Genomic DNA, 113157 nt, shown 5'->3' with positions numbered 1-113157 from the left:
CGCCGGGAGGCTGGGATGCCGCACAACCGCGCGGATCCGGCCGGCAATATCGCCGAATTTTGCGCCGCACGGCCCGGTCGGCCACAATAGGCGGCCCGTTCGCGTCCCATGACGTGCCGCCCACGCGGTCTGCGTCGCACGCAGCGGTCGTTTCCTTTTCCCACGGTGACGCATGAATTTCCACGAATACCAGTCAAAACAGCTGCTTGCCGAGTACGGCATCCCCGTTCCGGCCGGCAAGGTCGCGGCGACCCCGGACGAAGCGGTTGAAGTCGCCAATTCCCTGGGCAAGGGCCCCTGGATGGTGAAGGCGCAGATCCACGCGGGCGGCCGCGGCAAGGCTGGCGGCGTCAAGTTCTGCAAGACCACCGACGACGTGAAGGCCGCGGCAGCCAAGATGCTCGGCACCAAGATGTCCACCTACCAGACCGCCGGTGTCGAGCTGCCGGTCAACCTGGTGCTGGTGACCACCGCCGGTGAGATCGTCAAGGAGCTGTACCTGTCGATCCTGGTCGACCGCGGCACCAAGACCATCACCTACATCGCCTCTTCCGAAGGCGGCGTCGAGATTGAGCAGGTCGCTGCCGAGACGCCGGAGCTGATCCACTCGCTCAATGTCGATTTCGTCGAGGGCGTGCAGGGCTATCACGGCCGCGATTTCGGCTTCAAGCTCGGCCTGACCGCCAAGCAGGCCGGCCAGTTCGCCAGCATCATGGTGAACCTGTACCGCCTGTTCAACGAAAAGGACCTGGCGCTGGTCGAGATCAACCCGCTGGCGATCCTGGACGACGGCAACCTGTACGCGCTGGACGGCAAGTTCGACAGCGACGACAACGCCGCGTTCCGTCAGAAGGCGCTGGTCGCCATGCGCGACAAGACGCAGGAAGACGAGACCGAAGTGACCGCGTCGGAACTGGACATCAACTACGTCACCATGGACGGCAACATCGGTTGCATGGTCAATGGTGCCGGCCTGGCCATGGCCACCATGGACGTCATCAAGCTCAATGGCGGCGAGCCGGCGAACTTCCTGGACGTGGGCGGCGGTGCGAACAAGCAGCGCGTCATCGAGGCGTTCAAGCTGATCCTGTCCTCGGACAAGGTCGAAGGCATCTTCGTCAACATCTTCGGCGGCATCGTCCGCTGCGACATGATTGCCGAAGGCATCATCGCCGCGGTCAAGGAAGTGGGCGTCAAGGTTCCGGTCGTGGTGCGCCTGGAAGGCACCAATGTGGAAGAAGGCAAGCAGCTGCTGCGCGACAGCGGCATGGCCATCATCCCGGCCGACAACATCAACGACGGTGCCAAGAAGGTCGTCGAAGCTGTCAAGAACGCCGCCTGATCCACGACACCGAAGGAACTATCCATGTCCGTTTTGATTAACAAGAACACCAAGGTGATCGTGCAGGGCTTTACCGGCCAGCAGGGCACCTTCCACGCCACTCAGATGATCGAGTACGGCACCCAGGTCGTCGGCGGCGTCACGCCGGGCAAGGGCGGCACCACCCATATCGACCTGCCGGTGTTCAACACCGTGGCCGATGCCGTGCAGAGCACCGGCGCCGATGCGTCGGTGATCTACGTGCCGCCGCCGTACGCGGCCGATGCGATCCTGGAAGCGGCTGCGGCCGGCATCAAGGTCATCGTCTGCATCACCGAAGGCATCCCGGTGCTGGACATGCTGCGCGTCAAGAACGTGCTGACCCGCTCGCATCCGGACACCGTGCTGATCGGGCCGAACTGCCCCGGCGTGATCACCCCGGGCGAGTGCAAGATCGGCATCATGCCGGGCCACATCCACAAGCCGGGCAAGATCGGCATCGTGTCGCGTTCGGGCACCCTGACCTATGAAGCGGTCAAGCAGACCACCGAAGTGGGTCTGGGCCAGAGCACCTGCATCGGCATCGGTGGCGACCCGATCAACGGCCTGAACTTCGTCGACTGCCTCAAGCTGTTCAACGAAGACCCGCAGACTGAAGGCATCATCATGGTTGGCGAAATCGGCGGCGACGCCGAAGAAGCCGGTGCCGAGTACATCAAGAACCACGTCAAGAAGCCGGTTGTCGGCTTCATCGCCGGTGCGTCGGCGCCGGCCGGCAAGCGCATGGGCCACGCCGGTGCGATCGCCTCGGGCGGCAAGGGCACGGCCGAAGGCAAGTTCGCGGCGATGGAAGCCGCTGGCGTCAAAACCGTCCGTTCGCCGGGCGATCTGGGTGCGGCGATCGCTGCGCTGGTGAAGTAAGTACGCCACACGTGCAAGCGTGCAAGCGTGCAAGCGTCCAGAGAGGCCGCCTTCGGGCGGCCTTTTTTGTTGGTGCCCTCATCCGCCCTTCGGGCACCTTCTCCCGCACGCGGGAGAAGGGAGCCACAGCGGCACCCACAGCAACAGCAACAGCAAAGATGCTGCTGAGATCATATTCACAAGGAATGTCAGGCTGGTCGTTGCCTGCTTGATCGACGGAGCGTGCCACGCTCATGGCTGTGACATCCCCTCTCCCGCGTGCGGGAGAGGGGTAGGGGTGAGGGCGCCTTCCATGCGGCAATCTCCGACGCCAACGTGCCATCAATACCGATAGCGCCACCCGGGCGCTATAAGCCACCTTGGCCATCTTCCTGCCGGGAATGTCCATGCGCCACGCCGCCAAGACCGGATTCGCCAGGCACCTGCGTCGTGAGATGACTGCAGCCGAGCGCGCGCTTTGGTATCGGTTGCGAGATCGACGCCTGCTCGGCTTCAAGTTCCGGCGTCAGTTTCCCATTGGGCCTTATATCGTCGATTTCGTCTGCCTCGCCCGGGCGTTGATCGTCGAAATCGATGGTAGCCAGCACCTGCCACCCGGCGCGGACGCCACGCGCGATGCCTTCCTGCACCGCGAGGGCTTCCAGGTGCTGCGCTTCTGGAATAATGCAGTTCTTGCCAGCGGCGGCGATGTCTGCGAGATGATCGCGCGAGATTTGCTTGCGGCCCGTTCCTCCCTTCCCGCTTCCGTGCTTCGGAAAACACACGCACAAGGCCGTTGATATGTCCCAGACGCTCCGCATCGCCATGGCCCAGTTCGACTTCCCGGTCGGTGCCGTGGCGCGCAACACCGATCGCATCATCGCCTTCATCGCCGCAGCGCGCGACGAGTTCGGTGCCGACATCGTGCTGTTTCCCGAGCTGGCGATCAGCGGCTATCCGCCAGAAGATCTGCTGCTGCGGCCGGGTTTTCTGGCCCATTGCGAACAGGCGCTGGCGCGGATCGCGGCCGCCACGCGCGGCATCGTGGCGGTGGTGGGCTGGCCGCAGAGCGCCGGCAGCGTGGTGTACAACGCCGCCAGCGTGCTGCGCGATGGCCGCATCGAGGCGACCTACCGCAAGCGCGAGCTGCCCAACTACGCGGTATTCGACGAGCGCCGCTATTTCGACGTGGACCCGGATGGCGACAACTGCGTGGTCACGGTCAAGGGCGTGCAGGTGGGCGTGGTGATCTGCGAGGACCTGTGGTTCGCCGAGCCGCTGGCCAAGACGGTGCAGGCCGGCGCCGAGCTGGTGCTGGTGCCCAATGCCTCGCCGTACGAGCGCGGCAAGCATGCCCAGCGCGATGCCTTGCTGGCCGAGCGTACCCGCGAAAGCGGGGCGGCGATCGCCTATCTCAATGTGGTGGGGGGGCAGGACGCGCTGGTCTTCGACGGCGCCTCGGTGGTGGCCGACGGCAATGGCACCGTGCATCCGGCTGCCGCCGCCTTCGTGGACCAGTGGCTGGTGGTGGACTATGCCGCTGGCGAGCGCAGCTTCGCCCCGGTGGTCTGGGTGGACGATGGCGACGAGAGCATGGATGCGCTGGCCTGGCGTGCAGTCGTGCGCGGCCTGCAGGACTATTGCCGCAAGAATGGTTTCGGCAAGGTCTGGCTGGGGCTGTCGGGCGGGATCGACTCGGCGCTGGTGCTGGCGATGGCGGTAGACGCGCTGGGCGCCGAGAACGTCACTGCAGTGCGGCTGCCCTCGCGCTACACGGCGAACCTGTCCAACGATCTGGCCGATGAGCAATGCCGCGCGCTAGGAGTGAAGCTGGAAACCGTCGCGATCGCGCCGGTGTTCGAGGGGCTGCTCGCCGCGCTGGGGCCGATGTTCGAAGGCACCCAGCCGGACATCACCGAGGAAAACCTGCAGTCGCGTAGCCGCGGCGTGATGTTGATGGCGCTGTCCAACAAGTTCGGCGGGCTGTTGCTGACCACCGGCAACAAGAGCGAATACGCGGTGGGCTACGCCACCATCTATGGCGACATGTGCGGTGGCTATGCGCCGCTCAAGGATCTGTACAAGACCGAAGTGTTCGGCCTGGCCAAGTGGCGCAATACCGTGGGTGGCGCGCCGGTGATTCCGCCGGCGGTGATTTCGCGCCCGCCGTCGGCCGAGCTGCGCGACAACCAGACCGACCAGGACTCGCTGCCGCCCTACGACGTGCTCGACGGCATCCTGTACCGCTATGTCGATCAGGAGCAGTCGCGCGACGACATTGTCGCTGCCGGATACGCGGCCGACACGGTGGAGCACGTGCTACGGCTGGTGCGGCTGAATGAGTGGAAGCGTCACCAGGCTGCGCCGGGGCCGAAGGTGTCGCGGCGTGCGTTCGGGCGCGAGCGGCGCTACCCGATCACCAACGGCTACAGCGGGCAGTAACGCTCCCAAGGCCCCGTTGCGGAGATGTCGTAGAACTGGTTGCCGGCGCGCGTGTGGCGGCGGCCTCCCTCACGCCGGCAGGACCTGCCCAATAAACAAGGGGGCCTTGCGGCCCCTTGTTGTGCTTCACGCGACGGTCGAAGATCTTAGTCGCGATTCATCTGTGCATTGCGCTGTCCGGTAGCGGCGGACTTTTCGCCGGCAAACGGATTGAGCTTGCGGATGGCCCAGGGGTACTTCGGCCAGTTGCTGCTCAGCCACGGGTGCTGCGGGCTGTTGAGTTCGAGCACGCGGCGCGCGTCGGCGGCCAGGGTCTTGTTGCCCAGATGCGTGTAAGCCTCGGCCAGCACCGCTACCGCATCGTACTGGTAGGCGCTCTGCGGATAGGTTTCCAGCAGGTAGTTGGCGCGGCCGGCAGCCGATACCCAGGCATTGCGCCGCAGGTAGTACAGCGCATTGTCCAGCTCGTGCTGGGCGAAGATGTCGCGCAACTCGATCATCCGCTTGCGCGCATCGGCGGCGTAGCGGCTGTTCGGGTAGCGGTCGGTGACGGTGTTGAAGTCGTTGTAGGCCTGCTGTGGCGACGACAGGTCGCGGCGGCTCGGGTCCAGCGACCACACCCGGCGCAGGAACACCGTGTCGCGGTTGCTGTTGGCCAGCCCGCGCAGGTAGTACAGGTAGGCGATATTGCGATGGGTCGGGTAGGTCCGGATGAAGCGGTCGACGCTGGACACGGTGTCGTCGTGCTTGCCGGCCTTGTACTGCGCGTAGGCGCTTTCGATCATCGCCTGCTCGGTGTACGGCCCGTACGGGTACTGGGCCTGCAGGCGTTTGAAGCTGGCTTCGGCGCCAGCCCAGTTGCCTTTCTCCATCAGCTCATGGGCCTTGCCATAGAGCTGCTCGACCGGCATGCCCTCGTCGGGATTCTTGTCCTTGGCGCCGCGGTGGCAGCCGGTGACGACGAACGCCATGACCAGCATGAGGGCAATCAGGCGCGCAGGCGCGGAAAACGTGGACCGTCGGATCATGGGTCTGGGCAGGACGCATCAGGAAAACGAAAGGGCGATGATAGCCTAGTGGCCTGTCCGGCGACTGACTCCTGCTGCCCGGACCCTCAAATTCCCGTTTTTGCCCGAGTACCCGTGTCCATGTCCGACCCTTCTGCCGACCCCACCGACCCGTCCATCCGTCAGGCCGTCGTGCCCGACAGCGCCGCAGGACGGCGTTTCGACGCGGTGCTGGCCGAACTGTTCCCCGAATTCTCGCGCTCGCGGCTGTCGGAGTGGATCAAGTCCGGCGATGCGCTGCTGGACGGCGACATGGCGCGTCCGCGCGACACGGTGCGCGGCGGCGAGAGCGTACAGCTGCAGGTGGTGCTGGAAACCCAGACCCATGCCGCGCCGCAGGACATCGCGCTGAACGTGTTGTACGAAGACGAGCAGGTGCTGGTGATCGACAAGCCGGCCGGCCTGGTGGTGCATCCGGGCGCGGGCAATCCAGACGGCACCCTGGTCAACGCGCTGCTGTTCCGCGACCCGGCGCTGTCGGCGGTGCCGCGCGCCGGCGTGGTGCATCGGCTGGACAAGGACACCAGCGGGGTGATGGTGGTTGCGCGCACCGTGCAGGCGCAGACCGCGCTGGTGGAGCAACTGTCCGCGCGCGACGTGCATCGCCAATATCTGGCAGTGGTGGTCGGGGCGCTGGTGTCCGGCGGCACCGCCAATGCCCCGATCGACCGCCATCCGCGCGACCGCCTGAAGATGGCGGTGCGCGACGACGGCCGCGATGCGGTCACCCATTACCGGCTGCGCGAGCGCTTCCGCGCGCATACCGCGCTGGAATGCCGGCTGGAAACCGGGCGCACCCATCAGATCCGCGTGCATATGGCGCATCTGAAATCGCCGATCGTCGGCGACCCGCTGTATGGCGGCGCGCTCAAGCTGCCCAAGGGCGCCACCGACGAGCTGGTGCACGAGCTACGCACCTTCAAGCGCCAGGCGCTGCACGCCGAAACCTTGGAATTTCTGCATCCGGTCAGTGGCGAGCCGGTGCGTGCCAGCGCGCCGGTGCCGGCCGATCTGCAGCGGCTGATGACCGCGCTGCGCGACGACAGCGCACGCGCGGCCGAATTGGCGCGCCGCTGAGGTGAGCGTGGCCGCTCCATTCATCCTGCCTGCCCACTGGCCGGCGCCGCCGCGCATCCGGGCGCTGACCACGCTGCGGCATGGCCTGGGCGTGTCGCAGGCGCCGTTCGACACACTCAATCTCGGCAACCGCAGCAGCCCGGAGGGCGATACGCCGGAACGGGTGGAGCGCAACCGCGCGTTGCTGGTGCAGGCGCTGGCCTTGCCCGGCCCGCCGCAGTGGTTGCGGCAGGTGCATGGGGTGGATGTCGTGCGGCTTGAGGCCGTCTCGGCGGGCGCCGGCGCGCAGGTGGACGCTGCGGGCGATGGTGTGCCGGGCTCGCATGAGCCCACCGCCGACGCCGCCGTGACCGACGTGCCGGGGCGGGTGCTGGCGATCCTCACCGCCGATTGCCTGCCGGTCGTGCTCGCTGCGGTCGATGGCAGCGAGATCGCGGCCGCACATGCCGGTTGGCGCGGTCTGGCCGATGGCGTGCTGGAGCGCAGCGTGGCGGCGATGCAGACACCGGCGCCGCAGCTGATGGCCTGGCTGGGCCCGGCCGCAGGACCGCAGGCCTATGAAATCGGCCAGGACGTCTTCGATGCCTTCGTCGACGAGGACGTACAGGCGCAGTACGCATTCATCGCGACGCGAGCGGGGCACTGGCGCGTGGATCTGTACGCATTGGCGCGGCTGCGTCTGCAGCGTGCCGGGCTGCGGGCCGATGCGATCCACGGCGGTGGCCTGTGCACCATTTCCGACCCGGCGCGCTTTTTCTCGCATCGCCGCGACCGCCGTAGCGGACGCATGGCCACGCTGGCGTGGATCGCTCCCTGAGCACGCCCTTGTTCGCGCAGGTGCTGGGGCAACAGGCGTTCGCGCAATTGCCGGCGCCGGTGCGCGCGCTGCATTCGGTACAGCGGCGGCAGACCTTTGCCGGGCAGGCGCAGATCCGGCGCGGCCGGCATGTGCTGGTGCCCTTGCTGGCGCTGCTGAGCCGGTTGCCGCGCAGCGGCACGGTGGCGGTAGAAGTGGAGTTCCTGGTCGATGCGCAGGGCGAGCGCTGGCACCGGCGCTTTGCCGGTCTGCCGATGTATTCGCGGCTGTGGCGCGAGGGAGCGGCCTTGCGCGAACACCTGGGCGCGGTACGGTTCGAATTTGCGCTGCGTGCCGATGCCCGGTCCCTCTATTGGCAGGCCACACGCGTGTGGGCGTTCGGCTGGATTCCACTGTCCGCGCGCTGGTTCGAACAGCTGCGTTGTCGCGAGCATGCCGATGCCGGCCGCTACGGGTTTCTGGTCGACGTGCACCTGCCGTTGGTGGGACCGTTCATTCGCTACGAGGGATGGCTTGAGCCACGCTGACATGCCCAGTGCCGGGATGCGTACCGCGCCGGCTACCATCGTGTTCGATGGCGTGTGCCTGCTGTGCAATGGCTGGGTCACGTTCCTGCTGCGCCACGATCGACGCGGGCGTTATCGCTTTGCCGCGATGCAGGGCCGGGCCGGACGCGCGCTGTTGCAGCAGCATGGGCTGGACCCGAACAACCCGTTGTCGTTCCTGCTGGTGGACCACAGCGGCGCATGGACCGACAGCGATGCCATCGTGCGGGTACTGGCGGGCCTGGGCGGCCTATGGCGGCTGGCAGCAGTGTTACGCGTGATACCGCGTGGTTTGCGCGATATCGGGTATCGCCTGACCGCACGCAATCGCTATCGCTGGTTCGGCCGCAGCGACCACTGCATGCTGCCTACGCCCGAGCAGCATGCGCGGTTTCTGGACTGACGCACTGTGTGCGTGTCGTGCGCGGCGATTGGCTAGCGCATCCGGCGATGCTGACCAATGGGTTGTAGGAGCGCGCCTGAGCGCGAGGAGCGTTGCCGGGAAGGCCTCATCGCGCCCGGGTGCACTCCTACGAAGGGAACGGGTACGCCACGGCGTTTGGTGGGACGCGTCGTGCGCGGCGATTGGTTGGCGCATCCGGCGATGCTGACCAATGGGTTGTAGGAGCGCGCCTGAGCGCGAGGAGCGTTGCCGGGAAGGCTTCATCGCGCCCGGGCGCGCTCCTACGACACGCGCTGTATCGCGCGCTTATGCCGCGTTGTGGAAGCTGGCGCGTACCAGGTTGGAGGCACCCGGGCGGGCGTCGGACTGCAGGCGGAAAATCGCCACCGCATCGGCCAGGTCCACGGCCTGTTCTTCCAGGCTGCGTGCAGCGGCGGTGGCTTCTTCCACCAGCGCGGCATTGCGTTGAGTGACTTCGTCCAGCTGCGCCACGGTGCGGTTGACCTGTTCGATGCCGCTGGATTGCTCGGCGCTGGCGGAGGTGATCTCGCTCATGATGTCGGTGACATGCTTCACCGAGCCGACGATCTCGCGCATGGTCGCGCCGGCGCGGTGCACCAGACCCGAGCCCAGTTCCACCTTGTCGGTGGAGTCGGCGATCAGCGTCTTGATCTCCTTGGCGGCGTCGGCCGAGCGGCGCGCCAGTGCGCGCACTTCCGAGGCCACCACCGCAAAGCCGCGGCCCTGTTCGCCTGCGCGCGCCGCTTCCACTGCGGCGTTGAGCGCCAGGATGTTGGTCTGGAACGCGATGCCATCGATGACGCCGATGATCTCGCCGATCTTGCGCGAGGCGGTGCTGATCTGGCCCATGGTGGCAACCACATCGTCCATCACCTGGCCGCCGTTCTGGGCGACTTCGCCGGTGCCCACCACCAGGCGGTTGGCCTGCAACGCGCTATCGGCGTTCTGCTTCACGGTGGAGGTCAGTTCCTCCATGGAACTGGCGGTTTCTTCCAGGTTGGCGGCCTGCTGTTCGGTGCGTTCGGACAGGTCGGTGTTGCCGGCGGCGATTTCCACCGCCGCGCGGCGGATCGTGTCCGATGCAATCTGGATGCCGCCGATGATCTCGGTCAGCCGGGTGACGGTCTGGTTGGTGTCGTCGCGCAGGCGCGCAAAGATGCCGTGCGCATCGCCCTTCACGCGTTGGGTGAGGTCGCCTTCGGCCAGTGCGCCGATCACGCGCGCCAAGGCGGCCAGGTGGGTTTCCACCGAGTCGTAGATGCGGTTGATGCCTTGCGCCAGCGACAGCAGCATGCCGTCCATGCCGTCGATCTGCATGCGGCGGCTGAAATCGCCGGCCGCGGCGGCATCGATGATCTGGATCAGCGCCTGCTCGGCATTGACCTGCGCGGTGACGTCCATCCACTGCGCGATGGTGCCCAGCTTGGTGCCATCGTCGGCGATGATCGGGCTGTACACGAAGTCGATCTGGCGGCCGAAGAACGGCGCACGTACCGCCTTGGACGCGTTCAACGCACGCATGCGGTCGATCGCGGCCTGGCTGTCGGGATAGATGTCGCCGATGCTGCCGCCGACAAAGCCTTCGGCATGGAAGCTGGGGCGGAAGCTCTGCACATCCGGCTCGATCAGCTTGAGCATCGCCAGCAGCTTGCGGTTGGCGAACAGCACCTGGCCGTCGTCGTCGGCGATGCGGATCATGGTGTCCAGATCGTCCAGCGCCTTGACCACGAACTGGCCGTGGCGCAGCCCCTGTTCCATCACATCGAGGCGGATGGCCAGCTTGTCCTGGGTCGCCTGCAGGGCGTGCAGCAACGGCGCGAGTTGGCCGGAGGCGTTGCGCAGATCCAGACGCTGGTAGCGCCCGTCACCGATGGCCGTCACCGTGCCGATCGCCTGTTGCAGTTGCGCGAGACCGCGACGGCGCGTCCACCACCACAGCCCGGCACTTGCCGCGCCCAGCACCAGCAGCGCCGGTAGCAAGCGGCCCAAACTGGCCCGGACACCGCCGGGCAGCAGCGTGGCGGCGTAGAGCGTCAGCAAGGCCAGCATGCCGATCTGTGCGGCGGCAGGCAGCCATGCGGCCGTGCTGGCACGCGCAAGGTTCCGGCCAGAGAGCGGGCGGAAGACGGCGGTGGCATCGGGCGAGGGTGACATAGGCTGAGTTCAACTGAGCGATTCGGAGTGGGGAGCGGCGTCCTGCGCTGCATGGGCTGCTATGGGGTATCGGCGGCCGAGCCCGAATCATGATGGCGTGAAATCACCGTTCGTCGGAATCTGTCGTCCAGACCCCTGGAAACACCGATGTGGTTAAGTTGGAAGCGGTTTCAGTTACACCCTATGCGCTGCGGAATCGTGATTTGCAGCCGGAGACGGTCGTGCGATTGTAAAATGCACGTGAAATATCAGTGGGCGCCGTCAACACTTCGTAGACCTCGACGCCACGCAGTCCGATCGCATGACACGACCAGGAATGGCCAGTGGCGCCATCGGTGCGAGGCCACGAGCACGCATCCAAGCGCGGGGAATCGGGAATCGGGAATGGAGAATCGGGGATCGAGCGCATTACAGCTCCAGCCCAGCCCGAATGGCAACGCAAAAGCGCTTTTCCCATTCTCGAATCCCGATTCCCGATTTCCAAAGAAAACCGGCCATCTCACGATGACCGGTCTATCGATGCCTCATACGCTGACACTACACCGGCTTACTTCGCCGGCTTGGCGCCTGTGTCGTCGGGCAGCGCCCAGGCAATCACGCTGTCGCCCGACGTGGTTTCCATGCGGTCGTGTCCACCGACCGCGGCCACGATGTATTGCTTGCCGTCGATGGTGTAGCTCATCGGCGCCGCCTGCGGGCCGGCGGGGACGCGGGTCTCCCAGACCTGCTTGCCGGTGCGGGTGTCGAAGCCGCGCATGAAGTTGTCCAGGGTCGCGCCGATGAAGGTCACGCCGCCGGCGGTGGTCAGCGAGCCGCTGTTGTTGGGGGTGCCAATCTCGAACTTGGTCTTGGACGGAATGCCCATCGGGCCCTGGTCGTAACCGGTGCCCAGCGGACGGCGCCACAGCACCTGCTGCGTGCGCAGATCCACACCGGCGATATAGCCCCACGGCGGGGCGACGCACGGGGTGTTGAGCGGCGACATCCACGGCTCCTTGCGGGCGCCGTAGGCCAGGCCCTTCTGCGCCATGTAGCCGGGCGTCCTGCTCTTGCCGTCGAACACAGAGACCACGCCCAGCTCGTTCATCTTCTCGCGGGTATAGACCTGCAAGGTGTAGGGCAGGCGATTGCTGTTCATCACCATGATGCCGCGCTGCAGATCGACCGAAACGCCGCCCCAGTTGATGCCGCCATGGTTGCCGGTGAAGGCCAGCGAGCCTTGCAGGGTGGGGGGAGTGAACATGCCTTCGTAGCGCAGCTGCTTGAACTGGATGCGGCAGGCCAGCTGGTCGAACGGGGTCATGCCCCAGGCATCGGATTCGATGATGGTTTCGAACTCACGGCTTGGCGCACCCACGGTATTGGGCATGCCCGGCGAGATCGGCTGCGTGGCCGCGGTCCAGTCGCCGTGATCGGTGCCCTGCGGCACCGGGATCTGCTTGACCGGCATCAAGGGCGCACCGGTGGCGCGGTCCAGCACGAATACCTGGCCGGACTTGGTGGCCTGGATCACCGCAGGACGGGTAGCGCCTCCAGCGACCGGCCAGTCGACCAGGTTCGGTTGTGGGCCGATGTCGTAATCCCACAGGTCGTGGTTGACGGTGCGGAAGTGCCAACGCTCCTTGCCGGTGGCCGCATCCACGGCCACCAGCGAGGCGGTGTATTCCTCGTCCTGCGGAGTGCGGCCCTTGCCGAAGAAATCGCCCGAGGCATTGCCGGTCGGCAGATACACCAGGCCCAGTTCGTCGTCGGCGGCCATCAGCGACCACACGTTCGGGGTGGAGCGAGTATAGGTCTGGCCGGCGGGCGGCTCGTTGGTGATCGCCGGGTTGCCCAGGTCCCAGGCCCAGCGCAGCTGGCCGGTCAGTGCATCGAAGCCGCGCACCACGCCGGACGGCGCATCGCCTTCCTGGCCGTCGCGCACCTGGCCGGTGGGCTGGATCACCACGCCGCGCATCACCACCGGCGGCGAGGTCGGGCCGACAAAGCCCGGCTTGGTGTTGCCGGTGCCGACATTGAGGTCCACATAGCCGTTGCTGCCGAAGTTGGCGCACAGCTTGCCGGTCTGCGCATCCAGCGCGCCCAGGCGGCCGTCGACCATCGGCCAGAAGATCCGGGTCGGGCACTCGGCGGTGCCTTCCGGCGCCTGGTAATACGACACGCCACGGCAGGTGGTGGCGGCCACGCCGGCCATCGCCTTGGGGGTGGTCTGCGGGTCGAAGCGCCAGCGCTCCTTGCCGTTGGCCGCTTCCACCGCGATCACTTTCTGGGTGGGCGTGCAGATGTAGAGCAGGTCGCCGACCTTGAGCGGGGTGTTCTGGAAGGCGTAGCCTAGCTTGGAGCCGGCCGGCTTCAAGTCGCCGGTGTGGAATTCCCAGGCGATCTTCAGGTTCTTCACGTTCTCCGGGGTGATCTGTGCGCCCGGGGTGTAGTGGTTGGACAGATTGGAGCCGGCATAGGCGGTCCAGTTGCTGGCGTCGTGATTGGCCGCCACGTTGCCGTCCGGGCTGGGCACGGTGCCGCGGCTGAAGGCCGTCGCGTTGTTGGCCGGCAGCGTGGAGGCGTCGGCCAGCTCGACATTGCGCGGCACCAAAAGCGGCCACAGGATCAGCGCGGCACCCAGGATCGGCAGTACGCCGGTCACGAGCGCATAGCTGACGCCGGATAACGGCTGCATGCGGCGACGCGCCACGCCCCAGAACGGCAGCAGCACCAGGCCCAGCACAGAGATCCAGGCCAGACGCGGGACCAGACCCCAGCCATCCAGGCCCACTTCCCACAGTGCCCAGGCAATGGTGGCGGCCAGGGTGGCGCCGAACAGCCACAGGCCCGCGCGCTTGCCCGCCGCGAGCAGCACGCCCGCCAGCAGCAACGCGATACCTGCCAGCAGGTAGTACCAGGAACCACCGACGGCCACCAGGCGCCCGCCTTCGTAGGCGAGCACCGCACCGAGCACGGCGATCATCACTGCATAGGCCGCCAGCAACCGGGTGCCTAGCCCACGTGTTGAGGATTGATCAGTCATTTTCAGATGTCAGGAAGGACTTGGGGCCGCAGCGGGCGACAAGTCGTGGAGGGAGAAAGGTCGCTCGTGGCAAAGACTGCCGGCGACCTGGATATGAACGCGCAGCCCCTCCCAGGGTCCTCAGCGCTAATCATGGCGATATTTTAGACCCTTCCTCCTGTCGCGTCCGTGATGGAGTGGGAACCGCCGTTCCAACCTCCGCGCGGATGCACCGGATTTGCGTGGAAGTTGAGCAGGGTTGCGAATGGCGATGACACCTGAAGGATGATGTATGCAAAAATCGATGTCGATGTCGATGTCGATGTCGATGTCGATGTCGATGTCGATGTCGATGTCGATGTCGATGTCGATGTCGATGTCGAATTGTTGTGTTCTTTGCTTCGCGCGACGATTGCTTTGGCCTCACGCAGTCGCCTCAAGCAAGCCGGGTACCGCAGTCGCGCGTGGCCGAAGAGGCGCCCTTATTTGAGCGAAGCGAGTTTGGCCGCCGTGCCGCGCGTGGCACTGTTGCGGCCGTGTCGCGCCAGATTGCGCCAGGAAACAGCGGTTCTCGTGACGTTTGCCTAGACAAAAATCAGCCGCGCCCGAAGGGCATGGAAGCCTTTGACTTTGCGATGGTTTAAGCGCTGGCGCTTGAAAGCTGTGCTTGAAATTCCCGCATGGTCTCAGGTGCACCTGTTGGAAATCCCTGGTAACCGTACCCTCATCCGCCCTTCGGGTACCTTCTCCCGGAGCAAGCAAGGAAACGCTTGTAGCGAGGTCGGGGCCTTCTCCGAACCGGAGAAGGATCAGACCTCCGCGAGTGCCTGCAGATATCGCTGGCGCCAGTGGCTGATATTGTTCTTGCGCAAGTGGTCCATCATCGCATGCCAGCGCTCGATGCGGCTGGCCAGTGGCATGCTGGCTGCGGTTGCAATCGCATCGGCCACGCCGTCCAGATCGTGCGGGTTGACCAGCAGCGCTTCCTTCATTTCGTCGGCGGCGCCGGCCAGCAACGACAACACCAGCACGCCGGGATTTTCCGCGTCCTGCGCAGCCACGAATTCCTTGGCAACCAGATTCATGCCATCGCGCAGCGGCGTCACCAGGCCCACCGATGCGGCGCGATAGAAGCCGGTCAACGTTGCGTGGCTGAAGTTCTGGTTGACGTAACGCAGCGGGGTCCAGTCCGGCCCCGCATGCCCGCCATTGATATGGCCGGCGATCTGTTCCAGCTGACCGCGCAATTGCCGATATTCGGTGACATCGCCGCGCGACACCGGCGCGATCTGCAGATAGGTCAGGCTGCCGGATTGATCCGGATAACGTTCCAGATAACGCTCGAAGCCCTGGAAGCGTTCCGGCAGGCCCTTGGAATAATCCAGCCGATCAACACCGATGGCGAGCTGTCGCCCACGCAGGCTTTCGCGCAAATCGCGCACCGCCTGCTTGCTGACGGAGGCCCTTGCCTGTTTGGCAATCAGATCTGTGTCGATACCGATGGGGAAAGATGCCGCAGTAAATCGCCGCCCGCCCGGACCTTCGACCAGATCGCCTTCCAGAATGCGGCCGCCGCCGAACAGGCGCACATACGCCTTGAAGCGTTCGGCATCGCGCTGGGTCTGAAAGCCCACCAGGTCGTATGCATAGAACGTAGTGAACAAGCGTGCGTGATCGGGCATTGCCTGCACCAGATCCGCCGAAGGCATCGGCACGTGCAGGAAGAAGCCCATCTTGCAGCCCACACCCAGCTCGCGCAGCATCGCGCCCAGCGGAATCATGTGGTAATCGTGGATCCACAATGTATCGCTGTCTTTCAGCAGCGGCGCGAGCTTTTCTGCGAACAGGCGATTGACGCGCAGATAGCCTTCACGCTTGGCGCGATCGTAGTCGACCAGATCCAGGCGAAAGTGCAGCAGCGGCCACAACGTGCGGTTGGCAAAACCGTTGTAGTACGAATCGATATCGCGCTTGTTGAGATCCATGGTGACGAAGGTGATGTCGCCTTCGGTCTGCTCGTGCATGCCGCCGCTGTCGCCGCGTGCGGTCTTGCCGCTCCAGCCGAACCACATGCCGCCACGCTCCTTGAGCGCGGCCAGCAACCCCACCGCCAGGCCGCCGGCCCGGGTTTCGCCCGGCACTGCGACGCGATTGGATACCACCACCAAACGACTCATGATGCCTCCTGCCAGCTCCGCGACAAACGCATCGCTGCGATGATCAAACCGACGTGCGAATAGGTCTGCGGGAAATTGCCCCAGGCCTCGCCGTCCTCGAACGATAGGTCTTCGGACAGCAAGCCCAGGTGATTGCGGCGCGAGAGAATGCGCTCGAACAATTCACGTGCCTCGTCCTTGCGGCCGATGGACGCCAGTGCATCGATGTACCAGAACGTGCAGATGGTGAAGCTGGTTTCCGGCTCGCCGAAGTCGTCCGGCGCGATGTAGCGATAGAGCGCATCGCCATGCTTGAGCACGCGGCCCACCGCTTCGACCGTGCGCACGAAGCGGCTGTCGTCGGCATCCACGATGCCGATATCGGCCAGCAGCAACAGCGAGGCATCTAGGCGATGGCCGCCGAGCGTATCGGTGAAATGGCCGCGTTCTTCGCTCCAGGCCTCGTTCAACGCGCGCTCGCGGATGCTCTCGGCGCGCTCGCGCCAGTAGCTGCTGCGCTCGGGCAACGCCAGTCGCTCGGCGATCTTGGACAGGCGGTCGCAGGCCGCCCAGCACATCGCCGCGGTGTAGGTATGCACCTCGGCGCGGCCGCGGAATTCCCACAGGCCGGCATCGGGCACGTTGTGCAGCGCGTAGGCGCGTTCGCCCAGCGGTTCCAGGCGGCGGAAGGTGTCTGCATCGCCCTGATCCTTCAGGCGCAGGTCGAAGAACAGCTGCGTGGATGCCAAGACCACGCTGCCGTAGACATCGTGCTGCTGCTGGATCCAGGCCAGGTTGCCGCGTCGCACCGGGCCCATGCCGCGGTAGCCGGCCATGGTGTCGACTTCGTGCTCTTCCAGCTGCGACTCGAAACCGATGCCGTACAGCGGCTGCATGGTGCCGTCGGTGGTGGCGATGTTGAAGATGTAGCCGATGAACTGCTCCATCGTGCGGGTGGCGCCCAGGCGATTGAGCGCGCGCACCACGAAGGCCGCATCGCGCAGCCAGCAATAGCGGTAATCCCAGTTGCGCGGGGTGTTGGGCGCTTCCGGAATCGAGGTGGTCATTGCTGCGATGATGGCGCCACTGTCTTCGTACTGGCACAGCTTGAGCGTGATCGCGCTGCGGATCACCGCTTCTTGCCAGTCCAGCGGGATCGACAGATACCGCACCCACTCGCGCCAGTATTCTTCGGTGCGCTCCTGCGCTTCCTGCACATAGCCGGTGAGCGAGCGGGTCAGCGATTCGTCCACGCCCAGCACCAGGCTGACCGGGTGGCTGAGCACGAACGGCAGGCCGTCGCGCACGAACCGCACCGGCACGTCGGTGGTCAGGCGCAGGGTGAATTCCGGCAACACCCAGCGGATGTGGTTGCTGCCCCAGGTGGTCTCGGGTGTGCGGCCACCCCAGTCGGCCAGCGGGCGCGCACGCACGATGATGCGCGGGTTGCCGGCCAACGGACGGATCTGGCGGATGATGCTCACCGGCCGATAGAAGCGGCCGTTATTGCGCCAGCGCGGTGCGAAATCGATCACCTCGACTTCGCCACCCTTGCTGTCGCGCAGGACCGTGCGCAGCACTGCGGTATTGGGCAGGTAGTGCTGCTCGCTGCTGACGAAATCCTCCAGCTCCACGGCGAAGTCGCCGCCCTCGGTCTTGGGCGATAGCAGCGAACAAAAGGCGGGGTCGCCGTCGAAGGCGGGCAGGCAACTCCACACCACGCGTGCCTGACGATCCACCAATGCGCCGAAGCTGCAGTTGCCGATGACGCCCAGATCCAGGTTTGGCTCGGTCATGAAGTACCGACACTCCTATGCGATGACGAAAGGGAGAGGGCGGGCGCTCAGGCGCCGCGCGCGTTCTGTTGCAGCCACGCATGCACGGCAGCCGTGCCTGGCACGCGATAGCGCGCGCTGGTCTGGGCACGGTCGCCCACCAGCACGCTCCAGCCGCCGAGCCGGTTGGCAGCCTCGAACCCGAATTCGTCGGTGAGATCGTCGCCCACGAACACCGGGGTTCGGCCGGCGAAAGCGCCTTGCTGCATCAGCTGTTCTACCGCCAGCCCCTTGTTGCTGCCTTCGGGCACGAACTCCACGACATGATCGCCAGGCTGCAGGCGGTAACCGGAAAGCTGGGCGATTTCGTCCTGCGCGAAGGCGAGCACGTCGGGGCCAGCCAGCGGCTGCGCGCGCCAATGCAGCGCCACGCTGACGCCCTTGTCTTCGACCAGCACGCCGGGATGCCGGTGGGTGAGCGCGGCGGCGCGTTGATGCAGACCATGCAGCCACTCGGACGTATCCTGCGGCATCGCCGCGCGCGCCGCGGCGTCGCTGCGCAGCTCGTGGCCGTGCAGGCCGGCGGCCGGGAGGATCAGCGGTGCGAACAGGGTGTCGAGCTGTACCAGCGGCCGCCCGCTGACCAGCGCGATGGCGCCATCGAGCCGCACACTGAGGCGGCCGATGGCCGCACGCACCTCAGGCAGTAGCCGCACCGCCTCGGGGCTGTCGGCAAAGTCGATCAAGGTGCCGTCCACGTCCAGGAACAATGCGCAGGCATCGTCCAGCAATGGCGGCGACGGAAGGGGGGAATACACGTCTGCCATCAGGGCAGTGTGCGCAACGCAGTGTGAGATTCAGGTTATGGAACGGCGGGGATTACCCCCTTTTCCCTTCGGGACATTGTCCTCCTTCATGGGGGAGAAGGGGCCCCGCAGGGGCGGATGAGGGTACGGGCGAAGCCTGTTGGAGTTTGGCTGCACGAGGGCTTCGCCCCGTACCCTCACCCCAACCCCTCTCCCTGAGGGGAGAGGGACTTTAAAACATTCGCTGTAGCTCAAAACGTATACCGCACCCGCCCATACCAGTACGCGCCGTTGCTGCCGATCGGCGACAGCACGTCGTACGGCAGGTTGCCGAAGTAGGCGATGTCATCGATGGAGCGGTCCGAGTAGTTGTCCAGAATGTTCTGCCCGCCGATGGCCAGCGTCCACTGCGTGTCCAGGTGGTATTCGGCTTCCAGGTCCAGCTGCCATTCGGCGCCGTAGGTCTGGCGCGGAACGAAGCCGCCGCCGAAGTCGAACACGCGGGTGGCGCTGCCATAGCGGTTCACGCGGGTCTGCAGATTCCAGCGTTGGTTGCTCCAGTTGGTCGCCAGCGCGGCGCGCGTGCGCGGTGCGGCATCGGTGAGCGTGTTGCTCTCTTCCACGCCGAACAGCACGTACTCCGGGTTCAGGGCGAGCAACTGCGCCGGCGTGGCGATGATGTTTTCCAGCTCGGTCTTGGCGTAGCTATAGGTGCCGGTCAGCAGCAGGTCGCCGCCGAAGGCGTACTGGCGCCAGTTGGCCACCAGCTCGGCGCCGCGAGTACGGGTGTCTGCGGCATTGAGGAAGTAACTGGCGCTCTGCACGCCGGTGACACCGTAGTTCTGCTGCACGAAGCTGGTCAGCGCATCGCCGGTGATGTCTTCTGATAGGGCGATGCGGTCGTCGATGTCGATCCGGAAGAAATCCAGCGACAGGTCGAAGTGGTCGCCCAGCTGGCTGGTGAAGCCCAGGCTGTAATTGACCGATTTTTCCGGCTTCAGATCGGTGGCGCCGAGTCCGCGCGCGATGGGGTTGTTGACCGACAGCAGGCGGCCCTGGGTCAGCCGGCCGGCGGCGTCGTAGCCGGTGGAGGTGGCTTCGTAACCGATCTGGCTGAGCGAGGGCGCGCGCACATTGTTGGAGATCGCGCCACGCAGGGCGAACGCCGGCGCGAACGCGTAGCGCGCGGCCAGCTTGCCGGTCCACTGGCTGCCGAAGTCCTGGTAGTGCTCGTAGCGGCCGGCCAGGTCGGTGGAGAATTTGTCGCCGAACTGGCTGGAGACGTTGGCGTAGGCGCTGGCGACATTGCGCGACAGGTCGGCCTCGTCCTGCGGGGTGAGGCCGCCGCCGGCCTGCGAGCCGGTGGGGCGGTCGGTGAAAGGGCCGGCCGCGTAGCTGGCCGGGTCACCGGCGTGGGTGCGGTACTGCTCGCGGCGGAATTCGGCACCGGTGCCGAAGGTGTGGGTGGCACCGGCGGCATCCAATACGCGGGTCAGGTCGATGTTGCCCACGGTCTGCGCGAAGGCAAAATCGCCGGTCTTGAAGCGCGTGGTGCTGGTCGGCCCCAGCGAGGCGTTGAGCGAATTGCGCAGCCGGTAGGTGAAGTCGTTGCGGCCGTAGTTGACGCTGGCGTCGTAGTCCCAGCTGCCGAGCTGCCCACGTGCGCCGGCCACTGCCTGCAGGTCGCGGTTCTCGCCTTCGGAAATCGGCCGGTAGCCATTGGGATAGAGCTCGCGCCAGTTGGCGCTGCCGTCCGGGTAACGGAAGTAGTTGGCGCCTTCGGTGTCGCGCTGGTTGTAGGTGGCGAAGGCGTAGAACTCGCCGGTGGCGCTGAAGGGGATCTTGGTATTGAGCCAGGCGTTCAAGCCTTTGGTGGCGCCATCGCCGAGCACGTAATTGCGCCGGCCAGCCAAGGCGAGGTTGGCCGGGGTCTGCTCTTCGAACGGCGGAATCTGGTCGAAGCCGGCGCGGTTGGTCGCTTCGCGGTTCTTCAGCTCCAGGCCCACCTTGAAGAAGCCACCGTCGTCGCCCAGCAGCGAGCCGACCTTGGCGCTGGCGTAGCTGGTCTGGCCGTCGGTGACGCGGCGATCGATCGGCTCCACGTCGGTGTTGTAGGCGCCGAAGCTGGCCTCCAGCTCGCCGCGCTCGGGGTTGTCGTCCAGGATCACGTTGATGACGCCGGCAATGGCATCGGAGCCGTACTGCGCGCCAGCGCCGTCGCGCAGCACTTCGATGCGTTTGATCGCATTGATCGGGATGGAATTGAAGTCCACCGGCGTGGTGCCCTTGCCGATCTTGCTGTCGGTATTGACCAGCGCCGAGGTGTGGCGGCGCTTGCCGTTGACCAGCACCAGCACCTGGTCGGGCGAGAGCCCGCGCAGTTGCGCGGCGCGGATATGGTCGGCGCCGCCGGAGTTGGATTGGCGCGGGAAGTTGAACGAGGGCAGCAGCGCCTGCAGCGCGCTGCCCAGCTCGCCATTGACCACGCCGGCTTTGCGGATGTCTTCGGCGGTGAGCACGTCCACCGGCACGGTCGATTCCAGCACGGTGCGGTCGCTGGCACGGGTGCCGGTGACGATCACCGTGTCCAGGGTGGTGGCGCCAGGATCGGACTGCTGGGCCTGCGCGTTGACGCTTAGCACGGCGGCGATGGCCAGGCCGATAACCGAAAGGGTGGGGCGGGTCATGCTCTTTACTCCTGCAACTGCAACGACACGCGCCGCGAGGTCGGCATCCTGCCGGGCTGGGGCGCAAGGGGCGGATTGTTCACATTCATTCGGATGGAGAGATATTATCGCGTTGTTCAGGCCCGTGCGAGATGGCACAGTGCGCGCACGCCGGCATAGCTGATGTCCGGAACGCATGAGCCTGCCCCCGAACCCGTTGTGGAGAAGTCGATGAAGTTGCTGCCATCCTGCCTGTTTGCCGCCGTGCTGGCCCTGAGCGCCTGCGCGACCACGCCTGCCAGCGCACCGGCCTCGACCACCGCCAGTCTGCAGGGCGATGCGGCGCGGCCGGCTGCGGCGCACGGTTGGGTGCGTAGCGAACTCTACTTCGGCGTGGGCGAGGAAACCGGCCCGGCGGACCGCCCGCAGACCCGCACCATCGGCCAGGCGCAGTGGCGCGCATTCCTGGACAAGGAAGTGACGCCGCGCTTCCCGGACGGGCTGACCGTGTTCGATGCCTATGGCCAGTGGCTGTTCCGCGGTGCCAAGGAGCCGAACCGGCTGGGCACCAAGGTGCTGGTGATCCTGCATGAAGACACTCTGCAGCGGCGCCGCGACATCGAGGCGATCCGGCTGGCCTGGAAGCAGGCCACCGGGCACCAGTCGGTGCTGTGGTCGCGGCAGCCGGTGGAAGTGTCATTCTGAATCGGCGATCCGCAGTGCGATCCACCGGCTCGGCTTCGGCCCTGAGGTGGGCGAGCAAAATTTGCGGAAGCGGTAAACTCACCCCATGATCGAACAGCTCTCATTGCGCAATGTCGGCCCAGCTTCTTCGATGGAGCTGACATTTGGCCGTCGCCTGAATCTATTGACCGGTGACAACGGCCTGGGGAAGAGCTTCCTGTTGGACATCGCATGGTGGTCGCTCACGCGCAAATGGCCGGGGGAGTTGAATCGCCGTCTGTCTATGGGGTTACCCGCCAAGCCTCACACTGACAAGTCAGCGTCGATCATCTTTTCGGTGACCGGTAAGTCAAAGTCCGTCACCTACGAAAGCAGGTTCGACCGCAAGGCTCAGGCTTGGACCGGAGCAGCTGGACGCCCGGTCAATCCTGGATTGGTTCTTTACGCCCAAGCTGACGGCAGCTTTGCTGCATGGGATCCGGCGCGTAACTATTGGCGTAAGAAGGGGAATGTGGATGTGCAGGACCGTCCTCCTGCCTACGTATTCTCCACACAGGAAATCTGGGATGGTTTGAGGGACTCTGATGGACGGGTGTTGTGTAACGGTCTGATTGCCGATTGGGCAAGCTGGCAAAAGGAGCGAGGAGATGCCTTCAATCGCCTTCAGGCGGTGCTCTCTTCTCTGTCGCCAACAACATCGGATCTTATCGAACCGGGTCTTCTGACACGCATCAGCCTGGACGATGCACGCGATATTCCGACGATACGCATGCCTTATGGACAGGACGTGCCGGTGTTGCACGCATCCGCAGGACTTCGCCGCATCTTAGCCCTTGCCTATCTTTTGGTTTGGACCTGGGAGGAGCACTTGCAGGCTACCGCGCTGATCGGGGGGGAACCCACACGTCAGGTCACCTTCTTGGTTGATGAGATCGAGTGCCATCTGCATCCCAAGTGGCAACGGCGTATTGTCGCCGCACTGCTGGAAGTGATGAGATCTCTCGCCAGCAATGCGGGTGTACAGGTGATTGCGGCTACGCATTCTCCTCTCGTCATGGCATCAGTTGAGCCTGTCTTCGATGCAAACGAGGATGCATGGTTTGACTTGGACTTTAAAGCGACTGACAACCATCAGGCTGTTGTACTCCAGCAACGACCATTCGTGTTGCGTGGTGAGGCAGGAAACTGGTTGACCAGCGAGGCCTTCGACCTCCGCTCGTCGCGTTCGATTGAGGCCGAGAGTGCGATTGAGCGAGCGGCACTGGCAATGAGGAGCGAGCGATTTAGCAAGGCGGACGCGAGAGCAATACACAGTGATTTGCTGAAGGTACTTGGAGATACTGATCCTTTCTGGATGCGCTGGCGGTTCGTGGGCGAGAAAAAGGGATGGTTGCCATGATTCCTGTCGACGCACGTCCAGAACCGCGTGACTTCGATCGCAAGGTGCGGACTCGAGGCATAAGGGCAATGCGGCGCAAACGCATTGATCCAGATGTGCCATTGGCTGCAGGACAGACGCTCAGTACTTTTTGGCGTGAGTGCCTTGATGACCTTTACCGCGAGTACAATCAGACCTGCGCTTATTTGGCGGTCCGTATCGAGCGCGCCGTGGGAGGTGTGACTGCCGATCATTTTGTGGCCAAGTCGAAGTTGCCTAGGCAGGCCTACGAGTGGGCGAACTTCCGCCTGGCAAGCGCAATTGTCAACGCGCGCAAGTGCGATTTTGAAGACGTTCTTGACCCGTTTGTGCTGCCAGCAGGATGGTTCAGATTGGAGCTTGTGACTGGGCAGGTGTATCCGAGTCCTGACATCGATGCGGAAGATATGGCGCGGGTGGTCAAGACAATTGAGCGAGTGGATCTTGATAATTTGATTAATCGATAATTGCGCGCGCGGCATTTTCAGGAGTATTTTCAAGGCGACATCACTGCAAACTTTCTGCAGCGATACTCGCCCTTTGTGCATGCTGAGGCAGAGCGGCATGGGGTTGCTTTAGCACCCCTTGCTATCGCGTGGGCCAAGCAGCGGCTACCATCGCCTGTCCCCCCCCCCCCCCCCCCCCCNGCTTCTTCTTCGCGTCCTGCGGCCTCGCCGCGCTGGTTCGTCGCCGGCGACCTCAATGGCTTCTTCGGCCTGGTGGTCGACAATCTCTCCATCCTGGGCTTCATTGCGATGGCGCTGGTGGGCATCTTCCAGTTTCCCGCCGAGGTGGTGTTCGGGCGCATGTTCCCCGGCACCGCCTTCGGGGTGCTGGTGGGCAACCTGCTCTACACCTTGATGGCGCGGCGGCTGGCCGCCCGCACCGGGCGCGAGGACGTCACTGCAATGCCGCTGGGCCTGGATGCGCCCACTAGCATCGGCATGGCGCTGCTGGTGCTGGGCCCGGCGTTTGCCGGTTTCAAGGCGCAGGGGCTGGACCCGCAGGCCGCCGCGATCGCTACCTGGAAGCTCGGCATGGCCGCACTGGTGGTGATGGGCCTGCTCAAGCTGGTGCTGTCGTTCGTGGGCGAGGCGGTGACGCGCGCGTTGCCGCGTGCGGCCTTGCTCGGCTCCATCGCCGGCATCGCGCTGGTGCTGATGGGCCTGCTGCCGCTGCTGGAAACCCTGCGTTCGCCGGTGGCTGGCTTCGTCACGTTGGGCCTGCTGTTGTACGTGCTGCTGGCCAAGGGCCGCTTGCCGACCAAGCTGCCAGGGGTGCTGGTGGCCTTCGTGATCGGCACTGCGTTGTATTACGGGCTTGGCCTAGCAGGGCTGGGCGCGCCGGGCTTTGCCGTGCCGGCCTGGACGGCGCCGCAGATCGTGCTACCGCTGCCGAACCTGGGGTTCATCGATGGATTGCCGGCCACGGTGGCGTATCTGCCATTGCTGCTGCCATTCGGCCTGTTGATGGTGGTGGGCGGCATCAACGTCAGCGAGAGCGCACGTGCGGCCGGCGACGATTACCGCACCCGCGACATCCTGCTGGTGGAAGCCTTCGCCACATTGGTGGCCGGCGTCTGCGGCGGTGTGGCGCAGACCACACCCTACATCGGCCAGCCCGCGTACAAGCACATGGGCGCGCGCTCGGGCTACACGCTGCTGACCGGCCTGTTCGTCGGCATCGGCGGCATGCTGGGCATCATCAGCGGCTTGGTGCAGTGGCTGCCGCTGGCGGTGCTGGCGCCGATCATCGTGTACGTGTCCATCGACATCACCACCCAGGCGTTCCAGGCCACGCCCCGGCAGCATGCCGGTGCCATGGTGCTGGGGTTCCTGCCGTCGGTGGCGTACTTGCTGACCATCAAGGCGCCGGGCTGGATCGCGCCGGATCAACTGGTGGCGCTGACCACGCAGGTGGATGGCCATGGCCTGCCGGAACTGGCGGTGATCTTTGCGCTGGGCAACGGCTTCATCATCACTGCGATGCTGTGGATCGCCACGGTGGCGGCAATGATCGATGGCAGGTTGCGACGCGGCGCAGTGTTTCTGTTGGTCGCCGCGGGGCTGACCCTGTTCGGGTTGATCCACTCGGTAGACCCGCGCGGTGGCATCTATCTGCCCTGGTCGCTGCAGGGGCTGGCGCGGGTGATCAGCTGGCAGTTCGTCGGCGCCTACGTTGCGCTGGCAGTGACCTTGTCACTGCTGTCGCTGCTGCCGGCGCGCAAGCAGGCTGTGCAATGACGCGCCGATCATGCGCGCTGTAGTGGTTGCGTGGCACTGCGTTGGTACTGGGTGCCAACAGCGCGTGGGCAGCGTCGTTCGACTGCAAGCGGGCAAGCACACCGGTAGAAAAACGCCTGTGCGCGGTGCCGGCGCTTGGCCTGCTGGACGAGCAGCTGGATGAGCGTTACCAGGAACTGGTGCAGACCACGCCGCGCACCGCAGTGGCCGGCATACCTGATCAGCAACGCGTCTGGCTGCGGCAGCGCAATACCTGCGCGCAGGACGCCAAGCCGGACGACTGCCTGCAGCGCAGCCTCACCACCAGGGCCGATGCGCTGACCAAGGCCCTCACCGCCCAGCAACAGGTGTTGGACCGCAGCATCGCCGGCATTCCCGCCAGGCCTGCCGAGGCAGCGCGCCAGTTGCAGGCTTACGACGCTCCGCTGGCGTTGGCGTGGCTGGCGTATCTGCATCAGTTCGTGCCGGCGGCCGGCGTGGATGCCGCACTGGCGACAGCGCGCTTCGATAGCGCGAGCAAGGCCTTGCGCGAGGTCGACGATTTTGCCGCTTCGCTGCTGGACCATGCCGGGGCAGGCCCTGATGCGCAGGATCCGAGCAAGGTGCTCCTGCTGTTGCGCATGTGGATCGAGCGCGATGGCAGCGGCAACCGTGCCTATGTGCATTGCTTCATCTTCGCGGCGTTGGGCGAGCCGGCGTACGAGGCATTCGGGCCGTTGTACGGATCCACGCGCGATTCGTTCGCCCCGGTCTGCGAGGCGCCGGGCGGGCTGTTCGCGCTGGCCAGCTGGAAGCGGCTGGACGATGGTTTCGATTCCTTGATCGAGGCAGTGGGCAAGGATGCCGGCCCCATCTGCTACGCCAGTGACGCCGAGTGGGGGGTGATTGCGCTGCGCGCATCGGTGTCGCCGCTGCTGTATCTGCAACCGGCCTTGCGCAAGCGCTACAGAGATGCCCCGGACGAGGCGATTGCCGCCTGGAGCGGCGATGATAGTGATTGGCCCGCCGCAGATCGCAAGGCGGTGCGCGCGCTGCTGCCGAAGGTGCGCGCAGATACCGCCGCATGGCTGGTGCGCGAAAAGCGCTTGCCGGAAAGACAGGCCCAGGAGACGGCCGCTGCGATCGTGGCGGCCTGGGTGAATGCGCGGCTGAACTTCGCTGGTTGAAGGCCCGGCGCATGGCGCCTGGTGCTTCGCACCGTGCGCCATTGCTTCGGATTGCACGGTAGAACGTGTGTTGGGATGCCTGCCTAAGAGCGGGTGGTCCGCGCGTTTGGATGGAGCGTCCCTGCGGAATTGGCGAGACGTTTAAGGCGCTCATGCGCATCGCGTCACCATGCGCGCGATCGATCAATGCGCTGCGGCGGCAGATCGATGGAACCACCGCAACATCTGATGGTCATAGTCCAGGTGTTGTTGTCGATGCAAGGAGTTCCATGATGCAAACCAAGCCGTCGCGCTGGCCGTGGCTATTGGCCGTGCCACTGATTGCCGGCGCCGCCTGGTGGTTGTTCAGCGGGCCACGCGAGACATCGGGCGCGCTGCCTGCACCCGTCAGCCAAACCGCCAACGCGGTGGCTGCAGCGGTCGCTCCATCGCCTCCCATTCCCGCCGCGCCGCGACATCCGGTGCAGGCGGCATCGGCCGATGCCGCCGACGCTGCAATTCCCGCATTGGCGCAGAGCGATGACGCCGCATGGCGGGCACTGCAGGATCTGGTGCCCGACGACGCAGCACTGTCGCTCGTGTTGCGACCGCATCTGATCGAACGCGTGGTCGTCATGATCGACAACCTCACCCAGCCCAGCATCAGCCGCCGCGCCTCGGTGCTGCAGCCGGTCCCGGGCGAATTGCAGGTGACCCCCGCTGCCGATCGCACCGTCATCGATCGCCCCAATGCCAGCCGCTACGCGCCGTATGTCGCCGCATTCACCGGCGTGAACGCGCAGGCAGTGGTGCGCAGCTATGTGCGCTTCTACCCACTGTTTCAGCAGGCCTACGCCAACCTGGGCGCACCGGACCGTTATTTCAACGACCGCGTGGTCGACGTGATCGACCACCTGTTGCGCACGCCAGACCCGGCGCAGCCGGTGGCGGTGGTGCGCGATGAGCGTGGCCGCTATCGCTTCGTGGACCCGGCGTTGGAAGGATTGTCGGTCGGGCAGAAGGCCATCGTGCGGCTGGGGCCGCAGCAGGCGTCGGCAGTGAAGGCGCAACTGCAGCGCATTCGTGCGGCCTTGTTGCAGACGCGCTGATCCAGCGTCCAGCTGTGGATCCACACTGCGCGGCTGCGGTCATGCAGGCGCGTCTGTGGCCGCACGTGAAACCGGCCGCATCGCGATAGACAGGCGAAGCCCGATGGATCAGCTGGCGATTTGCAGGAGTGCAGCCTTTCAGGCGCGTCGCGCCAGCAGCCGCTTGGCCGGTGACGCGACGGCCGAGTGCTGCCGCATGCATTCCCTGCCAGCGCCTACGCAGCATCAAGCTCCGGATAGTGGCGGAAGATGCCGTTGGTGTTGAACGCCACGCGCCGTTCGGAGGCGAGGTAGGCCGCCATCCGCGGGCGTGCTGCCACGCGCTGTTGCACGGCGCGCAGACCCGGGATATCCGTCGCCAATGTCGCCATCCGCTTCGGGAACATGTAGTCCAGCCCGCTGAGCAGCTGAAACAGCGACAGATCCACGTACGAATGCAGGCCCAACGCAGCGGTCCCACCAGCCTGCTGCACCACCTGCTCGAAATAGCCGAGGAACTTGGGCAGACGGTTGTCGCGCAGGTCCTCGGCACGCTTGGCGGCTTCGGCTTTCTGGTCCTCGTAGTACAGGCCGGTGGCGATCGGATGATGGGTGTCGTGTACCTCGGCCACCAGGTCGGCAATGGTCATTTGCAGTTGCAGCGCCTGCAAGCGCTGCGCGTCGTCGTCGGGAACCAGTTGCAGCGACGGACCCAGGAAATGCAGGATCGCTGCCACCTGCGCCACCACGACATCGCCTGCCTGCAGGAAGGGCGGGGCAAACGGCTGCGCGCCCGGCTGCGTGCCCTCCAGGAAGGGAGTCATGACGTCGTCGCCCTCGACACGCGCCACATCGGTGTAGGCGGCACCGGCATCTTCCAGGGCCAGGCGCACGAATTCGCCGCGGCCCTGCAGGCCGGTCCAGTAATAGAGCTGATAGTGCATGCGCGACTCCGCGGTGGGGGGCACCGCAGCGTAGGAAAGGCGTGGCTAGGCGGGCGTGATCGAGGTGTCAGCAGCCTGTGACCCGGCGATGCTCTGCGGCTGCGTCAACAGCCAATCCAGCTTGCGCGCGCGTGGCTGCCGCTTGAGTGTGCACTCGGCGCGCGAGGCGCTGGCACGGTCCGGATATGGGTGGCTGGCCAGCAATTGCAGCGGCGGGTTGGCGCGTGTGTAACGCGCACCGGTGCCACGCAAATGCGCCTGAAAGCGCCGCTCCAGGTCATTGGTGATTCCGGCGTAATAGCTGCCATTGCGACACAGCAGCAGATAGAGATACCAGGGCTTGGGCGCATCCATCCGCGTAGTATCGCCCTTCGGTGAAGCATGCGCTGCGTTCGCGGCGGTGGCTGGCTGGTGGCGCCTGCGATCAACCCTGCGGTGCCGGAGTGAATAAGCACCCAAACATTGGTTATTTGACGCTTGCAGCGCGTGCAAACAGCATGCCGTAGCGCCACGCACGCTCGAGATGGCTTCGCCGTTGCCGGCCATCGCAGGGTGCTGGATCCGCCTGCCGCTTCGCCTCCCACACCGGTCACCGCCAGACAAAAGGACCTACATGCCCGTGCACCACCGGCTTCCTGCAAGGAGCGCCTCCGCACCGATGTTGTTTGGAAAGCCGCAGGTGCTGGCGTGGAGCCTGGCCCTGGCATGTGCACCGGCCTTGGCCGACGACGTAGGCGAAGCCGCTGCTGCGCCCGAGGGAGCAGCGCAGACCTTGGGTGCGGTGAAGGTGACCGCCACGCGCCGCGAAACCACCTTGCAGCAGGTGCCGGTGGCGGTTTCGGTCGTGCAGGGCCAGACCCTGGAGCGCGAGAATCGCAACAGCGTGGCCGATCTGCCGGCCCTGGTGCCCAGCCTGACGTTCCGCACCGGCGCCTCCAACAAGGACACCTCGCTGTTCCTGCGTGGCGTGGGCACCATCTCCACCTCGCCGGGCGTGGAGCCCAGCGTGGCCACGGTGATCGATGGCGTGGTGCTGGGCCGTCCCGGCCAGGCCACCCTGGATCTGCTGGATGTCGAACGCATCGAAGTCCTGCGTGGGCCGCAGGGCACCCTGTTCGGCAAGAACGCGTCGGCCGGCGTGCTCAATATCGTCAGCAAGCCGGCCCCGGACGTGGTTGGTGGCTACGTCGATTACGCGCACTTCGGTGGCGGCGGCGAGGACCGCGTCCGTGCCAGCGTCGGCGGCGCGCTGGTGCCGGACGTGCTGAAGGCGAAAGTTTCCGCGTTGTGGGCCGACTACGGCGGCAACGTGCGCAACGTAGCCGATGGACAGACCGTCAACGGCTACCGGCGTGCCGGTGCGCGGCTGCGGCTGGACCTGACTCCGACGCCGGACTTTAGCGCCACCTTGCTTGCCGACTACCTGCGCTCGCACGGCGATGCGCCCAGCGGCGTGGTGGTGGCCAGCACGCGCGCCGACTTCGCCGCCGCGCTCGCGCCGGTGCGAGCCAGTGCCGACAACCGGCAGATCAACAGCGATTACCGCACGTTCCTGGACGACACCAACAAGGGCGCCTCGCTGCAGCTGGACCAGCACATCGGCGAGGTGCTGCTGACCTCGATCAGCGCGTGGCGGCAATGGGACAACACCCAGTTCCAGGATGGCGACCGCACTGCCCAGCGCAGCGCTGCGTTTCCGTCTTCGCATGACCGTGGCGAGCTGGGCTACACGCAGTATTCGCAGGAGCTGCGTGTGCAGACCCCGCGCGACCGTGCGGTGGAAGCCGTGGCCGGCCTGTACTACCTGCATGCACGCAACGACGAAACCTATCGCCGCACCGTGACCACGCCAACCGCCAGCAACGTGGGCGTGGCCGATTACGCCACGCGGGCAGCCACCTATGCGGCGTTCGGCGAGGCGACCTGGCATTGGCGGCCGGACCTGCGCGCCTTGCTGGGCGCGCGTGTCACCCGCGATACGCTGGAGTACCGGCACCAGCGCGTGTCCAGCTCCGCCACCGCGGTCACCGGGATCCAGCCGGCGACCGCCAGCGCCGGCAGTACCACCGAAGATGGCGTGTCCGGGCGTGCCGGCCTGCAGTACGACATCGATGCGCGCACCACTGGGTATCTCACCTATTCGCGCGGCTACAAGGGCCCGGCCTACAACGTGTTCTTCAACATGCAGCCGCGCGATACGCCGGCGTTGAAGCCGGAAACCTCCAACGCCTGGGAGCTGGGCCTGAAGGCGCGTGCGCTGGACGACCGGCTCAGCACCAACGTGGCGCTGTTCCATACCGACTACGCCAACTACCAGGCCAATTTCTTCGACACCGTGGCGGGGCAGGTGGTGACGCGGCTGATCAACGCCGGGCCGGTCCGCACGCAGGGCCTGGAGCTGGATCTGGAGTATCGGCCCAGCGAGCGGCTGAGCCTGGCGTCGTCACTGGCCTACGCGCAGGCCCGCATCCAGCGTTTTGCGTGCCCGGCAGCGGCAGCGGCCAACTGCAACGTCGACGGCCGGCCGCTGCCGTTTTCGCCGGACTGGAAGGGCAACCTGCGCGCGGCGTACCGCGTGCCGCTGCGTGGCAGCCTGGCGCTGGAGTTGAACGGCGATGTGAGCTGGCAGGACAGCGTGCAGTACGACCTCAGCCAGACTCCCCAGACCGTCCAGGGGCCTTACGCGATCTGGAATGCCAGCATCGCGCTGGCCGACGACGCGCATGGCTGGCGGGTGGCGGTGCTGGGCCGCAATTTGGGCGACCGGGCGTATGCGCCGCTCCTGGCCAATGCCACCGGCAATGTCTACCGGCTGGTGCCGCGCGATGACCGGCGCTATGTCGGCCTGCAGCTGCACAAGGATTTCTGAGGATGCAGTGGATGGAGTGGCAAAACGTGTTCGATCACAGTACGTACCTGGCCTGCGGTGGGTGGCGATGAGCGCGCAGCGTCAGTTGTCGCTGGGGGCGTTCCTGATGGCCACTGGCCACCATGTGGCGGCGTGGCGTCACCCGCAGGCGAGCGCAGACACGCTGGATTTTGCGCAGTACCGCGAGATGGTGTGCATCGCCGAGGCGGCGAAGTTCGATGCGGTGTTCGTCGCCGACAGCCTGGCCGCAGCCGGCGGGCCGATCGCGCCGCGCATGGCACGTTCCAGCCTGTTCGAGCCGCTGACCCTGCTCAGCGCGCTGGCCGCGGTGAGCGAGCGTATCGGGCTGATCGCCACCATGACCACCAGCTACAACGAGCCATATCACGTGGCGCGCAAGTTCGCCTCGCTGGATCATCTGTCCGGCGGGCGCGCCGGCTGGAATCTGGTCACCTCCGATGCCGCCGACGAGGCGCTGAACTTCAACCGCGATGCGCATTACGTGCATGCCGAGCGCTATGCGCGGGCGCGCGAATTCCAGCAGGTGGTGGCCGGGCTGTGGGACAGCTGGGACGACGATGCCTTCATCGCCGACACGGCCGCTGGCCTGCATCACGACCCGGCGCGTGCGCACGTGCTCGACCACCGCGGCGCGCATTTCCAGGTGCGTGGGCCGCTCAATATCGCGCGCGCTCCGCAGGGGCATCCGGTGCTGGTGCAGGCCGGCTCGTCCGAGCCGGGGCGCGCACTGGCGGCAGAGACTGCCGAGGTGGTGTTCACCGCGCAATCGTCGCTGGCCAAGGCGCAGGCGTTCTATGCCGACATCAAGGGGCGGCTGGAACAGTTCGGCCGGCCGCGCGATGCGTTGAAGGTGCTGCCCGGCGTGTTCATCGTGGTGGGGCAGAGCCAGGCCGAAGCGCAGGAAAAATTCGAGCAATTCCAGCAGCTGGTCGAGCCGGAGGTAGGCATCGCGCTGCTGTCGCGCATGTTGGGCAACTTCGATCTGTCCGGCTATCCGCCCGATGGCCCGTTGCCGGAGTTGCCGCTGACCGAAACCGGGCAGCGCAGCCGCCAGCAGCTGTTCACCGAGCTGGCCGGGCAGGAGCAATTGAGCATTGCCCAGCTCGGGCGACGCATCGCCGGCGGGCGCGGGCATTACAGCGTGATCGGCACGCCCACGCAGATTGCCGATGAGCTGCAGGCCTGGTTCGAGCAGGACGCAGCCGACGGCTTCAATGTGCTGGTACCGCACCTGCCTGCAGGCCTGGCCGACGTGGCTGCGCACGTGGTACCGGAACTGCAGCGGCGCGGGCTGTTCCGGCGTGACTATGCAGGGCGCACGTTGCGCGATCATCTGGGGCTGCAACGCCCCGCCAATCGCTTCAGCGCACGCTGACTTACCGGACACTGTCATGAGCTATCTCGCACATCCCGATCGTTACGACCGTATCGCCTACCGCCGTGTCGGCCGTAGTGGCCTGGTGCTGCCCGCATTGTCGCTGGGCCTGTGGCACAACTTCGGCGACAGCACGCCGATCGATACCCAGCGTGCGTTGTTGCGCACGGCATTCGACCTGGGCATCACCCACTTCGACCTGGCCAACAACTACGGCCCGCCCTACGGCAGTGCGGAACGCAACTTCGGCCGCCTGCTGCGCGAGGATTTCAAGCCGTATCGCGACCAATTGATCATCTCCACCAAGGCCGGCTGGGATATGTGGCCGGGCCCGTACGGGCAGGGCGGCAGCTCGCGCAAATACCTGCTGTCCAGCCTGGACCAAAGCCTGCAGCGGTTGGGCGTGGACTACGTGGACATCTTCTATTCGCACCGCTTCGATGCGGATACGCCACTGGAAGAAACCGCAGGCGCCCTGGCCAGTACGGTGCAACAGGGCAAGGCGCTGTATGTGGGCGTGTCGTCGTACTCGTCGGCGCGCACGCGCGACATTGCAGCGTTGCTGCGCGAGTGGAAGGTGCCGCTGCTGATCCATCAACCGGCCTACAACCTGTTCAACCGTTGGCCGGAGCAGGACCTGCTGGACACCACCGCCGACCTCGGCGCTGGCGTGATCGCCTTTACGCCGCTGGCGCAGGGCCTGCTCACCGGCAAGTACCTGCAGGGCGTGCCGGCGGATGCGCGGGTCAACCGCCCGGGCGGTCAGTCGCTGCGCCCGGAGCACCTGTCCGACGACAACCTGCAGCGTGCGCGCGGCCTGGATGGCATTGCGCGCCAGCGCGGTCAGAGCCTTGCCCAGCTGGCGCTGGCCTGGGTGTTGCGCGATGCGCGCGTGAGCTCGGCGCTGCTGGGTGCCAGCCGCCCGGAGCAACTGGTGGAGAACGTGGCGGCGCTGCAGAACCTTCAGTTGAGCCCGGAAGAGTTGGCCGCGATCGACCGCTACGCGGTCGAGGGCGGTATCAACCTCTGGGAAAAACCGTCCACCGATTGGCAATGAGGAAGGTATCGATGCGCCATGCGGTTGCAGCAATGCGCAGGCACGCGATGGCAGGGCCGCTGGGCGATGCGGCAAGGCCGGCGGGAGCGGTCAGCGCTGCGGTTGGCGCCGGGCCGGCGCGCAGGGGCGCGGTGGCGCTTGCCAGGCGCATCGCCGCGCTGGCGTTGCTGAGCCTTGTGTGGATGCAGGTGGCTGTGGCGGCCGAACCTGCGCAATTGCGCATTGGCTACCAGAAGGCGGTCTCCAGCCTGGTGCTGGCCAGACAGCACCGGCTGCTGGAGCAGCGTTTCCCGCGCACCAGGATCACCTGGGTGGAATTTCCGGCCGGCCCGCAGCTGCTGGAAGCCTTGAACGTGGGCAGCATCGATCTGGGCGGTGCCGGCGATATCCCGCCGCTGTTCGCACAGGCGGCCGGCGCGGATCTGCTGTACGTGGGCTGGGTGCCGCCCACGCCGAAAGCCGAGACCATTCTGGTGCCGGCCAAGAGCACGCTGCGGCGTGTGGCCGACCTGAAGGGCAAGCGCGTGGCCTTCCAGAAAGGCTCCAGCGCGCACAACCTGCTGCTGCGGCTGTTGGCCAGATCCGGGCTGAGCATGCGCGACATCACGCCGCTGTACCTGTCGCCGGCCAACGCGCGTGCCGCATTCGCGGCCGGGCAGGTGGATGCGTGGGCGATCTGGGACCCGTGGTATTCGGCCCTGACCCTGGATGGCAGCGCACGCCTGCTCGCCAACGGCGAAGGGTTGGGGCTCACCGGCGGGTTTTTCCTGTCCTCGCGCCGCTATGCCACCGCATGGGGCCCGTTCGTACAGCAGGCGATGGGCACGCTCAACCAGGCCGATGGGTTGCTGGAGCGCGACCGCGCCGGCAGCATCAAGATACTGGCGCAGGTGAGTGGACTATCGCCGGCGGTGGTGGAGCGCACCCTGGCGCATCGCCCGCCGGCCAGCGTGCAGCCGCTGAGCGAGCAGGTGATCAAGGCGCAGCAGGCCACCGCCGATCTGTTCTTCGCACAGCGCCTGTTGCCCAAACGCGTGCTGGTGGCACCGGCGGTCTGGCGTGCGCCCGCCAGCGTGACCGCACAGGTTGCAGGAAAGTGATGCGCACACCGACCTCGATCCAGCGCTGCAGCCGGGCGGTGCGCGCATGAGCACGCCGCTGCGCCAGTGGAGCGGCCGGCTGGTGCCATGGCTGCTGCCGTTGGCGGTGGTGACGGCCTGGCAGATCGCCGCGTCCACCGGATGGCTGCCCGAGCGCATCCTGCCGGCGCCGGATGCGGTACTGCGCGCAGCGGCCACGCTGGTGCAAAGCGGGGAGCTGTGGCAGCACCTGGCCATCAGCAGCTGGCGCGCGGCGCTGGGGCTGGCCATCGGCGGCAGCATCGGGCTGGCGCTGGGCCTGCTGACCGGCGTGTCGCGGGTGGCCGAGCGGCTGCTCGACAGCAGCCTGCAGATGCTGCGCAACGTGCCGCATCTGGCGCTGATTCCGCTGGTGATCCTGTGGTTTGGCATCGACGAAGGCGCCAAGCTGTTCCTGGTGGCGCTGGGCACGTTCTTCCCGATCTATCTCAATACCTATCACGGCATCCGCAGCGTGGACCCGGCACTGATCGAGATGGCGCGCAACTACGGCCTGCGGGGGCCGCAGTTGTTCGTCGACGTGCTGTTGCCCGGCGCGCTGCCGTCGATTCTGGTCGGGCTGCGCTTCGCATTGGGGCTGATGTGGCTGACCTTGATCGTGGCCGAAACCATCTCGGCCAGCTCCGGCATCGGCTACCTGGCAATGAACGCACGCGAATTCCTGCAGACCGATATCGTGGTGGTGGCGATCGTGTTGTACGCGCTGCTCGGCAAGCTGGCCGACCTGGCTGCGCGCGCGCTGGAAGCCTGGTGGCTGGGCTGGCATCCAGCGCAGCAACAGCGCACCCAGGTGCAGCGATGACCACCAATCAGAGCGGCCTGCCGCTGCGCCTGCGCGGAATCGGCAAGCGCTATGGCCAAGCCGATGTGTTGCGCGGGATCGATCTGGACATCGCGCCTGGCGCCTGCCTGGCGGTGGTCGGACGCAGTGGCTGCGGCAAGAGCACCTTGCTGCGGGTGATTGCCGGACTTGAGGCGGCCGATACCGGCGCCGTCGACAGCGCTCATGCACCGCTGGCGGCGCAGCGCGATGCGATGCGGCTGATGTTCCAGGATGCACGGCTGCTGCCGTGGAAGCGCGTGATCGACAACGTGGCGCTCGGGCTTGGCCGCGCCGGGCGCGCACAGGCACAGGCCGCACTGGATGCGGTGGGGCTGGGCGCGCGCGCAGGCGACTGGCCGGCGGCGCTGTCGGGCGGCCAGCGGCAGCGCGTGGCACTGGCACGTGCGCTGGTGCATCGGCCGCGGCTGTTGCTGCTGGACGAGCCGCTGGGCGCACTGGATGCGCTCACCCGCATCGAGATGCAGCAGCTGATCGTGCAGCTGTGGCGTCAGCATGGTTTCACTCTGGTACTGGTCACCCATGACGTGGCCGAGGCCTGCGCGCTGGCCGATCGCATCGTGGTGATCGAGCACGGCCAGGTCGGCCTGGAGGTGGACGTGCCGATGGCGCACCCGCGTACGCCCGGCATGCCGGCGCTGGCGGCGACCCAGGCGCAGGTGCTGTCGCGCCTGCTGGGAGGCGGACCGGTGGAGGCACCGATGTCGGCCGCGGAGCAGGGCGCCACCCCGCCCGCCGCTCCGGCGCGGGCGGGGGTGCCGCTGCGGCGGATCGGCTAGCGCGCTCTGCCACTGGCAGGCCACAGCGCATTGCGTGCGCAGCGCCAACAGCGGCTGCCGGGCACAGGTCTGGCTGTCGGCGGCCAGCATCGTAGTGCAGCAGCACACCTTGAAACGCCGCCTGGAAACCGCATCTGCTCGGTATCGCCGGACTTGCCGGCCACCCGTTCAGAGGAATCCCCATGCGGATGGACAAACTCACCTCGCGGTTCCAGCAGGCACTGGCCGACGCACAGTCGCTGGCGGTGGGACGCGACCACAACATCATCGAACCGGTGCACGTGCTGGCCGCGCTGCTCGACCAGAGCGGCGGCAGCACGCGCCCCTTGCTGTCGCAGGCCGGCGTCAATGTGCCGCTGCTGCGCGAACGCCTCGGCGAGGCGCTGGATACGCTGCCCAAGGTGTCCGGCCAGGAAGGCAATCTGTCGATCGGCAACGATCTCAATCGCCTGCTCAACCAGACCGACAAGCTCGCCCAGCAGCATGGCGATGCCTTCATCGCCAGCGAGTGGTTCGTGCTGGCCGCCGCCGACGATGCCAGCCCGCTGGGCGTGGCGCTACGTGCGGCCGGCGGCGACAAGAAGAAGATCGAGGCGGCCATCGACAAGCTGCGTGGCGGCGAAACCGTGCAATCGGAAAATGCCGAGGAACAGCGCCAGGCGCTGGAGAAATACACCATCGATCTCACTGCGCGCGCCGAGAGCGGCAAGCTCGATCCGGTGATCGGCCGCGACGAGGAAATCCGCCGCACCATCCAGGTGTTGCAGCGGCGGACCAAGAACAACCCGGTGCTGATCGGCGAACCCGGCGTGGGCAAGACCGCCATTGTCGAAGGCCTGGCCCAGCGCATCATCAATGGCGAAGTGCCCGAAGGGCTGCGCGGCAAGCGCGTGCTGTCGCTGGACATGGGCGCGCTGATTGCCGGCGCCAAGTTCCGCGGCGAATTCGAAGAACGCCTGAAGGCGGTGCTCAGCGACCTGTCCAAGAATGAAGGCCAGATCATCCTGTTCATCGATGAGCTGCATACCATGGTCGGCGCGGGCAAGGCCGATGGTGCGATGGATGCCGGCAACATGCTCAAGCCGGCGCTGGCGCGTGGCGAGCTGCATTGCATCGGCGCCACCACGCTGGACGAATACCGCAAGTACATCGAAAAGGACGCGGCCTTGGAGCGGCGCTTCCAGAAGGTGTTCGTGGGCGAGCCGACGGTGGAGGACACCATCGCCATCCTGCGTGGGCTGAAGGAACGCTACGCGGTGCATCACGGCGTGGAGATCACCGACCCGGCGATCGTTGCCGCCGCCACCTTGTCCAACCGCTACATCACCGACCGCCAGCTGCCGGACAAGGCGATCGACCTGATGGACGAAGCCGCATCGCGCATCCGCATGGAGATCGACTCCAAGCCGGAGGAGCTCGACCGCCTGGAGCGCCGCCTGATCCAGCTCAAGATCCAGCGCGAGATGCTCAAGAAGGAAAAGGACGACGCCTCGCGGCAGCGCCTGGCCGACCTGGAAAACGACATCGACAAGCTCGAGCGCGAGTTCTCCGATCTCAACGAGGTGTGGAAGTCGGAGAAGGCCGCACTGCAGGGAACCACCAAGATCAAGGAACAGATCGAGCATGCCAAGCTGGAGCTGGAAGCGGCTCAGCGCCGCCAGGACTACGCCAAGATGAGCGAGATCCAGTACGGGGTGCTGCCGCAGCTGGAAAAGCAGATGCTATTGGCCAACGAAGTGGAGCACCACGACTTCAAGCTGGTGCAGGATCGCGTGACCGCCGAGGAAATCGCCGAGGTGGTGTCGCGCTGGACCGGTATTCCGGTCAACAAGATGCTCGAAGGCGAGCGCGACAAATTGCTGCGCATGGAAGAGGAACTGCATCACCGCGTGGTCGGCCAGAACGAGGCGATCAAGGTGGTGTCCGATGCAGTCCGTCGTTCGCGTGCCGGCTTGTCCGATCCCAACCGCCCGAGCGGCTCGTTCCTGTTCTTAGGTCCCACCGGCGTGGGCAAGACCGAGTTGTGCAAGGCGCTGGCGGACTTCCTGTTCGACAGTACCGAGGCGATGATCCGCATCGACATGAGCGAGTTCATGGAGAAGCATTCGGTGTCGCGCCTGATCGGTGCGCCTCCGGGCTATGTGGGCTACGAGGAGGGCGGCTATCTGACCGAGGCGGTGCGTCGTCGCCCGTATTCGCTGATCCTGCTGGACGAGGTGGAAAAGGCGCACGCCGATGTCTTCAACATCCTGTTGCAGGTGCTCGACGATGGCCGCCTGACCGATGGCCAGGGCCGCACCGTGGATTTCCGCAATACCGTGATCGTGATGACCTCCAACCTGGGTTCGCACCAGATCCAGGAGTTGTCCGGCGATGGCAGCGCCGAGGCCTATACGCAGATGAAGGCGGCGGTGATGGGCGTGGTGCAGGCGCATTTCCGCCCGGAGTTCATCAACCGGCTGGACGACATCGTGGTGTTCCATCCGCTGGACAAAACCCAGATCAAGTCGATCGCGCGCATCCAGCTGCAAGGCCTGGAAAAACGCCTGGCCGAACGCGGCCTCAAGCTGGACCTGGACGATGCCGCGCTGGAATTGCTCGGTAATGTCGGCTTCGACCCGGTGTATGGCGCGCGCCCGCTCAAGCGCGCGATCCAGTCGCAGGTGGAAAACCCGTTGGCCCAGCAGATCCTGTCCGGCCAGTACGCCGGCGGCGAGACCGTGCGGGTGCGCGCGCAGGGCGGGCATCTGGAGTTTGGCAAGGGCTGAGACGCGGCGCCGGTTGTGCGCCGTATCGCTGGCAGCGAAGCGAGCAACGGGCACTGCGCAGGCAGTGCCCGTTTGCATGAGGGGAATGGCGCATGCGGCGTATCGTCCGCGCTCACAACGCGGCGGCATAAGGTCATCACCGCTGGTTTGCAGACACGCGTGCAGGGCCGGCTATGGTCGGCACTCCTGTCCGAGCGAGCCGCGCCATGACCGATCCGCAGTGGAAGCCCGAAACCATCGCCGTGCACGGCGGCTATCAGCCCGACCCGACCACGCGGGCGGTGGCGGTGCCGATCTACCAGACCGTCGCCTACGCCTTCGACGATACCCAGCATGGCGCGGACCTGTTCGACCTCAAGGTGCAGGGCAATATCTACAGCCGCATCATGAATCCGACCAACGCCGTGCTGGAGCAGCGCGTGGCTGCGCTGGAGGGCGGCATCGGTGCGCTGGCGCTGGCCTCCGGGCAGGCCGCGGTGACCTATGCGATCCAGACCATTGCCGAGGCCGGCGACAACATCGTCTCCTCCAGTGCCTTGTATGGCGGCACCTACAATCTGTTCGCTCATACCTTGCCGCAGTTCGGCATCGGCACGCGCTTTGCCGATTATCGCGATCCGCAGGCGTTTGCCGGCTTGATCGATGAACGTACCAAGGCGGTGTTCGTGGAGTCGATCGGCAATCCGCGCGGCAACATCACCGATATCGAGGCCGTGGCCGCGGTGGCGCATGCGCATGGCGTGCCGCTGATCGTGGACAACACCGTGGCCACGCCGTCGCTGCTGCGGCCGATCGACTTCGGCGCCGACATCGTGGTGCATTCGCTGACCAAGTATCTGGGCGGCCATGGCAACAGCATCGGCGGGGCGATCGTGGACAGCGGGCGCTTCCCGTGGGCGGCGCACAAACAAAGGTTTCCACGCCTGAACGAGCCGGACGTGAGCTATCACGGCGTGGTCTACACCGAAGCGCTGGGCGAGGCGGCATACATCGGCCGTGCGCGCGTGGTGCCGCTGCGCAATACCGGCGCGGCGCTGTCGCCGTTCAACGCGTTCCTGATCCTGCAAGGCATCGAAACGCTGCCGTTGCGGATGGAGCGCATCAATGCCAACACGCTGGCGATTGCAACGTATCTGCAGCAGCACCCGCGGGTCGCCTGGGTCAATTACGCCGCGCTGCCGGATCATCCGGAGCATGCGTTGGCGCAGAAGTATCTGGGCGGGCATGGTTCGGGCGTGCTGACCTTCGGCCTGCCCGGCGCGCGCGCGGCCGGCGCGCGTTTTCTGGATGCGCTGCAGTTGCTTACGCGGTTGGTGAACATCGGCGATGCGAAGTCGCTGGCGACGCACCCGGCATCCACCACCCATCGCCAGCTGGGCCCGGCCGAACTGGAACATGCCGGGGTCAGCGAAGACACCGTGCGGCTGTCGATCGGCATCGAGCACATCGACGATCTGCTGGCCGATCTGGAGCAGGCGCTGCAGGGGGCGTGAAGTTTGATAGCCGTGACCTGAGCAGGAGTGCGCGAAGGGACGAGCTAGCCCCTCTCCCGTCGGGGCGAGGAGGCACAGCTGGCGCGCCATGGGCGCGCGTGCCTTGGAGCGCCCGCGCCGCAAGCGCGGGCCGGGGCGCGGAGCGGGGGTTGGGTGAGGGTACGGCGGGGGCGACGCCCACTTACATGTGCTAGGTCGAGCTCAGCGCTGCCATTTGGCTAAAACTTGCATGCACTGTCCCCAGCATGGCATGAGGCTTCGCTCCTTACCCTCATCCGCCCCTTCGGGGCACCCTCTCCCGGTGGGAGAAGGGCTCGGGCCCCGCGGTGCGTGGCGACGCGTTGCGCCTGGCCGGTCGCCGCGCACCGCAGAGGCGCCGCCGCCAATCCTGCTACCATGCGCGCCCCTGAGGTGACTGCCGGCTGGCCGGTGGTTTAAACGGGAATCCGGTGCGCGCATCGCCTTGGCGAGACGCAAGTCCGGAGCTGCCCCCGCAACGGTGGGCGAGACAAGGGTCCGCAGGTAATGCCACTGTGCTGTGCATGGGAAGGCGCGGATCCGGGAAGCGACCGCTTCCGCTCGCAAGCCCGGAGACCGGCCTGAAGGGATTGACCCGGCACGCGGTGGGCGTGGCCCTGTGCATCTGGTGCGCGCGCGCCGGACGCCTGGCCCGTTGCTGCCTGCCGACCCCCATTGCCCCCGCGCGGGTAGGCGCGGTTCCAGGAGCAGCAGTCGATGTCCGTTTCTTCCGTTTTGCCGCGTCGCGCCGTGCTGGCCGTGGGGTTGTCGCTGTGCGTGACCAACCTGGCCCAGGCCGAGGCCGCCATCGATCTCGACGAAGTGGTGGTGACTGCCTCCCGTACCGCGCAGACCCAGGACCAGACGCTGGCGCCGGTCACCGTGATCGACCGCGCGCAGATCGAGCGCCGCCAGGTCACCGCGTTGCAGGACCTGCTGCGTGGCGAGGCCGGTGTGTCGCTGGCCAATAACGGTGGCCCGGGCAAGGCGACCTCGCTGTTCCTGCGCGGCACCGAGTCGGATCATCTGGTGGTGCTGATCGACGGCGTGCGCATCGGCTCGGCCACGTCTGGTGGCGCGGCGCTGCAGGACTTGCCGATCGAGCAGATCGAGCGCATCGAAATCGTGCGTGGGCCATTTTCCAGCCTGTACGGCTCCGAGGCATTGGGCGGGGTGATCCAGATCTTTACCCGTCGCCCGCAGGGCAGCTTCGTGCCCACGCTCAGCGTGGCGGCCGGCAGCGACAATGCGCGCCGTTATGGCGCCGGTGTCGCCGGGCGCAGCCAGGGCGATCTGAGCGAGGCCGGCGGCTGGTATTCGGTCAACGCCGTGCATGACGAAACCGATGGCATCAATGCGTATCTGGATGCCCGCTCCAGTGCCTACGATCCGGACCGCGACGGCTATCGCAACGATTCGTTGAGCATGCAGGGCGGCTGGCGCTTCAACCGGCAATGGGATGCCGATGTGCATGCATTGCGCGCGCAGAGCCGCAACGAATACGACGGCTCGGCCTTCGGCGGCAACCTGGGCAAAGGCGTGCAGCAGGCCGTGGGCGGGCGCGTGCGCTATGCGCCCAGCGATGCGCTCAAATTCACCGCCAGCCTGGGGAGCAGTGCCGATCTGAGCGATAGCTATTACGACGGCGCGTACCTGTCCACCTACGACACGCGCCGCAAGCAGGGCTCGCTGCAGGCCGACATCAGCACCGCGCCTGGCCTGCTCACGGTCGGCTTCGACTGGCAGCGCGATGCCATCGCCAGCAGCGACACCTACGATGCCGACAGCCGGATCGACCGCGCGGCCTTTGCGCAGTGGCAGCAGAGCTTCGGCCAGCAATCGCTGCAGGCCAGCCTGCGGCGCAACGACAACAGCCAGTTCGGCGGCAAGACCACCGGCAGCCTGCTGTGGGGCTGGGATGTTGCCGAGCATCTGCGCCTGACCGCCAGCTATGGCACTGCGTTCAAGGCACCCACCTTCAACGAGCTGTACTACCCCGATTACGGCAATCCGCTGCTGGGGCCGGAGACCTCCAAAAGTGCCGAGCTGGGCCTGCGTGGCAGCTACGACTGGGGCGTGTGGACGCTCAATGCCTTCCAGACCCGCATCGACGATCTGATTGCCTACGATGCGGGGCTGGTGGATGCCACCCATCCGTTCGGGCAGCCGAACAACATCGACCAGGCGCGCATCCGCGGTGTGGAAGCCGGCTACGACACCGAGCTGGCCGGCTGGACCCTGCGCAGCGCGCTGACCTGGCTGCAGCCGCAGGCCGATGGGGATGTCAATCACGGCAACTGGCTGCCGCGCCGCGCACGGCAGAGCGGACGCATCGATGCCGACCGCAGCTTCGGCGCGTTCGGCGTGGGCGCGAGCCTGTTCGGGTCGGGCAAGCGCTACGACGACCTGGCCAATACCGAGCAACTGGCCGGCTACGGCTTGCTGGATCTGCGCGTGAGCTATGCGGTGAACGCAGACTGGAAGGTACAGTTCACCGCCAACAATGTGTTCGACCGCCAGTACGAAACCGCACGCTGGTACGCACAACCGGGACGCAACTACCTGCTGACCTTCCGCTATCAGCCGACCCGGTGAAGCGCGGCTGACACTGCGCGCATCACCGACGTAGACGGGGTCCCGCAATCTTGAGGAGCACCGATGACACCACTCTCCCGCAGCGTCCAGCGCAACCTGCTCATCGCCCTGATGCTGGCGATGACGGCCACCCGCTTTCATCATGTCGGCGATTGGCTGCATCTGCCGGATGCCTCGATGGCGGTGTTCTTTGTCGGCGGTTTGACGCTGCGCCGGTACGCTTTTTTTGCGCTGTTGCTCGGGCTATCGGTGTCGATCGATTGGGCGGCGGTGTCGCTGGCCGGTGTCGGCGACTTCTGCATCACTGCCGCCTACGCCGCGCTGCCGCTGGCCTACGGCGTGCTGTGGTATGCGGGCCGCGCGTATCAGGCGCAGCTTCGCCCCCGGGCAGGGTCGCTGTGCCTTGCCTGGGGGCTCGGAGTGGCGGCCGCGGCGGTGTCGTTCCTGATCTCCAATGGCGCGTTCTACTGGTTGGGCGGACGCTATGCCGATCCGCACTGGGCGCAGTACCTGCAGCGCGCAGCGCAGTGGGGCCCGTTGTTCGTGCGTACCACCGCTCTGTATCTGGCGGTGGCGCTTGTCGGGGCATGGCGCCCGCTGCGCTGGCGCGCGGTGCGCAGTGCCGCCGATCCGGCCACGCCGCTGGAGCTGTCATGACGGTTCCAGCGCAGGCGATGGCACCGGCCGCCATGACGTTGCGCAGCGACCACGCGCGCTCGATCTCCTGGTCGGCTACATGGGCATCGTCTTCGCCCCGATCGCACCATGGCGCAGCCTTGCCGCACGTCCACTGATGGGAGAACGCGCATGACGATCCCCGAGCATGACGACGCACAGTATCGCGAACGCGCGCAACGCAAGAAGGAACTGGTGGACCGGCGCATCGCGCGCGCCGTGATCGACCGCGGCGTCTTGCTGGTCAATACCGGCAACGGCAAGGGCAAGAGTTCGTCCGGCTTCGGCATGCTGGCGCGCTCGCTCGGGCATGGCCTGTACTGCGGCGTGGTGCAGTTCATCAAGGGCACGTTCTCCACTGGCGAAGAGGCATTCTTTCGCCGTTTTCCCGACCTGCTCGACTACCACGTGATGGGCGAAGGCTTCACCTGGGAAACCCAGGACCGCAACGTGGACATCGCCGCCGCGCAGGCGGCCTGGCAGCTGGCGCGCGACATGCTGGCCGATGCACGCTACGACTTCGTGCTGCTGGACGAACTCAATATCGCCCTGGTGAAGGACTACGTTGCATTGGACGAGGTGCTGGCCGCGGTGGCCGCGCGTCCGCCCGGCCAGCACGTGGTGATCACCGGACGCGGAGCGCCCGCCGGCCTGATCGAGGTGGCAGACACGGTCACCGAGATGCGGCTGGTCAAACATGCCTTCAACGCCGGCATCAAGGCGCAGCTCGGCATCGAGCTGTAGGCATGCGCGCGCGCGTGTTGCCTGGCGCTGGGCTGACGTGTGGCATGCGGTTGGGCCGCGCCCGATGCTGCTGCTGACGGCCACCGCAGCAGTGCTGCTGGATCTGCTGCTGGGCGAGCCGCGGCGTGCGCATCCGCTGGGGCTGTTCGGCCGCTGGGCGCAGCGCATCGAGCAACGCCTGCACCGTGGCCACCGCAGCGCCGGCGTGCTGGCGTGGTGTGTGACGGTGCTGCCGTGGACGCTGGTGGCCGCAGGGCTGCAGGCGCTGTTGTGGTGGTCGGCCTGGGCAGCGGCCGGATTTGCCGCCGTGGTGCTGTATCTGGCGCTGGGACTGCGCAGCCTGGGCGAACACGCGCAAGCGGTGATCGCTGCGTTGCAGGCCGCCGACCTGCCGGCAGCCCGCGCAGCAGTGGGCCGCATCGTCAGCCGCGATACCGCCGCGCTGGATGCCGCGCAGGTGGCCGCGGCCGCCACCGAATCGGTGCTGGAGAACGGCAGTGATGCCGTATTCGCCGCGTTGTTCTGGGGAGTGCTGCTGGGTGCGCCGGGCGCGGTGCTGTACCGGCTGTCCAATACGCTGGATGCGATGTGGGGCTATCGCACGCCGCGCTACGCCAGCTTCGGCTGGGCAGCGGCACGGATCGACGATGTGCTCAACTGGTTGCCGGCACGCCTGACCGCAGTGACCTACGCCGCGCTCGGCGCAACGCACGCGGGCCTGCGCTGCGCCTGGCGCCAGGGCCGCGGCTGGAAAAGCCCGAATGCCGGGCCGGTGATGGCCGCCGGTGCCGGCGCGCTGCGCGTGCGCCTGGGTGGCCCGGCGCCGTATCACGGCCAGTGGCAGCCACGTCCCTTCTTGGGCGAGGGCGCTCCGGCCAGTGCCGACAGCGTGCGCCGCGCGCTGCTGCTGGTGCGCGCAGGCGTGCTGCTCTGGTTGCTGCTCGGCGCCTTGTCGATGGCAATGGTGATGCAATGATCGCAGCCAGTGCCGACCGCCGCGCCATGTCTTTCCCTTTGGCGCACCGCATGCTTGAACACGGAGGCCGGTTGCGCCGCGCCGCGCAAACCTACGCGATTGCGCTGGCGCACTGGCTGGACCTGTCCACCGGCGTGAGCCCGTTTGCCTGGCCGGTGCCGGCGATTCCGGAGCCGGTGTGGCAGCGCCTGCCCGAAGACGACGACGGCCTGGCCACAACCGCAGCGGCGTACTACGGCGCGCCGCAGGTGCTGCCGGTGCCCGGCTCGCAGGCGGCGATCCAGGCGCTGCCGCTGTTGCGTGGTCGCGGCCGTGTGGGCGTGCTCGCGCCTGGCTATGCCGAACATGCGCATGCCTGGCGGCGCGCCGGCCACACCGTGGTGCCGCTGCCGGCAGCGCCGTTGCTGCAGGCGGCGGATACCTTCGATGTGGTGGTGCTGATCCATCCCAATAATCCCTGCGTGGACAGCTTCGATCGCGAAGTCCTGTTGCAGCTGCATGCGCGGATGGCGGCGCGCGGTGGCTGGCTGGTGATCGACGAAGCCTTCATGGATGCGACCCCGTATGCGAGCGTGTGCGCGCAGACGCAGCAACCGGGCCTGGTGGTGCTGCGCTCCGTCGGCAAGTTCTTCGGCATGGCCGGCGCGCGGGCCGGCTTCGTGTGCGCGCATGCGCCGCTGCTGGATGCCTTGCGCGAACAGTTGGGGCCCTGGTCCGTGAGCGGGCCCACCCGCTGGGCCGTGCAGCAGGCCCTGGCCGATACCGGCTGGCACGTGCAGGCGCGCGCGCAACTGCATGCCGCATCGCAGCGGCTGGCGCAGTTGCTGCGTCGCCACGGCATCGTGCCGTCGGCCGGCACCGCGTTTTTTCAGTGGTGCGAACGCGCCGATGCGCAGGCCCTGCACGTGGCGCTGGCAAGGCGCGGCATTCTGACCCGGCTGTTCGATACCCCGGCCAGCCTGCGCTTCGGGCTGCCGCCCGATGCGGCCGGCGAGGCGCGCCTGGACGCGGCACTGCGCGAGCTGCTGGGATGAGCGCGCGTGTGCTGATGGTGCAGGGCTGCACCTCCGACGCCGGCAAGAGCACGCTGGTGGCCGCGCTGTGCCGCTGGCTGCACCGCCAGGGCGTGGCGGTGGCGCCGTTCAAGCCGCAGAACATGGCACTCAATTGCGCGGTCACCGTCGATGGCGGCGAGATCGGCCGTGCGCAGGCCGTGCAGGCACAGGCCTGCGGGCTGGAGCCGCACACCGACTTCAACCCGGTGCTGCTCAAGCCCAACAGCGACACCGGTGCGCAGGTGATCGTGCACGGGCGGGCGGTGGCCACGCTGGATGCGGTGGGCTATCACGCCTACAAGTCCACCGCGCTCAGCGCCGTGCTGGCCTCGCATGCCCGCCTGGCCGCGCGCTTCGAAGTGGTGTTGGTGGAAGGTGCCGGCAGCCCGGCCGAGATCAACCTGCGCGCCAACGACATCGCCAACATGGGCTATGCTGAAGCGGTGGATTGCCCGGTACTCCTGATCGCCGACATCGACCGCGGCGGTGTGTTCGCGCACCTGGTCGGCACCCTGGCATTGTTGTCGAACAGCGAGCGCGCGCGCGTGGCGGGGTTTGTCATCAATCGTTTTCGTGGCGACCTGGCGCTGTTGCAGCCCGGTCTGGACTGGCTGGAACGCGAAACCGGCAAGCCCGTGCTGGGCGTGTTGCCGTACCTGCATGGGTTGCAGCTGGAGGCCGAAGACGCGCTGCCGCGGCATGTCGTGCACAGGCCGCATGCGCAGTTGCGCGTGGTGGTGCCGGTATTGCCGCGCATCAGCAACCACACCGATCTCGACGCATTGCTGGCGCATCCGCAGGTCGACCTGCAGTTGATCGGCCCGGGCCAGCTGCCGCCGCCCTGCGATCTGATCGTGCTGCCGGGCAGCAAGTCCACCCGCCACGATCTGCAGTGGTTGCGCGCGCACGGCTGGGAGAGCGCCATTGCGCGCCACCTGCGCTACGGCGGCAAAGTGCTCGGCATCTGTGGCGGCCTGCAGATGCTGGGCGAGCAGATCCACGACCCCGACGGCATCGAAGGCCCGCCCGGCAGCAGTGCAGGCCTGGGCTGGCTGGCGCTGGACACGCAGCTGCATCCGCACAAGCAGCTGCGTCGCGTGCAGGGGCGCTTGCTGCTGGGCGATGCGCGTGCGCACGGCTACGAGATCCATTGCGGCATCAGCACCGGCGCGGCACTGGCGCGTCCGCTGCTGTGGCTGGACGATGGCCGCAACGATGGCGCCATGTCCGAGGACGGGCAGGTGCTGGGCACGTATCTGCACGGCATCTTCGACCACCCGCAGGCACTGCACGCATTGCTCGCATGGGCCGGCCTGGCGCAGGCGCTGCCAGTGGATCTTGCCGCGCTGCGCGAGGCCACGCTCGAGCGCCTGGCCGATGCGGTGCAGACCCATCTGGATACCGCCGCCCTGGCGCGGCTGACCTGCAAGGACCCGTCATGCGGCAGTTGATCCTGGGAGGCGCGCGCTCCGGCAAGAGCGCGCTGGCCGAACGCCTCGCTGCCAGCGCTTTAGCCGCCGGCACGGCGGCCGAGGTGGCCTATGTCGCCACCGCGCAGGCCTTCGATGCGGAAATGCAGCAGCGCATCGCGCATCACCGCAGCCGGCGCCCGCCGCAGTGGCAGTGCGTGGAAGAACCCGTTGCCCTGGCGGCCACCCTGCAGGCATGGGCGGCACCGCAGCGCTGCGTGCTGGTGGATTGCCTGACCCTGTGGCTGAGCAACCTGCTGGGTCACCCGGATGCGGATGCCTTCGCGCGCGAGCGCGCGGCACTGCTGGCCACACTGCCGCAGTTGCCGGGGCAGATCGTGCTGGTCAGCAACGAGGTAGGGCAGGGCATCGTGCCGCTGGGCGAACTCGTGCGGCGTTTTGTCGACGAGGCCGGCTGGCTGCACCAGGCATTGGCGCTACAGTGCGAGCGGGTGGTGTTCGTGGTGGCGGGCTTGCCGATGGTGTTGAAGGGGGAGGGATGATGAGCAGCGACTGGATCTTTGCCGCATGCGCGGTGCCGGACGCACGCGTGCGTGCAGCGGCGCTGGCACGACAGGAACAACTGACCAAGCCGCACGGTGCGCTGGGCCGGCTCGAGCAGCTGGCGGTGCAGTTGGCCGCCTGGCAGCGCAACGAGCAGCCGGAGGTGCAGCGGATCTGGATCGCGGTGTATGCGGCCGACCACGGCGTTGCGGCCGAGGGCGTGTCTGCGTTTCCGCAGGCGGTCACTGGCGAGATGGTGCGCAACTTCGCCCGTGGCGGTGCGGCGATTTCGGTGCTGGCGCGCGAACTGGGAGCGCAGCTGGAGGTGGTGAACCTGGGCGTGGTCAACGACCCGGGCGAGCTGCCGCGTGTGCGCCGCGCCTGGATCGCGCCTTCCAGCGCCAATATCTGCGAGCAACCGGCGATGACGCCCGGCCAGCTGCGCGACGCGCTCGCCGCGGGTGCACAGAGCATTGCGCAGGCAAAGAGTTGCGATACGCAGTTGTTCGTGGGCGGCGAGATGGGCATCGGCAACACCACCGCGGCCGCCGCGCTGGGCTGCGCGCTGTTATCGCAGTTTCCGCAGGCGATGGCCGGCGCCGGTTCCGGGCTGGATGCCGAAGGCATCGCACACAAGGCCACCGTGATCACCCGCGCGCTGGCGCTGCACGCCGATGCCGCCACCGCGCTGGAGCGCCTGCGCCGGCTCGGCGGTTTCGAGATTGCCGCACTGGTGGGCGCCTACATCGCTGCCGCGCAGGCGGGCATCCCGGTGCTGGTGGATGGCTTCATCGCCACCGCCGCGGCGCTGGTGGCCACCCATCTCAACCCCGGCGTGCGGCAATGGCTGCTGTTCGGGCACCGCTCGCAGGAGCGTGGCCACACCGCCTTGCTGCGTGCCCTGGATGCCGAACCGCTGCTGCAGCTGGACCTGCGCCTGGGCGAAGCCAGCGGCGCGGCGGTGGCGATTCCGCTGCTGCGCAGCGCCTGCGCCCTGCACAACGGCATGGCCACCTTTGCCGAAGCAGGGGTCTCCGACGCATGAGCGCGCAGATCACCTTGCTGCGACACGGAGATACCGGCCAGCGCAGCTATCGCGGCCAGCTCGACGACCCGCTTACCGAGCTGGGATGGCAGCAATTGCGCGCAGCCACCGCCGATGGCGTGTGGGAGGTGGTGGTGGCCTCCACGTTGCAGCGCTGCGCAGCGTTTGCCGCTGAACTCGCCAGCACGCGCGGCTTGCCGCTGCAGCTGGAGCCGCGGCTGCGCGAATACCACTTCGGCCGATGGCAAGGCGTGCCGGTGGCCGATATCGATCGGGACGAAGGGCAGGCGCTGGGCCGCTTCTGGGCCGACCCGCTGCGCTACCCGCTGCCGCAGGCCGAGCCGTTCCCCGATTTTTGCGCGCGCCTGTCGGCCGCGCTCGATGCCATCGTCGCCCGCTACCCGGCACAGCGCGTGCTGGTGGTCACCCACGGCGGCGCCATCCGCGCCTTGCAGTGCCTGGTCGCCGGGAGTGGTTTCGGCCGGATGACCGAACTGGCGGTGCCGCATGCGTCGCTGCATCCGCTGGCCTGGCCGCCGACCGACGTGGCTGGCGCATCGAGATCGCCGGGCTCATCCACGGCATTGCCACCGGCGCACGCCACCGAATGATCGACGGGTTGCTGGCGGTGATCGGGTTCCTGACCCGCATCCCGGTGCCCGCCCGGGCGTTCACACGCGCAGGCGCGCAGGCGCGCTCGCTGTGCTGGTACCCGCTGGTGGGCGTGGTGCTCGGTGGAGTGGTGTGCGGGTTGGCCTGGTGCCTGCGCGAGGTTGCGCCGTTGCTGGGCGCAGCGCTGCTGTTGAGCGCCTGGGTGTGGCTGACCGGCGCGTTGCATCTGGATGGCCTGGCCGACACGACCGATGCCTGGGTCGGCGGCATGGGCGAGCGCGCACGCACGCTGGCGATCATGAGGGACCCCACCAGCGGCCCGATGGCAGTCACCGCAGTGGTGCTGGTGTTGCTGCTCAAATGCGCTGCCTTGGCCAGCCTGCTGGCGCAGGCGCCGACCACGCTATGGCTGGCGCCGCTACTGGCGCGCAGCGCGCTGGTTGCCGCGTTCCTGAGTACGCCGTATGTACGCGCCGGTGGGCTGGGCAGTGCGCTGCTGGGCGCATCACGTGCGGGCCTGTGGCTGGCGCTGATCGCCGGTACCGCAGTGTGCATCGCTGCCGGGCTGCCCACCGCGGCGTTGTGCGTCGGCGTCGCCGCACTGGTGTTCGCACGCTGGCGCCGCGCCTGCCTGCAGCGTCTGGGCGGCATGACCGGGGATACCTGCGGTGCACTGGTGGAACTGACGGAAACCGCAGTGCTGGTGGCGCTGGCGCTCTGGTCGGGTTGAACAGGCGCTTTTGCCGCGTTGACGCAATCGCCATCCGGATGTGATCGCCCTGCCCACGTATCGGTCTGCGCTTGCGCAGGGGCCGTGTGGGCCGCAACCATCGGCAGGAGCGCGCGTGCGTCGCTTGCGCCGGTCCCCCGGCAGACGTGCAGCTGCGGCCATGCATGCGCAAGATCAGGATCGCCTAACGCCGACGCACCCGGCGATGCTGCAGTCGTCGCCAGGGAGCCATCGTCATGCAAGCAGCAGACTCAGCCGGCCGCGATCGGCAGCGCGGTGTGGCGCATCTGCAGGCGGTCGTGCGCAGTGGCGCAGCACTGCCGATCTGGCCGAACTGGCCGCCAGCGCGCATCAGTCGCCGTCTCACTTTCAGCGTGTCTATCGCGCACTCACCGGCGAGCCGGTGGGGCAGGCGGTTGCGCGGTTGCCGGGCTGGAAGACGCACTGGATCAGGTGCTGGCCGCCTGGCTGCCCGACAGCGGCTATGTATTGCGCGCCGCGCCCGTGCATTACCTGTTCCTGGACGACCCGGACCAGACACCCGCCGCGATCCTGCGCGCCGACATCCGGGTGCCGGTGGCCACACGCGACGGCCACGGCCACGGCTGAAACAGGATCTGCAGAGCGGAATCGCCGCTGCGTGCGGCCGACTCGCTCAGCCATCGACTGGCAGAAACGCCATCTGCGGCGGCGGATGCATCAGGAACTGCTGGTGCGAGATATTCCACGCATACGCGCCGGCCAGCGGGAAGGCCAGGCAGTCGCCTGGCGCCAGCGCTGCGATAGGTTGGTTGCGCGCCAGCACGTCCTTGGGCGTGCACAGCTGGCCGACCAGGGTGACCGGCGTGTCGCTGATCACCGGGGCGCGGGCGCCGCGCAGCACGCGGAAGGGGTGGTCGTGGGCCTGCGCAGCCGGAGTGCGGAAATGGTGGGTGCCGCCACGGGCGATCGCGAACCACTGGCCGTGGCTGCGCTTGAGGTCCAGCACCTCCATCAGGTACCAGCCGCAGCTGGCGCTGACGTAGCGCCCCGGTTCCAGCCGCAGGCGCAGCGCACTGCCGTGCTCGCGCAGCAGCGCCGGCAACCCGGCGCAGAAGCCGGCCCAATCGAACGAGGCCTCCGGCGCCAGATAGTCCACGCCGAACCCGCCGCCGGCATTCACCTGCAACGGCCCAAGCGCGTAGGTCTGTCGCCAGTGCTGCACGGTGCGCAGATAGGCGCCGATCAACTGCAGCTGCGCACCGGCATCGCGCTGGTGCGACATCAGATGGAAATGGAAGCCGCGCAGCCGCAGCGACGGGCTGGCGCGCAACAGGCGCATGGCTGCGTCCAGATCCTGCGGGTCCAGCCCGAATGGCGAGGGCTGCCCGCCCATCATCAGGCGCGTGCTCTGCGCGCCGGGCACGGCGATATTCATGCGCAGGAACACCGGCACGCTGCGGCCGGCCTGCGCCGCGATGGCGGCCAGGCGCTGCAGTTCGCCGACGCTTTCCACATGCACGCTGCAGTCGGGCAGGGCCGCGGCCTGGGCCAGTTCGCTGTCCAGTTTGCCCGGCCCGCCGAACAGCAATGCCGCCTGCGGTTGCTGCGTGTGCAACCAGGCCAGTTCGCCGCCGGAGGCGGCTTCGAAGCCATCCACATGCGCTGCGAGCGTGCGCAGGATGGGCGCCTCCGCATTGGCCTTGGCCGCGTAGAACAGTTCGCACTGCGCTGGAAGTCGCGCGCGCATCCAGGCCGCATGCGCATCCAGTGCGGCCAGGTCGTAGACGTAGGCGCACAGCGGGCCATCGCTTTGGTCACGGATACCCGGCAATGCCAGCATCACTGCGTCCATATCGATGCGCAGGCTCATGCCGCCACCCGCCGTGCCGCTGCGATGCGTGGAATCGGATTGGGCAGCGCGGTGTAATCGGATTGGCGATCGGCGCGTTGCCACAGCCGTGTGCCCAGGTTGTTCTTGCCCGGCAGCGGCGCGCCATCGATCAGCCCCTGCAACGCCGGCTGCGCACCATGACGCTGCTGCCAGCGCAGCGCCATCTCGCCCACGCAGTGCCACAGGCGCGCCTCCAGCACCGCATCGCCTTCGCTCAGGTGGAAGATCGCTTCGGCCAGATTGTTGACCAGCGCGCAATACGCCACCCGGTTCCAGCCCTGCTCCGGCGTGTAGTACAGCGATTGCCGTGCGCGTTCGCCCACGCCGTGCAGGCGCGCTTCCGGCCAGTGGTGGGCGAGCAGTTTGGTGCCTTCCAGGTCGCGGATCCATACCCGCGTCGGCCAGCCATCGGCAAACCCGATCACGGTGTTCTGCAGGTGCGGTTCCAGCGCGATGCCGTGCTGGAACAAGGCACTCCACACCCCGTCCAGCAGCAAGCCGGCATAGGCGCGGAACCACGGCAGCGTGGCGGTGTGGCGATCCATCTGCGCACCGCCCAGTGCCTGCAGCCTGGACGCACACACGCTGTTGCCCTGCGCATCGCAGGTGAACAGGGCGGCCGCGACCTGCGGCTGCCAGCGCGCGCGCTGCGCGGCGGGAATGGTCTTGCGATACAGGATGCCGAAACTCTCGGACAGTGCGCGTGCCGCCAGCGGGTTGGCGCCATCCACCTGCGCCACCTCCAGCGAGGTGGCCGCGGGCTCCAGCATCACATCGAAGCCCGGCACCTGTACTGCCAGCGTACGCCAGCTCGGCGCCAGCAGCTCGGTCAGGGCGACTGCACTTTCCAGCTCGTACCAGGCGTTCTTGCGCACGCAGTTGGTCAGCCGCACATGCACCGAGCATTTGAGGAAATAGTCCAGCTGCGGGTGATACAGCGTGCGCACCGAGGAGGTGGGGCGCAGTGCCTCGCCCAGCATGCCGACAGGCTCGATCAGCCCGCGTGCCTGCAAGGTGCGCAGCAGCGGGTCGTCGAGCAGGCGCTGCGCTTCCCACGGATGACAGGGATACAGCGCGTGGCTGCCGGACAGTTGCCGCAGGCTGGCACGCACATCGCGGCCCTGCATGCGCAGCAGCCGTGGGTCGATGCGGAACCAGAACAGCTGGAACGCGGCGCGTGCTTCCGGCGCGCAGGCCAGCACCTGCGCCAGATCGACGCCTTCGCGGCTCTTGGGCGTGGGATGCAAGGCATGCCCCCACAGCATCGATTGTTCGGCGTCGATCATCGCTTCGCCGGTCGCGGTGGTGCCCTGTGCCTGGCGCAGCAGTGCGGCACTGATCGCCACGCTGTTGGCGCTTTGCGCGAGCAGCTCCGGGTTGACCGCCTGCGTGCTGCCCAGCGCCTGCAGCAGGCAGCGCGCCAAGGCAGGCGCGTCCAGGCTCTGCCACGGCTGTCCAACGGCCTTGAGGAAGGGCGTGGACGCGAAGCGGCAGCGCCCCAAGCGGTCGGCATAGGCGATGCGTACGCATAGCGTGCCGGTATCGCCCAGCGCGATCCGCAGCCAGCGCTGTTCGGCCACGCGCGAGCCGGGGCGATCCAGCCCGCGGTAATCGAAGTCCACTGCGCGCTGCGGAACCGCGAACTCGCGCAGGTAGCAGTTCAACCAGCAACTGCAGGCCTGCGCGTCGGCCATGCTGGCGTACCAGGGGTCATGCATCGTGTGCGGCGACATCGGCGGATCTCCTCGAAGGGAAGCGCACCAGAACGGTGAGCGCAGCGGCCGCCGCAGCCAGCGCGGCAGCCAGGAAGGGAGTGGCAGGGCCGGCCGCCTGGGCCAGCGCACCGGCAGCGGCACCGGCGAACACGCCGGCCCATTTGCCGCAGGCATCGAAGCGGCCGAACAGGCGCCCGGCGCCATGCCCGCTGGCGACCAGCGCCAGGCTGCGGTTGAGCCCACGCAGGCCGAACAACATGCCGAAACCGAACAGCAGCCTCGCCGCTGCCAATGCGATGGCGTCGTGCAGCAGCGCCTGCCACAGGCAGGCCAGCGCGAACAGCATCAGGCCGGGCACCAGCCAGGCCTCGCCATCGCCCCGCCGCCACCACGGCAGCACCACCAGATAGACCAGGTGCGGCAGGCTGTAGAGCAGGCCGGCCAGCGCGTCGTGGCCGGCGCCGCGCGCCAGCGCATACGGGATGAAGTAGGGAAACGTCACCACCATTGCGAAGCAGAACAGGAACTGCGCGAGCAGCAGCGCAGGCCAAAGCGATGGCGTCGCCGGCGCTGCATGCGGCGGCTGCGTGCTGCCAGGAGCCGTGGCAGCGGCAATCCGCCGCCCCTGTGGCTGATCGGCCGGCAGCCGCCAGGTCAGCGCGAATGCGACCAGTGGCAACAGCGCGAGCGCGCGATACAGCGCTTGCGCCGGGCCCAGCGCAAGCGCAAGCCCGAGCAACGCGGGGGCGCTGACCATCGCCAGCCGCGCCGAGTACTGCGTCCAGTCCAACGCCCGTGCCAATGGGCCGGCTTGCGGCTGGCTGGCGAGGTAGGCATTGGCCGCCGCCAGCGAACCGCCGCAGGCGCCTTGCACGACCAGGCCGATCACCAGCCAGCTCAGCGTGGGCGCGAAGCCGGCGATCGCAAAGCCCAGCGCCAGCCCCAGTTGCGCGCGCAGCAACGACCGCTTGCGCCCGTAGCGATCGGCCAGCCGCCCCCAGCTGCTGGCAGTGAGTGCGGTGCACAGCGTCGGCAGCACATACAGTACGCCGCTCCAGCCCACTGCGGCGCCCGGTGCCAGGTCGGCCAGCACCTGCGGCAGGAACAGCGGCATGCCCAGCGCGGTGAAGGCCGCCAGGTAGTGCGCCGCCAGCACCGGGCCCAGGACGCGCCTCATCGCCGCCCTCCGGCCTGCAGACGCTGCGATGGTTGCGCGGCGCCGAAGGGATTGGGCGCACTGTCGCCGTAGAACTTGTTGATGTCGGCCGCGCCGGTGAGCTGCTTGCTGAGCAGGCTGCCGGCGCTGAGCAGGTATTTCACTGGAAGGCGCGGCGCGGCCAGCAGGCGATACGCAGGCGCGGTGTCGATGCCCTCGGCGTCCAGCTGCGCCAGGGCCTGCAGCAGCTGCTGCTGCAGCTGCGCAAGCAATGCCGCGCGCAAGCCGGGCTGCCATTCGGCCAGGCCCTCCAGCACCGCCTGCAGATCCAGCTGCAGCACGATGGTGCAGACCATCTGCGCCAGCGCCTGTGGGTCGTCCACGGTGATGCGCACGTCGTGCAGCGGCCCCAGCGTGGCGATCTCCGGCAGCTGCGCGCGCAATTGCGGCATGGCGACGCGCGCAGCGTCGTTGTCCTTCATCAATAGTCGGGTGGGCCGGCCGGGCGCATACACCAGCACGCTGTTCTGTTGATTGGCCTCCAGCGCAACGCCGTAGCGCAGCCACAGCCGCAGGTGCACGGCAAGCAGCAGCTCGATGTAGTCGCGCCACCAGGCGTGCACGTCGCCTTGCACGAACCGCTCGGCCAGATGGACTGCCATCGGCCGGCCATCGGGAAGCAGCGCACATAGCGCTGCAACCGGCACCAGCGTGCTGTCTTCCAGTGGCGGATAACGCCGCAGCAGATAGGCCAGATGCCGGGCCTGGCCGACATGCCCGCCGTGCGATTCGTCCACGAAGACGCATCGCCCGCGCAGCGCCGCATCGCGCGCATCGATCAGCCGCAAGGCGCGTTCCAGCCAGTGCCCGTCGTACAGCGTGGAGGGCTTGATCAGACGCAGATTCAACGCGCCCAGCGTACGCATCGGGATCGGCAGTTTGAGATGCAGCTGTGGGTGTTGCAGCGGCACCAGCGTGCGTACCGACAAGCCGGGGCGCACCAGCAGCCAGGGCTGCGGTGCACGCACCGCGCCGGGGGGCAGGTCGAAGCCGGGTTGCTCCAGCCGCTCCCATACCAGCGGATGCACCGGCCATAGCCCGTGCGTGGCCGCAAGCGCGGGCGACAGCCCCACGTCGCTGAATGCCGGCCACAGCTCGGCCGGCGGTGGGCTGGTGCAGCTGAGCTGCGCCTGCGGCAGCGCCAGCCACTGCAGGGCAAAGGTTGGGGCAAACTCGGGTGCGTAATCGCGCAGTGCGGACAGCTCCAGACCGGCCTTGGCACGTGCGGTGGGGTAGAACGGATGATCGCGATAGCTTGCCAGCTGGTCGCAGCGATACGCGCGCTCGGCGGCATCGGCGTGCTGCAGGGCAGCGTTCAATGCCGGTGCCTGTGCGTGGTACGCCTGTCGCGCCAGGCCGCGATGTGCGGCGGCGCAGTCGGCCTCCTCGGCATAGGCGCGATGCAGGCGCTGGGTCTCCGCGTCCAGCCCGGCGCCCAGGCGCTGCAGCCAGGCGTGGCTGCCCTGTTCAAGCAGTGCGCCTTCGGCAGCCTGCACGATCCAGCGGTGGTCGCAGGCGCTGATGTCCTGCAAGACGCCGCGGCGATGGATCGGCAGCCACAGCGTGCCGTCGGGCAGATGGGCGATCTTCCACCAGCCATCACCCGGCACGGCGCCTGGCCACGCCGCGAGCACGTGCACCTCCGGCGTGGCCAGGGCACCCCGGCTGGCGATGGCGCGCAGGTCTTCGCGCAGGCAGGCATCGATGATGCGGATGGCGATATAGCGCTGGTCGTCGGCGTAGCTCATGCGCGTGCCTCTGCGGCGTCGATGCGCCATTGCAGGCCGGCTTCGACCTGCATCACGGCCTGTTGCAGCGCCTGCGCATCGCTGGCCAGCGCGCTGAGCACGCCCAGGTAATCCTTGTTGGAATGGCTGAGCTGGATGCGCTCGCCCGGTGCACGCATGCGCCGGTACTGCACATCGCAGTGCGCATCGTGGTGCCGGCGGTCTTCGCTGGCGGCGACCAGCTCGCCGTCGTGGTCGGCCACGTAATAGCGCAGCAGGGCGTGCGTGCGCGCGCTGCGCAGCTGCGGCAGCGGCTGGCCCAGATGCGGCGCCAGCGCGGCAGCGAACCATTGCTGGCCGAACATGGCATCGAGCAGAAACTCGCGGCGGTCGCCGATGCTGCGGTAATTGATCTCCACCAGCACCGGGCCGTCGGCGGTGAGGATGAATTCGCTGTGGCAGAGCCCGAAGTTCACCCCGACGCTGCGCAATTGCTGCATTGCCTGCGCGATCACCGGCGTGTCCACGTCGCCATCCCACTGCGCCTCGCATTCGACGAAGTGCGGTGGCGGCGACAGCTGTACCTTGAACCCGCCGATGGGCTGCAAGCTGTGCCCGTCGCCAAGCGTCTCCAGGGTGAACAACGGCCCGTGCAACATGGCCTCCAGCAATACGGTGCGCTGCGGGTGACGCTGCCAGATCTCGTCCAGATAGCGCTGCAGTTGCGCGGCATCGGCGCAATGGCGCACGTCCAGGCTGGCCACGCCTTCGCGCGGTTTGGCCACCACCGGCCACGGGATCTGCGCAGGAAGTGCGGCGCCGGGCGCCAGGGTGCAGAACCACGGGCAGGGCAATCCATGCGCGCGCAGGCGCTGTCGCATCGCGGCCTTGTTCTTGGCGGCGTAGCACACCTGCCAGTCCTTGCCGGGCAGCCCCAGGCCGGCGGCCACCAGCGCGGTGCTGGTCTGCAGGTGATCGCTGTTGCTGAAGACGGCACGCGGCTGCACCTGGGCGTCGTGCAGCACGTCCAGCACGCCGAGCGGATTGAATACATCGCATTCGATCACCCGCTGCGGTGCATGCGCAGGATGGTTGCGAAAGTGGGCCAGGTGATCGAGCCGATGGTCGGTCAGCAACCAGGCCGGGATGCCTTGCGCATGCGCGGCCGGCAGGAAGCCGTCGGTGACGGCCGGGTGGCAGACATGGGTAAGGATCACCAGGGGGGCGTCGGGTACAGCGTTCATGGCAGCTCTCGTTCGACAGGGCGGTAGGAAAAAAACCGAGACTGAAACGGGCTGCCTGGCGCCGCGTGCGGCGTTGGGTGGCCTGCGATGCGTCGATCGCAATGCCGCGTGCTGCGGCGATGACGCGTGCTTCATGCACGCCACCTGTTTCCACGGCGATCGCAGCACGATCGCCGTGGCCATCAGGCGCGACCGATGCCCCTGTCCATCGGTCGTGTACTGCCGCTGCGGGGACGCTGCAGCGTTGTTCTCAAGCGTCAGTGCCGGCAGGCCGGATCGGCATGGCGCGCCAACCGTTGGTAGTGGCCGGCAAGTATCTGGTGCGGCGGCGGACAGCATCTGCCATCCCGCAAGATCCTCCTGTTGCGCTGCTGTGCGCTAGAACGTGTACTCCAGGCCTGCGGTCACGGTGCGCCCTAGTGCGGCCTGGCGGCCCCACGGGCTGGTGTCCACGCCACGGAACCAGTACTGCCGGTCGAACAGGTTGTTGACCGCCAGCGATGCGCTGAATTTTTGTCCATCGCGTTCGAACAGCGTATGGCTCACCTGCGTGTTCCATACCCAGTACGACGGCAACTCGCCGACCGAGGCGATCGCGTTCTCCTGCACGGTGTTTGCCGCATCGCTGTAGGCCTTGCTGAAGTAGTAGCTCGACAGTGCGACAGTGGTGTGACCGAGCGTGTAGTTGCCGCCCAGGGTGATCTGGTTGCGCGAGGTGTAGGGCACGCGCAGCCCGCGGAATGCGCCCGATTCCTGGCTAGCATCCAGATACGCATAACCGGCGTTGAGGGTGAGCGCGCGCAGGTTTTCCGGACTCCATTGCAGTTCCAGCTCGCCGCCTTGATGGCGGGTCTTGCCGAGGTTGCGGAACACGCGCGTGGTGTTGTCCAGCTGGATCTGCTGATCGAAATCGATCAGATACGCACCGAGCTGGATGCGGGTGCGGTCGTTGGGCTGGTAGCGCGTGCCGGCTTCGTAATTCCATGCCAGTTCGGCATCCAGGTTGTTGCCGAAGATGATCTGGGTGACCTGCGGCGCACGCAGCGAGCGCTGCCCGTCCGCGTAGAAGAACCATTCTGCGTTGGCCTGGAAACCCACCGTCAACCCCGGCAATACATCGCGGGTCTGGTTGCGCGTACGCAAGCCGGTGGCGCGATTGAAATAGCGCGAATCCAGCCGCTCGTAGCGCAGGCCCGGGGTGATGGTCAGGCGTTCGTCGGGCAGGGTGATCGCATTGCTGACGTAGGCGGCCAGGGCGCGGTCTTCGAACTGCCAGTCACGCACGCTGGTGAACATGCCATCGCGCAGACGCAGATTGCCGACCAAAAAGTCGATGTCCTCGTGCACCGCACGCACGCCGGCGGTCCACTGCTGACGCACGCCACCGGCATCGCCCATGCTCCAGCTCAGCCGCGGCTCGCTGCCGACCACGCGGAAGTCGCGCGGTGCGGTCTGGCGCAGTTGCGGCGGCAGGTCCGAGCGCCAGGTTTCGGTGGCGGCCTGGCGCATGCCGACGATGAAGTTGCGGCTGCTGCGCGCGCTGAAGCTGGTCCAGGACAACCGAACATCCTGCAGCGGCCCCCAGTCTCCGAACAGCTGCTCATATCCCAACGATGCACGCGTGGTACGCCCATTGAAGCTGTCCAGCGGGCGCGTGGACTGGCGCGGGTCGCGCCGGTAGTCGGCCGGGCTCAGCGCCCCGGCCAGATCCATGTCCACCAGATAGCGTTGCACGCTGGCCTTGATCAACCTGGTGTCGTCCAGCCACCACTCCGCACGCACGCGCAGGTTGCTGATGTCGGTATCGCTGTGCGCGCGCCAGTACTCGCCATAGGCGCGATTGGCATCGACCTGCATGCCGAGGTTGTCGGTGAGGTAGCCGCCGCTGCTGAGCGCGCTGTCCTGCAGGAACTGGCCCTGGCCGCCGGCAGTGACCTTGTGCGCCAGGGCGGTGCTCCACGTGCTGGGGATCTCCTTGCTGACCAGGTTGATCACCCCGCCCACGTTGTTGGGCCCGTATTGCACGGCTGCGCCGCCACGCACGATGTCGATCCGATCGATCTGATTGAGCCCCACCGGGAACAACGACAGGCTGGTCTGCCCATACGGCGCCAGCGCGAGCGGAATGCCGTCTTCCAACACCTGCACGCGGCCGCTGCGGCTCTCGTACAGACCGCGCAACATGATCTGCGGGAGCGCGCCGGTGCCGGTTTCGTCGAAGATCTTGATGCCCGGCACGCGTTGCAGTGCATCGTCCAGGGAGCGGTTGCCGCCATTGCGCAATTGCGCCCGATCGATCACCTGGCGGCTGCCGGCGTAGCGCTGCACGTCATCGGGTTTGGAGCGCCCCAGCAGGCTGCCCTGCACCTGGATGGCGTCCAGCGCACGGATGGGGGTCTGGCCTTCGGTAGCGTCGGTCGCCTGCGCGTCGGTGGCCATCGCCTGCAGCGGCAGGCTCAGGCTGGCCGCCACGATTGCAAGGGTCAGGGCGTGGAAATGCAAGGTCGACATCTACGGCGTGCTCCTGCCGGCGGGTGGGCAAGTGGGTGTGTCGAACGTGGCCAGATGGCCGCGCAGTGCGCGTTGAATCAGGGCGCGGTCTTCGCCGGCGAGCAGCCAGCGCAGATCCGGCTGCTGCAGCCAGTGCGCGCGTTGCGCATCGGTGCGTGGGTTGGGGCAGAACGGCACATCGGCGGCACGGCACTGCGCATGCAGTTGCAGCAGCAAGTCCCACACCTGTGCATGGGTGGGCCGCGGGCCCAGGCCCAGGTCCAGCGCCAGATCCAGCGCGCCTTCCATCACCAGCGCCACGCCAGGCACAGCCAGGATCTCCGGCAGCGCGGCAATGCCTGCCGCGCTTTCGATCATCGGCACGATGCGGATGTCGCGATTGGCCTGTGCGATATACGTGCCCAGATCGACGTTGCCGAAGCCGGTGACGCGTCCGCCGGTGATGCCACGCCGGCCCAGTGGCGGAAAACGCGCGGCGGCGACCGCCCGTGCCATTTGCGCGGCCGATTCGGCGCATGGCACCACGATGCCGCGCGCACCGGCATCCAGCACGCGGCCAATCAGTTTTTCGTCGACCTCCGGCACCCGCACCCAGGCCTCACAGCCGGACAGCTCGCAGGCGCGAATGGCGTGTTCCAGCGCATCGGGCGACCGCAGGACGTGTTCCAGATCAAGCACCACGAAGGCATAGCCCAGGCGGCCCAGCAACTCGCATAGCTGCACGCTGGGCAACGCATTGAGAAGGCCGACTGCACACGCCATGGAAGAGGCCGCCAGGGGAACGGGCGCTCATCCTGCTCTTGATGGGAATGATTATCAAGTGTGTTTTACGGTCTTTTTGGGTAACCAGGGGGCTTGGCCCTGCTCGTTTCGACCTGACTGTGAAGAGATTCATTCGATATCGTCGGCGCCCTGCGGCCCGTACGCGGTTCGATCAGTAGCACTAGCCTTGCGCAAGGGCTGTTGTCGTTGCCCTTGAAAGGACGTAGCCTCGCGGAAATAAGGCGTTATCGGCCAATTGCATCGTGTATCGCACATCAGCCGGATTGCTATGCATCTCCCTGGCGACTTTGCTGTGCGCTTGCGGAGCAAAGGAGACCACCATGCAATCCAAGGACGTGCAGGCCCGCGACGCTGACGGAGATCCGATCTATCGGAAGAACCCGCACCCAAAGCAGGCCTATCGGATCACTATGACCATAGAGAATGCGCCAGGACCGTTTAAGTGGGTTTCAGGTACTGCTTTCTACGAGATAAAAAATCACGAGAAATGCACGCCGGTTGAGCCGATCACAGGCGCGTGGAGTAAATCCAAGCGGGATGGCATACCGATCAATTTCGATAGGGTCACTGAAGCGAAGTATGTGGCTGTAATATATCTTGATGGCTTAATTGACTCGAATTATTATGGAAAGGGCGTCTGTTATTTTGAGTTGGCTGGTGTAGGGGCTACGATAAAGGCGACCGGAAAGAAGGAGGAGACTCGGTTTCAGTCGAGTCTTTTCGCGAGCGAAATTCTGGACCAAAAATCAAAGGCTACTTATTTCTGGTCGAGAGGGTATCCGAGGGATGAAGTGGATGACTTTCCTGACCAGGGTGAGCCTGGGTCAGATCATTTTAGAGAAGAGTTGCGGGATGAGCTGTTCAAGGTGGCCTTATCTGTCAGGAAGGGTGCGCTGTGAGTCTCACATATCAACAATTTGCTGCGCTTTCGAATGACGTCTACGATAAGCCGAGAGAGACGGGTGAAGATAGTGAGCCCGCTATAATCGGGGGTGTTTCATATAAGCGTCTTGAGTATGTAGATAAACCCTCGGGTTATCAGGGTTGTATATATAGACGCTTGGATACGAAGGAGCTGATTGTTGCCCATCGCGGTACCGAGCCTGATCGAGAGCTTTTCAAGGATGGCGCTTACGCTGATGGCAGCATGGTGGTGAAGCGTCATAATCCGCAGGCGGCCGATGCCATTGAGCTGACGCAACGGGCAATCGAACTTGCTGAGCGTCAAGCAAAGCGCGATGGGCATAAGCCCGAAGTCACTGTCACGGGGCACTCCCTTGGTGGCGGCCTGACGCAGGTCACGGCGCACCATTTCGGGTTGAAAGGGCAAACGTTCAACGCCTACGGAGCGACCAGCCTGGATCGGCGAATTCCCGAAGGTGGTAACGAGGTGATCAATCACGTCATGGCCGGCGATGCGGTCAGCGCCGCCAGCCGGCATTACGGGCGCGTCGAGATCTACGCCACGCCGCAGGAGATCGCCACGCTGAAGCGTGCTGATTACGCCAACGATAATGAGGTGTTGGATGCGCGCACTCCGTTATCAATCGCAGTCATGCTGGGCGATGGTTGCCGGCTGAATTGAATATCTGACGAATCTTGTTGAGACGGCTATAAAAACGGCGTAGCCTCGGGTATCAAGCATCTATTGGCCGAATCAATCGTGTATCGCACCTCCACCGCACTGCTACGCATCTCCCTGGCCACATTGCTGTGCGCTTGCGGGGCAAAGGAGACTACCATGCAATCCAAGGATATGCAGGCCCGCGACGCTGATGGCGATCCTATCTATCGGAAAAATCCGCACCCTAAGCAGGCCTATCGGATCACGATGACGATTGAGAATGCGCCAGGGCCGTTCGGGGCTGTGTCAGCTAAAGCGTTCTACGACATGAAGAATCGTGATCAGTGCGCGCCATTCGATGCTTCATTGGGGATGTCGACAAAGCCAAAAGAACACGCAATACCTGTTGCTTTTCAGAGGATCAATAACACGGCTTACACGGCGTTGATTTATATGGATGGCATGGTCGATGCTGACTACTACGGCAAGGGAGTCTGTTACTGGGAACTTGGAGGTCTCGGTGTTTCCCTGAAGGCGACTGGTAGTGGGGCGGAAACAGCTTTCGCGCCTAGTCTAGAAAAAAAATACTTTGATGAAATTAAGCAAAAAACAACGTTTTTTTGGTCAGGGGGGTATCCTAGGAGTAAGTTGGAAGACTATGTAGATTTTGGCGAAGAGTCGGCGGTCTCAACTTGCAAGTGCAACACGTGAGTTGAATTGAGCGATCTCTTCTTCCAGCGCCTGGTTCGGCGTCTTCCAGCCAAGCGTCTGCCGTGGCCGGGCGTTCATCAGGTCGGCGACGTTGTTGAGATACTCCTGGCTCGCCTTGGACAAGTCCGCGCCTTTTGGCATGAACTGGCGCAGCAGGCCGTTGGTGTTCTCATTGCTGCCGCGCTGCCAGGGCGCATGTGGATCGGCGAACCAAAGATCGATGTTGAGCCGCTTCATCAGCTCTGGATAACACGTCATCTCGGTTCCGCGGTCATAGGTGAGGCTTCCCAGTAGGAAACGCGGCAGCTTCTTCATCTGTCGCGTGAAGCCCTCCAGCGCATCCTGTGCAGTACAGCCATCCATCTTGCACAGCACCACAAAGCGCGTCTTTCGCTCCACCAGCGTGCCTACGCACGAGCGGTTGAAAGCCCCTTTGATCAGGTCGCCTTCCCAGTGCCCAGGAATCAAGCGCTGCGCCACCTCTTCAGGCCGATGGACGATACGCAGCTCCTCCGGCACCCACGTGCGCTTGGCAGCGGTTGTACGGCGCAAGCCTCGCGTCGGCTTGTGCTGACGAAGCGCCTCCACAAGCTCTTTCTTCAAACCACCACGCGGATGCGCGTAGATAGCGGCGTAGATTGTTTCGTGACTCACGCGTTGACTTGGATCATCCGGATGCATGGCCTTGAGCTTGGCAGCAATTTGCTGGGGCGACCAACGATACAGAACCAAGTCGTCACGCACCTGCTGAAAGAGCGCACTGCCTTCAACAAGCCGGCGCCTTCGAACGCACGCTCTGCGGCGCAGCCGATAGTTGCTGGCTGCGCTGGTTGCCGCATAGACAGGTTCGCCCTGTCGCCTTATCTCGCGCGACAGGGTGGACGCACTGCGATTGAGTCGCCTTGCAATGGAGTTGATGCTCATTCCGTTACCGAGTTCAATTTGAAGCAAAGCGCGTTCTTCGGAACCCAGGTGCCTGTACTGTGTGCCCATGCCGCTACCCTACGTCAAGGCGGGGTGTTGCACTTGGAAGTTGAGTCTAAGGTCTGCTGAAAAATACGCAGAGCCAAATCGAAGTAATTTATTTCTTATAACTCTCAAAGCGGAGAGGGCGGCCCCATGAGCCTCACTAGCCAGCAGTATGCCGCACTGACCCGAGATGGCTACGACAAGCCTGAAGATACCGGAGAGCGAAGCGCTGTTGTAAATATTGGCGGTCTACTTGTCCGACGTTTGCAATACGTGGACAAGCCGTCAGGCTACCAAGGCGTCATCTACGAAAGAGCCGATACCAGGGAAATAGTGGTTGTCCACCGAGGAAGCGAGTTTGATCGCCAGCCCTTACTGGACGGTGCACTGGCCGACGGTGGGATGGTCGCGACTCGCCACAATGCGCAGGTGGTAGACGCTATCGCGTTTACACGGGGCGCCTTGAAGTATGCAGAACAAAAACATGTCAGTACCGGTCTACCAATGCCCGATGTGACGGTTGCAGGCCACTCGCTCGGTGGCAATTTGGCACAAGTTACTGCGCATCACTTCGGACTTAAGGGGCAGACCTTCGACGCCTACGGCGCGGTCAGTCTGGATCGGCGGATACCGGAAGGCGGCAGCGATGTAATCAATCATGTCATGGCCGGCGATGCAGTCAGCGCCGCAAGCCGCCATTACGGCCAAGTCAAGGTCTATGCCGCACCGCAGGAAATTGCTGTCCTAAAGGCCGCGGACTACTCCAACGACCGCAGTGCGTTGGACGCGCGTGATCCGCTTTCGGCGGCTGTCAGGTTGGGTGAATCGCATCGCATGCATAACTTCCTGCCAGTCGATGGGGCTGGCAAAGCGGACACCTCCGTCTTGGAAGACCCTTCAACCCAGAAGCTTGCTCGGCAGCACTCACCAATGATCGAGAGGTATCGCGGCGACGTGGAAGCGCTTCGGTCAGGCCTGACGTTGTACTCGCGCGGAATCCCTGGGCTGGCCCGTGATGGCGTCGATCACCTGCGTGGTCCGGTGGAACCTGGGGCCGGGCGTCGGGAAATGGATGCGCCCAGCTGGCAGCAGCAGATGCAGCAGTTTCAGCAGGACCGCGAGCGCAGCCATGCGCCGCAGGGGTGGCAGGTGCCGCTCAAGCAGGATGCGCAGGATGCCCGTGTGGCAGCGCAGACACACGGTAGGTTGCCGACAATGCACGAAGACCCAAGCGCATTTCTTGATCGCATGTTGGCTGCCGCACAGAGCGGCGACCGCGATCAGTTCCGTCAGATGACGCAGACCCTGGCCAATGAGCCGCCTGGACGCGCATTGCGCGCCGAGGCCGTCGAGACAGTGAACCAGCAGGAACAGCAGGCAGCCCAACAGGCGATGCAGGCACAGCGGCAACAGGCCGAGTCGCAGCAGCAAGAGACCATGCGCATCGGCGCACGTAGCCTGTAATGGTCATCACCAGGAAGACTGGACGCACGATGGACGCACAAGACCCGATTGCGCTGGTCAGCAAAGCCGCCATGCTGATGGAACAGTTCGAGCGCCGATGCGGCGAATTGGAGCAGCTGCAGCGCCGTCTTGCGCAGCAGTTGGAGCAGGTGGCCCAGTCGCTGCCAAACGTGGTGACGCGCTCAGCCGAACAAACGTTGCAGCGTGTGCCCGATGCGCTGATTCGGAGCATCCAGCAGGGAATGGATCAACCCGTCGCCGATTTCGAGAAGCGCCTGCAGCATGCCGGTGGGTTGATCGGTGAAGGCGCGCAGTCGCTGGCCGATCAACTCAAGCGCATCGAGCGCGGGCAGCGCCTGCTGTTGTGGAAAGGTGCTGCGGTCGTCCTGGGAAGTCTGCTGCTGCTGGGCGGTGGTGGATGGTTGTTGAACCAGTACCGCCAGGAGATACGCGACAATCAATTGCGCGCGGAGTTGCTGCGCGCTTACAACGCCGCCGACGTGACATTGTGTGGCGGGCAGTTATGCGCCAATGTAGAAACCAAGGGCGCGGCCTATGGTGATCGTCGCCAGTATCGGCTGGTCAAGCCGCGCTGAGGTCGGCGCTAACTTGGCATGCATCGCCCATTACAACCCCTGCTCGCTGCGATCCGGGAAAATCGAATCCTGAAAAGCGCAGGGGATGCGCATGCTCCTTGTCGACGGAGCGCTGTGGACGGTCGCCGGCATCAAGACGCCGGCACGTTCAACGCCCGATACGGCGGAGTGGACATCACCATCTCGGCCAGCGAATAGGCCAGCTCGCGTTCGGCCAGCACCGCGCCGTCGGCGCCGTGTTCGAGCAGGTGCTTGACCTCGGTGTCGCTGTGCGCGCGCGCCAGCAGCGTCAGCGAGGGGTTGATCGCGCGCAGCTTGGCCAGCGCCTCGCCGGCTTCCAGCGGCTGCGGGATCGCCAGGATCGCGATCTTGGCGTGCTCCGGGCGGGCTTCGGCCAGCACGCGGTCGGCCGCCGCACTGCCGCGGATACCGGGAATGCCGGCCGCATGCGCCTTGGCCACATGATCGCTGTTGTCGTCGATCACCAGCACCGGCACGCCGCGGCTACGCAGCAACTGCGCCAGCGCGCTGCCGACGCGGCCATAGCCGATCACGATGGCATGGCCGTCCAGCGGCAGCGGCGGGCCGGGCGGCAGTTCGGGCTCCACCGCGGCCGGAGCGTCCTGCGCCTGCCTGGCCTGCCAGCGGTCCAGCCACGAGAACAGGAACGGGTTGGCGATGATCGACAGCAGCGCGCCGGCCAGGATCAGGTCGCGCCCGGTTTCCGGCAGGATCGCCAGCTGCACACCCAGCCCGGCCAGGATGAAGGAGAACTCGCCAATCTGCGCCAGGCTGGTGGAAATGGTCAGCGCGGTGCCGGTGGGGTGGCCGAACGCACGCACGATCACGAATGCTGCCAGCGACTTGCCCAGGGTCACGGTCAGGAACGTGGCCAGTACCTGCCACGGATGCTCGACCAGGATCGTCGGGTCGAACAGCATGCCCACCGAGACGAAGAACAACACCGCGAACGCATCGCGCAACGGCAGCGAGTCGCTGGCGGCCTTGTGGCTGAGCTCGGATTCCTTCAGCAACATGCCGGCGAAGAACGCGCCCAGCGCGAACGACACCCCGAACAGCGTGGCCGACAGGAACGCCACGCCCAGCGCGATGCCGAGGACGGCCAGGGTGAACAGTTCGCGCGAGCCGGTGGCGGCGACCTTTTCCAGCGACCACGGAATCACCCGCCGCCCGACCACCAGCATCACCGCCACGAACGCCACCATCTTGAACAGCGTCAGGCCCAGCGCGGCCAGCAGCGAGGTGGATTCACCGGCATGCGCCGCGGCCGGCGCGGCGGTGCCCAGCACCTCGGCCAGCGCCGGCAACATCACCAGCGCGATCACCATCACCAGGTCTTCGACGATCAGCCAGCCCACCGCGATGCGGCCGCGCTGGGTTTCCAGCAGGCGGCGTTCTTCCAGTGCGCGCAGCAGCACCACGGTACTGGCCACCGACAGCGCCAGACCGAACACCAGCCCATGCATCAACGGCCAGCCCATGCTCCAGGCCAGCGCCCAGCCAAGCAGCGTGGCGACCACGATCTGCGCCAATGCGCCCGGAATGGCGATCCATTTCACTTCCATCAGATCGTCGAGCGAGAAGTGCAGGCCCACGCCGAACATCAGCAGCATCACGCCCAGCTCGGACAGCTGGTTGGCCATGGTCTGGTCGGCCACAAAGCCGGGCGTGAACGGCCCGACGCAGACGCCGGCCAGCAGATAGCCGACCAGCGGCGAGAGTTTCACTTTCTGTGCGAGCGTGCCCAGCACGAAAGCGACCGCGAGGCCGACGGCGATGATGTCGATGAGGCTGGTGTCGTGATGCATTCCAATCCGTTGTGAGAGTGTCCGAGAGAGCGTCGCGGGCGCGACCAGCCAACGGCACTGCGCCGGGCGTCGCCTGCGGGCATTGCGTGGTCATGGCTGGGGTCCGGCGCGGGGGAACCGGGACCGCGTTGCTGGTCCGGTTGGCCGGACGCCCATAGTACACAGCGCTTGATTAACGCGATGCGACACGCCGCGCATGCGCGCAGGCCGATCCATGCGTCAGGCGCCGCGCGTAAACCGCCGTGGCCCGCGCCTGCGCGTGCGAGCTGCGACGCAGGACGCAAGTCCGGCACGCCGATTCAACATTGACGACACCGCTTCGCCCCTGCTCAAGGCCGCAGCGCGGTGCTGGCCGACAATCCGGGCTCCCAGTGGAGCGCCTGCGTCGTTCGGCACGCTCACGCACGCATCGCCCCGTTGCGGGTGACGCCACACGAGCCAGGCCATGCATCTCAGCGATTTGGCAACACCCCAGTTCCGGCACGATCCCTATCCGACCTACGCGCGCCTGCGCGCCGAAGGCGCGTTGGTGCAGGTGGCAGACGGGCGGCTGATGTCCGGCCGTTACGCCGTGGTCGATCGCCTGCTCAGCGATCGCCGGGTCGGCCGCGACTATCTGCAAAGCATTCGTCTGCGTTACGGCGAGGCGGCGGTGCACCTGCCGCTGTTTCGGGGCATGAGCCGCATGTTCCTGCTGCTCAACCCGCCGCTGCACACCCAGTTGCGCGGACTGATGACACAGGCCTTTGGTGCGCGGCAGATGGAATCCATGCGTGAAGTGGCCAGCGATACCGCTGCCGGGTTGATCGATGCCTTTCAGGCAAACGGCCACTGCGATCTGCTGACCGAGTTCGCGTTCCCGCTGCCGATCGCCATCATCTGCCGGATGCTGGATATCGATGCGGCCGATGTCACTGCGTTGAGTCACGCGACCAGCGCACTGGCAAAAGTCTTCGATCCGATGATGACGGCGGAAGAACTGCAGGCCACCAGCGTTGCGTACGACCAGCTGGCGACATATTTCCACGGCGTGATCGCGCAACGGCGCAGCGCTGGCGGCGATGATCTGATCGCGCGTTTCATCCAGGCCGAGGACAACGGCCGCCGCCTGAGCGACGAGGAGATCGTCTCCAACGTGATCCTGCTATTCTTTGCCGGCCACGAGACCACCTCCAACATGATCTGCAATGCGCTGGTCGCGCTGTATCGGCATCCGCAGCAATTGCGCCTGCTGCAGGAAACCCCGAGCCTGCTGCCCAATGCAGTGCTCGAATGCATGCGCTACGACAGCTCGGTGCAGATCGCCACGCGCACGGCGTTGCAGGATTTTGAGATCGAGGGCGTGGCGGTCTCCCAGGGCGCCATGCTGTATCTGATGCTGGGCGCGGCCAATCACGACACGCTGCAGTTCACCGACCCGCAGCTGCTGGATATCCGCCGCCAGCAGGGCCGTGCGCTGTCCTTCGGTGGCGGCATTCACCACTGCCTGGGCAACCGGCTGGCGCTGATCGAAATGGAAGCCGCGCTGGCCTGCCTGCTGGCGCGTCTGCCGGCGCTTCGGCTGGAGCAGCTGGACACGCTGAGCTGGAACGATCGCGCCAACCTGCGTGGTGTCGACGCACTGTTCGCTTCCTGGTGAACTGCGGCCAGGCGGCGCAGCGCCGGACCGGCACGCAGTGTTGCTGCAGTCATAGCGCTGGCAATCACCGCGGCAGAGACGCACGGCCGCTGCTGGCGAATCGAAGCCCACAACGACAAACACCGCCGATTGCTCGGCGGTGTTTGCGTTGACGCAGGCGCGGATCGGCAGGTCCGCTCGAACCCGCCGGTCAGAACCGGTAGGTGACCCTCCCGTACCAGTAGCGGCCGTTGAAGCCGAACGGCGACAGCGACGAATACTGCAGGCCGCCGGCGCGGTCGTCGTAGGCGGTGGTGAGCTGTGCCTTGGTCGGATACTGATTGGTAAGGTTGTCCGCGCCCACGGTGAAGGTGAATGCGTTCCAGGTCTGGCTGGCGGCCAGGTTCAACAGCCAGCGCGCGTCGTAGGTCTGGTCCTGGCTGCCATCGGCCGGGTCGCTGATGCGCTTGATCGATCCGTAGCGGGTGGCGTTGAAGTTCAGCGCAAAACCGCCCAGCGTCCAGTCCGCCGCTGCCATGTACTTGGTGCGCGGGGTGGCGTCGGTGAGCAGGCCCTGGCTGGCGCGCCCGAAGTTGGGGTTGGACAGTTCCAGGATCGTGGTCTTGTTGTAGTTGGCGCTGGCACTGAGATCGAGCTTGCCGTAGCTGCCCAGGTCGGCGAGATAGCTGTTGATCCAGTCCACGCCACGGGTGCGGCTGGTGGCGCCGTTGACGAAGAACTGCACCGCGGCCACCTGGCCGATCGGCTGCGCCAGCTGCAGCTGGTCCGAATACAGGATCTGGTCCCAGATGCGGATCTGGTACACGTCCAGGCTGGAGGTGAAGCTGGCGGTCGGCTGCCACACGGCGCCCAGGCCGTAGTTGGTGGATTTCTCCGGGCTCAGCGGGCCGGCGCCCAGCGCCACCGCGACCGGGTCGGAGGTGCGGTAGGTACCGACCTGTACCAGCTCGCCGTTCTGGATCAGCGTCACCACCGAGGCGTAGTTCTGCTGGGCCAGCGACGGTGCGCGGAAGCCGTTGGAGATGGTGCCGCGCAGCGAGAAGGTGTCGCTGAAGGCGTAGCGCGCCGACAGCTTGCCCGAACGCGTGGAGCCGGCATCGCTGTAGTTTTCATAACGCCCGGCGATGCCGCCGGACAGCTTGTCGGTGATGTCCGCTTCCAGGTTGGCGTAGACCGCATTGCTGTGGCGTTCGAACTTGCCGGCCACCGTCGGCTCCAGGCCGGAGAACACCTGCGCGCCGCCCGGATACGGCGCGCCGTCGTCGGGATTGATGGTATTGGGGTCGAAGAAGTACGAGGCCGGCGAGCCGGCGGTGATCTGGTAGCGGTCCTGGCGATGCTCGGCACCGAAGGCCACGTTGACCGGATACGCCAGGCCCCAGTCGAAGGACTTGTTGACGTCCAGGTTGATCGTGCCCTGTTCGGTTTCGAAGCCACCGGAATTGAAATTGGTCGGCGAGCTGCCGGTGGTGTAGTACAGGTTGGTGTTGATGCTGTTGAGGATGTTGAAGGTCATGTCGTTCTTGCCGTAGGTGGCCGACACGTCCCAGTTCCATTCGCTCTCGGTGCTGCCCTTCAAACCCAGCACCGCCGAGCGGTCGTTGGTGGGGTTGTAGATCTGCGGCAGGAAGCCGTTCGGGTAGATCGCCTGCACGTTGCGCGCGGTGTTGTCGGCGGCGCGGTAATAGCCGTTGGAGGTGACCTCGCGACGGCTCATGCTGAGATGGCCGTACAGTTCCAGGTTCGGCGAGAACGCGTAGCCGAATGCGGCCAGACCCTGATAGAACGTGGAGGCCGGGTCGCCGTGGCGCTGGTAGGGTACACCGCCCGGATTGGGCGTGCCCGGCACGGTGGTGGCGCGGTTGGTGTTCTCGCCGCGGTTGGTGCTCATGGTGTTCTGGTAGTTCCACGACAGCCGCACCCAGCCCGGTGCGGTGTCGCCGCCGCTGCCGCCGAACGGCAGGCCGACCGAGCCGTCGATGCCGTTCTGCTCGCCATCGCCCTTGTCCATGATGCCGCCATTGACCGACACGCTGTTGCTGCCGGCATCGGCGCCATGCTTGAGCACGATATTGACCACGCCGGCGATCGCATCGGAGCCGTACTGGGCCGAGGCGCCGTCACGCAGCACTTCGATGCGCGCGATGGCCGACATCGGCAGCGAGTTCAGATCGGCCGGCGCCGAGCCGCGGCCGACGTACGAGTTGTAGTTGATCAGCGAGGAGGTGTGATAGCGCTTGCCGTCCACCAGCACCAGCACCGCATCCGGCGACAGGCCGCGCAGCGTGGCCGGGCGCGCGGCATCGTTGCCGTCGGAGATCGCCGGGCGCGGGAAGTTCAGCGACGGCAGCAGCTTGCCCAGCGCGGTGGCGATGTCGGTCGCGCCGGTGGCCTGCAGCGACTGCTCGGTGATGATGTCGATCGGCGATTCGGATTCGGCCACCGTGCGGTCGCTGACGCGGGTGCCGGTGACGATCAGGGTGTCCAGGGTTTTCTGCGGCTGGGTCGATTGCGACTGCGCACTGGCAGCGAAGGAACAGGCGGTGAGTGCGACCGAGATCGCAAGCGAGAGTGCGTTGGAGGTGTGCATGGGAATGGAGACTCAAAGGGGATGGTGGACGCAGCGATGCGCTGCGCGTGTTGCCGGGGGAAGACGACGGCGGACTGCGTGATCCGGGTTGCCTGCGCGCAGCGCGTGTGCGCTGGCAAGGCGACGTGCACAGCAAGACAGCAGACTGCAACGCAGTGTCTGCTGCGTGGCGCATCCTTGCGAAAGAAGGGGGAGCTCGCCCCTTCGCGACAATCGGAAAGGGCGAGCGATGCTGCGGTGCGTGCTGCCTCGCTTCAACGAGGCGGGACGAGGCGATCGACGTTCCGGTCGCTGCCGACCGGCACGCGGCGATTTACCACTTGTAGCTCACGTTGGCGTACACCAGCGCACCGTTGAAACCGAACGGCGAGGCGCTGCTGTAGGGCAGGTAGGTGCGCGTGCCCAGGCCGGCTTCCTGACGGTCGGGATACTCGTTGAGCACGTTGTCGCCGCCGATGGTGAAGTTCCAGTCGTCCAACGTGTAGGACGCGGCAAGGTCCAGCGTCCATTTGGCCGCATAGGTCTGGTCGCTGCCGGCGTTGGTGCCGAAGGTGCTGAACTCGCCCCAGCGTGTGGCGGTGCCGGTGAACGACCAGTTGCCCGGCGACCAGGTGCCGCCCAGGAAGAACTTGTCGCGCGGTGTGCCTTCGGTGATGCGGCCCAGCTCCGCGCGGCCGATGCGCACCGCGCCCGGATCGATCGCTTCCAGCGCTGCCGGGTTGTCGGCGATCCGTTCCACTTCGGTCTTGTTGTAGTTGTAGCCGGAGGTCAGCTCCGCGCTGCCGCCGTCCAGGTTCCAGCGATAGGTGCCGACCGCATCCATGCCCTGGGTCTTGGTGTCCACCGCGTTGGTGAAGTAGCGCCCGCCACCGATGCCCGGGAAGCCGTTGGCCTGCAGATAATTGCGCGCCGCGGTGGACGTGAGATTCTCCGACAGCACGATGCGGTCATCGATATCGATCCGGTAGGCATCGATGGTGATGTACAGGTTTTCGACTGGCTGCAACACCACGCCCAGCCCGTAGTTCTTGGATTCTTCGGCCTTGAGCGGTTCGGCGCCGAGTGCGATCGCGGCCGGATTGTCGGTACGGAAGGTGCCGATCTCGAACGGGATCGCGGTGACCGTGCCGTTGGGCTGGGCCACGTTGAGGAACTGGGTGGCGATCGACTGGAAGTTCTGCTGCTGCAACGACGGCGCACGGAAACCGGTGGAGGCGGTGGCACGCAGCGCCACCTTGTCGGTGAAGGCATAGCGCAGCGACAGCTTGCCGGTGGCGGTGTCGCCGAAGTCGCTGTACTTCTCGTAGCGCCCGGCCAGGCCGGCCGAAAGCTTTTCGGTCAGATCCGCTTCCAGGTCCACATACGCCGAATGGCTGTTGCGGTTGTAGTACCCGGCATCGGAGAGCTTGAAGCCCGGGAACACCTGCGCGCCCGGAATCAATGCGCCATTGGCCGATGGAATGCCGCCGTTGGCCGAAGACGCGGCATCGCCCGGCGACTGGTTGAACTTCTCGCCGCGCCATTCCGCACCGAAGGCCAGCGTGACCGGATACGCCAGGCCCCAGTCGAGCGTCTTGGTGAAGTCGGCATTGAGCACGTTCTGGGTCACTTCCAGCGTACCGGCATGGAAGTCGGTCGGGCTGGCCAGGCCCAGGCTGTTGTTCAAGCTGTTGCGCACATCGAAGCTGAGATTGTTCTGGCCGTAGTTGTAGCTCAGGTCGATGTTCAAGCCGCCTTCGGTGGAGGTCTTCAAGCCGCCCACCCACGACACGTCCTTGCTGACGTTGTAGATCTGCGGCAGGAAGCCGTCCGGATAGATTTCCGGGCGGTTGCGGTTATCGCCGGCAAAGCGGAAATAGCCGTTGGAGAGCACTTCGCGGCGGCTGACCATGCCGAACGAGTAGAAGGTCAGGTAGTCGGTGGGGCTGTATTCGCCATTGAAGGAGATCGCGCCCTGGTCGATGTCCGGATCGCCGTAGCGCTGCTCCACGCGGCCGCCGAACGGCAGTGCGCGGTTGGTCTGGTCCGAATGCCCGGCCTGCGCGGCCAGGTGTACCTTGCCGGTGCCGGCGAAGCTGAAGCCGGCATCGCCGGACAGCTGGTACTGCTCGCCATCGCCGGCGCTGTACTTGCCATAACGGCCATTGAGGCTGCCGCCTTCGCCGCTGCCCTTGAGCACCACGTTGATCACGCCGGCAATTGCGTCCGATCCGTATTGCGCCGACGCGCCATCGCGCAGCACCTCGATGCGCTCCACCGCCGCGATCGGAATGGTGTTGAGATCGGCCGGCGAGGACCCGCGGCCCTGAGTGTCGTTGAGATTGATCAGTGCGGTGCTGTGATAGCGCTTGCCGTTGACCAACACCAGCACCTGATCGGGCGAGAGGCCGCGCAGCTGCGCCGGGCGCACCGCGTCCGAGCCGTCGGAGATGGCCGGGCGGGGGAAATTGAGCGAGGGAATTGCGCGTGACAGCGCGGTCGCCAACTCGGTGGTGCCGGTCGATTCCAGTGCCTGTGGCGAGATGATGTCGATCGGCGATGCAGATTCAGCCACGGTGCGGTCCGCCACGCGGGTGCCGGTGACGATCAGCGTGTCGAGGGTTTTCTGGGCGGGAGCCTGCGACTGCGCGACTGCGGTTGATGCAGAAAACGACAAGGCAACAACAACAGCGACTGCGAGTGGACTGGACTTGCAATTCATGCGGTGACGACTCCGAGTGGGGAACGGATGCAGCGCAGGGGCCCCTCCCAGGCCGCGTCTGTTGCGGCACCTGCGGTGCGTTCTCAACCATTAACCACGCGTAACCGTATGTCAAATTTTGGTTATGTTGCGCATGCAACTGTCATTGAACGTATGCTTGTGCCAACGTTGTCATCGTGCACCAAAGTGAGGCGTGGATTGCATTTTCTTAACTGGAGCAACGGACCGCCTTGCCCCATTTTGGGCATCGATACCAGTTATGAAAGTTGTGCATCAAAACGTGATCTGCACCGCAACGGCGCTGCGTTGCGCAGGACCATGAAAAACCACTTCGATATTGTTGCCATCCGGATCAAGCACGAAGGCGGCGTAATAGCTGGGGTGATACGGGCGCAGGCCCGGTGCGCCGTTGTCGCGACCGCCGTGCGCCAGCGCAGCCTGATGGAAGGCATGCACCATGGCGACATCGCGGGCCTGGAAGGCCAGGTGATGGCGGCCGGTCAGTACGCCCTGCGCCACGGTGTCGCGGTCGGACACGAACAGTTCGTCGGCCCAGAAGAATCCTTCGCCTTCGCCGCCGATCGGCACGCCTAGCACGTCGAGCACGGCCTGATAAAAACGCCGGCTTGCCGGCAGGTCCTGCACCACCAGATGCAGATGATCGATCAGGCGGCCACGGCTCAACTGCGATGCTTCCATCTGAATGCTCGGACAAGGACAGGAACTGGCGTGATACCACGGAGCCGGCGCAGGCGTTGTCATGAGCATTGGCGCGGTCTGTGCCGTGCGGGATGGCTGGCGGCAGGCGGGCCTGTCAGGATGCGGGTGACTGCAGCGCCTGGTGATCGCGGCAGCAGGTACGCTGTCCATACGTTCGGTCGTGTTCGGTTGCATGCGCGTGGTGGATACGCAACCCAACGCACACGCCCCGGGCGGGCCGGGGCGTGTGGCGCAACGTGCGCGCTGCCGATGCAACACGCACGCATGGGCTGAAATCCAGTGTGCGATCATCAGAACGGGCGTGGTGGTTATGCAGGGCGTGCAGGCGTTGATCGTGTGCCCAGGCTGGCGTTGCCCCAGCCAGGCACCGACGAACGAACAACTCGGCAGATGACGCGTTTCACGCCCGCGCGCCGCGTGAAGCCGCACCCACAACGCACGTCATCACCCGTAGCTGGCCCACGCCGAGGTCGGCACCCCCGCCACCGACCTCACGACTGCATCAGCCAATTGCGCAGCGCCTCTGCAAGGACGCAGCGCTTACCAGCGGTAGTTGATGCGCCCGTACACATACGCACCATTGAAGCCGAACGGCGACAGGTTGCTGTACGGGAATTGCCCGCTGGTGGAGTTGGCGAAGTTGTTCTCGTCCGGGTATTCGTCCAGCAGGTTGTCTGCGCCCAGGGTGAGCGTCCAGCGGTCCACCTTGTAGCTGGCCGATGCATCCACCACCCACTTGGCGCCGAAGGTCTGGTCGTTGATCGCCGCGGCCGGGCGCGTGCTGTACTTGCCGTAGCGCGTCGCACCCAGGGCCAGCGTCCAGTGCTCTGAATTCCAGCTGCCGTTGACGAGGAACTTGTCGCGCGGAAAGCCTTCTTCGATGCGGCCACGCTCGGTGCGATCGATGCGCTCCAGGCTCAGCCCGTTGGCCGACAGCGCCGCCGGGTTGGCCGCCACGCGGCGCACTTCGGTTTCCGAGTAGTTGTAACCGGCCGTCAGGTCCACGCTGCTGGCGGCCAGCTGCCAGCGGTAGCTGCCCACCACGTCCACGCCACGCGTGCGCGTATCCACCGCATTGGTGAAGTAGCGCCCGCCGTTGATGCCGAAGATGCCCTGCGACTCCAGCAGCGTACGCACGCCGGTACCGGTGAGGTTGGACGACAGCACGATGCGGTCGTCCACATCGATCTGGTACGCATCCACGGTGAGGTAGAGCGCATCGGTGGGTTGCAGCACCAGGCCCAGGCTGTAGGACAGCGAGGTTTCCGCATCCAGCGGTTCGGCACCGAAGGCGCGCGCCACGTTGCTGTCGGCCGGGAAGGTGCGGATCTCGAACGGGTTCGGGTTGCCGGCCAGAAAGGTGGTGCTGGTGGACTGGAAATACTGCTGCGCCAACGACGGTGCGCGAAAGCCCGAAGCCACCGTGCCGCGCAGCGCGATCTTGTCGGTAAACGCATAGCGCGCCGACGCCTTGCCCGAGGCCTGGCTGCCGAAATCGCTGTAGTCCTCATAGCGCCCGGCAAGCCCGGCGGAGAACTTGTCGGTGAAGTCGGCCTCGATGTCGGCGTACAACGCGTAGCTGTCGCGCGAATACTGCCCGGATACGCTGGGTGCGAATCCGCCAAAGCCCTGGGCGCCGCCGGCCAGCGTGCCAGCCTGGAAATACGAGCCCACTTCGCCCGGCGACTGATTCCACTTTTCGTTGCGGTATTCGGCACCGAAGGCCACGGTTACCGGATACGCCAGGCCCCAGTCGAAACCGCGCTTGACGTCCAGGTTGACGATGTTCTGCGTGGTCTCCAGCGCGCCGTCGTAGAACGACATGGACGAGGTCGGCCCCAGGCTTACGTTGAGCGTGTTGCGGGTGTGGAAGTCGATGCGGTTGTAGCCGTAGTTGTAGCTGGCATCCCAGTCCCAGCCGCCGGCGGTGGAGCCGCGCACGCCGGCCACCAGCGAGCGGTCCTTGGCGTAGCTCTGGATCTCCGGCAAAAAGCCCTGCGGGTAGACCGACAGGATGTTCTGGCTGCTGCCCGGCGCACGGAAGAACGCGAACGAGGTGATGTCGCGGTTGCTGGCGGTGGCGAAGGCGTAGCCGGTGACGGCATCGCTGAACTGGTATTCGGTAGTGAGCGAGGCAGCCTGCGCATTGACGTCCGGGTCGCCGATCTTGAACGCCTTCTGTCCCACGGCCGGCTGCGAGACGCTGGGCGCGCCGGCATAGCCGCGTGCGCGGTCGGTCGGGTCCTGCTGGTTGAGCTGGGCCGCCGCGTGCAGCCAGCCGCGCTCGTTGCCATAGGCCACGCCGGTGTCGCCGGACAGCTCGTAGTTGTTGCCGTCGCCGGCCGAGTACTGGCCGAAGCCGGCCTGCAGGCTGCCGCCCTTCTCCGCGCCCTTGAGCACGATGTTGACCACGCCGGCGATGGCATCGGAGCCGTACTGCGCCGAGGCGCCGTCGCGCAGCACTTCCACCCGCGCGATGGCGGCCACCGGAATGGTGTTCAGGTCCACCGCAGCGGCGCCACGGCCGATGGTGCCGTTGAGGTTGAGCAGCGAGGAGGTGTGGCGGCGCTTGCCGTTGACCAGCACCAGGACCTGGTCCGGCGACAGGCCGCGCAGCTGCGCGGGGCGGATCGCGCTGGTGCCGTCGCTCAGCGCCGGGCGCGGGAAGTTCAGCGAGGGCAGGGCGCGCGCCAGCGCGGTCGCCAGCTCGGGGGTGCCGGTGGCCTGCAGCGACTCGGCGCTGATGATGTCGATCGGCGACTGCGATTCGGCCACGGTGCGGTCGGAGACGCGGGTGCCGGTGACGATCACCGTATCCAGGGTGTTGGCGGTGCTGGCCGGCGCGGCGGTCTGGGCCTGGGCGGGAGAGGCAAGCAGTGCAGCGACCACGGTGGTCGCAAGCGCGGAAGGGGGGATGTGCATGACAACTCCGATAACGGCAGCCCGAGCGGGGCCAACTAGACTGGGCGGGTGGCGATCACGGTCGTGCGACGCGCACGTGTTGTCCAACCTGAAGGCGCTAATTATTCGTTAACGCTAGAATGGCGTCGCAGGAGTGCTGCTCATCTGCTCATTCCTTTTCGTTCTATCGGATTGTTCATCAATGATTTCCCTGCGTAACTTCTCCATGCGACGCGGCGAGCGTCTGCTGTTTTCCAACGTCGACCTGACCATGCATGCCGGCTACCGTGTCGGTGTGGTGGGCCGCAATGGCACCGGCAAGTCGAGCCTGTTCGCCGCGGTCAAGGGCGAGCTGGAGGCCGACAAGGGCGATGTCGACCTGCCCGGCAAGGTGCGCACCGCCAGCGTCTCGCAGGAAACCCCGTCCTTGCCGGACCCGGCGCTGGCGTTCGTGCTCGGCGGCGATATCGAGGTATCCGCGGTGCTGCAGGAAGAGGCCGCGGCCACCGCGCGCGAGGACTGGGAAGCGGTCGCCAACGCGCACCAGAAGATGGCCGAGATCGGCGCCTATGATGCCGAGGCGCGCGCCGGCAAGTTGCTGCACGGCCTGGGCTTCCCGGCCGACACCCATCACCGTGCGGTGTCCTCGTTCTCCGGCGGCTGGCGGGTGCGCCTGAACCTGGCGCGCGCGCTGATGATGCCCAGCGACCTGCTGCTGCTCGACGAGCCCACCAACCACCTGGACATGGACGCGGTGCTGTGGCTGGAGCAGTGGTTGCTCAAGTACCCGGGCACCTTGCTGTTGATTTCGCATGACCGCGAATTTCTCGACAACGTGGCCACCCACACCCTGCACCTGCACGGCGGCACCGCCAAGCTGTATGTGGGCGGCTATACCGATTTCGAGCGCCAGCGCATCGAGCACCTGCGCCAGCAGCAGATCGCGCACGACAAGGAACAGGCCGAGCGCGCGCATCTGCAGAGCTTCATCGACCGCTTCAAGGCGCAGGCCAGCAAGGCCACCCAGGCGCAAAGCCGCATGAAGCGCCTGGCCAAGATGGCCGGCACCGAGGCGGTGCGCGCCGAGCGCGAATTCCGTATCCAGTTCGCCCAGCCCAATCGCTTGCCGTTTTCGCTGATCCGGTTGAATCATTTGCAAGCGGGCTACCCCGCTACCCTTCCCCCGCATGCGGGGGAAGGTGCCCAAAGGGCGGATGGGGGCAGCGCGACGACCGTCATCCTGCACGATGTCGGCTTCGGCCTGGAAGCGGGCGACCGTATCGGCCTGCTCGGTCCCAACGGCGCGGGCAAGACCACGCTGGTCAAGACCTTGGTGGGCGAGCTGGCACCGCTGTCGGGCGAGCGCAGCGCGCATCCGGATTTGCGCATCGGCTACTTCGCCCAGCACACGGTGGAATCGCTGCACGAAGGCCAGTCGCCGATGGATCACTTCCGCGAGCTGTCCCCGGATGGCGCCAACCAGGCGTTCCGCGATTTCCTGGGCAAATGGAACTTCGCAGGCGACCGCGCCTTCGAAGTGGTGGACGGCTTCTCCGGTGGCGAGCGCGCGCGCCTGGCACTGGCGCTGATCGCCTGGCAGCAGCCCAACGTGCTGCTGCTGGACGAACCGACCAACCATCTGGACCTGGAGATGCGCGAGGCCCTGGCCGAGGCGCTGAGCGATTTCGAAGGCGCCATCGTGATGGTCTCGCACGACCGCCATCTGATCGGCCTGGTCTGCGACAGTTTCTGGCGCGTGGCCGATGGCGTGGTCGAGCCGTTCGATGGCGATCTGGACGAATACGCCGCCTGGTTGCGCAGCCGCCCGGCCGCGCAAGGTACCAAGCAGAAGATGGCCGAAGTGGCGCCGACCCCGCCGCCGCCGACCAAACCGCTGCCGCCGAAAAAAGCCGTCAACCCGCACAAGCTGGCCAGCGCCGAAAAACGCGTCGGCGAGCTGGAAGCGGCGCTGGCGGCGCTGGACCGCGAACTGGCCAACCCCGGCAACTATGCCGACAGCGACAAGATGGCGGTGCTGGGCCGCGACCGTGAGGCCACCGCGCAGCAGTTGGCCGCCGCCGAGGCGGCGTGGATGGAGTTGATCGAGGGGGTGTAGGAGCGGGGACGCGATGATGGGGCCGGTGACGGTGCCTGTCGATCGATGATGCCTAGAGCTCGAAGGTGACGGAAGTGCGCTTCGCGCCCGTATCCTCATCCGGCGCTACGCGCCACCTTCTCCCACCGGGAGAAGGGAGCAAGCCGTAGCGCTGGTGACTAATGCCCCTCTGCCTGCGGGAGATGGGTTGGGGTGAGGGTACGGCGAAAGACAGCCATTTTGATGGAGAGGCCAGGTGAGGTGCGGCGTCGCCATCTCCCAAGAGAGGCTGTGTCGAGTGCACGCAGGCAATCACCACTGCAACGCATCCAACGTCACCCCAGCTTTTGCTCCACCAACAACCACGCAAGAAACTTCCTCCCAGCCTCGCTCTGCGGCCGCGAGCGCAGCCGCGTCAGCCAATAGCGTCCGGCGTCGATGGTGATCGGGAACGGGCACACCAGGCGCCCGGCATCCAGGTCCTGGCGGAACATCGGCAGCGGCAACAACGCCACGCCGGCGCCGGCTGCCGCGGCGCTGGCCAGGGTCAACGAGGAATCGAACATCGCCCCGCGTGCGGCGATCTCGGCCATGCCCGCTGCGCGAAACCACTGCGGCCATTCGTCCAGGCGGTACGAGCGCAGTAACGGCAGCTGCGCCCGATCGGCCGGTGCGTGCAGGCTGCGCGCCATGCTGGGTGCGCACACCGGCGCAAACGGCGCCTCCATCAGCGCATGGGCGATCTGGCCCTGCCAGTCGCCGTCGCCAAAACGGATCGCCAGATCCAGGCCTTCGCCGGCAAGGTCGACGCGGTTGTTGTGAGTCGACAGGCGCAGCTCGATTTCCGGATGCGCCGCATGAAAGGCGTCTACGCGCGGCAGCAGCCAGCCGGTGGCGAAGGTGCCCACCACGCCCACGCTGAGCACCTCGCGGTAACGGCCATCGGCAAAGCGCTCCAGAGTGGCGGCAATGCGGTCGAACGCGTCGCCGAGCACCGGTGCCAGCGCCGCGCCTTCGTCGGTCAGCGCCACGCCGCGTGGCAGGCGGTGGAACAGGCTGCTGCCCAGGTGCTGCTCCAGCGCCTTGATCTGGTGGCTGAGTGCGGCCTGGCTGACGCACAGCTCGTTCGCGGCGCGGGTCAGGTTTTGATGGCGCGCGGCGGCTTCGAAAGCGCGCAGGGCATTGAGCGGGAGGCGGGGGCGGGGCATGCGAAGAGATTAGGGCAACGCTGATCAAGTAGTCGCAACGGCCAGCGAACTGGCCGATCCGGCTCATGACGCACTTGGATCTACGATCAGCCGTCCTTCCATGCCCGTTTCCGGGCGCTGCGNGGCAACGCTGATCAAGTAGTCGCAACGGCCAGCGAACTGGCCGATCCGGCTCATGACGCACTTGGATCTACGATCAGCCGTCCTTCCATGCCCGTTTCCGGGCGCTGCGGGCCGCTTTTGCGGCCCCGCAGGCGCAACTATCCCGCCAAACGCACCCGCGCCAGGTACAGGTTCGCCAGGCCCAGGGCCACGAAGCAGCGGTTCGCGTTCTTGTCCAGCCCGCGATAACGCACCTTGGCAAAGCCCCACAGCCGCTTCACCACCGCGAACACGTGCTCGACACGGGCACGGATCTTCGACTTGTTGCGGTTCCGCTGGCGCTGCACCTCATTCACTTCGCCACGCTTGCGAACCCGCTGGTTGGTGAAGTCCCGGGCGTGCGGTGCATGCGTGCCGATCAGCGCCTTCTGGCTGGCGTAGGCGCTGTCTCCATAGACCCGGCGTTCCTCCCCGTGCAGCAGGTCTCCCAGCAGGTGCTTGTCATGCACATTGGCCGCCGTCACCGCCGCGCTATGCACCAGGCCGTTACGACTATCCACGCCGATGTGCAGCTTCATCCCGAAGTACCACTGCTGCCCCTTGCGGGTCTGATGCATGTCCGGATCGCGGGCCTTGTCCGCATTCTTCGTCGAACTGGGCGCGCCGATGATAGTCGCATCCACGATGGTGCCCGTGCCCACCTTCAGGCCACGTGCTTCCAATTCCCGGTTCACTTGCAAGAACAGCTCCGCCCCCAGCTCGTGCGTCTCCAGAAGGCGACGAAACTTCAGCAGTGTCGTCGCGTCCGGAACCCGCTCGCGGCCCAGGTCGATCCCCACGAACCGCCGCAGCGCCGTGCTGTCCAGTAGCGCTTCCTCGCAGGCCTCATCGGCCAGATTGAACCAGTGCTGCACCAAATACATCCGCAGCATCCGTTCCAGGCCGACCGGCGGCCGGCCATTGCCTGCCTTCGGATAGTACGGCTCGATCACCGCGCACAGTGCCGACCACGGCACGATCTGCTCCATCGTCGACAGGAACACATCCCGGCGCGTCGGCCGACGATGCTGCTCGAATCCACTGCCCTGATCGGCCGCCATCGCCAATGTCTGCTGTTTCATCGGTCGTTCCGATTTGAAGGAAGGGGCATATTTTCTCCGATAGGGACCGACTTGATCAGCGTTGCCNTGCCCTGATCGGCCGCCATCGCCAATGTCTGCTGTTTCATCGGTCGTTCCGATTTGAAGGAAGGGGCATATTTTCTCCGATAGGGACCGACTTGATCAGCGTTGCCTTAGTTCAATTCATGCCTGGGATCGAAACATCGCGATGGTCGGCCGCTACGCGCGCACCGATACTGCGACCTCTCTCAAGGAGGCAACCGCATGTTGAATCGGCGACAGTTCCTGCACGCAACCGGGGCGGGTTTGCTGCTTGCGGCGTCCAGACCCGCGTGGGCGCTCAGTCCGGCGGTGAATATGGACGATATGCTGCGGGCACACTGGGCGGAGATCGAACGTGGCACCGGCGGCCGCCTGGGCATCAGCCTGCTCGACAGCGCCAGCGGCTGGCGCATCGGGCAGCGCGAGAACGAGCGCTTCCCGATGTGCAGCACCTTCAAACTTGTATTGGCTGCCGCGGTGCTACAGCGGGTGGATGAGGGCCAGCTCTCGCTGGCGCAACCGGTCAAGATCCGTGCCTCCGACATGCTCGAGCATGCCCCGATCACCGAGCGCCATGTCGGCGGTTCGCTGAGCGTGGCCGAGCTCTGCCGGGCGACGATGATCCATAGCGACAACCCGGCGGCCAACCTGCTGTTTCCGCTGGTCGGCGACCCGGCCGGGGTGACCGCCTTCCTGCGCAGCATCGGCGATGCCAAGACGCGCAGCGACCGCTACGAGCCGGAGATGAACCAGTTCGCGCCCGGTGAGCCGCGCGACACCACCACCCCTGCGGCAATGGCATCCACGCTGCGCACGCTGCTGCTCGGCGACGCGCTGCAGCCTGCCTCGCGCAGGCAGCTGACCGACTGGATGATCGACAACCGCACCGGCGACAACTGCCTGCGCGCGGGGCTCACGGCCGACTGGAAAATCGGCGACAAGACCGGCAGCAACGGCACCGACACCCGCAACGACATCGCCATCCTCTGGCGGCCGAAGGATAGGGCGCCATTGCTGCTGACCACGTACTTGAACGGGGCCAAGGTCGACGGCTCAGCACGCGATGCGGCGTTGAAGGATGTCGCGTCCGCCGTTGCCGCTGCAGTCGCAGCAGCAGACACGTTCGCCCGGTGACCGCAGGCGCGGCGGCGGCATCCGTAGGCGCGCACCTGGGCGCGATTGGGGCGTTACCGGTACAGCCGGTCGCGCCCGGGTGCACTCCTACGCGAGGATGCTGCACGCAATGAAGGGGGCGAGCGTCAGCCTGCGTAGGAGCGACCCCGGTCGCGAGGCCGTCGCGTCATGGGCAGGCCCTCGCGGCAGGGCCACTCCTGCGACATGACTCGAAGCATGCGCGCTATCGTTTCATCCTGACGCGCATGGCGCGCCTAGCGGCGCTTGCTGCGTGGCGCCGTGGCCGCCTGCTGCGTCTCCGGCATCAATTCCAGTGCCGACGGCGTGGTGCGCAGCATCGGGCGGAACGCAATGGGGTGGGTACGGCGGCGTGCAAACCGCAGCAGCCGCGACAGCGTGAAGCCGGCCAGCGCCAGCAGCATCACCGCAAAGCAGACCGGCAAGGCGGCCGGGCCGAACTTCTGCATCGCACCGCCGGCCAGCGCCGGGCCGATGGTCGCGCCCACGCCATGTACCAGCAACAAACTGCTGCAACCCGACAGCAGGTCTTCGCGCGGCAGGTAATCGAGCATGTGCGCAACCGCCAACGGGTACAGCGAAAACGCCAGCCCGCCATAGACGAAGAACAGCACGAACAGCAAGGTGGTCTGCGCCTGCACCATCGGCACGGCTGCGGCGATGGCAACGCCGGCCGCCAGGACGCTCACCGCAGCCAGGCCGATGCGGCGGTCATGCCCATCGCTGATGCGCCCGATCGGCCACTGCAGTACCGCGCCGCCGACGATGGCGGTGAGCATGAGCATCGCCACGCCGTCGGCATCCAGCCCGATGCGGTTGGCGTACACCGGCAGCAGGCCCCAGAACGCGCCCATCGTCAGGCCGGAAAGGCCGGCGCCAATCGTCGCTACCGGCGCCAACGCATACAACGTGACCAACCGCAGCCGCGAAACCTGCGGCACGTCGGGCGGGATCAGCCGGGTGGTCATCACCGGCAGGACTGCTGCACAGAACAGGATCGCCGTCAGCGTGAACATTGCCGGAGCACCTGCATCACCGATGGGCAGCAGAATCTGCCCCAGTGCCAGCGCCGACAGGCTGATCGCCATGTACACCGAGAACACCCGGCTGCGCCGGCGCGCATCCGGCTCGGCGTTGAGGCAGCTTTCGATCACCGTGTACAGGCCTACCAGCGCCGCACCGGTGACCAGCCGCAGCACGCCCCAGCCCCAGGGGTCGAGCCAGATCGGATGCAGCAGCACCGCAATGGCCGCCAGCGACGCATAGAACGCGAAGGCGCGGATATGCCCGATGCGCCGGACTAGCGGCGGTGCGAAGAAGGTGCCGAGAAAGAGGCCGGCGAAGTAGCCGGACATGATCAGCCCCAGCGCACGCGCATCGAAGCCGGCCAACCCGCCGCGCACGGCGAGCAGCGTGCCTAGCAGCCCGCTACCGGTCAGCAGCAAGGCAACGCCAAGCAGCAGGGCGGTCAACCGCAGCATGGATGCGGCACTCGTGGGGAGAACGTCGCGTCGATCACGGCATCGAGTGTAACAGTCCGGTGGATGCCGCCAGCGCGGCCTTGGCGTGATATGGCTGGCAGATTCGCAGCGAATCATCGGCAGCAGACGAGTCAGCGCAGGGGACGCAAATCGCCGCAGGCACGCGGCTTTGCGCATGCACTGGCAGTGCGTGCGTCGCGTCGGTCGCCAGTGCGCGCTCGCGTGCCAACGCGCGGTACGTGGCGGCACGGCTGCGCGCCTCAACGGTGGCGAGCGATTCGCCAGCGCGGCGACCGCGCCGGCTTCGCCATGCAGTGCGGCGCGCGGTTGCGCCAGCGCGCGCGCATCCGTCTAGACTCTGCGCCCCTACATCGTCTTCCAATAGCGTCTTCATGCCCATCTATGCGTTCCAGTGCACGACCTGCGGCCACTCGTTCGACCGCCTGCAGAAGATGGCCGACCCCGACCCGCAGAGCTGCCCGGCCTGCGCCGCAGCCACCATCAAGCGCCAGGTCACCGCCCCGTCGTTTCGCTTGTCCGGTAGCGGTTGGTACGAGACCGATTTCAAGTCGGCCGGCGAAAAGAAGAAGAACCTCACCGATACCAGCGGCGGCGGCGATGCCAAGCCAGCAGCTGCCAGCGACAGCAAACCGGCCGCTCAGGCCGCCCCGGCCCCGGCCAAGCCGGCGTCCGACAAAGCGTGATCACGGCAAGGCGCGGCCGGGTCGCCAGACTGGCGCTGCGCGTCTGTGCACGGCAGGGCGCCTGGCCCGGCGACAGCGCAGCCAGGCGTCGAACCGGATCAGCGTGCGTCGAAGCGCGCGCGGCACCCATCGTTGACCCAGACGGTGGAGCGGCGTGGGTCGTAGCCCCAGGTGCGGCCTTCCTCGCAACGGGTATCGGACAGCTGCCGGGTCAGCACCGGGCGGCCGGCGCGGCCGTTCCAGTCGCAGGTGCGCAGGCGGCGGTCGTCGCTGCTGCAGGTCACCGAGTAAGTGCCCTGGGGGCCGCCACCGTACCGGTCATCGCGGTCCCAGCCGCCACCGCGGGCCTGCGCAAACTCGGCCCGGCACCCGTCGTCCACCTGGATCCGGCCGTTTTCCTGGTGCCAGTTGCGGCCTTCCACGCAGGGGGTGCCCGAGAGCTGGCGCACGATCATGGCGCGCCGCCAGCCGGTATTGCAGATCGCCTGGCGCTGGTCGCGGCTTTCGCAGCGCACGGTGCCGGCAGCGGCATTGCCGGGGCGGTCGTCGCCGCCATTCCAGCCGCCACCGCCACCGCCCCAGCCGCCGGCCTCGATGAAGCGGCCGCGGCAGCCATTGTCCACCCAGACGCGGCCGCGGTCGCTGCCCCAATTGCGGCCTTCGATGCAGCGGGTGCCGGAGATGTTCTCCACCAGCGCGGCACGCCCACGGAACGGGGTATCGCATTCGCGGCGGCGATTATCGTTGCTGGAACAGGTGATGCTGGGGCCATTGAAGCCGCGGTCCTGCGCGGCAGCGGGGCGGCTGCCGAGTGCGCCACCGAGGGCGATCAGACTGAAGCCGGAGATCAGCAGGGCGGTGCGCAGCATCGAGGCGTCCTTGGTGCGGGAGGGGCGTAGTGCCTATTCAGCCGGGCGCTGACTTAAGCGCCGGTGACCGCCGCCGCATTTGCTCCTGCCGGCCGCCGGCCCCAGAATATCCGGCTTTCCGACGCTGTCCTGCGTCGGGTTTTCAGCGGAGCTTTCGATGCGTACCCACTTCTGCGGCCTGGTCGACGAGACCTTGATCGGCCAAACCGTCACTCTCGCCGGCTGGACCGACGTGGCCCGCAACCTGGGCGGGGTGTGCTTCATCGATCTGCGCGACCACGAAGGCATCGTGCAGGTGACGGTGGAGCCGGCCGAGGGCGACGCCAACTCCGCCGACGTGTTCAAGGTGGCCGCCAGCCTGGGTTACGAGGACGTGCTGCAGGTCGAAGGCGTGGTGCGTGCGCGTCATGCGGTCAACGACAAGCTGCGCTCCGGCAAGGTGGAAGTGATCGCCACGCGCATCACCATCCTCAACAAGGCCGCGCCGCTGCCGTTCCACGCGCATGAAAACCCGGGCGAGGACACCCGCCTGAAGTACCGCTATCTGGACCTGCGCCGCCCGGAGATGCAGCGCATGCAGCGCACCCGCATCAAGCTGGTGCAGGCGCTGCGCCGGCATCTGGACGCACGCGACTTCCAGGACATCGAAACCCCGATCCTGACCAAGGCCACCCCGGAAGGCGCACGCGACTTCCTGGTGCCGGCGCGCATGCATCCGGGCGAGTTCTACGCCTTGCCGCAGAGCCCGCAGCTGTTCAAGCAGATCCTGATGGTGGCCGGTTTCGACCGCTACTACCAGATCGCGCGCTGCTTCCGCGACGAAGCGCTGCGCGCCGATCGCCAGCTGGAATTCACCCAGCTCGATATGGAATTCGCCTTCGTGCGCGAGCGCGACGTGCAGGATTTCGTCGAAGACATGATCCGCGCCATCTTCGCCGAAGTGGTGGATGTCGAGCTGGCTGCGCAGTTCCCGCGCGTGACCTGGGCCGAGGCGATGCGTCGCTACGGCTCGGACAAGCCGGACCTGCGCATCGCGCTCGAACTGGTCGACGTGGCCGAATTGGTCAAATCCAGCGAATTCCCGGTGTTCACCGCCGCTGCCAACGATGCCGATGGCCGTATCGCCGCGCTGCGCATCCCCGGCGGTGCCACGCTGTCGCGCAAGCAGATCGACGACTACGCCGCGCACGCTGCCAAGTACGGTGCCAAGGGCCTGGCCTACATCAAGCTGTCGGAGACCGGCGAGGTGAGTTCGCCGATCGCCAAGTTCTTTTCCGAAGACGCGTTTGCCGCGCTGCTCAAGCACATCGGTGCGGGCAAGGGCGACATCGTGTTCTTCGGTGCCGGCGGCTACAACACCGTGTCCGATTTCATGGGCGCGCTGCGCCTGAAGGCCGGCAAGGAGTTCAACCTGGTCGCCGAGGGCTGGGCGCCGCTGTGGGTCACCGATTTTCCGATGTTCGAATGGGACGACGAAGCGCAGCGCTACGTCGCCCTGCATCACCCCTTCACCGCACCGGCGGTGGACGATATCGCCGACCTGCGCGCCAATGCCCGCACCGCGGTGTCGCGTGGCTACGACATGGTGCTCAACGGCAATGAAATCGGCGGCGGCTCGATCCGTATCCACCGCCCGGACATGCAGAGCGCGGTGTTCGAGCTGCTCGGTATCGGCGCCGAAGAAGCACGCGCCAAGTTCGGCTTCCTGCTGGATGCATTGAACTACGGCGCGCCGCCGCACGGCGGCATCGCCTTCGGTATCGACCGTATCGCCGCGCTGATGGCCGGCACCGAGTCCATTCGCGACGTGATCCCGTTCCCCAAGACCACCGGCGCGCAGGACCTGATGACCGACGCCCCGTCGCCGATCGCCGCCGAGCAACTGGCCGAAGTGCACGTGCAGGTGCGTCCCAAGCAGGCCTGACCTGCACCGGGCATGGCCACGCCAAGTGCGTGGCCAGGCAGCGCTGCTTGGCCGCACGCAGCCAACACCGCGCTCCGGATCGGAGCCGTTGATGCCTTCGTAGAAAGCTGTGGGCAGGAGCCGCCATGCAAGGCATGGCACACCGCGCCGCCATGCCACCGCGACCCCGGTCCCTGCTGCAGGCAATACCGAAGCCGGCGCCCATCGCAGATCCGGCCCAGCTTCCCACTTCCAACTTCCCAGGCCGCGTCCTCTGCTTGTCGCTCGCCCCGGCTCCGGCTCTCGCTCTTACGATTCCCGATTCCCCACGCTTGCACCACCAACCGCGCATGCGACAAGCTGCCACGTCCATCCGGCACGAGAAGCCCGCATGACCCGCATCCGCCGCGCCACGCCGGACGATGCCGAAGCGTTGTCGCTTCTGGCTGCGCAGACCTTTACCGAAACCTTCGGCCATCTCTACCCGCAGGAAGACCTGCGCGGCTTTCTCGAAGAGACCTATGCGGTGGAGCGTGCGCGCATCGTGCTGGCGCATGCGGACTATGCGATCTGGCTGCTGGAGCTGGATGACCTGCTGGTCGGCCACGCCGCCGCCGGCCCGTGCGGGTTGCCGCATGAGGACGTGCGTCCCGGCGACGGGGAGCTCAAGCGCCTGTATCTGCTCAAGGACTATCAAAGCAGCGGCTGGGGCAGCCGATTGTTCGAGACCGCACTGGAGTGGCTGCAGCGCGACGGCCCGCGCACCCTGTGGATCGGGGTGTGGTCGGAAAACTTCGGCGCCCAGCGCTTCTATGCGCGCTACGGTTTCGAGAAGGTGGGCGAGTACGATTTTCCGGTCGGCAAGATCGTCGACCGCGAGTTCATCCTTCGGCGTGGGCCGATCGCTGCCGCGGGATGAATGGGGGGGGATTGGGGGATTCGGGATTGGCGTGGGGCGCCGCGCCACGTCTGTTCACGCGCCAGCGCCGGGCGCTCGTACACTGCAGGTCCTGCGCTGCGTTCGCCGTGCCCGACGCCTGCGCGCCACGTTCCGGTCCTCCTGCCTTTGTCCAGCGCATCTTCGGCCCTTGCAGTCACGCCGCGACGCAGCTCGCGCAAACAATCGACCACCACCACCGCCGATGTGCTGTTGGTGCATGGCATCTGGAATACCGCGCACTGGCTGCTGCCACTGGCCCGTCGGCTGCGTGGCGACGGGCTGGCGCCGGCACTGTTCGGCTACGCCAGCGTGCTGGGCGGTCCGGCGCAGGCGGTGCCGCAGCTGATCGCGCGCGTGCGCAGCAGCGGGGCGCAGCTGCTGGTCTGCCACAGCCTGGGCGGGCTGATGGCGTTGCAGGCCTTGCGCGACGCGCCCGACCTGCCGGTGCGGCGGGTGGTCTGCCTGGGCTCGCCGCTGCGCGGCAGCGCTGCCGCGCGCGGGCTGGCCCGGCGCGGTGGCGTCTGGGCCATGGGACGCAGCGCCGCGCTGCTGCAGCAGGGCTTTGCGCAGTGGGACGGTGCGGCCGAGATCGGTCAGGTGGCCGGCTGCATCCCGCGCGGCGTCGGCCGTTGGCTGGCGCCACTGGACGGCGACTCCGACGGCACCGTGTCGCTGGCCGAAACCCGCTTGCCGGGGCTGCGCGACCACTGCGTGGTGCAGGCCAGCCACAGTGGCCTGCTGCGCTCGCCGGCCGCCGCCGCGCAGGCGCTGGCCTTCCTGCGCCTGGGCCGCTTTCGGCATTGAACATCCGCTGGCGCATGTTGCTGCCCCGGTGAGTGCAAGCAATCAGGTAAAATCCGCGCCCTGTCATCCAAGCCAGTCTGGAACCACTCATGGGTAGAGGCCCCTCCATCGAAGGCCGCAAGAACGCCTCCGACGCCAAGCGCGGCAAGATGTTCACCAAGATCATCCGCGAGATCAGCGTGGCCGCCCGCGCCGGCGGTGGCGATCCGTCCAACAACCCGCGCCTGCGCACCGCCATGGACAAGGGCCTGTCGGCGAACATGTCCAAGGACGTGATCGAACGCGCCATCAAGAAGTCCACCGGCGAGCTGGAAGGGGTGGAATACGAAGAAATCCGCTACGAGGGCTACGCGCCCGGCGGCGTGGCGGTGATCGTGGATTGCCTCACCGACAACCGCGTGCGCACCGTGGCCGACGTGCGCCACGCCTTCAGCAAGTGCGGCGGCAACATGGGCACCGAGGGCTCGGTGGCCTTCATGTTCAAGCGCCTGGGTGTGCTCAGCTTTGCAGCCGGTGCCAATGAAGACGCGCTCACCGACGCCGCCATCGAAGCCGGCGCCGACGACGTGGTGGTGTACCCGGAAGACGGCGCCATCGACGTGCTGACCGCCCCGGACGCCTTCGCCCAGGTCAGGGACGCCCTGGCCGCAGCCGGCCTGGAGCCCGCGCACGCCGAAATCACCTTCCGCGCCGAAAACGACATTGCCGTGGACGGCGACACCGCCGTGCAGGTACGCAAGCTGCTGGACATGCTCGAAGACCTGGACGACGTGCAGGACGTGTATTCGAACGTCGATCAAGCGGCGTTTGGCGCCTGATGCAGGTGGGGATGGCGGGATTGGGCATTCGGGATTCGCAACAGCGATGGGCGCACTGCGCTGCACGCAGGTTACCAATCCCCAATCTCCAATCCCCAATCCCGGCCCGCCAATGACCCGCATCCTGGGCATCGATCCCGGCTCGCAGCGCACCGGGGTTGGCATCATCGATATCGACCAGGGCGGTCGCAGCCGGCATGTGCACCATGCGCCAGTGATGCTGCTGGGCGAGGGCGACTTCTCCCAGCGGCTCAAGCGGCTGCTGCACGGGCTGGGCGAGTTGATCGAGACCTACAGGCCGGATGAAGTGGCGATCGAAAAGGTCTTCATGGGCAAAAGCGCCGATTCGGCGCTCAAACTCGGCCACGCCCGCGGTGCGGCGATCTGCGCGGTGGTCATGCGCGACCTGCCGGTGCACGAGTACGCGGCCACCGAAATCAAGCTTGCGCTGGTCGGCAAGGGCGGCGCGGACAAGCTGCAGGTCCAGCACATGGTGGGCATCATGCTCAACCTCAAAGGCAAGCTGCAGCCCGACGCCGCCGATGCACTGGCCGTCGCCATCACCCACGCCCACGTCCGCGCCACCGCGCAGCGTCTGGGCGTCAACACCCAACAGGCCTGGAGCCGCAAGAGATGAGTATTGGGATTCGGCAGTCGGGATTGGGGATTCGCAACGGCGGGTCCGCGCACGCTGTGCCGCTCCGGTGTTGCGCGGCCGTCTGTAACGGCAGCGAGGGAATTTGCCAATCCCCAATCCCGAATGCCCAATCCCGGCACCGCAGCGGCGGTGCCCAATGATCGGCCGTCTGCGCGGGATTCTGGCCTACAAGCAGCCGCCGTGGCTGGTGATCGACGTGGGCGGGGTGGGGTACGAGCTGGAGGCGCCGATGAGCACCTTCTACGACCTGCCCGATGTCGGTCGCGACGTCATCCTGTTTACCCATTACGCGCAAAAGGAAGACAGCGTCGCGCTGTACGGCTTCCTGCGCGAGGGCGAGCGGCGCTTGTTTCGCGATGTGCAGAAGGTCACCGGCATCGGCGCCAAGATCGCGCTGGCGGTGCTGTCTGGGGTCAGCGTGGACGAGTTTGCCCGCCTGATCACCAGCGGCGACATTACCGCGCTCACGCGCATTCCCGGTATCGGCAAGAAGACCGCCGAGCGCATGGTGGTGGAGCTACGCGACCGCGCGGCCGACTTCAGCAGCGGAGCGCCGATCACCGGCCAGCTCGGTCCGGACGCGGTGTCCGAAGCCACCGTCGCCCTGCAGCAACTGGGCTACAAGCCGGCCGAGGCCGCACGCATGGCACGCGAGGCCGGGGCAGAAGGCGACGATGTCGCCACGGTCATCCGCAAGGCCCTCCAGGCCGCATTGCGTTAAGCAGCCTCGGCCTTTCTCATTCTTCACGCCCTTCGGCGATACCCTGCCCACTCATGTCACAGACCTCCACTCCTGCAGCGGGCCATGGCCACGCGCCCGTCAACGGCCACATGGCCCTGGTCATCGGCGCCATTGGTGTCGTCTTCGGCGATATCGGCACTAGCCCGCTGTACACCCTGAAGGAGGCGTTCTCGCCGCACTACGGCTTGACCAGCGACCACGACACCGTGCTCGGCGTGCTGTCGCTGGCATTCTGGGCGCTGATGATCACGGTGACGCTCAAGTACGTCACCATTATCATGCGCGCCGACAACGACGGCGAGGGCGGCATCATGGCGCTGATGGCGCTGGCCCAGCGCACCCTCAAGCAGGGCTCGCGCTCGGCGTACGTGGTGGGCATTCTCGGCATCTTCGGCGCCTCGCTGTTCTTCGGCGACGGCGTGATCACCCCGGCCATCTCGGTGATGGGCGCGGTGGAAGGCCTGGAGATCGCCGCGCCCAGCCTGCATCCCTTCATCGTGCCGATCACCGTGGTGGTGCTGCTGCTGGTGTTCATGGCCCAGCGCTTCGGCACCGAAAAGGTCGGCAAGGTGTTCGGGCCGATCACCTGCCTGTGGTTCCTGTCGCTGGGGGCGATCGGCATCTGGAACATCGTCGACGCGCCGGAGGTGATGAAGGCCTTCAACCCCTGGTGGGCGATCCGCTTCTTCATGGAGCACGGCTGGCACGGCGTGTTCATCCTCGGCGCGGTGGTGCTGGCGGTGACCGGCGGCGAGGCGCTGTATGCGGACATGGGCCATTTCGGCGCGCGCCCGATCCGCCACGGCTGGTATTTTTTCGTACTGCCGATGCTGCTGCTCAATTACCTGGGCCAGGGCGCGCTGGTGCTCAATCACCCATCCGCACTGAAGAACCCGTTCTTCGAGGCGGTGCCGGGCTGGGCGCTGTATCCGATGATCATTCTGGCCACGCTGGCGGCGGTGATCGCCTCGCAGGCGGTGATCACCGGCGCCTATTCGGTGGCCCGCCAGGCCATGCAGCTGGGCTATATCCCGCGCATGCTGGTCAAGCACACCTCGCGCGACACCATCGGCCAGATCTACGTGCCCGGCATCAACTGGTTGCTGATGGTGATGGTGATCGCGCTGGTGCTGATCTTCCGCAGCTCCACCAATCTGGCGGTGGCCTACGGCATCTCGGTGTCGATGACCATGTTGATCGACACCCTGCTGCTGGCGCTGGTGGCGCGCGCGCTGTGGCCGCGCTGGCGCAGCTGGGTGCTGCCGCTGTGCGTGGTGTTCTTCATCATCGAACTGGCCTTCGTCGTCGCCAACGGCGCAAAGCTGCTGCAGGGCGCCTGGTTCCCGCTGGCGCTGGGCATCGTGGTGTTCACCCTGATGCGCACCTGGCGCCGCGGCCGTGCGCTGTTGCGCGAAGAGATCCGCAAGGACGGTATCCGCATCGACAGCTTCCTGCCCGGGCTGATGCTGGCGCCGCCGGCGCGCGTGCCCGGCATGGCGGTGTTCCTGACCGCCGATCCGATGGTGGTGCCGCATGCGTTGATGCATAACCTCAAGCACAACAAGGTGCTGCACGAACGCAACATCTTCCTCAACGTGGACACGCTGCCGATCCCGTACGCGCCGGCGGACAAGCGGCTGCAGATCGAATCGATCGGCGACGAGTTCTACCGCGTCTATGTGCGCTTCGGCTTCATGGAAACGCCGGACGTGCCGCTGGCGCTGATGCGTTCCTGCGACCAGGGCGGCATCCATTTCGACCCGATGGACACCACCTTCTTCGCCAGTCGCGAGACCATCGTGGCCAGCGCCAACCGCGGCATGCCGATCTGGCGCGACAAGCTGTTCGCGCTGATGCATCGCAATGCCGCCCCGGCGACTGGCTTCTTCCGCATCCCCGGCAACCGCCTGGTCGAGTTGGGCGCGCAGGTCGAGATCTGAGGCCGCCGGTGGCGGCCCGGGAGTGGGGATTGGATATTCGGGATTGGCAAGAGCGTAGCGCCGGAGGCGCCCCGCGGCCCATACTAGTGCGCTGCCAATCCCGTCTGCCGAATCCCTAATCCCCGCCCTAATGGACCGCATCATCGCCAGCAGCTCCACCCGCGAAGACGATGCCGCCGATGCGAGCATCCGGCCCAAGCGCCTGGCCGATTATCTTGGCCAGCAGCCGGTGCGCGAGCAGATGGAGATCTACATCCAGGCGGCCAAGGCGCGCGGCGAGGCGATGGACCATGTGCTGATCTTCGGGCCGCCGGGCCTGGGCAAGACCACGCTCAGCCATGTCATCGCCAACGAGCTGGGCGTCAGCCTGCGCGTGACCTCCGGCCCGGTGATCGAAAAGGCCGGCGATCTGGCCGCGCTGCTGACCAACCTGCAGCCGCACGATGTGTTGTTCATCGACGAGATCCATCGCCTGTCGCCGGTGGTGGAAGAAGTGCTGTACCCGGCGATGGAAGATTTCCAGATCGACATCATGATCGGCGACGGCCCCGCGGCGCGCTCGATCAAGATCGATCTGCCGCCATTCACGCTGATCGGCGCCACCACGCGTGCCGGCCTGCTGACCGCGCCATTGCGCGACCGCTTCGGCATCGTGCAGCGGCTGGAGTTCTATTCGCCGGCCGAGCTGACCCGCATCGTGATCCGTTCGGCGGCGATCCTGGGCATTGACTGCACGCCCGAAGGCGCGGCCGAGATTGCGCGTCGCGCCCGTGGCACCCCGCGTATCGCCAACCGGCTGTTGCGCCGGGTGCGCGACTACGCCCAGGTCAAGGCCGCCGGCCATATCGATCTGCCGGTGGCGCAGGCGGCCATGCAGATGCTGAAGGTGGATCCGGAAGGATTCGACGAGCTCGACCGCCGCATGCTGCGCACCATCGTCGAGCATTTCGATGGCGGCCCGGTCGGCGTGGAATCGCTGGCCGCCTCTCTGTCGGAAGAACGCGGCACGCTGGAAGACGTGATCGAGCCCTACCTGATCCAGCAGGGCTTTTTGATCCGCACCGCGCGCGGCCGCATGGCCACCCACAAGGCCTACATGCACCTGGGCCTGAAACCGCCACGGGACCGCGCGCCAGGGTTCGGCGAGCCGGGAGAGCTGTTCTGATGACGCTCCGTTCGTCGCGCGCCCAGGCCGTCTTGACCAACAATCCGTGCCCATGACCGCCGATTCCCGACTCCCGATTCCCCACTCCCCGCCTGTATTCAGTTGGCCGACACGCGTTTACTGGGAAGATACCGACGCCGGCGGGGTGGTTTACCACGCGCGCTACGTCGCCTTTCTGGAGCGTGCGCGCACCGAATGGATGCGCGCGGTCGGTTACGGGCAGGAGGCGATGCGCCAGCAGCATGGTCTGGTGTTCGCGGTCCGCTCGATGCAACTGGATTTCCTCAAGCCGGCCCGGCTCGACGACGCGCTGTCGGTGTCGGCGGTGGTGTTGAAATGCAAACGGGCCAGCCTGCTGTTCGCGCAGTCGGTGCGCCGCGAGGGCGAAGTGCTGTTGACCGCTCAGGTGCGCATCGCCGCACTCGGCGCCAGCGACTTCCGCCCCTGCGGCATGGACGACGCGGTGTACGACGTATTGAAAGCTCTAGAAACCCCAGAATCCGATTACTGAGGAACGAACGGATGTCGATTGCATTGCTCCTGGCCCTGCAGGACACGGTAGTGGAAGCGCTACCCCAGGAAGTCACCGCGGCCGCGGCGCAAACCGCCACGGCGGCGCACAACAGCAGCATCAACTACGTGGACCTGATCCTGCGGGCCAGTATCCCGGTCAAGATCATCGTGCTGCTGTTGCTGATCGGCTCGTTCATCAGCTGGGTCATCATTTTCCGCAAGGCGCGCGCCTTCAAGCAGGCCAACCGCGAGGCCGACGAGTTCGAGAACCGCTTCTGGTCCGGCGCGGATCTGGCCAAGCTGTACGCCTCGGCGACCGACCGCAACCGTACCGTGGGCGGTCTGGAATCGATGTTCGAAAGCGGCTTCCGCGAGTTCTCGCGGCTACGCGACCGCCGTCGCCTGGATGCGCGCGTGCAACTGGAAGGCGCGCAGCGCGCCATGCGCACTGCCTTCACCCGTGAGGTCGACCAGCTCGAGCGCAATCTCGAATTGCTGGCCAACATCGGCTCCACCGCGCCCTACGTCGGCCTGGTCGGTACCGTGTTCGGCATCATGGTGACCATGCACGACATGGTCAGCAGCGGTGAGCAGGCCGGTATTGCGGCCGTGGCGCCGGGTATCTCCGAAGCGCTGTTCGCCACCGCCATCGGCCTGTTCGTGGCGATTCCGGCGGTGTGGGCCTACAACCGCTTCACCACCCGCGTGGAACGGCTGTCGGTGCGCTACGAAACCTTCGCCGACGAGTTCAGCTCCATTCTGCAGCGCCAGGCTGGCGCGGACGAGTGATGCGCGGCCCCGGTATGCACCCGCACGGTTTGATGCGGGGCGTGGCCGGGCGAGCCAGTCGCGTCGATGCGCAGCGTCACGCGCGGCTGTCCCTTCCCCGGGCGCCGCGCGACCCCGCTGCCGCCCGGCGCCGAGGATTAATTAGGAACGTTTCGCGATGATCTCCGGTATTTCCCGCCGCAAGAAGCGCAAGCTCAAATCCGACATCAACGTCGTGCCGTACATCGACGTGATGCTGGTGCTGCTGATCATCTTCATGGTGACCGCACCGTTGCTGACCCTGAGTACCGACGTCAGCCTGCCCAGCTCGCGCGCCAAGGCGCTGGAGAGCAAGCAGGACCCAGTAGTGGTGGTGGTCGCCGCCGATGGTCAACTGGCGCTGCAATTGCCCAAGGGCAAATCGCAGGCAATGGACGTCAATGCGCTGCAGGCGCAACTGGCTGCCATCGTGGCGCAGGACAAGGATGCCCGCGTGGTGGTGGCCGGCGATCGTGCCGCCCCGTACCAGAAGATCATGGACGCCATCGATGTGCTCAAGCAGGCCAAGGTCGAGAAGGTGGGCCTGATTTCCGATTCCGGCGGCACCGCAGGCAGCGATGCACGCTGACGCATTCCCCACGCAAGGTGCGCGCGAGGACGGCTGGCTGCGGCCGGTGGTCCTGGCCCTGGTCGTGCATGTACTGGTCGCGCTGGTGTTCATCGCCGGCTGGCTGTGGTCGCCGGAGCGTTCGGTGGAACCGGCTGCGGGCGACCCCAGCATGGAGGCCTCGCTGGACGTCTCCGCTGCCGAGGCGCGCGTGGCGCGTCAGGCGCTGAAGGCCACCCCGGTGGAGGCACCGCCACCACCGGCACCGTTGCCCGAGCCTGCGCCGGAAGACAGCGTGCCGCCGCCACAGCCGATTCCCGAACCGCGACCGCAGGACGCGCCTACGCCCCAACAGGCGCAGGCGCAGGAGCGCGTGGCCCAGCCGGACAAGGTCGATCAGGACAAGGTCGATGCATTGGCCATTTCCGCTGAAAAGGCCAAGCAGGAACAGGAAGCCAAGCGTCGCCAGGAGCAGATCGACCTGACCGAGCGCAAGCGCCAGGAAGAGGCCGAGCAGAAACTTCGCCTGGCCAAGCAGCAGGAAGAGGCCGACGCCAAGAAGAAGCAGGCCGCCGCGCAGCAGGCCGCCGCCGATGCCGAGCGCGAGAAGAAGATTGCCGAGATCCGCCGCCAGCGCGAGCAGGCCACCAAGGAAGCGGCGCTGGCCGAACAGAAGTTGCGCCAGGTGGCCGCTGCGCGTGCGCAGCAAGCCTCTGCCGCCGCGGCGACCAGCGCGCAGCCGACTGCAGGGCAGGGTGGCACCAGTACCGACCTGTCGGCCAAGTACGCCGCCGCGATCCAGCAGAAGGTGCTGGCGCAGTGGGTGCGTCCGCCCTCCGTGCCGGCCGGCCAGAAGTGCACCATCAACATCCGTCAGCTGCCCGGTGGCAGCGTCATGGAGGCCAAGGTCGCGCCGGGTTGCCCGTACGACGAGGCTGGTCAGCGCTCGATCGAAGCGGCGGTATTGAGCGCGCAGCCGCTGCCGTATCGCGGCTTCGAATCGGTGTTCCAGCGCAACCTGACCTTCTTGTTCACCGCGCAGGATCAGTGATGCCCGCACCGGCGTCGGCGTGGCAGTGCCGGCCGGCGCCGCAGCGCAGGTGCTGGGTGTCGGCTGCAGGGAGGTATCGCCGGCGTTGAGATAGATGCGTCGCCGCCGGCCCGGCGACGCCCAGCCTTGTTCTATTCCATGACATCGCTGTGCCAAGCTTCTGCTCGCTCCATTTTCACACTGTCGCGTTCACGATTGCGAGTATGTTCACTCGCTGATTGGTATCCCTTGCCCACTTTTCCTGCCCGATCCGAGCCGTCCATGAAAAAACCGCTGCATTGGCTAGCTGCCTTGACCGCCCTGTTGTTGCCGCTGAGCGCGCTCGCGCAACAGCAAGGGCTCACCATCGACATCGTGGGCGGTAGCGCCTCGGCGACGCCGATCACTGTCGTCCCCATGCCCTACCAGGGCTCCGGAACCGCGCCGCAGACCGATGTGTCGGCCGTGGTCGGTGCCGACCTGGATCGTTCCGGCCAGTTCCGCACGCTGCCTGCCGCGCAGATCGTCGAAAAGCCGACCCGCGGTACCGAGGTGCAGTTCCAGACCTGGCGCACGCTCAAACAGAACTACATCGTTGTCGGCCGTGTGATGGACGCGGGCGAGGGTGCCTATCGCGTCGAGTACGAGCTGTTCGACGTGGCCAAGGGCGAGCGCATGCTCGGCCTGGCGATGACCGCGCGTGCCAACGCGATGCGCGATGTCTCGCATCAGATGGCCGATGCGATCTACGAAAAGATCACCGGCGTGCGTGGCGCGTTCTGGACCCGCATCGCCTACGTGACCGCCAGCGGCAAGGGCGGCGCGATGCGCTATGCGCTGATGGTGGCCGATTCGGATGGCTACAACCCGCAGACCATCGTGCGCTCGGCCGAGCCGCTGCTGTCGCCGAACTGGAGCCCGGACGGCAAGAAGCTGGCGTACGTGAGCTTCGAGCGTGGTAATTCATCGATCTATCTGCAGGACATCGCCACCGGTGCCCGTGAACTGGTGTCCAGCTTCCGTGGCATCAACGGCGCGCCCTCGTTCTCCCCGGATGGGCGTCGCCTGGCGCTGGCCCTGTCGCGCAGCGGCAATCCGGAGATCTATGTGATGGACCTGGGCAGCAAGCAGCTGACCCAGCTGACCAACCACTTCGGCATCGATACCGAGCCGACCTGGGCACCGGATGGCAGCAGCATCTACTTCACCTCCGATCGCGGCGGTCGTCCGCAGATCTACCAAGTGGCCGCCAGCGGCGGCAGCGCCAACCGCGTGACCTTCCAGGGCAACTACAACGCCACCGCCAGCGTGTCGTTCGACGGCAAGAAGATCGTCGTGGCGCAGGGCAGCGGCAACAGCTACCGCATCGCGATGATGGACCGCAGCCTGGGTTCGCCGAACTGGAGCACGCTGTCGCCGGGGTCGCTGGACGAATCGCCGAGCTTTGCGCCCAACGCCAGCATGGTGCTGTACGCAGCGCGTGAGGGTGGTCGTGGCGTGCTGTACGCGGTGTCTTCCGACGCGCGGGTGCGGCAGCGTCTGGTTCTGGCCGATGGCGATGTGAGAGAACCTGCTTGGGGGCCTTACCGAACCGCGCATTAATGTTAATATTTCGCTGCGTTAAACCACTCATTGGCCCAGAGCCTCCATAGGTATCCCATGAACAAGTCCACCCGCGTCTTGCTTGTCTCCCTGTTGTCCGTTGCCGTGCTGGCTGGTTGCTCCAAGAAGGTGAAGGAAACTCCGCCTCCGGCAACCGACACCACCGCTGGTTCCTCCGTGCCCACCGGTCCGTCCACCTCCGGCCTGTACGGCCCGGGCGACCTGGATACCGATGCCTGCCTGCGCCAGCGCGTTGTCTACTTCGATCTGGATCAGGACTCCCTGAAGCCAGAGTTCCAGGCCATCATGGCGTGCCACGCCAAGTACCTGCGTGACCGTCCTTCCTCGCGTATCACCCTGCAGGGCAACGCCGACGAACGCGGTTCGCGTGAGTACAACATGGGTCTGGGCGAGCGTCGCGGCAATGCCGTGTCGTCGGCGCTGCAGGCTGCCGGTGGTTCGGCCAGCCAGCTGACCGTCGTCAGCTACGGTGAAGAGCGTCCGGTCTGCACCGAAACCAGCGAAAGCTGCTGGTCGCAGAACCGTCGCGTCGAAATCGTGTACACGGCTCAGTAAGAAGCGATGCGCTTTCGAGTGACATCCCTGTTCGTCGCGGCGGCCCTTGTGGTCGCCGCGCCGGCATACGCCCAGCGAGCCAGTCTCGCTGATCGTGTGGCCGTGCTCGAGCAGCAGCAGGCCAACAGCCAGGCCAACAACGATCTTCTCAATCAACTGCAGCAGGCGCGTTCGGACCTGCAGGCATTGCGCGCGACCGTTGAACAGCTGCAGCACGACAACGAGCAACTCAAGCAGCAGTCCAAGGACCAGTATCTGGACCTGGACGGACGTCTGAACCGGTTGGAAGGTGCAGGTGGCGCAATGCCACCATTGCCTGCCGCGACCGGCAGCGCCACTCCTCCTGCCCCGGCTCCGGCCGCGCGGCCCGCAGCGGCGGCCACTTCCGAGAAGCCGCCCACTGTTCATGGCGATCCAGGCACCCTGGCCGTCAGCAACGAAGAACGCACAGCCTACAATGTCGCGTTCGATGCACTGAAGAATGGCAAGTACGACGATGCGTCGCAGCTGTTCCTGAGTTTTCTCGAGCTCTATCCCAACGGCGTCTACACCCCCAATGCCTTGTATTGGCTGGGTGAGAGTTATTACGCTACCCGCAATTTCCAGCTGGCAGAGGCGCAGTTCCGCGACCTGGTCAGCCGCTATCCCACGCACGACAAGGCCGCTGGCGGTCTGTTGAAGCTTGGCCTGTCGCAGTACGGTGCGGGCAAGGACAACGAAGCCCAGCAGACCTTGCAGCAGGTGGCAGCGCAGTATCCCGGTACCGACGCCGCCCGCGTTGCGCAGGAGCGCCTGCAGTCCATCCGCCTCGGTCAGCAGCTACGCTGAACCCGCGCGCCCGCGCCTTTGGCGCAGCGCATACTTTGCCCATGAATGCTGCCGCCGTCCCCAGCGAGATCGTCCAGTCGCCATTGCCGCGGCTGAAGATCACCGAGATTTTCCTGTCCTTGCAAGGAGAGGCCGAGACGGCTGGCTGGCCGACGGTGTTCGTGCGCCTGACTGGCTGCCCGTTGCGCTGCACGTATTGCGACACGGCTTACGCCTTCCATGGCGGTCAGTGGCATGACATCGACGCCATCGTTGCCGAGGTTGCCAGCCACGGCGTGCGCCATGTCTGCGTGACCGGTGGCGAGCCGCTCGCGCAAAAGCGCTGTCTGGCGTTGCTGCAGCAGCTCTGCGATGCCGGCTTCGACGTCTCGCTGGAAACCTCTGGCGCGCTGGATGTCTCGGGGGTCGATGCACGCGTGTCGCGGGTCGTGGACATCAAGACCCCGGCATCGGGCGAGGAGCGTCGCAACCGCTGGGACAACCTGCCGCTGCTGACGGCGCGTGACCAGATCAAGTTCGTGATCTGCAGCCGTGCCGATTACGAGTGGGCGCGCACCTGCGTTGCCGAGCACGTGCTGGATCGCCGCTGCACGGTGTGGTTCTCGCCCAGCAAGGGCCAGGTGAGCGCACACGAACTGGCCGACTGGATCGTCGCCGACCGGCTGCCAGTGCGCTTCCAGATGCAGTTGCACAAGATTCTGTGGGACGACGAACCGGGGCGCTGAGGGCCGGTGACACCGCAACGCTTCAGGCGATTCCGTCTGTGATATCCATGAATCCGGTTATGAAGCGCTGATGGATGTGGCAAGCGTTGACGCAGCAAAGCGGTGACTTCTCAGTCGACCTGTGTCGGTGCGGCATGCAGGTGGTGGGCAATGCGTGGCTGGACTGAGCGCACGTGGTCGATCCTGGAGGCGATATGCCACTTTTGGTCGATACCGTCGAGCCTGTGCGTGCCTGTAGGGTTTGGCGCAGTCACAAGTCCGGATCCGCCACGTGGCGGGGGAAGTTGCGCATGAATATCTTGGAGACCCACTTGAAGAGCGCATCGCATGGTCCCGAGTCAATCAAGGGCGCCGCCTGGCTCGCGTGCAGGGGCGATGCCATTTAAGGCGCGCGCCTCGTCGCGCGAGATGTGGCGCGGCACCTCATGGGGCTCAGTGCGTCATCCAGCAATCGTCCTGATGAAGTCTTACGGCCACCAAGGATCGAAGGTCTTCGTTCCATCTGCCGCGCTAACTCCTCACGGACCGACCCTGCTAGCCTTCCCCTTCTGTTGTCATCGTCTGACCCGTCATGAAGAAAGCTGTTGTGTTGTTGTCCGGAGGCATGGACTCCGCCGCCGCCGTCGCGCTCGCGCAGGAGCAGGGCTTTGCCGTGTATGCGCTAAGCGTGCGCTACGGTCAGCGGCATACCTCCGAACTGGATGCCGCCGCACGTGTGGCCGCGGCGCAGGGGGTGGTGGCGCACAAGGTGGTCGACGTGGATCTGCGCAGCATCGGCGGCTCGGCGCTGACCGACGACATCGAGGTCCCTGAGGCCGGCGGCGGCGGAATTCCGGTCACTTACGTGCCTGCGCGCAACACCATCATGCTGTCGCTGGCGCTGGGCTGGGCGGAAGTGGTCGGCGCCGACGACCTGTTCTGTGGCGTCAATGCGGTCGATTATTCGGGTTATCCGGACTGCCGGCCGGAATTCGTGCGCGCATTCGAGGTGCTGGCCAACCTGGCGACCAAGGCCGGCGTGGAAGGCGCGGGCCTGCGTGTCCATGCGCCGCTGCAGTTCCTCAGCAAGGCCGACATCGTCCGTGAAGGCGTACGCCTGGGCGTGGATTTCGGCCTGACCGTGTCCTGCTACCGCGCCGATGCAGAAGGGCGCGCCTGCGGCCACTGCGACGCCTGCCAACTGCGTGCCGCCGGCTTCGCCGATGCGGGCGTCCCGGACCCCACTCACTACGCCATTTCGTCTTGACGCCCGGGTAGGGTAGAATGCGCACCCCGACGCGCAGTCGGGGCAGTGGGCCGTTAGCTCAGTCGGTAGAGCAGAAGACTTTTAATCTTTTGGTCGATGGTTCGAATCCATCACGGCCCACCAATAAAATCAGCAACTTAAACGGCGCCCAAGGCGCCTTTTTTGTATCTCCGGGAAAATTCCCGGGAAAATAAGTGGCCGGGAAACGCTTTCCACGGCCAACTCATTGAGGCAAAGCGTGCCCTGCTAGGTCCGGCGAGGCGGCTTAACGACTGGCACATCGTGCGAATAACGCTGTGTCATTTCTCGCGTTTTATGGCCGGCAGCCTCTTGCTTGTCAGCCAGGGTGCCCTCTGTATCGGTGATGCCTCGGTGCTTCAGTCCATGGAGGCTAAACCTCTGGGTCTCATCAATGACGCCCTCCCGAATGGCAAGCCTGATCATGCGCTGCCACGCGCTGTCGAGCGCTGATTTTGTCAGCGGCGTGCCCGATTGGCTGACGACCAACCGGCGTTGCTCCGGCTTGAGAGGGATGGGCCGCTCGTGCGCAGCCATCGTCCGCCTGCGGTACTCAATCAGCCATGCCCACGCACTGCGCAGTTCTTCGTTCCAGGTCGTGACATTGTCGCGCGAGCCTTTTCGCCGCGTCGCCAAGATGCCCTGCTCGCCCGCATGCGCGTCAGTGAGGTCGGTCACTTCAGCCCCGCGTAGCCGCAGGTTGTAGGCCAGGACCATCACCGCATGCAGGTATGGCGAGACGCTGCCTTTGGTATGCGCGTCCAAGGTGGCGCGCTGCTGCGCAAACCGCAATATTGCAGTGAAAGCGTCCTGCTCCGGCATCGTGTGAGCGGCCACCTCCTTCGCCTGGCGTACGCCCTTGGCCGGGTTGTGTTCGCACAGCCCAAATCGTATTCCCCACCCAAAGAGGCGGCGAAGATACCGAAGCACGTGGTTGGCCTTGCTCGGGCGAGGCTCGATTGCTGGTTGCATAGCTGTGGCCTCTCGCCCTGCTGCGAGAGTCTCCACCAAGCGCTGCATGGTCGGGACATTGATACGCGTTACTTGCATCCGCCCAAGCTGGCTGCCGTCTTTCAGCACGTAGGCGCAGGCTGCTTGACCGCTTTGTCTGTAGTCCTTCTGGGTGCCAGGCGCGAGAGCCTTGAACTCGGTGGATCCGTGGAAGCGCTCGTCCAAGAACGCCAGAGTGTCTCTCTCGATCTCGCCCCGCGCGCATTCCACAATTGCGTGGAGTTCCGAAAGGCGCGAATGTCTGTGTGCGACCGTCCTTTTCTTAGGACGGCCTCCCTCAGGATGCGCCTCAATGGTGTACCAGCGGCCATCCTCCCAATACACGCCTTGTGGCAAGGCGGCCTGGTCGATATGGGCGGGAATAGCTGGATTGAACTTCCTTTTTCTACCGCGTCCCATCAGATCAGCTCCATGGCATTTTCTTGGTTGGCCGCAGGCTCGGTGATGCCGAGCGCGGCGTTCACAGCATCAATCGTCGTCCAGATCCGGCCCTTGCGGTCGTAGCGGTAGCGGATGCCCTCTCGGTCTGCCCAACGGCAGACCACCACGAGGCGTGGCGCCGGCCCGTCCGGTGAGCAGATGCGCTGCAGGTCGGCGAAATGCAGGATTCGCCCCGTCATAGCAGCTGGTCCCGCTGCCACTGCTGACGGCTCTTCCACTGTTCCGGCATTTCCTCGCGCAGATCCTGTGCCGCTTGGTCGCCGCGCTTGGCGGCGACCAGTTGCTGCAGCAGGCCGACCGACTTGGCGTCGGTGTAGCCCTGCCGCAGCCAGTAGCGCGCCTCGCACTGGCGCCGGTGGGCTTCCGTGTCCTCATCGCTCATTGGCTGGCGCCTCCGCGAAGGCGCAGCCCGAGCTGCACCACGTTGCTGTCGGCTGGTGCCGTCTGGCGTGGCACACGAATGCGGTGCATCCGCTTCCAATCGGCCAGCGCCTCGTCGAAGGCAGCGTGCTTTTTGGTGCGCCCGCACGGGCATTCGATGAGGTGCCCGCCGCCGGCCTGCAGGCGGCGGCCGTCCGCGATGTGCCGGCCGGCGTGACCGGCCCTGCAGGCGGGCAGCGGCTCAGGGTGCGATATCTCGCGCTGTGTCATGCGTGGTCTCCCCCCGCTTCCCTAGCGTTGTCCCCGATTGCCCGCTCGGCCTCGCGCAAATGCGCGATGGAATCCTCGTCAATCCGATCAAGCGCCTGGGCGATGGTGTAGTCCATGTCCGCAAGCCAGTCGTGTCGATTGAGCACCAGCGCAGCTGTCAAGGCCTCGCCCGTCGACAACGGGCCGGGGCCACCGTAGTGCTGCGCCGCTCGGCTCACAGCAATCACGCGATCGAGCGTCATCGTGGTGACCTCCAAGCAGCGCCAAGGCGCACACGCGCGTCGGCGATGGCTACCACTTCAATGCGCAGACGCTGCGCCGTCAGTTCGGCCAGCAACCGATCATTGGTCAGCATGAGCACGTCGTGCTGGGCCAGCTGCCAGTCATCACCCTTGCGCTGCAGTCGCTCGTCCAACTCCACCACGCGCTTCAGGCTGTAGGCCTGGCGGATTGCGTCAGCATTGAGTGTCTTGCCGCTACCCATTGGCCCGTGGACCACGATCGACTTAGCCATGCGTCAACGTCCGGCGCACAGCCATGGCACCGCGACGACGTAACCGCTGCGGGATCTGTCCCACCGCCAGCCCGCTGTGAGCGATGCGCGCGGGGCGCGTGAGCCACAGCCGATACAACAGCGCGCCGCCGATCGTTGGCGCGATCAAGCTCAGGGCCAAATTAAGCATGGGCCACCTCCAGCGCAGCAGCGGCGATCGCTGCCTCGGCGGCGGCAGTCGGGCGACGCGGCAGCATGTTGGCCAAGTCGAACGGGAAGTCCAGGCCGTCCATGAACTCGGCCAGCTCCGTGCTGATCGAGTCCTCTGCAGCCGTCCACAGGCGGGGGCCTTCGATGAGCTTCCAGCCGCCTCCGGAGCCGCGACGCCGCTCCCACGACTGGCGGGCCTCGCGTAATGACCCCATGTTCAGCGCGGCAGTAACCACCACCGAACCATGCGTGACATGCAGGGTGATGGTGGCCGAGCAATCGCCCATGCCGCGATCGTAGGCGACGACGGCCGGCGTGGTAGCCTCCGGGCCGGGTCCGGTGCCTGAAGCCAGCAGACGTGCTGCCGCGGCTGGACGTGTTCCAGTGTGCTGTTGCATATCGACTCTCCTGAGTTGCGTTGGTGGAGGGCCTTGGGGCGGTGTTCGAGCACCGCCCGCCGGCCCGCTGGTGCGGGTTAGATCAGGTCGGCGCCGGATGGCGGAATGCTGGGGTCAGGCTCACGCAGGCGCTGCGCGCCATTCAGGACATCCAGCAGCTCGTGGCGGATGTACTCGGCCACTGCTGCTGGTCCGTCGTGATTGATGCCTGCTTCGATCGCGATATCGTTGGTCAGTGCGGCAAGCAATGCGGCCGCGTGGTACGCGCGCCAGAGGCGATATTGCTCTTCTTCGCTGATCGAGAAGTCAGCGTCTTCCGGCAGCTGTGCGTGTTGGCGAGCGGCGTCCATCAAGCCACCTCCAATGCGGGCATGCGCTCGATCACCCATTCCAGCAGCGCGGCGGCCTCGGCTTCCGGCATGACCACGTGCAACGAGCCGATGACCAGGCCAGTGCTGTCGTCGACGGGGAACAACTCGCAAGCGTCTTCGATTGCGCTGCAGGCGAACATGACCGGTGCGCGATCATGCAGGCCATCTGCGTACAGTTCGGCCAGCACGTCGGTCTTTCGTATCTGCAGAAGCAGGTAGACGCCTGGGGCCACACGCAAGGCCTTGTGCATGTCGCGCCGGCTCACTGGCGAACCTCGGCCAGGTCGGCATTGATGCTGGTAATGGCGGCCTCGACATCGGCCAAGGTCAGCGCCTCGGGCGCTTTGCCCATGGCCTGCAGTTTCGCCTGCAGGGCGAGCCAGGCGGTGTGATTCCAGTCGAGGGTGTCGGCGATCAGGCCGAAATAATGGGCGATCTGACGCGCGGCGTTGGCCGGCGCTTCTTTAGCGTCGTAAGACATGCGGGTTTCCTCATGTTTGGGGAAATCCGTCATCCCGACGCCAATCGGGGTGACGGACGGTACGCGGTTGGCGTGCCGGCATGAGGACCGGTGGGCCTTGCGGCCCCCGCGCACCGCCCGCCATAAAGATGGCCGGTATACGCCCGCGTCGATGCGGGCAATAAAAAAGCGCCATGCATCGATCGATGGGCGCTGGTGCGCCTCATGTTCCGGGACGCCAATCCCGGTCGCCGATTGTGCGGCGACGCAGTAATAGTTGCTCCGCTCCAGGGCAGAAGTCAACGAAAATTTCCCAAAACTTCCAACACGAGGAAACGTGCTCATTTGGCGAACACCCAGCATTTGACTGCGCGCCCGATGGCCGGGCTGTTGTAGGCACGATTGACGTGCAGCAGTCGCGGACAAGAGCGAAGCGCGCCGGTCAGCGCGGTGGATTCGGGCAACGCGATGCCGCTTCGGGCAGCGTATTGCCTGACCTGAGGCAGGTTGAATGCCAGCACATCGTTGCGGCGAGCGTGGTTTTGCAACTGCCCGGCGGACAGGCCGGCATCGACCGCCAGCCAGAACCTTGCCAGCGTCTCCTGGCCGTTCTGCAGGGCGACGACCGCCGCCGGCAGCGCGGGTCGAGGCAGATCCAGCGCCAGGGAAAGCTGTGTGGCCTGCGCATGCAGGGCTACCTGCTCGGCCGGATGGCGTGCGCGATAAAGCCGAGCGACTGCTTGCATGCGGGCTTGGTGAAGCGCTGCAGTTGCGGCGGCTGGTGCGCGACCGGCGCTACCCGAGCTGGCAGTTACCAGGGCGTCGTAGGCGCGGATGACCTCAATATGGAAGCGTGGCGAGATCCACATCGCGTAGGCGTAAACAAGTTCCTTGACGACGTAGGTACCCGGCGCCATGCCGCCCCTCATCGACTCGAAGGGCGCAAACGCCATTTCTGGCGTTAGCTCGGTGACCAGACTCTGGAAGGTGATGGCCCGCGTGAAGCGGTTAGGACTATGGCGATCCTCTCCGCCCGCGGCCTGATGCAAATCGTTGAGGCAGTAACGGCCAGCGGCATCGCGGCGGATCTGCAGATTCGCGATGCAGAGAACGGGGGGCAACAGCTCGTTGTTCATGCGGCAGCTTCCAGCAGGGCCAAAGCCGGATTTCCGGCTTTGCCCTTTGAGCGGATGGTGTAGGTGCTGAGAGATTCCTCATATATGAGGCGGCACCCAGCGTTGGCGGATCCGGTCATTTGGCGAACACCCAACACTTCACGGTGGTGCCGACGCCGGTCAGCTCGTCCTTAAGGACAGCGCTGTTGACGGCCACGTTCGCGCCGATGAACTTGTGCCGGCGCGAGTCACCGAGCAGCGCACGCAGCACCTTGAGATCGGGCACGGATTGACTGAATTGCGCGGCCCGCGCAGCGAAGTGATTGAGGTTGATCGCGATACGCTGCGCGTCGCGGCTGTGGTTGACGACGGCTTTACCGTGGCCTGTGGCTTCGAGGTATTCGTAGACCTCCCAGAACTCGTTGACCATCGCGTGGTCGGCGCTGATCGCCTTCTGCCGTTCCAGGGCCATGTCCAACAACGCGAGCCGCGTATGCTCGACCATGTCGTCCGGGATGGTGATAACCAGGCGCAGACAGTCGAACAGCGCCAGCATCTGGGCGTGGTTCTTGATGACACGTTCCAGGCGCAGATCCTGTTGCCCGCGTAGCTTGGCCTCGAACACCTTCACCCGCTCAGCGAACAGATCAAGGATGGCGCGCTCCTGGCGTATGGCACGCACGAGGAAGTGGCTGACTTCTTCGACCTGCAGCGCGTTGAGGTTGTCGGCCGCGATTCGGCTTTCGGTGGTGACCTGCGGCCGTTTGAAGTGCAGCTTCACGATACGCGTCAGGATCGCTTCGCTGGCATCCACCGCAGCGTTCTGAGTGATGACGATCGTGCCGCGAAAGGGCGTGTTGCCAGGGTGCCGCCGCCGAAAAAGTCCTTCAGTTCGTCCCACTCGAACGTCTTTGAGTGCGCCTTGTCTGGCTCGCTGCGATCGGCTTCCAGCAGGACCACGGGCATGCCGGACACCTGGCCCATGGCACGTGCGCGGCCAGCCTTGGACGACTTGGCCGGGTCGAAGCCCTCGTAGTCCGAGCGGCCTAGCAGCTTCCACAGGAACGTGAGCAGCGTGGTCTTGCCGGCGCCTGCTTCGCCGGTGGCTTCGAGGAATGGGAAGCTCTTGTGGCCGGCGCGGATCTGCTCGGCGAACAACGAGCCAAACCAGAACGTCATGGCGACCATGCCGTGCGTGCCGAAACACTGCCAAAGCCACGGCAGCCAATCTACGCGGAACGCCTCAGCGTCGCGCTGAATCTCCAAGCGGATGGACTTCTGCGTGGTCTTCAAGCGCAGCTTGTCGAACTCGAAGTAGTCCTCTTCGTTGGCCGTCACCAGCTCGCCGTCGCGCACGGCCATATCGCCGAGCAGGTAGGCGCGGTGTTCCTTGCTGTAGCCAACGAAGTCGATGGCGTCCACCGTCTTGATCGCTTCGGTCTGCTCTTCGATCAGACGGTCCAGCTGGTGGCCGGTACCGGTGAACATGGCGCCGGCAGCCAGGGAGATCAGGCGCTTCTTGAACTCGGACGCGCTGGCGACGTGACCACCTGTAAAGGTGCCCTTTACGCTGGGGCCGTCATGCGGGAAATCGACGCGGAAGTAGTACCANGCCAGGGAGATCAGGCGCTTCTTGAACTCGGACGCGCTGGCGACGTGACCACCTGTAAAGGTGCCCTTTACGCTGGGGCCGTCATGCGGGAAATCGACGCGGAAGTAGTACCAGCTTTCGTCCGTGACCTCTTGCCGCTGGAAATACAGTGCCTCTGGGTAGCAGTTGGCGATCTTCTGCACGGAGCATGCTGCGCGCTTGATCTTCCTCAGATCCTCGGCAGCAACCTCGTCGCCTTCGTCCGCATCGATGTCGCCTAGCTTCTCCTTGCGCAGCTTGTCGAAGCGCTGCGTATCGAAATCGAACCAGTACAGGCGGGAGCGGTAGTCCAGCCAGAAGTCGTTGCGGCCGTCGTGCTCGAACATGAGCAGGCCTTTATCCACCGCCGAGCGAGCTACAAGCAGGTCGCCCTGGTAGCGGGCTTCGTTGACGTCGTTGTCCCATTGCTTGGGATCATCGGACGCGATAGCGCGCAGATGCAGGTCGTTCCAATCGGTCTTCTTGCCGTCGCGCTGGACGATCTGCGCGGCCCGCGAATCGAAGCC

At 66.1% G+C, this 113157-nt stretch carries 96 protein-coding genes, 1 tRNA gene, 4 pseudogenes and 1 riboswitch; of the genes and pseudogenes, 62 read left to right on the top strand and 39 right to left on the bottom strand.

Annotated features, from left to right (window positions below; all coding sequences use genetic code 11):
• Positions 1-172 precede the first annotated feature (172 nt).
• The 4 genes from sucC (at position 173) to XCSCFBP4642_RS0114635 (ending at position 4663) form a co-directional block, all read left to right on the top strand.
• Positions 173-1342 carry an ADP-forming succinate--CoA ligase subunit beta gene (gene sucC / locus XCSCFBP4642_RS0114650; protein ID WP_029220456.1) on the top strand — a complete coding sequence of 390 codons (1170 nt, stop codon included), beginning with the start codon at positions 173-175 and terminating at the stop codon, positions 1340-1342.
• Positions 1343-1366: 24 nt separating this feature from the next.
• Positions 1367-2242, top strand: coding sequence for a succinate--CoA ligase subunit alpha (gene sucD, locus XCSCFBP4642_RS0114645; RefSeq protein ID WP_029220455.1), 876 nt, complete (start codon positions 1367-1369; stop codon positions 2240-2242).
• A 386-nt stretch (positions 2243-2628) separates the two neighbouring features.
• On the top strand, positions 2629-3021 hold the full coding sequence (locus XCSCFBP4642_RS0114640; protein ID WP_029220454.1) for an endonuclease domain-containing protein: 393 nt from the start codon (positions 2629-2631) through the stop codon (positions 3019-3021).
• A gap of 1 nt (position 3022) precedes the next feature.
• Complete coding sequence (locus tag XCSCFBP4642_RS0114635) at positions 3023-4663, top strand: NAD+ synthase (RefSeq protein WP_029220453.1); 1641 nt, start codon at positions 3023-3025, stop codon at positions 4661-4663.
• A gap of 146 nt (positions 4664-4809) precedes the next feature.
• On the opposite strand, the gene XCSCFBP4642_RS0114630 is transcribed toward XCSCFBP4642_RS0114635, so the two are convergent.
• Positions 4810-5691 carry an outer membrane protein assembly factor BamD gene (locus tag XCSCFBP4642_RS0114630; RefSeq protein ID WP_029220452.1) on the bottom strand — a complete coding sequence of 294 codons (882 nt, stop codon included), beginning with the start codon at positions 5689-5691 and terminating at the stop codon, positions 4810-4812.
• Positions 5692-5811: 120 nt separating this feature from the next.
• Between XCSCFBP4642_RS0114630 and rluD the strand changes: the two genes are divergently transcribed.
• The 4 genes from rluD to XCSCFBP4642_RS0114610 are packed head-to-tail and all read left to right on the top strand — an operon-like array spanning position 5812 to position 8572.
• Complete coding sequence (gene rluD, locus XCSCFBP4642_RS0114625) at positions 5812-6807, top strand: 23S rRNA pseudouridine(1911/1915/1917) synthase RluD (protein WP_029220451.1); 996 nt, start codon at positions 5812-5814, stop codon at positions 6805-6807.
• A 1-nt stretch (position 6808) separates the two neighbouring features.
• Positions 6809-7624, top strand: coding sequence for a peptidoglycan editing factor PgeF (gene pgeF / locus XCSCFBP4642_RS0114620; RefSeq protein ID WP_029220450.1), 816 nt, complete (start codon positions 6809-6811; stop codon positions 7622-7624).
• Between the two features lie 20 nt (positions 7625-7644).
• The gene (locus tag XCSCFBP4642_RS0114615) at positions 7645-8151 is read left to right on the top strand and encodes a DUF4166 domain-containing protein (RefSeq protein WP_029220449.1); all 507 of its coding nucleotides are present in this window, start codon (positions 7645-7647) and stop codon (positions 8149-8151) included.
• Position 8152: 1 nt separating this feature from the next.
• Entirely contained in the window at positions 8153-8572 is a 420-nt protein-coding gene (locus tag XCSCFBP4642_RS0114610; RefSeq protein ID WP_029220448.1) for a thiol-disulfide oxidoreductase DCC family protein, read from the top strand.
• Between the two features lie 306 nt (positions 8573-8878).
• On the opposite strand, the gene XCSCFBP4642_RS0114605 is transcribed toward XCSCFBP4642_RS0114610, so the two are convergent.
• Both XCSCFBP4642_RS0114605 and XCSCFBP4642_RS0114600 read right to left on the bottom strand, forming a co-directional pair.
• Positions 8879-10747 carry a methyl-accepting chemotaxis protein gene (locus XCSCFBP4642_RS0114605; RefSeq protein ID WP_029220447.1) on the bottom strand — a complete coding sequence of 623 codons (1869 nt, stop codon included), beginning with the start codon at positions 10745-10747 and terminating at the stop codon, positions 8879-8881.
• A 547-nt stretch (positions 10748-11294) separates the two neighbouring features.
• A complete protein-coding gene (locus XCSCFBP4642_RS0114600; RefSeq protein ID WP_029220446.1) occupies positions 11295-13733 on the bottom strand; it encodes a membrane-bound PQQ-dependent dehydrogenase, glucose/quinate/shikimate family in 2439 nt (812 codons plus the stop codon).
• Between the two features lie 306 nt (positions 13734-14039).
• Here XCSCFBP4642_RS0114600 and XCSCFBP4642_RS0114595 point away from each other — a divergent pair, with 306 nt between their 5' ends.
• The gene (locus XCSCFBP4642_RS0114595; RefSeq protein ID WP_152527279.1) at positions 14040-14339 is read left to right on the top strand and encodes a hypothetical protein; all 300 of its coding nucleotides are present in this window, start codon (positions 14040-14042) and stop codon (positions 14337-14339) included.
• A 221-nt stretch (positions 14340-14560) separates the two neighbouring features.
• Here the strand turns inward: XCSCFBP4642_RS0114595 and otsA are convergent, their stop codons facing one another.
• The 4 genes from otsA to XCSCFBP4642_RS0114575 all read right to left on the bottom strand — a co-directional run bounded on the left by otsA (position 14561) and on the right by XCSCFBP4642_RS0114575 (position 21175).
• Positions 14561-15928, bottom strand: a complete 1368-nt coding sequence (gene otsA / locus XCSCFBP4642_RS0114590) for an alpha,alpha-trehalose-phosphate synthase (UDP-forming) (protein ID WP_029220444.1) — start codon at positions 15926-15928, stop codon at positions 14561-14563.
• Positions 15925-17703, bottom strand: a complete 1779-nt coding sequence (locus XCSCFBP4642_RS0114585) for a glycoside hydrolase family 15 protein (protein WP_029220443.1) — start codon at positions 17701-17703, stop codon at positions 15925-15927. Before XCSCFBP4642_RS0114585 ends, otsA begins: the two co-directional genes overlap by 4 nt.
• A 47-nt stretch (positions 17704-17750) precedes the next feature.
• Entirely contained in the window at positions 17751-18509 is a 759-nt protein-coding gene (otsB, locus tag XCSCFBP4642_RS0114580) for a trehalose-phosphatase (protein ID WP_029220442.1), read from the bottom strand.
• A gap of 230 nt (positions 18510-18739) precedes the next feature.
• The gene (locus tag XCSCFBP4642_RS0114575) at positions 18740-21175 is read right to left on the bottom strand and encodes a TonB-dependent receptor plug domain-containing protein (RefSeq protein ID WP_029220441.1); all 2436 of its coding nucleotides are present in this window, start codon (positions 21173-21175) and stop codon (positions 18740-18742) included.
• Between the two features lie 210 nt (positions 21176-21385).
• Between XCSCFBP4642_RS0114575 and XCSCFBP4642_RS0114570 the strand changes: the two genes are divergently transcribed.
• The 6 genes from XCSCFBP4642_RS0114570 to XCSCFBP4642_RS0114545 all read left to right on the top strand — a co-directional run bounded on the left by XCSCFBP4642_RS0114570 (position 21386) and on the right by XCSCFBP4642_RS0114545 (position 27752).
• On the top strand, positions 21386-21859 hold the full coding sequence (locus XCSCFBP4642_RS0114570; RefSeq protein ID WP_029220440.1) for a DUF3574 domain-containing protein: 474 nt from the start codon (positions 21386-21388) through the stop codon (positions 21857-21859).
• 85 nt (positions 21860-21944) lie between these two features.
• A complete protein-coding gene (locus XCSCFBP4642_RS0114565; RefSeq protein WP_029220439.1) occupies positions 21945-23237 on the top strand; it encodes an AAA family ATPase in 1293 nt (430 codons plus the stop codon).
• Entirely contained in the window at positions 23234-23722 is a 489-nt protein-coding gene (locus tag XCSCFBP4642_RS25910) for an HNH endonuclease family protein (protein WP_152527278.1), read from the top strand. Before XCSCFBP4642_RS0114565 ends, XCSCFBP4642_RS25910 begins: the two co-directional genes overlap by 4 nt.
• 123 nt (positions 23723-23845) lie before the next feature.
• A complete protein-coding gene (locus tag XCSCFBP4642_RS24900; RefSeq protein WP_053329639.1) occupies positions 23846-25498 on the top strand; it encodes a hypothetical protein in 1653 nt (550 codons plus the stop codon).
• Between the two features lie 26 nt (positions 25499-25524).
• A complete protein-coding gene (locus XCSCFBP4642_RS24895; RefSeq protein ID WP_033898392.1) occupies positions 25525-26664 on the top strand; it encodes a lysozyme inhibitor LprI family protein in 1140 nt (379 codons plus the stop codon).
• Between the two features lie 272 nt (positions 26665-26936).
• Positions 26937-27752: a DUF3014 domain-containing protein gene (locus XCSCFBP4642_RS0114545; protein WP_029220438.1), complete on the top strand. Its 816-nt coding sequence runs from the start codon at positions 26937-26939 to the stop codon at positions 27750-27752.
• A 215-nt stretch (positions 27753-27967) separates the two neighbouring features.
• Here XCSCFBP4642_RS0114545 and XCSCFBP4642_RS0114540 read toward each other — a convergent pair whose 3' ends face one another.
• Complete coding sequence (locus XCSCFBP4642_RS0114540; protein WP_029220437.1) at positions 27968-28675, bottom strand: glutathione S-transferase; 708 nt, start codon at positions 28673-28675, stop codon at positions 27968-27970.
• Positions 28676-28720: 45 nt separating this feature from the next.
• Positions 28721-29029 (bottom strand): GIY-YIG nuclease family protein, encoded by a 309-nt coding sequence (locus tag XCSCFBP4642_RS0114535; protein WP_029220436.1) that lies wholly within the window; start codon positions 29027-29029, stop codon positions 28721-28723.
• Between the two features lie 304 nt (positions 29030-29333).
• Between XCSCFBP4642_RS0114535 and XCSCFBP4642_RS0114530 the strand changes: the two genes are divergently transcribed.
• The 19 genes from XCSCFBP4642_RS0114530 to XCSCFBP4642_RS27195 all read left to right on the top strand — a co-directional run bounded on the left by XCSCFBP4642_RS0114530 (position 29334) and on the right by XCSCFBP4642_RS27195 (position 52049).
• The gene (locus XCSCFBP4642_RS0114530) at positions 29334-31544 is read left to right on the top strand and encodes a TonB-dependent receptor (RefSeq protein WP_053329567.1); all 2211 of its coding nucleotides are present in this window, start codon (positions 29334-29336) and stop codon (positions 31542-31544) included.
• A 67-nt stretch (positions 31545-31611) separates the two neighbouring features.
• Entirely contained in the window at positions 31612-32940 is a 1329-nt protein-coding gene (locus XCSCFBP4642_RS0114525; protein WP_029220434.1) for an LLM class flavin-dependent oxidoreductase, read from the top strand.
• Positions 32941-32956: 16 nt separating this feature from the next.
• Complete coding sequence (gene mgrA, locus XCSCFBP4642_RS0114520) at positions 32957-33997, top strand: L-glyceraldehyde 3-phosphate reductase (RefSeq protein WP_029220433.1); 1041 nt, start codon at positions 32957-32959, stop codon at positions 33995-33997.
• A gap of 182 nt (positions 33998-34179) precedes the next feature.
• Entirely contained in the window at positions 34180-35097 is a 918-nt protein-coding gene (locus XCSCFBP4642_RS0114515) for an aliphatic sulfonate ABC transporter substrate-binding protein (RefSeq protein WP_235048302.1), read from the top strand.
• A gap of 46 nt (positions 35098-35143) precedes the next feature.
• Positions 35144-35938 carry an aliphatic sulfonate ABC transporter permease SsuC gene (gene ssuC, locus XCSCFBP4642_RS0114510; RefSeq protein ID WP_029220431.1) on the top strand — a complete coding sequence of 265 codons (795 nt, stop codon included), beginning with the start codon at positions 35144-35146 and terminating at the stop codon, positions 35936-35938.
• Positions 35935-36756, top strand: coding sequence for an ATP-binding cassette domain-containing protein (locus XCSCFBP4642_RS0114505; protein ID WP_029220430.1), 822 nt, complete (start codon positions 35935-35937; stop codon positions 36754-36756). The genes ssuC and XCSCFBP4642_RS0114505 overlap by 4 nt, the downstream gene beginning before the upstream one ends.
• 182 nt (positions 36757-36938) lie before the next feature.
• On the top strand, positions 36939-39524 hold the full coding sequence (gene clpB / locus XCSCFBP4642_RS0114500) for an ATP-dependent chaperone ClpB (RefSeq protein WP_029220429.1): 2586 nt from the start codon (positions 36939-36941) through the stop codon (positions 39522-39524).
• Positions 39525-39730: 206 nt separating this feature from the next.
• Positions 39731-41017: an O-acetylhomoserine aminocarboxypropyltransferase/cysteine synthase family protein gene (locus XCSCFBP4642_RS0114495; protein ID WP_029220428.1), complete on the top strand. Its 1287-nt coding sequence runs from the start codon at positions 39731-39733 to the stop codon at positions 41015-41017.
• Between the two features lie 392 nt (positions 41018-41409).
• Positions 41410-41634, top strand: a riboswitch (cobalamin riboswitch).
• A gap of 118 nt (positions 41635-41752) precedes the next feature.
• Positions 41753-43630 (top strand): TonB-dependent vitamin B12 receptor, encoded by a 1878-nt coding sequence (gene btuB / locus XCSCFBP4642_RS0114490; protein ID WP_029220427.1) that lies wholly within the window; start codon positions 41753-41755, stop codon positions 43628-43630.
• 63 nt (positions 43631-43693) lie between these two features.
• Positions 43694-44287 (top strand): hypothetical protein, encoded by a 594-nt coding sequence (locus XCSCFBP4642_RS0114485; RefSeq protein ID WP_029220426.1) that lies wholly within the window; start codon positions 43694-43696, stop codon positions 44285-44287.
• A gap of 150 nt (positions 44288-44437) precedes the next feature.
• A complete protein-coding gene (cobO, locus tag XCSCFBP4642_RS0114480; RefSeq protein WP_029220425.1) occupies positions 44438-45049 on the top strand; it encodes a cob(I)yrinic acid a,c-diamide adenosyltransferase in 612 nt (203 codons plus the stop codon).
• Positions 45050-45113: 64 nt separating this feature from the next.
• Positions 45114-46025 (top strand): adenosylcobinamide-phosphate synthase CbiB, encoded by a 912-nt coding sequence (gene cbiB, locus XCSCFBP4642_RS0114475; RefSeq protein ID WP_029220424.1) that lies wholly within the window; start codon positions 45114-45116, stop codon positions 46023-46025.
• Positions 46026-46075: 50 nt separating this feature from the next.
• The gene (gene cobD / locus XCSCFBP4642_RS0114470; protein WP_029220423.1) at positions 46076-47059 is read left to right on the top strand and encodes a threonine-phosphate decarboxylase CobD; all 984 of its coding nucleotides are present in this window, start codon (positions 46076-46078) and stop codon (positions 47057-47059) included.
• A complete protein-coding gene (locus tag XCSCFBP4642_RS0114465; protein WP_029220422.1) occupies positions 47056-48531 on the top strand; it encodes a cobyric acid synthase in 1476 nt (491 codons plus the stop codon). The genes cobD and XCSCFBP4642_RS0114465 overlap by 4 nt, the downstream gene beginning before the upstream one ends.
• Positions 48519-49052 carry a bifunctional adenosylcobinamide kinase/adenosylcobinamide-phosphate guanylyltransferase gene (gene cobU / locus XCSCFBP4642_RS0114460; protein ID WP_029220421.1) on the top strand — a complete coding sequence of 178 codons (534 nt, stop codon included), beginning with the start codon at positions 48519-48521 and terminating at the stop codon, positions 49050-49052. The genes XCSCFBP4642_RS0114465 and cobU overlap by 13 nt, the downstream gene beginning before the upstream one ends.
• Positions 49052-50098 carry a nicotinate-nucleotide--dimethylbenzimidazole phosphoribosyltransferase gene (gene cobT / locus XCSCFBP4642_RS0114455; protein ID WP_029220420.1) on the top strand — a complete coding sequence of 349 codons (1047 nt, stop codon included), beginning with the start codon at positions 49052-49054 and terminating at the stop codon, positions 50096-50098. The genes cobU and cobT overlap by 1 nt, the downstream gene beginning before the upstream one ends.
• Entirely contained in the window at positions 50095-50709 is a 615-nt protein-coding gene (locus XCSCFBP4642_RS0114450; RefSeq protein ID WP_029220419.1) for a histidine phosphatase family protein, read from the top strand. Before cobT ends, XCSCFBP4642_RS0114450 begins: the two co-directional genes overlap by 4 nt.
• Entirely contained in the window at positions 50706-51440 is a 735-nt protein-coding gene (locus XCSCFBP4642_RS0114445) for an adenosylcobinamide-GDP ribazoletransferase (protein WP_029220418.1), read from the top strand. The genes XCSCFBP4642_RS0114450 and XCSCFBP4642_RS0114445 overlap by 4 nt, the downstream gene beginning before the upstream one ends.
• A gap of 453 nt (positions 51441-51893) precedes the next feature.
• On the top strand, positions 51894-52049 hold the full coding sequence (locus XCSCFBP4642_RS27195) for a GyrI-like domain-containing protein (RefSeq protein ID WP_228325696.1): 156 nt from the start codon (positions 51894-51896) through the stop codon (positions 52047-52049).
• A 46-nt stretch (positions 52050-52095) separates the two neighbouring features.
• Here XCSCFBP4642_RS27195 and XCSCFBP4642_RS24885 read toward each other — a convergent pair whose 3' ends face one another.
• From XCSCFBP4642_RS24885 to XCSCFBP4642_RS0114410, 7 genes are all read right to left on the bottom strand, one after another.
• A complete protein-coding gene (locus XCSCFBP4642_RS24885; RefSeq protein WP_033898386.1) occupies positions 52096-53292 on the bottom strand; it encodes a type III PLP-dependent enzyme in 1197 nt (398 codons plus the stop codon).
• On the bottom strand, positions 53289-55046 hold the full coding sequence (locus tag XCSCFBP4642_RS0114435) for an IucA/IucC family protein (protein WP_029220417.1): 1758 nt from the start codon (positions 55044-55046) through the stop codon (positions 53289-53291). The genes XCSCFBP4642_RS24885 and XCSCFBP4642_RS0114435 overlap by 4 nt, the downstream gene beginning before the upstream one ends.
• The gene (locus XCSCFBP4642_RS0114430; RefSeq protein ID WP_029220416.1) at positions 55024-56205 is read right to left on the bottom strand and encodes an MFS transporter; all 1182 of its coding nucleotides are present in this window, start codon (positions 56203-56205) and stop codon (positions 55024-55026) included. The genes XCSCFBP4642_RS0114435 and XCSCFBP4642_RS0114430 overlap by 23 nt, the downstream gene beginning before the upstream one ends.
• Positions 56202-57992 carry an IucA/IucC family protein gene (locus tag XCSCFBP4642_RS0114425; protein WP_029220415.1) on the bottom strand — a complete coding sequence of 597 codons (1791 nt, stop codon included), beginning with the start codon at positions 57990-57992 and terminating at the stop codon, positions 56202-56204. Before XCSCFBP4642_RS0114425 ends, XCSCFBP4642_RS0114430 begins: the two co-directional genes overlap by 4 nt.
• A complete protein-coding gene (locus XCSCFBP4642_RS0114420; RefSeq protein WP_029220414.1) occupies positions 57989-59215 on the bottom strand; it encodes an ATP-grasp domain-containing protein in 1227 nt (408 codons plus the stop codon). The genes XCSCFBP4642_RS0114425 and XCSCFBP4642_RS0114420 overlap by 4 nt, the downstream gene beginning before the upstream one ends.
• 378 nt (positions 59216-59593) lie before the next feature.
• Complete coding sequence (locus XCSCFBP4642_RS0114415; RefSeq protein ID WP_029220413.1) at positions 59594-61726, bottom strand: TonB-dependent receptor family protein; 2133 nt, start codon at positions 61724-61726, stop codon at positions 59594-59596.
• On the bottom strand, positions 61727-62488 hold the full coding sequence (locus tag XCSCFBP4642_RS0114410; protein WP_029220412.1) for an HpcH/HpaI aldolase family protein: 762 nt from the start codon (positions 62486-62488) through the stop codon (positions 61727-61729).
• A gap of 341 nt (positions 62489-62829) precedes the next feature.
• Here XCSCFBP4642_RS0114410 and XCSCFBP4642_RS0114405 point away from each other — a divergent pair, with 341 nt between their 5' ends.
• From XCSCFBP4642_RS0114405 to XCSCFBP4642_RS28640, 3 genes and pseudogenes are all read left to right on the top strand, one after another.
• Positions 62830-63408 carry a hypothetical protein gene (locus XCSCFBP4642_RS0114405; RefSeq protein ID WP_033898384.1) on the top strand — a complete coding sequence of 193 codons (579 nt, stop codon included), beginning with the start codon at positions 62830-62832 and terminating at the stop codon, positions 63406-63408.
• Positions 63405-64091: pseudogene (locus XCSCFBP4642_RS27190) on the top strand (Tle-like phospholipase domain-containing protein); the annotation flags it as partial. The gene XCSCFBP4642_RS0114405 and the pseudogene XCSCFBP4642_RS27190, both read left to right, overlap by 4 nt.
• A gap of 159 nt (positions 64092-64250) precedes the next feature.
• Positions 64251-64784: a hypothetical protein gene (locus XCSCFBP4642_RS28640; RefSeq protein ID WP_152527276.1), complete on the top strand. Its 534-nt coding sequence runs from the start codon at positions 64251-64253 to the stop codon at positions 64782-64784.
• On the opposite strand, the gene XCSCFBP4642_RS0114390 is transcribed toward XCSCFBP4642_RS28640, so the two are convergent.
• A complete protein-coding gene (locus tag XCSCFBP4642_RS0114390) occupies positions 64761-65777 on the bottom strand; it encodes an IS30 family transposase (RefSeq protein WP_029218148.1) in 1017 nt (338 codons plus the stop codon). The two genes, XCSCFBP4642_RS28640 and XCSCFBP4642_RS0114390, sit on opposite strands and share 24 nt — an antisense overlap.
• Positions 65778-65903: 126 nt before the next feature.
• On the opposite strand from XCSCFBP4642_RS0114390, the gene XCSCFBP4642_RS0114385 reads away from it, so the two are divergent.
• Positions 65904-67217: a Tle-like phospholipase domain-containing protein gene (locus XCSCFBP4642_RS0114385; RefSeq protein WP_029220408.1), complete on the top strand. Its 1314-nt coding sequence runs from the start codon at positions 65904-65906 to the stop codon at positions 67215-67217.
• A 29-nt stretch (positions 67218-67246) separates the two neighbouring features.
• Positions 67247-67813 carry a hypothetical protein gene (locus tag XCSCFBP4642_RS0114380; protein ID WP_029220407.1) on the top strand — a complete coding sequence of 189 codons (567 nt, stop codon included), beginning with the start codon at positions 67247-67249 and terminating at the stop codon, positions 67811-67813.
• Positions 67814-67944: 131 nt separating this feature from the next.
• On the opposite strand, the gene ybaL is transcribed toward XCSCFBP4642_RS0114380, so the two are convergent.
• Complete coding sequence (ybaL, locus tag XCSCFBP4642_RS0114375; RefSeq protein ID WP_029220406.1) at positions 67945-69642, bottom strand: YbaL family putative K(+) efflux transporter; 1698 nt, start codon at positions 69640-69642, stop codon at positions 67945-67947.
• A gap of 445 nt (positions 69643-70087) precedes the next feature.
• Here ybaL and XCSCFBP4642_RS0114370 point away from each other — a divergent pair, with 445 nt between their 5' ends.
• Complete coding sequence (locus XCSCFBP4642_RS0114370; RefSeq protein ID WP_029220405.1) at positions 70088-71281, top strand: cytochrome P450; 1194 nt, start codon at positions 70088-70090, stop codon at positions 71279-71281.
• A 190-nt stretch (positions 71282-71471) separates the two neighbouring features.
• Here the strand turns inward: XCSCFBP4642_RS0114370 and XCSCFBP4642_RS0114365 are convergent, their stop codons facing one another.
• The 4 genes from XCSCFBP4642_RS0114365 to XCSCFBP4642_RS0114350 all read right to left on the bottom strand — a co-directional run bounded on the left by XCSCFBP4642_RS0114365 (position 71472) and on the right by XCSCFBP4642_RS0114350 (position 80214).
• A complete protein-coding gene (locus XCSCFBP4642_RS0114365; protein ID WP_029220404.1) occupies positions 71472-73871 on the bottom strand; it encodes a TonB-dependent receptor plug domain-containing protein in 2400 nt (799 codons plus the stop codon).
• A gap of 313 nt (positions 73872-74184) precedes the next feature.
• Positions 74185-76572: a TonB-dependent receptor plug domain-containing protein gene (locus XCSCFBP4642_RS0114360; protein WP_029220403.1), complete on the bottom strand. Its 2388-nt coding sequence runs from the start codon at positions 76570-76572 to the stop codon at positions 74185-74187.
• A gap of 273 nt (positions 76573-76845) precedes the next feature.
• The gene (locus tag XCSCFBP4642_RS0114355; protein WP_029220402.1) at positions 76846-77271 is read right to left on the bottom strand and encodes a VOC family protein; all 426 of its coding nucleotides are present in this window, start codon (positions 77269-77271) and stop codon (positions 76846-76848) included.
• A gap of 561 nt (positions 77272-77832) precedes the next feature.
• Entirely contained in the window at positions 77833-80214 is a 2382-nt protein-coding gene (locus XCSCFBP4642_RS0114350; RefSeq protein ID WP_029220401.1) for a TonB-dependent receptor plug domain-containing protein, read from the bottom strand.
• A 181-nt stretch (positions 80215-80395) separates the two neighbouring features.
• On the opposite strand from XCSCFBP4642_RS0114350, the pseudogene XCSCFBP4642_RS30805 reads away from it, so the two are divergent.
• Positions 80396-81370 (top strand): annotated as a pseudogene (locus tag XCSCFBP4642_RS30805) (ABC-F family ATP-binding cassette domain-containing protein); the annotation flags it as partial.
• 60 nt (positions 81371-81430) lie between these two features.
• Positions 81431-82309, top strand: a pseudogene (locus tag XCSCFBP4642_RS30800) (ATP-binding cassette domain-containing protein); the annotation flags it as partial.
• Positions 82310-82623: 314 nt separating this feature from the next.
• On the opposite strand, the gene ampR reads toward XCSCFBP4642_RS30800, so the two are convergent.
• Both ampR and XCSCFBP4642_RS0114335 read right to left on the bottom strand, forming a co-directional pair.
• Positions 82624-83496: a LysR family transcriptional regulator AmpR gene (gene ampR / locus XCSCFBP4642_RS0114340; protein WP_029220399.1), complete on the bottom strand. Its 873-nt coding sequence runs from the start codon at positions 83494-83496 to the stop codon at positions 82624-82626.
• Between the two features lie 260 nt (positions 83497-83756).
• Positions 83757-84719: an IS5 family transposase gene (locus tag XCSCFBP4642_RS0114335; protein WP_029218204.1), complete on the bottom strand. Its 963-nt coding sequence runs from the start codon at positions 84717-84719 to the stop codon at positions 83757-83759.
• 264 nt (positions 84720-84983) lie between these two features.
• On the opposite strand from XCSCFBP4642_RS0114335, the gene bla reads away from it, so the two are divergent.
• Positions 84984-85895, top strand: coding sequence for a class A beta-lactamase (gene bla, locus XCSCFBP4642_RS0114330; protein ID WP_029220398.1), 912 nt, complete (start codon positions 84984-84986; stop codon positions 85893-85895).
• A 254-nt stretch (positions 85896-86149) separates the two neighbouring features.
• Here the strand turns inward: bla and XCSCFBP4642_RS0114325 are convergent, their stop codons facing one another.
• A complete protein-coding gene (locus tag XCSCFBP4642_RS0114325) occupies positions 86150-87394 on the bottom strand; it encodes an MFS transporter (RefSeq protein WP_029220397.1) in 1245 nt (414 codons plus the stop codon).
• A gap of 392 nt (positions 87395-87786) precedes the next feature.
• Here XCSCFBP4642_RS0114325 and XCSCFBP4642_RS0114315 point away from each other — a divergent pair, with 392 nt between their 5' ends.
• Complete coding sequence (locus XCSCFBP4642_RS0114315) at positions 87787-88098, top strand: FmdB family zinc ribbon protein (RefSeq protein ID WP_029220395.1); 312 nt, start codon at positions 87787-87789, stop codon at positions 88096-88098.
• A 98-nt stretch (positions 88099-88196) separates the two neighbouring features.
• On the opposite strand, the gene XCSCFBP4642_RS0114310 is transcribed toward XCSCFBP4642_RS0114315, so the two are convergent.
• Positions 88197-88967 (bottom strand): DUF3011 domain-containing protein, encoded by a 771-nt coding sequence (locus XCSCFBP4642_RS0114310; protein ID WP_029220394.1) that lies wholly within the window; start codon positions 88965-88967, stop codon positions 88197-88199.
• Between the two features lie 157 nt (positions 88968-89124).
• On the opposite strand from XCSCFBP4642_RS0114310, the gene aspS reads away from it, so the two are divergent.
• From aspS to XCSCFBP4642_RS0114210, 18 genes are all read left to right on the top strand, one after another.
• Positions 89125-90891: an aspartate--tRNA ligase gene (gene aspS / locus XCSCFBP4642_RS0114305; protein ID WP_029220393.1), complete on the top strand. Its 1767-nt coding sequence runs from the start codon at positions 89125-89127 to the stop codon at positions 90889-90891.
• A gap of 370 nt (positions 90892-91261) precedes the next feature.
• On the top strand, positions 91262-91789 hold the full coding sequence (locus XCSCFBP4642_RS0114300) for a GNAT family N-acetyltransferase (RefSeq protein ID WP_029220392.1): 528 nt from the start codon (positions 91262-91264) through the stop codon (positions 91787-91789).
• 147 nt (positions 91790-91936) lie between these two features.
• Positions 91937-92614 carry an esterase/lipase family protein gene (locus XCSCFBP4642_RS0114295; RefSeq protein ID WP_029220391.1) on the top strand — a complete coding sequence of 226 codons (678 nt, stop codon included), beginning with the start codon at positions 91937-91939 and terminating at the stop codon, positions 92612-92614.
• An 89-nt stretch (positions 92615-92703) separates the two neighbouring features.
• A complete protein-coding gene (locus XCSCFBP4642_RS0114290; RefSeq protein WP_029220390.1) occupies positions 92704-93432 on the top strand; it encodes a YebC/PmpR family DNA-binding transcriptional regulator in 729 nt (242 codons plus the stop codon).
• 112 nt (positions 93433-93544) lie between these two features.
• Positions 93545-94069: a crossover junction endodeoxyribonuclease RuvC gene (ruvC, locus tag XCSCFBP4642_RS0114285; RefSeq protein ID WP_029220389.1), complete on the top strand. Its 525-nt coding sequence runs from the start codon at positions 93545-93547 to the stop codon at positions 94067-94069.
• A 157-nt stretch (positions 94070-94226) separates the two neighbouring features.
• Positions 94227-94811 carry a Holliday junction branch migration protein RuvA gene (gene ruvA, locus XCSCFBP4642_RS0114280; RefSeq protein WP_029220388.1) on the top strand — a complete coding sequence of 195 codons (585 nt, stop codon included), beginning with the start codon at positions 94227-94229 and terminating at the stop codon, positions 94809-94811.
• A 53-nt stretch (positions 94812-94864) separates the two neighbouring features.
• Entirely contained in the window at positions 94865-96772 is a 1908-nt protein-coding gene (locus XCSCFBP4642_RS0114275; protein ID WP_029220387.1) for a potassium transporter Kup, read from the top strand.
• Positions 96773-96902: 130 nt separating this feature from the next.
• A complete protein-coding gene (gene ruvB / locus XCSCFBP4642_RS0114270; protein WP_029220386.1) occupies positions 96903-97937 on the top strand; it encodes a Holliday junction branch migration DNA helicase RuvB in 1035 nt (344 codons plus the stop codon).
• Between the two features lie 52 nt (positions 97938-97989).
• Complete coding sequence (gene ybgC, locus XCSCFBP4642_RS0114265) at positions 97990-98448, top strand: tol-pal system-associated acyl-CoA thioesterase (RefSeq protein ID WP_029220385.1); 459 nt, start codon at positions 97990-97992, stop codon at positions 98446-98448.
• Between the two features lie 11 nt (positions 98449-98459).
• Positions 98460-99239: a protein TolQ gene (gene tolQ, locus XCSCFBP4642_RS0114260; protein ID WP_005996093.1), complete on the top strand. Its 780-nt coding sequence runs from the start codon at positions 98460-98462 to the stop codon at positions 99237-99239.
• A 157-nt stretch (positions 99240-99396) separates the two neighbouring features.
• Positions 99397-99846, top strand: coding sequence for a protein TolR (gene tolR / locus XCSCFBP4642_RS0114250; protein ID WP_029220384.1), 450 nt, complete (start codon positions 99397-99399; stop codon positions 99844-99846).
• Positions 99836-100876: a cell envelope integrity protein TolA gene (tolA, locus tag XCSCFBP4642_RS0114245; RefSeq protein ID WP_029220383.1), complete on the top strand. Its 1041-nt coding sequence runs from the start codon at positions 99836-99838 to the stop codon at positions 100874-100876. Before tolR ends, tolA begins: the two co-directional genes overlap by 11 nt.
• A 261-nt stretch (positions 100877-101137) precedes the next feature.
• Positions 101138-102457, top strand: coding sequence for a Tol-Pal system beta propeller repeat protein TolB (tolB, locus tag XCSCFBP4642_RS0114240; RefSeq protein WP_029220382.1), 1320 nt, complete (start codon positions 101138-101140; stop codon positions 102455-102457).
• A 57-nt stretch (positions 102458-102514) separates the two neighbouring features.
• The gene (gene pal / locus XCSCFBP4642_RS0114235) at positions 102515-103033 is read left to right on the top strand and encodes a peptidoglycan-associated lipoprotein Pal (RefSeq protein WP_029220381.1); all 519 of its coding nucleotides are present in this window, start codon (positions 102515-102517) and stop codon (positions 103031-103033) included.
• Positions 103034-103039: 6 nt separating this feature from the next.
• On the top strand, positions 103040-103861 hold the full coding sequence (gene ybgF / locus XCSCFBP4642_RS0114230) for a tol-pal system protein YbgF (RefSeq protein WP_029220380.1): 822 nt from the start codon (positions 103040-103042) through the stop codon (positions 103859-103861).
• Between the two features lie 41 nt (positions 103862-103902).
• Entirely contained in the window at positions 103903-104586 is a 684-nt protein-coding gene (gene queE, locus XCSCFBP4642_RS0114225) for a 7-carboxy-7-deazaguanine synthase QueE (RefSeq protein WP_029220379.1), read from the top strand.
• Between the two features lie 571 nt (positions 104587-105157).
• Positions 105158-105832 carry a 7-cyano-7-deazaguanine synthase QueC gene (gene queC / locus XCSCFBP4642_RS0114215; RefSeq protein WP_029220378.1) on the top strand — a complete coding sequence of 225 codons (675 nt, stop codon included), beginning with the start codon at positions 105158-105160 and terminating at the stop codon, positions 105830-105832.
• A gap of 47 nt (positions 105833-105879) precedes the next feature.
• A tRNA-Lys gene (locus XCSCFBP4642_RS0114210) sits at positions 105880-105955 on the top strand.
• Positions 105956-106078: 123 nt separating this feature from the next.
• Here the strand turns inward: XCSCFBP4642_RS0114210 and XCSCFBP4642_RS0114205 are convergent.
• The 13 genes and pseudogenes from XCSCFBP4642_RS0114205 to XCSCFBP4642_RS24870 all read right to left on the bottom strand — a co-directional run.
• Positions 106079-107260, bottom strand: a complete 1182-nt coding sequence (locus XCSCFBP4642_RS0114205) for a site-specific integrase (RefSeq protein ID WP_029220377.1) — start codon at positions 107258-107260, stop codon at positions 106079-106081.
• Complete coding sequence (locus tag XCSCFBP4642_RS0114200; RefSeq protein ID WP_010364117.1) at positions 107260-107481, bottom strand: hypothetical protein; 222 nt, start codon at positions 107479-107481, stop codon at positions 107260-107262. Before XCSCFBP4642_RS0114200 ends, XCSCFBP4642_RS0114205 begins: the two co-directional genes overlap by 1 nt.
• On the bottom strand, positions 107478-107684 hold the full coding sequence (locus XCSCFBP4642_RS0114195; protein WP_029220376.1) for a DUF7696 family protein: 207 nt from the start codon (positions 107682-107684) through the stop codon (positions 107478-107480). The genes XCSCFBP4642_RS0114200 and XCSCFBP4642_RS0114195 overlap by 4 nt, the downstream gene beginning before the upstream one ends.
• The gene (locus tag XCSCFBP4642_RS0114190) at positions 107681-107953 is read right to left on the bottom strand and encodes a hypothetical protein (protein WP_029220375.1); all 273 of its coding nucleotides are present in this window, start codon (positions 107951-107953) and stop codon (positions 107681-107683) included. The genes XCSCFBP4642_RS0114195 and XCSCFBP4642_RS0114190 overlap by 4 nt, the downstream gene beginning before the upstream one ends.
• On the bottom strand, positions 107950-108195 hold the full coding sequence (locus tag XCSCFBP4642_RS28635; protein ID WP_029220374.1) for a hypothetical protein: 246 nt from the start codon (positions 108193-108195) through the stop codon (positions 107950-107952). The genes XCSCFBP4642_RS0114190 and XCSCFBP4642_RS28635 overlap by 4 nt, the downstream gene beginning before the upstream one ends.
• Positions 108192-108437 (bottom strand): hypothetical protein, encoded by a 246-nt coding sequence (locus XCSCFBP4642_RS0114180; RefSeq protein ID WP_152527345.1) that lies wholly within the window; start codon positions 108435-108437, stop codon positions 108192-108194. Before XCSCFBP4642_RS0114180 ends, XCSCFBP4642_RS28635 begins: the two co-directional genes overlap by 4 nt.
• A gap of 22 nt (positions 108438-108459) precedes the next feature.
• Complete coding sequence (locus tag XCSCFBP4642_RS29465; RefSeq protein ID WP_167331391.1) at positions 108460-108636, bottom strand: hypothetical protein; 177 nt, start codon at positions 108634-108636, stop codon at positions 108460-108462.
• Positions 108629-109054, bottom strand: a complete 426-nt coding sequence (locus XCSCFBP4642_RS0114170) for a hypothetical protein (RefSeq protein ID WP_029220372.1) — start codon at positions 109052-109054, stop codon at positions 108629-108631. Before XCSCFBP4642_RS0114170 ends, XCSCFBP4642_RS29465 begins: the two co-directional genes overlap by 8 nt.
• A 77-nt stretch (positions 109055-109131) precedes the next feature.
• Complete coding sequence (locus XCSCFBP4642_RS0114165; RefSeq protein WP_029220371.1) at positions 109132-109404, bottom strand: hypothetical protein; 273 nt, start codon at positions 109402-109404, stop codon at positions 109132-109134.
• Positions 109404-109691: a hypothetical protein gene (locus XCSCFBP4642_RS0114160; RefSeq protein ID WP_029220370.1), complete on the bottom strand. Its 288-nt coding sequence runs from the start codon at positions 109689-109691 to the stop codon at positions 109404-109406. Before XCSCFBP4642_RS0114160 ends, XCSCFBP4642_RS0114165 begins: the two co-directional genes overlap by 1 nt.
• Positions 109688-109906, bottom strand: coding sequence for a hypothetical protein (locus XCSCFBP4642_RS0114155; protein ID WP_029220369.1), 219 nt, complete (start codon positions 109904-109906; stop codon positions 109688-109690). Before XCSCFBP4642_RS0114155 ends, XCSCFBP4642_RS0114160 begins: the two co-directional genes overlap by 4 nt.
• Before the next feature lie 320 nt (positions 109907-110226).
• Complete coding sequence (locus tag XCSCFBP4642_RS25895) at positions 110227-111021, bottom strand: KilA-N domain-containing protein (protein ID WP_029220368.1); 795 nt, start codon at positions 111019-111021, stop codon at positions 110227-110229.
• A 115-nt stretch (positions 111022-111136) separates the two neighbouring features.
• Positions 111137-112515: pseudogene (locus XCSCFBP4642_RS24870) on the bottom strand (bifunctional DNA primase/helicase); the annotation flags it as partial.
• Positions 112516-113157 lie beyond the last annotated feature (642 nt).

This window comes from Xanthomonas cassavae CFBP 4642, assembly GCF_000454545.1.
Taxonomy (GTDB): Bacteria; Pseudomonadota; Gammaproteobacteria; order Xanthomonadales; family Xanthomonadaceae; genus Xanthomonas; species Xanthomonas cassavae.
This window is presented reverse-complemented; position numbering and strand designations above follow the sequence as displayed.

Coding starts and splice junctions, on each gene's coding strand:
- XCSCFBP4642_RS0114585 (WP_029220443.1), bottom strand. CDS start 17,703: ATGACCGAGCCAAACCTGGATCTGGGCGTCATCGGCAACTGCAGCTTC.
- XCSCFBP4642_RS0114485 (WP_029220426.1), top strand. CDS start 43,694: ATGACACCACTCTCCCGCAGCGTCCAGCGCAACCTGCTCATCGCCCTG.
- XCSCFBP4642_RS0114575 (WP_029220441.1), bottom strand. CDS start 21,175: ATGACCCGCCCCACCCTTTCGGTTATCGGCCTGGCCATCGCCGCCGTG.
- ybgF (WP_029220380.1), top strand. CDS start 103,040: ATGCGCTTTCGAGTGACATCCCTGTTCGTCGCGGCGGCCCTTGTGGTC.
- cobT (WP_029220420.1), top strand. CDS start 49,052: ATGAGCAGCGACTGGATCTTTGCCGCATGCGCGGTGCCGGACGCACGC.
- XCSCFBP4642_RS0114635 (WP_029220453.1), top strand. CDS start 3,023: ATGTCCCAGACGCTCCGCATCGCCATGGCCCAGTTCGACTTCCCGGTC.
- aspS (WP_029220393.1), top strand. CDS start 89,125: ATGCGTACCCACTTCTGCGGCCTGGTCGACGAGACCTTGATCGGCCAA.
- XCSCFBP4642_RS0114370 (WP_029220405.1), top strand. CDS start 70,088: ATGCATCTCAGCGATTTGGCAACACCCCAGTTCCGGCACGATCCCTAT.
- bla (WP_029220398.1), top strand. CDS start 84,984: ATGTTGAATCGGCGACAGTTCCTGCACGCAACCGGGGCGGGTTTGCTG.
- XCSCFBP4642_RS0114545 (WP_029220438.1), top strand. CDS start 26,937: ATGCAAACCAAGCCGTCGCGCTGGCCGTGGCTATTGGCCGTGCCACTG.
- XCSCFBP4642_RS0114525 (WP_029220434.1), top strand. CDS start 31,612: ATGAGCGCGCAGCGTCAGTTGTCGCTGGGGGCGTTCCTGATGGCCACT.
- otsB (WP_029220442.1), bottom strand. CDS start 18,509: ATGGCAGACGTGTATTCCCCCCTTCCGTCGCCGCCATTGCTGGACGAT.
- XCSCFBP4642_RS0114180 (WP_152527345.1), bottom strand. CDS start 108,437: ATGGGTAGCGGCAAGACACTCAATGCTGACGCAATCCGCCAGGCCTAC.
- XCSCFBP4642_RS28640 (WP_152527276.1), top strand. CDS start 64,251: ATGCAATCCAAGGATATGCAGGCCCGCGACGCTGATGGCGATCCTATC.
- XCSCFBP4642_RS0114465 (WP_029220422.1), top strand. CDS start 47,056: ATGAGCGCGCGTGTGCTGATGGTGCAGGGCTGCACCTCCGACGCCGGC.
- otsA (WP_029220444.1), bottom strand. CDS start 15,928: ATGAGTCGTTTGGTGGTGGTATCCAATCGCGTCGCAGTGCCGGGCGAA.
- XCSCFBP4642_RS25910 (WP_152527278.1), top strand. CDS start 23,234: ATGATTCCTGTCGACGCACGTCCAGAACCGCGTGACTTCGATCGCAAG.
- XCSCFBP4642_RS0114310 (WP_029220394.1), bottom strand. CDS start 88,967: ATGCTGCGCACCGCCCTGCTGATCTCCGGCTTCAGTCTGATCGCCCTC.
- ssuC (WP_029220431.1), top strand. CDS start 35,144: ATGAGCACGCCGCTGCGCCAGTGGAGCGGCCGGCTGGTGCCATGGCTG.
- XCSCFBP4642_RS0114565 (WP_029220439.1), top strand. CDS start 21,945: ATGATCGAACAGCTCTCATTGCGCAATGTCGGCCCAGCTTCTTCGATG.
- XCSCFBP4642_RS0114450 (WP_029220419.1), top strand. CDS start 50,095: ATGAGCGCGCAGATCACCTTGCTGCGACACGGAGATACCGGCCAGCGC.
- XCSCFBP4642_RS0114435 (WP_029220417.1), bottom strand. CDS start 55,046: ATGTCGCCGCACACGATGCATGACCCCTGGTACGCCAGCATGGCCGAC.
- XCSCFBP4642_RS0114365 (WP_029220404.1), bottom strand. CDS start 73,871: ATGCACACCTCCAACGCACTCTCGCTTGCGATCTCGGTCGCACTCACC.
- XCSCFBP4642_RS0114405 (WP_033898384.1), top strand. CDS start 62,830: ATGCAATCCAAGGACGTGCAGGCCCGCGACGCTGACGGAGATCCGATC.
- XCSCFBP4642_RS0114170 (WP_029220372.1), bottom strand. CDS start 109,054: ATGCAACAGCACACTGGAACACGTCCAGCCGCGGCAGCACGTCTGCTG.
- XCSCFBP4642_RS0114355 (WP_029220402.1), bottom strand. CDS start 77,271: ATGGAAGCATCGCAGTTGAGCCGTGGCCGCCTGATCGATCATCTGCAT.
- XCSCFBP4642_RS0114570 (WP_029220440.1), top strand. CDS start 21,386: ATGAAGTTGCTGCCATCCTGCCTGTTTGCCGCCGTGCTGGCCCTGAGC.
- XCSCFBP4642_RS29465 (WP_167331391.1), bottom strand. CDS start 108,636: ATGCTTAATTTGGCCCTGAGCTTGATCGCGCCAACGATCGGCGGCGCG.
- XCSCFBP4642_RS0114445 (WP_029220418.1), top strand. CDS start 50,706: ATGATCGACGGGTTGCTGGCGGTGATCGGGTTCCTGACCCGCATCCCG.
- rluD (WP_029220451.1), top strand. CDS start 5,812: ATGTCCGACCCTTCTGCCGACCCCACCGACCCGTCCATCCGTCAGGCC.
- XCSCFBP4642_RS0114595 (WP_152527279.1), top strand. CDS start 14,040: ATGTATGCAAAAATCGATGTCGATGTCGATGTCGATGTCGATGTCGAT.
- XCSCFBP4642_RS0114495 (WP_029220428.1), top strand. CDS start 39,731: ATGACCGATCCGCAGTGGAAGCCCGAAACCATCGCCGTGCACGGCGGC.
- XCSCFBP4642_RS0114610 (WP_029220448.1), top strand. CDS start 8,153: ATGCCCAGTGCCGGGATGCGTACCGCGCCGGCTACCATCGTGTTCGAT.
- XCSCFBP4642_RS0114390 (WP_029218148.1), bottom strand. CDS start 65,777: ATGGGCACACAGTACAGGCACCTGGGTTCCGAAGAACGCGCTTTGCTT.
- XCSCFBP4642_RS0114420 (WP_029220414.1), bottom strand. CDS start 59,215: ATGAACGCTGTACCCGACGCCCCCCTGGTGATCCTTACCCATGTCTGC.
- XCSCFBP4642_RS0114640 (WP_029220454.1), top strand. CDS start 2,629: ATGCGCCACGCCGCCAAGACCGGATTCGCCAGGCACCTGCGTCGTGAG.
- XCSCFBP4642_RS0114290 (WP_029220390.1), top strand. CDS start 92,704: ATGGGTAGAGGCCCCTCCATCGAAGGCCGCAAGAACGCCTCCGACGCC.
- queC (WP_029220378.1), top strand. CDS start 105,158: ATGAAGAAAGCTGTTGTGTTGTTGTCCGGAGGCATGGACTCCGCCGCC.
- XCSCFBP4642_RS0114505 (WP_029220430.1), top strand. CDS start 35,935: ATGACCACCAATCAGAGCGGCCTGCCGCTGCGCCTGCGCGGAATCGGC.
- tolB (WP_029220382.1), top strand. CDS start 101,138: ATGAAAAAACCGCTGCATTGGCTAGCTGCCTTGACCGCCCTGTTGTTG.
- XCSCFBP4642_RS0114335 (WP_029218204.1), bottom strand. CDS start 84,719: ATGAAACAGCAGACATTGGCGATGGCGGCCGATCAGGGCAGTGGATTC.
- XCSCFBP4642_RS0114515 (WP_235048302.1), top strand. CDS start 34,180: ATGCAGGTGGCTGTGGCGGCCGAACCTGCGCAATTGCGCATTGGCTAC.
- XCSCFBP4642_RS0114380 (WP_029220407.1), top strand. CDS start 67,247: ATGGACGCACAAGACCCGATTGCGCTGGTCAGCAAAGCCGCCATGCTG.
- XCSCFBP4642_RS0114205 (WP_029220377.1), bottom strand. CDS start 107,260: ATGGGACGCGGTAGAAAAAGGAAGTTCAATCCAGCTATTCCCGCCCAT.
- XCSCFBP4642_RS25895 (WP_029220368.1), bottom strand. CDS start 111,021: ATGAACAACGAGCTGTTGCCCCCCGTTCTCTGCATCGCGAATCTGCAG.
- sucC (WP_029220456.1), top strand. CDS start 173: ATGAATTTCCACGAATACCAGTCAAAACAGCTGCTTGCCGAGTACGGC.
- XCSCFBP4642_RS28635 (WP_029220374.1), bottom strand. CDS start 108,195: ATGACGCTCGATCGCGTGATTGCTGTGAGCCGAGCGGCGCAGCACTAC.
- XCSCFBP4642_RS0114415 (WP_029220413.1), bottom strand. CDS start 61,726: ATGTCGACCTTGCATTTCCACGCCCTGACCCTTGCAATCGTGGCGGCC.
- XCSCFBP4642_RS0114325 (WP_029220397.1), bottom strand. CDS start 87,394: ATGCTGCGGTTGACCGCCCTGCTGCTTGGCGTTGCCTTGCTGCTGACC.
- XCSCFBP4642_RS0114300 (WP_029220392.1), top strand. CDS start 91,262: ATGACCCGCATCCGCCGCGCCACGCCGGACGATGCCGAAGCGTTGTCG.
- XCSCFBP4642_RS0114530 (WP_053329567.1), top strand. CDS start 29,334: ATGTTGTTTGGAAAGCCGCAGGTGCTGGCGTGGAGCCTGGCCCTGGCA.
- tolR (WP_029220384.1), top strand. CDS start 99,397: ATGATCTCCGGTATTTCCCGCCGCAAGAAGCGCAAGCTCAAATCCGAC.
- XCSCFBP4642_RS0114410 (WP_029220412.1), bottom strand. CDS start 62,488: ATGGCGTGTGCAGTCGGCCTTCTCAATGCGTTGCCCAGCGTGCAGCTA.
- tolA (WP_029220383.1), top strand. CDS start 99,836: ATGCACGCTGACGCATTCCCCACGCAAGGTGCGCGCGAGGACGGCTGG.
- cbiB (WP_029220424.1), top strand. CDS start 45,114: ATGCTGCTGCTGACGGCCACCGCAGCAGTGCTGCTGGATCTGCTGCTG.
- clpB (WP_029220429.1), top strand. CDS start 36,939: ATGCGGATGGACAAACTCACCTCGCGGTTCCAGCAGGCACTGGCCGAC.
- XCSCFBP4642_RS0114540 (WP_029220437.1), bottom strand. CDS start 28,675: ATGCACTATCAGCTCTATTACTGGACCGGCCTGCAGGGCCGCGGCGAA.
- tolQ (WP_005996093.1), top strand. CDS start 98,460: ATGTCGATTGCATTGCTCCTGGCCCTGCAGGACACGGTAGTGGAAGCG.
- cobD (WP_029220423.1), top strand. CDS start 46,076: ATGCTTGAACACGGAGGCCGGTTGCGCCGCGCCGCGCAAACCTACGCG.
- ybgC (WP_029220385.1), top strand. CDS start 97,990: ATGACCGCCGATTCCCGACTCCCGATTCCCCACTCCCCGCCTGTATTC.
- XCSCFBP4642_RS0114535 (WP_029220436.1), bottom strand. CDS start 29,029: ATGGATGCGCCCAAGCCCTGGTATCTCTATCTGCTGCTGTGTCGCAAT.
- queE (WP_029220379.1), top strand. CDS start 103,903: ATGAATGCTGCCGCCGTCCCCAGCGAGATCGTCCAGTCGCCATTGCCG.
- XCSCFBP4642_RS24885 (WP_033898386.1), bottom strand. CDS start 53,292: ATGAGCCTGCGCATCGATATGGACGCAGTGATGCTGGCATTGCCGGGT.
- ampR (WP_029220399.1), bottom strand. CDS start 83,496: ATGCCCCGCCCCCGCCTCCCGCTCAATGCCCTGCGCGCTTTCGAAGCC.
- XCSCFBP4642_RS0114605 (WP_029220447.1), bottom strand. CDS start 10,747: ATGTCACCCTCGCCCGATGCCACCGCCGTCTTCCGCCCGCTCTCTGGC.
- ybaL (WP_029220406.1), bottom strand. CDS start 69,642: ATGCATCACGACACCAGCCTCATCGACATCATCGCCGTCGGCCTCGCG.
- ruvB (WP_029220386.1), top strand. CDS start 96,903: ATGGACCGCATCATCGCCAGCAGCTCCACCCGCGAAGACGATGCCGCC.
- XCSCFBP4642_RS0114190 (WP_029220375.1), bottom strand. CDS start 107,953: ATGACACAGCGCGAGATATCGCACCCTGAGCCGCTGCCCGCCTGCAGG.
- XCSCFBP4642_RS0114200 (WP_010364117.1), bottom strand. CDS start 107,481: ATGACGGGGCGAATCCTGCATTTCGCCGACCTGCAGCGCATCTGCTCA.
- XCSCFBP4642_RS0114275 (WP_029220387.1), top strand. CDS start 94,865: ATGTCACAGACCTCCACTCCTGCAGCGGGCCATGGCCACGCGCCCGTC.
- pal (WP_029220381.1), top strand. CDS start 102,515: ATGAACAAGTCCACCCGCGTCTTGCTTGTCTCCCTGTTGTCCGTTGCC.
- ruvC (WP_029220389.1), top strand. CDS start 93,545: ATGACCCGCATCCTGGGCATCGATCCCGGCTCGCAGCGCACCGGGGTT.
- XCSCFBP4642_RS0114360 (WP_029220403.1), bottom strand. CDS start 76,572: ATGAATTGCAAGTCCAGTCCACTCGCAGTCGCTGTTGTTGTTGCCTTG.
- XCSCFBP4642_RS0114315 (WP_029220395.1), top strand. CDS start 87,787: ATGCCCATCTATGCGTTCCAGTGCACGACCTGCGGCCACTCGTTCGAC.
- XCSCFBP4642_RS0114155 (WP_029220369.1), bottom strand. CDS start 109,906: ATGTCTTACGACGCTAAAGAAGCGCCGGCCAACGCCGCGCGTCAGATC.
- mgrA (WP_029220433.1), top strand. CDS start 32,957: ATGAGCTATCTCGCACATCCCGATCGTTACGACCGTATCGCCTACCGC.
- XCSCFBP4642_RS0114630 (WP_029220452.1), bottom strand. CDS start 5,691: ATGATCCGACGGTCCACGTTTTCCGCGCCTGCGCGCCTGATTGCCCTC.
- XCSCFBP4642_RS0114425 (WP_029220415.1), bottom strand. CDS start 57,992: ATGAGCTACGCCGACGACCAGCGCTATATCGCCATCCGCATCATCGAT.
- ruvA (WP_029220388.1), top strand. CDS start 94,227: ATGATCGGCCGTCTGCGCGGGATTCTGGCCTACAAGCAGCCGCCGTGG.
- XCSCFBP4642_RS0114430 (WP_029220416.1), bottom strand. CDS start 56,205: ATGAGGCGCGTCCTGGGCCCGGTGCTGGCGGCGCACTACCTGGCGGCC.
- cobO (WP_029220425.1), top strand. CDS start 44,438: ATGACGATCCCCGAGCATGACGACGCACAGTATCGCGAACGCGCGCAA.
- XCSCFBP4642_RS0114385 (WP_029220408.1), top strand. CDS start 65,904: ATGAGCCTCACTAGCCAGCAGTATGCCGCACTGACCCGAGATGGCTAC.
- XCSCFBP4642_RS0114350 (WP_029220401.1), bottom strand. CDS start 80,214: ATGCACATCCCCCCTTCCGCGCTTGCGACCACCGTGGTCGCTGCACTG.
- cobU (WP_029220421.1), top strand. CDS start 48,519: ATGCGGCAGTTGATCCTGGGAGGCGCGCGCTCCGGCAAGAGCGCGCTG.
- sucD (WP_029220455.1), top strand. CDS start 1,367: ATGTCCGTTTTGATTAACAAGAACACCAAGGTGATCGTGCAGGGCTTT.
- XCSCFBP4642_RS0114195 (WP_029220376.1), bottom strand. CDS start 107,684: ATGAGCGATGAGGACACGGAAGCCCACCGGCGCCAGTGCGAGGCGCGC.
- XCSCFBP4642_RS0114165 (WP_029220371.1), bottom strand. CDS start 109,404: ATGGACGCCGCTCGCCAACACGCACAGCTGCCGGAAGACGCTGACTTC.
- btuB (WP_029220427.1), top strand. CDS start 41,753: ATGTCCGTTTCTTCCGTTTTGCCGCGTCGCGCCGTGCTGGCCGTGGGG.